This window comes from Microbacterium sp. F01 (assembly GCF_056156365.1).
Genome location: NZ_CM149592.1, coordinates 3,476,782 through 3,585,753, shown reverse-complemented (window position 1 = coordinate 3,585,753; position 108,972 = coordinate 3,476,782). Strand labels below are relative to the sequence as shown.

Sequence of the window (108,972 nt, the reverse complement as noted above, 5' to 3'; positions counted from 1 at the left end):
AGGCACGGGGAGAGCATCGGGAACATCGCGGCGACGCGGGCCGAGATCGAGGGCCTCGATGTGATCCCGCTCGACGTGCGGGATGCCGATGTCCCTCTGTCCGACACCGGGCAGGAGCAGGCGGCGGCGCTCGGAACGTGGCTCGCAGATCACCGCGACGACATCGACCTGTACTGGGTCTCGCCCTACTCACGTGCACGGGAGACGCTCGCGATCGCCCTCGGTGACGCAGCGGCGGGCCGGACGGTCTTCGTGGACGAGCGGCTGCGCGACCGAGAGCTCGGGATCCTGGATCTGCTCACGAGGCAGGGGGTCGCTCGTCTGCACCCCGAAGAGTTCTCTCGGCGTCGCCATCTGGGCAAGTTCTACCATCGCCCGCCGGGAGGAGAGTCGTGGGCGGACGTCGCGCTGCGGCTCCGGTCGTTCCTCCGTGAGGCGCTCGAGAGCGGGCCTGAGACGGCGATGCTGGTCGTGCACGACGCGGTGGTGATGCTGCTGCTCTACATCCTGCTGCCGTTGCGCGAGGACGAGCTGCTCAGCTTCGCCGACGATCACACTGTGCTGAACGCCTCGATCACTCACCTGGTCCTTGCCGATGCCGGCTGGGAGCTCGCGGTGTTCTCGGATGTGGCCCACCTCCAGCGCGAGGGCGCGGACGTCACCGCGCACCCCGGGGATCCCGATGTCCAGCCCCGTTGAGCCGGTGACCGAAGGCCTCCTGCGCGAATGGGGCCTGCCCGAGCCAGGCGACTCGAAGAAGTCCCGCGGCGACGTCGTGGTCGTCGGTGGGTCGCGCACCTCACCCGGGGCCGTGCTCCTCGCGGGCGAGTCGGCGCTGCGGGTCGGCGCGGGGCGCGTCGTCCTCGCGGTGCCGCAGTCGATCGACGCTCAGGTCGGCATCGCGCTTCCGGAGGCCGGCATTCTCGCGCTCCCCGACGATGCCGACGCGCCGCTGAACGGGGAGCTGGAGGAGCGGGTCGCGTCGGCCGATGCCGTGCTTGTCGGGCCCGGTTTCAGTGTCGCCGACGAGACGCGGGCGACGCTGCTCGCGGTCGCCGCGACGACGCCCCGTCTGGTCGTGCTCGACGCCTTCGCGCTCGGCGTGCTGCCCGAGATCGATCGCGGCAGCCTCCCCGCCGATCTCATCCTCAATCCGAACAAGGACGAGGCGAAGATCCTGCTCGGCCGAGAGCTCGCCGACGACGTCGCCGACGTCCGCGAGATCGCCCGGGAGTTCGATGCCGTCGTGAACTGCTACGGCGTGGTGGCGCATTCCGACGGTCGCGCCTGGAGGCTCGACGAGGGCGACGGGGGACTGGGCACTTCAGGAAGCGGAGACGTGCTCGCCGGCGCCATCTCAGGATTCGCGGCGCGCGGCGTGGATGCCGCGCGTGCGGCAGTGTGGGGCTCATGGGCCCATGCCCGCGCGGGCATGAGGCTCGGTGAGCGGATCGGTCTCGGCTTCCTCGCGCGGGATCTCGCGCGCGAGCTGACGCCGGCTGTCCACAGCCTCAGCGAACGATGACCGCACGAACAAGAGCCGCCCCGGCGATCGCGTGGGCGGCGCCCGCTCGAGCCTGCGCTATCTGCGCTGTTCGATGGCGCCCGCGGTGATGGGAATGGCGACCGCCGCGACGACGCAGAGGAGGCCGAGGACGAACATCAAGGCGGGGAGGGGCAATGAGAACGACAGGCCCAGGAGCACCATTCCGCCGATGAGCAGGATCAGATACAGAACGAAGAGCATCGCCAACCTCCAGGATCGCCTCCCTCATTGATACTCCAGGGCGGTGCGTCGCGGGAAGAGCGACGTCCCTGGCATGGCATCAAGGGCGGGGCCAGAATGACACCATGAGACTCGTGCAGGTGGCCCAGCACGCCGACGACCTCCAGCGCGCCGCCGGCTTCTACGCGTCGCTCCTCGGCGCCGACGCGACGGCGGTCTTCGATCCGCCCGGTCTGCTCTTCTTCGACCTCGACGGCGTCCGGCTGCTGCTCGACCGCAACGCTCCGACCGCCGTGCTGTACCTCCAGGTCGATGACGTCGCGGCGGCGCTCGAGCGCCTGGGCGATCGTGTCGAGATCGTCGCGCCGCCGCACGTGATCTTCACCCACGAGGACGACACGCTCGGCCCCGCAGGGCACGACGAGTGGCAGGCCTTCCTCACAGACTCCGAGGGCAACACCGTCGGCCTCGTGTCGTTTCGACCCGTCGCCGCCTGATCGTCATGCTGCATCATGGAATGGTGCTCGCTTAGGCATCCTGCTCGTATCGAGTCGATAACGGGAATCAGAGTGCACACTTCTGTCGGGTTAGCCTGGTGGCGATGAGCGCCTACGTCTCGGCGTTCGAGCTGTTCTCCATCGGCGTAGGACCCTCGAGCTCCCACACGGTCGGCCCCATGCGGGCCGCCCACGACTTCGTCGTCCGCCTCCGCGAGAGCGGCATGCTCCCGAGAGTCGGCCGAGTCACGTGCACGCTGTACGGCTCGCTCGGCGCGACGGGCATCGGTCACGGCACGCCCGACGCCGTGGTGGCAGGTCTGCAGGGTCTCGAACCCGAGACAGCGGATCCGGATGCTGTGCGCTCGGCGTGGACAGCCTGGCCCGACGGCCGCGCGCTCGAGTTGGCCGGCCTGCACGCCGTGTCGTTCGAGCGGGGCGACGTCGTGTTCGCCCCCCGCACGCGCCTGCCCGCTCACCCGAACGCGATGACGCTCGAGGCCTGGGCTTCGCCCGACGACGGCCCCGCCCGCGCGCTCGCCGCGGCCGGTGTGCGCGAGACGGGATCGGCCGCGCCTCTCGAGCCCGTTTCGAGGACGGATGCCGGACTCCTCGCCCGCGAGACCTACTACTCCGTCGGGGGCGGCTTCATCCGCCGCGAGGGTGAGGCGCCCGAAATGCGCGCCCACGCGTTCCCCCTCGACTTCTCGAGCGCCGAGGAGCTGCTCGCCGTGTGCGACGAGCGCGGCATCACGATCGCCGAGGCCGCGCGCATCAACGAGGAGGCGCTGCGTCCCGACGAGGACATCGCCGAGGGGCTCGACGCGATCTGGGACGCGATGGCCGCGTGCGTCGAGGCGGGCCTGCAGTCCGGGGGCGTGCTCCCCGGGATACTCGGCGTCAAGCGTCGTGCCGCCTCCATCCGCGAACAGCTCGAGGCCTCGGAGGCCGACGGCCGGCGAGAGCTCCCGGGGGAGTGGCTGGGCGCCTTCGCGCTCGCGGTGAACGAGGAGAACGCCGCGGGTGGGCGTGTCGTCACGGCGCCGACGAACGGCGCCGCCGGCATCCTCCCCGCGGTCGCGATGTACTGGTGGCGCTTCCTCGCAGACTCCGGGCTCGGCGCCGGCAACGCGGTCACGCCCTACGGCGAGCTGGTCGGCAGCGCCCTGCTCGGATATCACGGCCACGCGGCGACGACCGAGGAGGCCGCAGGCTGGGACGACGAGCAGGTTGCAGAGGCGAACCGTCGCCGCGGCATCCGTCGATTCCTCCTCACTGCCACCGCGCTGGGCTCGCTGTTCAAGGCCAACGCCTCGATCTCGGGCGCCGAGGGCGGCTGCCAGGCGGAGGTCGGATCGGCGTGCGCGATGGCCGCCGGAGGTCTCACCGCGGTGATGGGCGGCACGAACCGCCAGATCGAGAACGCCGCCGAGATCGCGATGGAGCACCACCTGGGCCTCACGTGCGACCCGGTCGGCGGGCTCGTGCAGATCCCGTGCATCGAGCGCAACGCCATCGCCGCGTCGACCGCGGTCACGGCCGCGCGCCTCGCCCTTCGCGGCGACGGAAGCCACTACGTCTCGCTCGATGCGGTGGTCGAGACCATGCGCCAGACCGGCATCGACATGTCGCACAAGTACAAGGAGACGAGCGAGGGCGGCCTCGCGGTCAACGTCATCGAGTGCTGACCGGCTCTTCCCCGGCCCCTTCCACGCACCGAAACACGGGTCGGCAACGGCGACACGCCGGTGACGGATGCTGGGGCCCGGCGGGTCGCGTGACCAGCCCGTGTTTCGGCAGAAGGCGAAGGACCTACGGATGGACCCCGCCGGTGAAATGCCGGCGGCAACGGGCCTGATAGGACTCGACGCCCCCGACCTGGGCGGCGGTCGGGATGCGGGGATCTCCGGCGGCGTCGGCGGTGATGCGCTGGTGGAACGCGGCGTCCTCGCCGCAGACCGCGCACACCGCGGTGAGCTTGAGCACGTCCTCGGCCATCGCCATCAGCGTCGGCAGCGGCTCGAACGGCCGGCCGTCGAACGTGACGCACAGCCCCGACACGACGACGGTCACCCCGCCGGCGACGAGCTCGTCGACGGCGGGGACGAGGTCTGCGCCGAAGAACTGCGCCTCGTCGATCGCGACGAGATCGAGGCCGCGGCCCTGCACTCCGGCGACGAGTGCCGCCACGTCGGGTACCGAGCGCGACGGCACGCTCAACCCGGAGTGCGAGCTCACGAGCCCCTCGCCGCGGCGGTCGTCGAGGGCGTGGCTCACCACCTCGACCTCGAGCCCCGCGATGCGCGCGCGGCGGACGCGGCGCAGCAGCTCCTCCGACTTCCCGGCGAACATCGGGCCGCACACCACCTGGAGCCGAGACTGCCTGGTCGCCCGCATGCCGCCCACCCTACGTCCGGACGGGTGCCGGGCGCAGGATCAGCCGCCCGCGCGGCGGCCGCGCCTCACGCGGCCCACTGTCTCTCCGACAGCCACGCCCGCGAGCACGATCGCCGTGCCTATCGACAGCGTGAGCGTGTCGAGCACGGTCGCGGCGACCGCGAGCAGTGCGAGCGCGAGCAGGCCCGCGAGCTGCGCGCGCGCCCAGCGGCGTTCGAGGAGGTGGCGGAACAGCACCGTTCCCGCAAGGAACAGCATTGGCCCGCCGATGACCGCGATCGCCGCCGCGAGGTCGTGCGCGTGCGGGTGCGAGAGGGCGTCTTTGTCGCCCACGCTGATCACGACGATGCCCGCCACGATCGGCAGGTGCATCCAGGTGTACGCGGTGCGTGCCAGCCGCCCCGGGGTGTCGGACGACTCGATGGCTTCGGCACCGACGCGTTCGCCGTGGTCGAAGTAGATCCACCACGCCGCCGCGGCGGTCGCGAACGCGGTGACGAGCGCGACGATGGATGCCGCGGACGACTCGGTCTCGGCGAAGACGAAGCCCGTGACGAGCATGCCCTCGCCGAGCGCGATGAGGACGAAGAGCGAGGTCCGCTCGGCGATGTGCGGACCCGAGAGATCCCAGCGGTCCAGGCGCACTCTGCCGATGCCAGGGGTGGGGAAGGCCAGGAGCGTCCCCGCGAGCTCGATCCCGAGCGCGATCGTCCACAGCGGCAGCTGCCACGCGAGCGGCAGCAGTGCACCGACGAGCCAGAACACGGCGCTCGCGACCGTCCACGCGAGCACCGCGGTGAAGTCCCTCGACACCGTGGGATCGTGGCGAGCGGTCGCCCAGACGATGAACGCCGTCCGCCCCACCTGCAGGACGACATAGGCGATCGCGAACGCCCACGCCCGTTCGCCGAACGACTCCGCGATCGAGACGCTCATGACGAGCGAGACGAAGGCGAGTGCGATGACAGCGCCGCGCACCGGCAGCGTCACCGGATCGAGCCAGTTGGTCACCCAGGTGGTCGAGACCCACGCCCACCACAGCGCGCACACCATGATCACGCCCTCGAAGACGCCGAGCGGGCTCTGGTTCTCGTACAGGTAGGCCGACAACTGCGTCAGGGCGAACACGAACACGAGGTCGAAGAAGAGCTCGATGTACGTCACGCGATCGGCGCGCGACGAGTCCGTCGGCCTCATCACGTTCCGGGTCATCCCGAAGGGCATGCTCCATCCTGACACCGCGCGTCTCGTTGACGACGAGATGGCACGGGAGCACTATTCAACACGTGACGAACAGTGCGGGGACGGATGCGGTGAGCGTGCGTGGTCTGCACGTCCGGCGTGGGAAGACCGAGGTGTTCACCAGGCTCGACCTCGACATCCCGCGCGGACAGATCACCGGACTCCTCGGCCCGTCGGGATGCGGCAAGACCACGCTCATGCGCTCGATCGTGGGCGTGCAGAAGGTGGCCGGCGGCGACGTGACGGTGCTCGGTGAGCCCGCGGGCTCGAGCGCGCTGCGCAAGCGGGTCGCGTACGACACCCAGGCCGCGTCGGTCTACGGCGACCTCACGATTCAGCAGAACCTGCGCTACTTCGCGCGGCTCGTCGATGCGCCCCGCACCGATGTCGACCGCGTCATCGAGCAGGTGGGCCTCGCCGATCAGCGCGATCAGACCATCGACTCGCTCTCCGGCGGACAGGAGAGCCGCGTCTCGCTGGCGGTCGCGATGCTCGGCGTTCCCGAGCTGCTCGTGCTCGACGAGCCGACCGTCGGCCTCGACCCGCTGCTGCGCGCCGAGCTGTGGGAGGTCTTCCGCGGCCTCGCCGACGCCGGGGCGACGCTCATCGTGTCGAGCCACGTCATGGACGAAGCCCTCCGCTGCGACCGCCTCGTGCTCATGCGGGCGGGCCGCATCATCGCCGACACGACACCCGACGGCCTTTTCGCCGACACCGGCACGACGGATCCGGATGCTGCGTTCCTCGCGCTCATCGAGCGCGACGCGCAGCCTCGGGCGGAGGCAGAGGCGCAGCATCCGCTCACCCGCCGCGAAGCGCGCGAACAGGCCGAGCATGCGGAGCACCCGCACCGCGGGGGCGCGTCATGAACGGCGTCTTGACCCTCGCGACCGCCGGGCGTGTGCTGAGGCAGCTCAGCCACGACCCCCGCTCGATCGCGCTCATGCTCGTCGCGCCGAGCCTGCTCGTCGGCCTGTTCGCGTGGCTGTTCAGCGACCAGGAGGGCGTGTTCGACCAGTTCGGCGGTCCGATTCTGGCGCTGTTCCCGTTCATCGTGATGTTCCTGATCACGTCGATCACGACGCTCCGCGAGCGCCGGTCGGGAACCCTCGAACGGCTCATGACGACGCCGATCGCGAAGGCCGACTTCATCCTCGGATACGGACTGGCGTTCGGGCTCATGGCGACGCTGCAGGCGGTCGTCACGGTGACCTTCGCGGTGTGGGTGTGCAACCTCGAGGTCGAGGGCCCGCTGTGGCAGCTCGGCCTCGTCGCCGTCGTCGACGCCATCCTCGGCACCGCGCTGGGGCTCCTGGCGAGCGCCTTCGCGCGCACGGAGTTCCAGGCGGTGCAGTTCATGCCGCTGATCGTGTTCCCGCAGATCATCCTCGGCGGGCTGTTCATGCCCCGCGAGGACATGCCCGAGGCGCTGTACCAGATCTCGAAGATCCTGCCGCTGAGCTACGCGATCGACACGATCAATGCGGTCACCGACGGCGACGAGGGCTGGGAGGTCTTCGGGCCGCTGCTCATCGTGGTCGCGTTCGCGGTGGGCGCGCTGATCCTCGCGTCGCTCACCCTGCGCCGACGCACGCCGTAGCCGTTGCTCGCGGGCGCAGTGCGATGCGACTCGCAGGCTCGCTCAACGACCGAGATGGGGGTCAGCAGCTCGTCTGCTTCTTCCGCAGTTTCGCGGTGAGGTCGCGCAGCTGGCAGAGCTCGTCGTCCGACAGGAGCGACATCCGCTCGGCGATGGCCTTGCCGTGGGCGCTGGCGATGCGGCGGAACAGCGAGGCTCCGGCATCCGTCGCGTGTACGAGCGCCCCGCGCCCGTCGTCGGGGTCGGCGCACTTGGTGATCAGCCCGCGAGAGACCATGCGGTCGACCAGGCGGGAGACGCTCGGCTGACTGATCAGCATGTTCGCGGTCACGTCGCGCAGGCGTGCGGTGAGGTCGTCGGCACGGGTCACGGTGAGGAGCACGTCGTACTCGGCCTGGCTCAGCGTCTCGTCGTCGAAGTCGTCGTTGATGTCGCCGAAGACCTCGTGCTGCGCGCGGAAGAGACTCTCCCACGCGTCGATGGCGAGACGGCGATCGGTCATAGCGTCAAGATTAGAGCCTCGCGCCGACCCTAGGCTGGCCACATGGGGTCTTCCATCGTCGCGCCGTCGCGCGCGCGTCGTCTCGGAGTCGTGGGGCTGGTGCTCGCCGTGCTCGCCGGCGCGCTGCTCGCCGGCCTGAACCCCGGCGGCCCGGCGCACGCGGGCGTCGACGACTTCTCGTTCGAGAGCCTCGACGTCGAGTACCAGCTGGGCCGCGCCGAGGACGGCACCAGCACCCTGACGGTCGTCGAGACGTTCGTGGCTCTGTTCCCCGAGTTCGACCAGAACCGGGGTATGCGCCGCATCATCCCCGAGAGTTATCAAGGTGCACCGCTGCACCCCGAGCTCGTCTCGATCACCGACGAGGCCGGCGCTCCCCGCGCCGAGGAGACGGAGTCGGAGGACGGCTTCTACTGGATGACCTCGCGCGCCGACGACTACGTGCACGGCCGCCAGACGTACGTCTTCACCTACACGCTCGAGAACGTCACGCGGTACTTCGCCGACACCGGCGCCGACGAGTTCTACTGGGACGTCAACGGCGTCGCCTGGCCCCAGCCGTTCGGTCGCATCACCGCGCGCGTGACCATGCCCGAGGACCTCACCGACGCGCGCACCGGCGCAGAGGCCTGCTACGTCGGCTACCAGGGCTCGACCCAGACCTGCCCGATCGGCGACGCCGACGGCGCGGTCGTGGCCTCGGTGGAGAACGTCCAGCCGTACCAGACGATGACGATCGCGATCGGGTTCGAGCCCGACACATTCATCCAGTTCGATCCCGGCTTCCTCGCGTCGCCGTGGGGCTGGCTGCAGAGCGGCGTGGCGGTGCTCGGACTCGGCACCGCGGTCGTGCTGGCCGCTGTCACGCGCCGGCGCCACCTCCGCGACGAGCCCGGGCGGCCCGTCATCATCGCGGAGTACACGCCGCCGCGCGGCATCGACGCCCTCGAGAGCGCCGTGCTGCTCGGACACACCACGAAGGCGATCCCCGCCGAGGTTCTCGAGCAGGCGGTGGTCGGCAGCATCCGTATCGAAGAAGGCCCGCGGAAGTGGTTCGGCGGCACGAAGCTGAAGGCCGTGCTCGTGAACCCGTCACTGGCGGACGGGGACGGACGGATGCTGCTGCCCGGCCTGTTCCCGATGGGCATGGTGGGCGAGGAATTCGAGTTCGGCCGCAGCGACACCAGGTTCTCGACGACCGCGCAGAAGGTGCTGAAGGCGGCGTCGGCGGAGCTGTCGTCGCGGGGCCTGCGGCGCAAGGTGCCCGTCAGCGCCCGGGCGTGGCCGATCGTCGTCGCGATCGGCTCGGCGGTGCTGGCACTGCTGTTCGGCATCGGCGCGCTCGTGGGATACGTGACGCCGTGGGTGCCCATCCTGCTGATCATCGCGGCGGTGCTCGTCACCCTTCTCGTCGCCGGGATGGTGTCGCGCAAGCCGCTGACCGCCGCCGGCGCCGAGGCTCGAGACCACCTGCTCGGGCTCAAGCAGTTCATCGAGTGGGCCGAGGCCGATCGCATCCGCATGCTGCAGTCGCCGCAGGGCGCCGAGCGGGAGTACGTCGACGTGTCCGACCCGCGCGTGAAGCTGAAGCTGTACGAGACGCTGCTGCCGTACGCGGTGGTGTTCGGCCAGGAGAAGAAGTGGGCCGAGGAGCTGGTCGTGCTGTACGGCGCCGGCAACTCACCGGGCTGGTACGCGGGTTCGAGCGGCTTCAACGCCGCGGCGTTCTCGGCCGGGATCTCGAATCTGTCGACGTCGGCCTCCTCGTCGTCGTCCTCCGGCGGGTCGTCGGGCGGCGGCTCCGCGGGCGGCGGAGGCGGCGGAGGCGGGGGCGGCGGCGTCTGACATGGTCCCCACGCCTTCTTCAGACGCCGCTGGCGCTTCGCCCGGAGCCGCCGGGCGCGTGGGCCCGGCTGCGACCCGCCGCAGCCCGAGGGCTCAGGCCTCGCGGCCGGCCGGCGCCGTCGGCTCGGGCACGTGCAGCCGGGTGAGGAACCGGTCTGTGCCACGCGGGATGCCGCGGCGGTCGCCGAGCGAGACGAACACGGTCACGAGCACCGCGACCGGGACGGTCCACGCGGCGGGCTGCTCGAGGAACGGGCGCAGGGCGGGAAGCCCGGCCGCGACGAGGCCGCCGCCCAGGATCGCGACGCCGGAGAACACCGCGCCGGTGAGCATGCCGGCGATGGCGCCGCGCGCAGTGAGCCCGCGCCACCAGATGCCGAGCAGGAGCACGGGGCACAGCGTCGACGCGGTGAACGCGAAGACCAGGCCGACGCTGCCGGCGAGCCCGGCCGGCTCGGTGGCGAGCGCGACGACGAGCGGCACGAACGACGAGAGCACCGCGGCGATGCGGAAGCCGCGCACGCTGCCGCCGAGCAGGTCCTGGCTGATCACGCCGGCGAGCGACACGACGAGGCCCGACGACGTCGACAGGAACGCCGCGAACGCCCCGGCGATGACGAGGGCGGTCAGCACATCGCCGAGCGGCCCGGCGATGAGCCGGCCGGGGAGGAGCAGGATGAGCGCGTCGGCGTCGCCCGACTGCGCCAGGTCGGGCGCGAACGCGCGCCCGAGGAGACCGAACGCGGTGGGGAACAGGTAGAACACCGACAGCAGCACGAGCACGATGACCGTCGTGCGGCGCGCGGCGACGCCGTCGGGGTTCGTGTAGAACCGCACGAGCACGTGGGGGAGTCCCAGGGTGCCCAGCAGCAGCGCCACCATGAGCGACACCGTGCGATAGACCTCGAGGTCGCCGGGGCCCGCGCTCGGCGGGAACGCCTCGACCGGTGGCAGCACGGGCTGCACGTCACCGATGAGCAGGAGGATCGCGACCACCGGGATCGCGAGCGCGGTGAGCTTCAGCCAGAACTGGAACGCCTGCACGAACGTGATCGAGCGCATGCCGCCCGCTGCCACGACCACCGCCACGATGACGGCGACGGCGACGGATCCCACCCATGACGGGAGCCCCGTCGTGATCCGCACGGTGAGGGCCGCGCCCTGCAGCTGCGGCACGATGTAGAACCAGCCGATGACGATCACGAGCGTGCTCGTGACGCGGCGCGCCCACAGCGACTCGAGCCGCGCCTCGGTGAAGTCGGGGATCGTGTACGCGCCGGAGCGACGCAGCGGCGCGGCCACGAACAGCAGCAGCATGAGGTACCCGGCGGTGTACCCGATCGGGAACCAGAGCGCCGACGAGCCCGTGAGCAGGATGAGTCCGGCGATGCCGAGGAAAGACGCCGCCGACAGGTACTCCCCGCCGATCGCCGACGCGTTCCACCACGGCCGCACTGTGCGGCTCGCCACGTAGAAGTCGCTCGTCGTCCGCGAGACACGGAGGCCGTAGAAGCCGATGAGCGCCGACGCCACCGCCACGCCGGCGATGGCGAAGTAGCCGATGGCAGGGTTCACTCGTCCTCCGCGAGCGCGCGATACCGCGCCTCGTTGCGTGACGCGGCGCGCACGTAGAGCCCGCCGACGGTGATGGCGAGCGGGTACACACCGGCCCCGAGCAGCAGCCACGACAGCGGCACGCCGACGACGAAGGTCGTGTCGAGCTCGGGTGCCAGCGCGACGGCCAGCACGAACAGTGCGGTGGCGACCACGAATCCGAGCGCGAACACGATCCCGAGCCGCAGCTGCGAGCGGATGAGCGAGCGCACGTACACGCCGGCGATGTCGCTCGTGGGCCCTCCGTCCGCCTGCGGCGACGCGGAGCGGACGGATGCTGCGACCGAGCCGGCGCGCGGAGCGGTCACGCGCACCCGGCCCGGCGCGGGCGGGTGCCCGTCCGGCGGGGTGCCGCCGTCGCTCGCGGTCATGCGCGGGGCCGGATCGTCGTCGACTCCAGCCGCTCCCGGAGCGCCGGCAGGCAGCGCCGGCTCACCGGCAACTCCGCCCCGCCGACCGTGACGCTGGGGTGGTCGCCACCCAGGCGCAGGCGGGCGAGGTGCGGGATCGCGACGAGGTACGAGCGGTGGATGCGCACGAACGCGTCGGCCCACTGCCGCTCGAGATCCGCCATCGGCACCCGCACCAGGTAGCTCGCCTCCTCGGTGTGCAGCCGCGCGTAGTCGCCCTGCGCCTGCACGTAGCGCACCTCGTCGCGGCGGATCATGCGCGTCGTCCCGCCGAGCGTCACGGCGATGAGCTCCGCCTGCGCAGCGGCCGCAGCATCCGTCGCGGGCGCCGCCTGCGCCTTCATCGCCTCGATGATCCGCGTGACCGAGCGGTGCAGCCGCTCCGTGCGCACCGGCTTCAACAGGTAGTCGACCGCGGCGAGGTCGAAGGCCTCGAGCGCGCTCTCTTCGTCCGCGGTCACGAACACCAGGGCGGGCCGGCGCTCGAACCTCTGCAGAGCGCGGGCGAGGTCGAAGCCGCTGAGACCGGGCATGTGGATGTCGAGGAACGCGGCATCCACGCTCTCGCGCGTGAGCAGCCGGATCGCCTCGGCACCCGACGACGCCTGATGGATAATGCCGATCCGCGGGTCCTGCCCGAGCAGGAACGCGAGCTCGTCGATCGCGGGCTGCTCGTCGTCGGCGATGAGCACGGAGATCACGGTTCGCGCCTCCCCTCGCCGCGCTCGAGGGTGGCCGTCGCACGGACGGGGCCCGTGGATGCCGCGACCCGGCCGGGCTGCGACTTCGGCACCCGCATTCGCACGAGCGTGCCGGCACCGACGTTCGTCTCGACGACGAGGCCGTGCTCGTCGCCGTAGACCTGCCGGAGCCGCGCGTCGACGTTGCGCAGGCCCACGTGCTCGCCCGGCGCGCCGCCGGCGAGAGCGCGCTCGAGCACGACCGGGTCGATGCCGACGCCGTCGTCCTCGACGCTGATCTCGGCGAACGCCCCCTGGTCGGACGCCTCGATGGTGATGCGTCCGCCGCCCTCCTTGCCCTCGAGCCCGTGGCGCACCGCGTTCTCGACGAGCGGCTGGATCGACAGGAAAGGCACCACCGTCGACAGCACCTCGGGCGCGATCTGCAGCGTCACCTTCAGGCGGTCGCCGAACCGCGCGCGCTCGAGCTTCAGGTAGCTGTCGATCGAGCGGAGCTCCTCGGCGACCGTCGTGAAATCGCCGTGCCGGCGGAACGAGTACCGGGTGAAGTCGGCGAACTCGAGCACGAGGTCGCGGGCCTTCGCGGGGTCGGTGTTGATGAAGGAGGCGATGGCGTTGAGGGAGTTGTAGATGAAGTGCGGGCTGATCTGGGCGCGGAGCGCGCGCACCTCGGCCTCGGCCAGCGCGGCCCTCGAGGCATCGAGCTCGCCGAGCTCCACCTGGGCCGCGACCCAGTCCGCCACCTCGCCGGTGGCGCGCACGAGGCCGGCGCGCACGCGCGGCGCGAACGCGACGATGGCCCCCGCGGGCACTCCGCTGGCGAGGATCGGCGCGGCGACAGCATCCGTCTCCCGTTCGCCGATCCGGACACGCCGCTGCATCTGCGTGCGACCCGACGCGCGCGCCTCGGCGGCCAGCCGGCCGGCGACCTCGCGCACGGCGTCATCACCTTCCACGGTCACGTGACCGGACGGGTCGACGAGCGCGAGCGTCTCGCACCCGAGGAGGGCCTTGAGGTGGCGCCCGGCGCGGGTCGCGTCGCTTTCGGAGATGCCGCCGCGCAGGTGTTTCGCCGCCCGGCTCGCGAGGTGGAGCGTCTGGTACGTGGCCTGTTCGACGTCGGTGCCGAGCTCCTTCGATGCCACCACGATGCGCCGGAGCAGGATCACGACGCCGACCGCGAGTGCCCCGGCGACGACGCCGGCGGCAGCGGCGAGCAGCATCGACTCGGGCATGCGGCCAGCGTAGCCGTCGTTCGTCGTCGGGCGGCCGCCGTTCGTCGCACCGTGGACGCCGCTCACCGACGACGAACGGCGACGACCCCCGGCCCCGCCGGGCGAAGACGAGCATGGTCGCACTGCTGACGCAGCGGCGCGGCCGACGGGCGCGCCGAACCCCCCTCGAAGGAGAGACGCCATGGGCAACGAGGCCCCCAGCGCCGGGACGAACCTCGCAGAGGTCGACTACGGCGCGGTGCAAGCATCACCCGAATTCCAACGACTCCGGCGCACGCATCGGAGCTTCGTCTTCCCGGTGCTGGGCGCGTGCCTGGCCTGGTACTTCGCGTACGTCCTCCTTGCCAGCTACGCCCACGACTTCATGTCGATCCGGGTGTTCGGCAGTGTCAACGTCGCGATGGTCCTCGGCATGGCGCAGGTCGTCACGACCTTCGCCGTGACGACCTGGTACGTCCACTACGCCAACAAGCGCCTGGACCCGCTCGCGGAGGAGATCCGCGACGAGATCGAGATCGGCGAGTTCGAGAACGCTGAGGAGGCGCGCTGATGCGGTACTTCGGAGAAGCGGCGACGACGTCGCCCGGCGAGCCCTGGCTCAACATCGCCATCTTCGGCGCGTTCGTCGCCGTGACGATGGTGATCGTGTTCCGCGCCAGCCGGAACAACAAGACGGCAGCCGACTACTATGCCGCCGGGCGCTCGTTCACGGGCGGCCAGAACGGCTCCGCGATCGCCGGCGACTACCTGTCGGCCGCGTCGTTCCTCGGCATCGTCGGCGCGATCGCCATGACGGGCTACGACGGGTTCCTCTACTCGATCGGCTTCCTCGTCGCCTGGCTCGTCGCCCTCCTGCTCGTCGCCGAGCTGCTGCGCAACACCGGCAAGTTCACGATGGCCGACGTGCTGTCGTTCCGCCTGAAGCAGCGCCCGGTGCGCATCGCGGCCGCGACGACCACCCTCGTCGTGTGCTTCTTCTACCTGCTCGCGCAGATGGCGGGCGCCGGCGGCCTCGTGTCGCTGCTGCTCGGCATCGGCGACCAGCTCGGCCAGGCCGTGGTGATCACGGTGGTCGGCGCGCTGATGATCCTCTACGTGCTGATCGGCGGCATGAAGGGCACCACGTGGGTGCAGATCATCAAGGCGGTGCTGCTCATCGCCGGCGCCGGCGTGATGACGGTGTGGGTGCTCGCGCTCAACGGCTTCGACTTCTCGGCCCTGCTCGACAAGGCCGTCGCCGTCGCCGAGAACCCGGCGATCCTCGATCCGGGCCTCAAGTACGGCGTGTCGGACACCTCGAAGATCGACTTCCTGTCGCTGGGTCTCGCACTCGTGCTCGGCACGGCGGCGCTGCCGCACGTGCTCATGCGCTTCTACACCGTGCCCACAGCCAAGGAGGCGCGCAAGTCGGTGGTATGGGCAATCTGGCTCATCGGCATCTTCTACGTCTTCACGCTCGTGCTCGGCTACGGAGCGGCCGCGCTCGTCGGCCCGGCGGTCATCGCCGCCGCCCCCGGCGGCCCGAACTCGGCGGCTCCGCTGCTCGCGTTCTCGCTCGGCGGGCCGCTGCTGCTCGGCCTCATCTCGGCGATCGCGTTCGCGACGATCCTCGCGGTCGTCGCCGGCCTCACGATCACGGCGGCGGCGTCGTTCGCGCACGACATCTACGCGTCGGTCGTCAAGAAGGGCAAGCCCGAGCCAGGCGCCGAGGTCAAGGTCGCGCGCCGCACGGTCGTCATCATCGGCATCGTCGCGATCATCGGCGGCATCGGCGCGAACGGTCAGAACGTCGCGTTCCTCGTGGCACTCGCGTTCGCCGTCGCGGCCTCCGCGAACCTGCCGACGATCGTCTACTCGCTGTTCTGGAAGCGGTTCACCACCAAGGGCGCGCTGTGGAGCATGTACGGCGGCCTCACCTCGGCCATCGTGCTCATCGTCTTCTCGCCGGTCGTCTCGGGCTCCGAGACGTCGATGCTGAAGACCGATGCGATCGACTTCGCGTGGTTCCCGCTGTCGAACCCGGGCATCGTCTCGATCCCGCTCGCCTTCTTCCTGGGCTGGATCGTCAGCGTGCTCGACAAGACGCCGGAAGACCCCAAGAAGCAGTCCGAGATGGAGGTGCGCTCGCTCACCGGCATCGGCGCCGAGAAGGCGGTCAGCCACTAGCGCAGAGGGCAAGAGTAAGGGCCGGTCGGAGAGGCTACCGACCGGCCCTTGTCCCTTGCACCAAGAGTGTCCTGCAATCACATGCCGGTAGCTGCCACAGCAAAACAACTACCGTGCAGATGACTCTATAACGGTGAGGTAACGCTGGCAAGGGTGTGCTGTGATCTTTTCGTGATCTTCTGGGGCTCCGTGCCACCGCGGGCTGCGCGCGTGTCGAGCGGCGTTGTCGGCGAGGCGGCAACCGGTGACGGTTTCCCTGGTCAACGGCAAAAGTGAAGGGCCGGTCGGAGAGGCTACCGACCGGCCCTTGTCCCTTGCACCAAGAGTGTCCTGCAATCACATGCCGGTAGCTGCCACAGCAAAACAACTACCGTGCAAGCACTCTATAACGGCGAGATAACGCTGGCAAGAGTCCGCTGTTATGTTTCCGTGATCGATTTCCTGAGAGGCGCTGAAGCGTCCTCCGTTCAACCCCTTGACCGCGGCATCCAGATGTGTACAGTGTGAACATACGCACTCGCACACTCGGAGGTTCCGATGCAGAGCACGACCCAGAACGCTCTTCCGCCCGTCGTCGATGCCGAGACGTGGCGCCGCGAGCTCGCTGAGCTCCGCGTGCGCGAAAAGGCCGCGACGCGCGAGCTCGACGCCATCGCCGCGCAGCGCCGGCGGCTGCCGATGGTCGAGATGCCCGACTACATGCTGATGGGCGAGTACGGTCCGGTGCGCCTCGTCGACGTCTTCGAGGGCAAGTCGCAGCTGATCGTCTACAACCACATGTGGTTCGAGGGCAAGGAATGGCACTGCCCGGGCTGCACCGGCTACACGTCGCAGTTCACGCGTCTCGACTTCCTCGACGCGTACGACGCCCGCTTCGTCATCGTGACGCAGGGGCCGATCGACGAAGCGCTCGAGTACAAGGAGCGCACGGGTAACCGCATGGACTGGTTCTCCACCGCCGGCAGCTCGTTCGGCGCCGACGTGGACGCTCCGGCCGGCGGCGGGTTCGCCGTCAACGTCTTCCTCCGCGACGGCGACACCGTGTACCGCACGTGGCACACGAACGGCCGCGGCACCGAGCAGCTGAGCCACACCTTCCCGCTCATCGACGTGCTCCCGTACGGACGCCAGGAGGAATGGCAGGACTCGCCCGAGGGGTGGCCCAAGACCGACACGTTCGACGGATGGTTCACGTCGCAGAAGGTGGCGGAGCTGTACGGGCCAGGCGCTCACACGCACGCATAGCGAACGGATGCCGCACCCCGCGACTGCGGCGGGGTGCGGCATCCGTGTCGCATCAGGGGCGGCTGATCAGTACCAGTCGGTGGCCTGCGAGTGGCCCCACGCGGCGCACGGCGTGCCGTACGACCCGGCGATGTAGCCGAGACCCCACGCGATCTGGGTGGCGGCGTTGGTCTGCCAGTCGGCGCCGGCGCTGGCCATCTTGTTGCCGGGGAGCGACTGCGGAATGCCCGTCGCACCGCTGCCGGAGTTGTAGGCCTGGTAGTTCCAGCCGGACTCCTTGGTCCAGAGCGACTCGAGGCACGAGAACTGGTCGGCGCCCCAGCCGTACTGCGACGCGGCCATCTGGCGTGCGGTCGCCTTGGCGCCCTCGGGGGTGTTCGCGGCGGCGAGGGCGGCGGCAGCCTCGGCCTGGCGCTGCGCTTCAGCGGCGGCAGCGGCGGCAGCGGCAGCGGCCGCCTCTTCCGCGGCCTTCTTCTCCTTGGCGGCGACGAGGTGCTCGCGGAGCTCGGTCACGCGGGCCTTCACCGTCTCGGTGGCGCCGCTGACGTCGGAGGTGAGTCCCGGAACCAGGAGCATCGGAACGACGTCGAGCTTCGTGAGGCGGTCGGCCGCCTGCTCGAGGACGGCGGTGTCGACAGACGTGTCGCCGATGCCCAGGTCGAGGCCGGCGGCGGCGATGTCGGTCGTGACCGAGGCGGCGTCGCTCAGCGCGACACGGGCCGAGAGGAGGGTGCCCTGCGCGTCGGTGCGGATGTCGCGGAACGAGTCGGCGGTGGCTTCAGGAGCCGCGGCCGAGGCGATGGCCGATGCGGCCAGCGGTGCGGCGGCCGCGAGGGCCGGAGAGGCGAGCGTGAGGCCGGTCGTGAGCAGCACGCCGAGGGCGGCTCCGGTGGCGACGGCGGGCACGAAGAAACGGCGGCGTGAGCGGCGGGAGCGGCGGGCGGGCGTGTGTGAGGTATCTGAATGCATGACGAACGTACGATCCTTCGGGTTTCGCGCCGCGGGTATCGGCGCCTGTGCGTCTTCGGGTCGGACGCACAAGCCCCCGAGTCTGCCTCATCGCGTCTGGACGGTTCCCGGTGATTTCCTGGACGGAACGTGAGAGCGCTTTTCAGGGAAAGGCCTGATCGGAGTATGAGAAATCTCTCACGCGGGTCGACGTCGGACACCGGATGCTGCGGCCCGCCGCACCACCGCGGGACGCAGCATCCGTGACGGGAAGTCCTGGCGGGGGTATTTCCCGCGGCATCAAGCGACCGCTAGCGTTGCGCTCGACGGGGCACGGCGTGGTGCGGTGCGTCGTCGGTGCGCGCACGACACCTCGCGAAGGAGAGATCCATGGCCACATCGTCCGCAGCAGACATCGTCAAGGCCGTCGGCGGCGCCGGCAACATCGAGAGCCTCACCCATTGCGCGACCAGGCTCAGATTCCAGCTCCGCGACGCGTCCGGCGTCGACAGCAAGACCGTCGAGGCGATCCCCGGAGTCATGGGCGCCGTGCCGCAGGCCGGCGAGCGGTTCCAGGTCGTCATCGGCGGCGGCGTGCAGAACGTCTACAACGACATCATGGCGCTGCCCGAGATGAAGGGCGGCGGCGGGGCCGCAGCATCCGATTCCGACGACATCGACTCGATCAAGGCGCGTGAGCGCGCGAAGGGCGTGCGCGGGAAGGTCGCGTGGATCGACTCCTTCTTCGAGTTCCTGTCGGACTCGTTCCGGCCGCTCCTCGGCGCCCTCCTCGGCGCCTCGTTCTTCATCACGTTCATGGCGCTCCTCGCCACCGTGGGCGCCATCCCGGACTGGAATGCGCCGGGCGTGACGCTGGAGCCGCAGTGGGCGTTCGTCAACCTGATGTGGCAGTGCATCTTCGTGTTCCTGCCGCTGATGGTCGCCTACAACGCGACGAAGAAGGTCGGTGCCGACCCGTGGGTGGGCTTCGGCATCATGGCCGTCCTGATGCTGCCGGGCTTCCTCGCCCTCGGCGACGGGGTCGAGCCCACCGTGGTCTTCGGCGTCGACGTCACCATCGTGCCGATCTTCGGCTTCCCGCTCACGATCTTCGACTACAGCTCGCAGGTGTTCCCGCCGCTGCTGATGGCGGGTGTGCTGGGGCCGCTGTACAAGCTGCTGCGCAAGCTCATCCCGGCGAACCTGCAGCTCATCTTCGTGCCGTTCTTCGCGATGCTCGTCATGATCCCGCTGACGGCCTTCATCATCGGACCGATCGGCGTCTATGCGGGTGCCGCGCTCGCGCAGGCCCTTGCGGCGATCAACAACTTCTCGCCGTTCATCTTCGCCATCGTGATCCCGCTCGCGTATCCCTTCATGGTGCCGCTCGGCCTGCATTGGCCGATCAACGCCGTGATGCTGCTCAACATACAGACGCTCGGGTACGACTTCATCCAAGGGCCGATGGGCGCGTGGAACTTCGCGTGCTTCGGCGCGACCGCCGGCGTTCTCGTGCTCTCGCTCCGTCACCGCGACACGCAGATGCGGCAGACGGCCACCGGTGCGCTCGCCGCGGGCTTGCTCGGCGGCATCTCGGAGCCGTCGCTGTACGGCATCCATCTGCGGTTCAAGCGGATATACCCGCGCATGCTCGTCGGCTGCTTCGTGGGCGGTCTGACGATCGGCATCGGCAGCCTCATCATGGGGCTGCCCGACGGCGTCACGACGCAGGCGTTCGTGTTCACGTCGCTGCTGACGATCCCGGCGTTCAACCCGATCGGCCTGTACGCGATCGCGATCGGCCTGGCGTTCTTCACGTCGATGTTCCTGGTGATCTGGTCGAACTTCCGTACGCCCGAGCAGCAGGCCGAGTTCGAGGCGACCCGCGATGCCGCCGAGGCGGCTGCGGCCGCCGAGCACGTCGCTCCGGCCGCCGTCGAGGCGAGCGAGTCGCGTGCGATCGACGCGTCCGAGGCGGCGCCGGCTGCGGCGGCCGTCCCCGTGGCGACCGCGGTGCTCGAGAAGGCCCCGATCGAGGTGCTGTCGCCGCTGGCGGGCAAGGTCGTGCCGCTGTCGGAGGTGCCCGACCCGGTGTTCGCCGGCGGGGTCATGGGTCCGGGCGCGGCCATCGAACCGGTCGGCGACACGGTGTTCTCGCCCGGCGCGGGCGTGATCGCGGCGGCCCAACCCACCGGGCACGCGTTCGGCATCGTTCTCGACGGCGGCGTGGAACTCCTGATCCACGTCGGCATCGACACCGTCAACCTCAAGGGCGAAGGCTTCGACGTCAAGGTCAGGAACGGCGACCGGGTCGAACTCGGCACCCCGCTCGTCACCTTCGACCGCGCGGTGATCGAGAAGGCCGGCTACCCGCTCATCACCCCGGTGATCGTGCTGAACGCCGACGACTTCGGCGAGGTGTCGCCGGTGCTCGAAGGCGAGATCGCCGTCGGAGGCTCGCTGATCACCGTCGACCCGAGGCCCGCCGAGGGCTGAGGCGAATGACGAAGGGGTGGATGCCGGAGGCCCCGGCATCCACCCCTCGACGTCGTGCGGGTTACTTGCGGTGCGCGCTGTAGTAGGCGAGGAGTGCGCGGGTCGAGGCATCCTGAGCGGCGATCGCCGCCTCGTCGCCCTCGATGGCCGGCGCGATCTGCAGGGCGAGCTGCTTGCCGAGCTCGACGCCCCACTGGTCGAAGGAGTTCACGCCCCAGATCACGCCCTGCGTGAAGGTGACGTGCTCGTACAGCGCGACGAGCTGGCCGAGCACGGCGGGGGTCAGCGCCGGCGCGAAGATCGACGTCGTCGGCTTGTTGCCCGCGAAGGTGCGCGCGGCGACGAGAGCGCCGGTCGTGCCCTCCGCCTCGACCTCTTCGGCGGTCTTGCCGAAGGCGAGTGCCTTGGTCTGCGCGAGGAAGTTCGACAGGAACAGGCCGTGCACGTCGCGGCCGCCGTCCTCGAGGGCGTAGGCGGGGTTCGCGAACGCGATGAAGTCGGCGGGGATGAGTCGCGTGCCCTGGTGGATCAGCTGGTAGAACGCGTGCTGGCCGTTGGTGCCGGGCTCACCCCAGAACACCTCGCCGGTGTCGGCCGTCACGGGGGAGCCGTCCCAGCGGACGGACTTGCCGTTGGATTCCATCGTCAGCTGCTGCAGGTACGCGGCGAAGCGCGAGAGCTGCTGTGCGTAGGGGAGCACCGCGTGCGACTGCGCGCCGAGGAAGTTCGAGTACCAGACGTTGAGAAGGCCCATCAGCACCGGCACGTTGCGCTCGAGCGGCGTGCTTGCGACGTGCTCGTCGACGGCGTGGAAGCCGGCGAGAAGCTCGCGGAACACGTCGGGGCCGAGTTCGATCATGAGCGACAGGCCGATGGCGGAGTCCACCGAGTAGCGGCCCCCGACCCAGTCCCAGAAGCCGAACGCGTTGTCGGTGTCGATGCCGAACGCGGCGACCTTGTCGAGAGCGGTCGAGACGGCGACGAAGTGGTGGGCGACGGCATCCGTCTTCGCCTCGTCCGAACCGTCGATCGCGCCCGACTTCTCCAGACCGGCCCAGAGCCAGTCGCGCGCGAGGCGCGCGTTGGTCAGGGTCTCGAGCGTCGTGAAGGTCTTCGACGCGACGATGAAGAGGGTGGTCTCGGGGTCGAGGTCCTTGGTCTTGTTCGCGATGTCGAACGGATCGATGTTCGACACGAAGCGGGCCTGGATGCCGGCCGTGGCGTACGGCTCGAGCGCGGCCGAGATCATGACAGGGCCGAGGTCGGAGCCGCCGATGCCGATGTTGACGATGTGCGTGACCTTCTTGCCGGTCACGCCCTGCCACTCGCCCGAGCGCACGCGGTCTGCGAAGGCGGTCATGCTCTCCAGTACGGCCTGCACGTCGGCGTCGATGTCCTGGCCGTCGACGACGAGAGCGGGCTCGGCGCCCGCCGGGCGGCGGAGCGCGGTGTGGAGCACCGCGCGGTCCTCGGTGGTGTTGATGTGCTCGCCGGCGAGCATCGCGGCGTAGCGCTCGGCGACGCCGGTCTCCTCGGCGAGCTTCACGAGCGACGCGAGGATCTCGTCGGTCACGAGGTTCTTCGACAGGTCGACGTGCAGGTCGGCGAGCTCGAAGCTCAGGCGCTCGGCGCGACGCGGATCGATGGCGAACCAGTCGCGCAGATCGGGGGCGAACGAGTCGCGGATCGAGCTGAGCTCGGCCCAGGCGGACGTGGTGGTGGCATCGATGGGAGCTGTCACGAACCCCAACGTACCCGCGCCGGTGCGCGGCTTGGTTACGCATTACTCACCGGCGAACCGTCGGGCTTGTGAGGCGGGCGCCCTCCGAATGATCAGGGACGCGACCTAGGGTTGAAGCACCATGCCTTTCCCCTCGCACGACCTGCGCCTCATCGCCGTCGACATGGACGGCACCCTGCTCGACGGCCACGGCCGCATCCCCGAAGCCCTCTGGCCGCTGCTCGACCGCCTGCACGCGAGCGGCATCCGCTTCGCGCCGGCGAGTGGACGCCAGCTCGCGACCCTCCAACGGGCGTTCGCCGAGCACCTCGACGACATGGTGTTCATCGCCGAGAACGGTGCGTACGTCGTCGAGGGAGACGCCGAGATCAGCTCGGACGCGATGGATGCCGCGTTCACGGTGTCGCTCGTCACACGCCTGCGCGCGCTCGCCGCCGCCGGGCGCGATCTGGGCGTCGTGGTGTGCGGCAAGCGCTCCGCGTACATCGAGCGCGCCGACGACGCCTTCCTCCCCGAGGCCGAGAAGTACTACGCCCGGCTCGAGGCCGTGCCTGATCTGCTCGCCGTCGATGACCAGATCCTCAAGGTCGCGATCTTCGACTTCGCGGAGGCGGCGGCCACCGCGCCCGCGCTCGACGACCTCCGCGCGACCCACCAGGTGGTTGTGTCGGGCGAGCATTGGATCGACGTCATGAACCAGGGCGTCAACAAGGGCGTCGCACTGCGGCGGCTGCAGGCGGCGACCGGCATCACGCCCGAGCAGACCGCGGTGTTCGGCGACTACCTCAACGACCTCGAGATGATGGATGCCGCATCCCTCTCGTTCGCGATGGCCAACGCGCATCCGGACGTCGCGGCCCGCGCACGCTACTGCGCGCCGTCGAACCTGGAGCACGGCGTGATCACGACGATCGAGAAGCTCCTCGACGGCGTGCCCGACCCGGTCGCCTGATCCGTCGCAGTCGTGTCGGCCGGGGTGAAGCCCGGTGCGGGCAATAGGCTCCGGGTATGGCGGTGAGTCAGACCAGGCGTGCGCGCGCAGCGCGACGCCGCGCCCGCCGGGTGGCCGCCGCCGACAACGACCTCACGCTCGACGAATGGGAGGCGCTCGTCGAAGCATGGGGTGCGTGCGCCTACTGCGGCATGGCGGCGGGCCCGTTCCAGAAGGACTGCGTGCTGCCGATCTCGCGCGGCGGCCGCTACACGTTCGAGAACGTCGTGCCCGCGTGCCGGTCGTGCAACGCGAGCAAGAGCAACGACGAGGTGACGGGGTGGCTGCGTCGCAAGCGGCTCGACGAGCGGGCGTTCCTGCTGCGTCACGTCGAGGTGCTCGCCGCGTGGCGCGGAACCGCGTCGGTGCCCCAGGAGACGGCATGAGTCTCAGCATCCGTCCGTACGAAAGCTCCGACTGGGACGACATCCAGCGCATCCACGACGCCGCCCGGCTCGACGAGCTCCGCGGCGCCGGCCTTCTCGAGGCGTATCTCGACCTCGCCGCCACGTATGAGAACGAGGGTCTCTTCGACGACGAGGTCTGGGTCGCCGAAGCGGATGGCGCGGTCGCCGGTTTCATCGCCGGCAGCGTCGGCGCCGACGGCGGCGAGATCACCTGGATCTACGTCGACCCCGGCCTGTACCGCCGCGGCATCGGCCGGGCGCTCGTCGAGCACTTCGTCTCACGCTCCGGCGGGCGGGTCGAGCTCGAGGTGCTCGACGGCAACGCCGCGCGTGACTTCTACGAGGCGCTGGGCTTCGTGCTCGAGTCGACCACGACCGGCAAGCTCGCCGGTAACGAGATGTTCACCGCGACCGGTCACACTCTCGTCTGGACCCCGCCGCAGCTGTAGACATCGCGCGGAATGGGAAGCGGCCCGCGTGCTTCGGGTGCACGCGGGCCGCTGGTTCTCTGCAGGCGGATGCTACTGCGCCGCGTATCCGCCGTCGCGGCCGCGCCGGCGCGCGGACATCTACCCTTCCGGGACTCCGGAGGGGCCGGCGTCGGCGGGCCGGCTGAGAACGGCGATGCCGTCGAGCACCGCGCGCTCGGTGGCGCGCGCTCCGAGCACCCTGAAGTGGCCCGACGTCGGCACGGCGATGTTCGTCGCGCCGTCCAGGGCGCTCCCCTCGGGGATGTGGGGGTCCCACGGGCCGAACACCGACACGATGCGGCCGTTGACCGACGTCTCGCGCCCGAGGGTGAGAATGGTCTCGTCTTTCGGGCGGAACGCGCGGATGCTCGGCACGATGAACAGGCGGGCCAGGCGCGAGCCGCCGAACGGCGTCGCGACGGCGACGAGGCCGACCAAACCCAGCGGTCGTCCGTCGTCGGTCGCCGCTGCGGCGGCCTCTGCCGGATCGCCGCCCGCGGCCGCCTCCGCGGCGGCGCGTGTCGCGGCGCCCGACGAGACGAGCAAGTGCTTGCCGATGAGGCCGCCCTTGCTGTGCGCCACGAGCACGCGCCCGGCATCGGGGGCCGGCGTGCGGGCGAGCATCTCGCCGAGGCGATCGGCGGTCGAGGCGATCGTCCGGCGGTTCACGCCCAGCCCGTGCACGACCGCCACGCGGTGGCCCGCGGCGGCGAGCGCATCGCCGAGGGGGCGCAGGAAGGTCCAGTGCTCGTACACGCCGGGGATGAGGTACACCTCGGGCAGCGCCGGATCGCCGCGGCGCCATGCCGGCGGGACGGGCCGGGGACGCCCGATCGTCCACGGGAACGACAGCACGGCGAGCTGCCGGCGTGCCGCGTAGACGTAGTCGGCGACCCACGACGAGGCGCGACGGGCGACGCCCGGCGGGGTGATCGTGGCTGTCATGCGTCCTTCGCAGCGATCCACGCGCGCACGAGGTCCTGCAGTGCTGCGCGCTTCCGGTCGAGATCCTCACCGTCGGCGAACTTCGCCGCACGCGACACATCGCCTTCGCCCTCGAGGATGCCATCAGGGTCGGGAAGCGTCGCCCCGGTATGGAACATCAGGCTCGCGTGCGTGCGGGCCTTCGGGAAGAACGATGCGATGTTGCCTTTGTACATGAACGTCGGCGCCTGCCACTTGATCGTCTCGGTGACGCGGGGGTCCGCATCGAGCACCGCACGGCGGACGGCGTCGACGAGAGTCTTCTGGGGATTGTCGTAGCGCTCGAACCACGCATCGACGTCGGGTGAGGTCGCCATCGCCCCTCAGACCGCACGGACGCTGTTGTTGCGCTTCTCGTGCGTCACCTCGGCGAGCCCGAGCTCCTCGAGCAGCGGCGGCAGGTACATCCCGAATCGCCCGCGATAGCCCTTGCGCAGTCCGTACCAGCCGCCGACGGGGTTGCCCTCGTCCCGGCCCCATGCCTCGACCGAGCCCTCGGTCGCGGGCTTCTGCTCGTCTGCCGCCCCCAGCGGCACCCAGTCGCCCTGCTCGCGCAGCCATGCCGCGAGGTCGTCGATCGCCCTCAGGTGGTACTTGAGCGTCGTCGATCCCACCTGGCAGACGAGCGCGGGCGGGTCCGCCGCCTCGTCGCGGTACATCGTGTATTCGCTGGTCCCCGGTGCCGTGGTCAGTCGCCACGGGTCCTCAGCGGTTCCTGAACCCGCCATCTTCATCCCCTCCGTCGCTGCGAGTCTGACGGCTCCGCCGGGTGACGGCAAGGGGCGCCGGTCAGGCAGACGCGGGAGGGGCGGTCGGGGCGTCGGACGTGCCACGGACGCCGGTGATGGCCGACTCCACGACGGACGCAGCGAGGGCATCGATGACGGATGCCGGCTGCCACCGCACCGGGCCGTGCACGGCGATGTCCGCGAAGCCGTGGACGGCCGACCAGCACGCCCACTCGGCGTACGGGCGGCGCTCGACGGAGAGGGCACCGGCGTCCACCATCGCGTCGAGGGTGTCCATGAGGAGGCGGAACGGAGCGACGATCTCGTCGTCGAGCGTCACGATGCCCTCGTTCGCGTGGGTGTCCTGCGTGAAGAACGCGGTTTCGAACCACCCGCGCTCGGTGCGGGCGAACTCGATGTACGCGAGGCCCACGCGGCGCAGCCGCTCGATGGCGGCGTCCGCGGGGGTGAGGTCCGCCGGGATCGCCTCGACGCGTGCCGAGATCGCCGCCGCCAGCGCGAGCTGTGCCTCGCGGGCCACGGCGCGCACGAGGGCGTCGCGATCGGCGAAGTGCCGGTACGCCGCGTTCGGCGAGACGCCGGCGGCGCGCGTCGCCTCGCGCAGGGTCACCGCGGCCGGGCCGCCGGTGCGCGCGAGCTGCAGCCCTTCGCTGATCAGCGCGTGTCGGAGGTGGCCGTGATGATAGGCACGCAGCGGTGAAGTCATTGCGTCCTCCCGGCCGGGTGTGTACGTTGTGAACACCGAATGTGAACAGTGTCCACATTCACCTTAGACCCTCGCCCTTCCCCGCTCATCAGTGAACACGCCGAAGGAATCGTCATGAGCCAGCCGAGCCCGGCGGGGCCCGCAGCATCCGAAGATCCGATCCAGCACAAGCCCGACGCGCGCACGATGCGCGCGTTCTACCAGGTGCTCGTCAACACCGCGCTCGCGAACGTGACGTCCAGCTACCTGTGGTTCGCGCTGACGTTCTGGGTCTACCTCGAGACGAAGTCGGTGCTCGCGACGGCGATCATCGGCGGGTCGTACATGCTGCTCGTCGCGGTGTTCGGCGTCGTGTTCGGCGTGATCGTCGACCACATGAAGAAGAAGTCGGTCATGCTGCTGTCGAGCATCGTGACCGCATCGGCGTACGTCGTCGCCGGGGCCATGTTCGTGGCGTTCCCCGAGAGCGCACTGCTCGACTGGACCGGGCCATGGTTCTGGGTGTTCGCCGGTGTGATCCTCGTGGGCGGGGTCGTCGAGAACCTCCGCAACATCGCGCTCTCGACGACGGTCACGCTGCTCGTGCCGGCGGACCGGCGCGACAAGGCGAACGGCCTCGTCGGCGCGGTGCAGGGCATTGCGTTCATGGTGACGAGCGTGTTCTCGGGCCTGTCGATCGGGCTCCTCGGCATGGGCTGGACCGTCGCGATCGCCATCGCCGCCACGGGCGTCGCGCTGATCCACCTGTTCTTCGTGCCGATTCCCGAGCGCGGCGTCGCCCACGTCGAGGGGGACGCGCCGAAGGGCTTCAGCTTCAGGGGCGTGATCCCGGCGGTCATGGCGGTGCCGGGCCTGCTCGCCCTCATCCTCTTCTCGACGTTCAACAACCTCGTGGGCGGGGTCTTCATGGCCCTCATGGACCCGTACGGGCTGACGCTCTTCTCGGTGGAGATGTGGGGCATCGTCCTCGGCGTCACGAGCTTCGGGTTCATCATCGGCGGTGCGCTCGTCGCCAAGTTCGGCCTGGGCAAGAACCCGGTGCGCACGATGCTGCTCGTCAACATCGGCATCGCCTTCCTCGGCATGGCTTTCGCGATCCGCGAGTGGTGGTGGCTTTATGGGCTCGGCATCCTCGTCTTCATGGCGCTCATGCCGATCGCCGAGGCGTCCGAGCAGACGATCGTGCAGCGCGTCGTGCCGTTCGAGAAGCAGGGACGCGTCTTCGGCTTCGCGGCCAGCGTGGAGTCTGCGGCGGCCCCGGTCTCGGCGTTCCTCATCGGACCCATCGCACAGTTCTGGCTCATCCCGTACATGAACTCGCCCGAGGGGCAGCAGGCGTGGGGCTGGCTGCTCGGCGAGGGCGAAGCGCGCGGGATCGCGCTCGCGTTCGTGGGCGCGAGCCTGGTGCTGCTGCTCGTCGTGCTGCTCGCCTTCGTGTCGAAGCCCTACCGCGAGCTGTCCGACGCGTACGCCGCGGCCCCGCCGTCGCTCCACACCGACGACGAGGGAACGGATGCTGCCACCCCGGCTCCGTCGGCGCCCACCGCGGTCGGCGAGGCCGGGGAGGACCTGCGGTCGGGGATGCGCTGACGCACTTGCGTTACGAGGGTCGGGCCTCGATCACAGGCACGCGGAACCGCTTGCGGTACGCGCCCGGCGGCAGTCCGGTCACGCGCTTGAACAGGCGACGGAAGAACGCCGGGTCTTCGTAGCCGACGTGCCAGCCGATCGCCTCGACCGAGTCCTCGGTCTGCTCGAGGCGCCGTTTGGCCGCTTCGACACGGAGCCGCTGCACGTACGTCAGCGGGCTCACTCCGGTGGCCTCGGTGAAGCGGCGCTTGAACGTGCGCTCGGCCAGCCCGGATCGCACCACGAGCTGTTCAACGGGGGCGGCCACGGAGTAGTGGGCGCGGAGCCAGTCCTGCGCGTCTGCGACGACCGCGTCGCCGTGATCGCTGCGGCCCTCGAAGACCATGTACGGCGCGAGTCCGTCCTGGTGCCACTGGAGCGCGAACATCCGGGCGGTCTCCTGCGCGAGCGTGGCGCCGGCGAACCGGCCGGTCAGGTAGAGCACGAGGTCGTGCCACGTGGTCGCGGCGCCGGAGGTGATGAGGTCGTCGCGCGTGCCCGTCACCATCAGCGCGCGCTCGGGGTGCACGCGCACGTCGGGGTGTGTGGCGCGCAACTGGGTGGCGTAGTCGTAGTGGACCGTCACATCGCGGTCATCGAACCGACCGGTCTCGGCGAGGAGGAAGATGCCGGAGCACGCCGAGCAGAGGAGGGCGCCCTGCTCATGCATGCGGGTCGCCCAGTCCACGAGTTCGGGGTAGCGCCCGCGTTCCCAGCCGTCAGGGCCGAGCACGATCGAGGGGACGATGACGATGTCGGTGCGGTCGATCTCGGCGACCGCCTCCGACACGGGCACGGGGATCCCACTCACGCCCATCAGTGGCCCGGCTTCGGCGCCCACGATCCGCGCGCGGAACGGCGCCGGAGCGGTGGGATCGCCGATGCCCATCACGCCGAACGAGTTGAGCACGTCGAGCACGCCGAACATCGTCGCGACACCGGTGTCGGGCAATGCGACGACGCTCACGTCGAGCGTGCGTGCGGACATCTCCGGCCCTCCTCGCACCACATCGTGGCACGAATGGACCGAACGAGGGTGTGGATGCCTCTGAACACAGGCACGCGGCATCCCGAGCATGGAATCACCGATGTCGATCGAACAGAAAGGACCGACGACATGACGACGAACACCGTCGACGAAACCGCGCTCAACGCCTTCGTGCTCCGCGCCGTGGACCACCTCGGTGCCGGCTACCTCGGGGTGATGGTGAGCCTGGGCGCACGCCTCGGCCTCTACCAGGCGCTCGCCGAGGCCGGCCCGCTCACCTCCCAGCAGCTGGCCGACCGCACCGACTGCGCCGAGCGCTACGTGCGCGACTGGGCGTCTTCGCAGGCCGCCGCGGGGTATGTCGCCTACGACGCCGAGGCGGGCACGTTCTCGCTGACCGCCGAGCAGGCGCTCGTGCTGGCCGACGAGGACAGCCCGGTGTACCTGCCACCCGCGTGGAACACCCCGGCGGCGATGTGGAGCGACGAGGCGCGAGCGCTGCACGCGTTCCGCACCGGCGACGGCATCGCGTGGGGTGACCACGACCCCCGACTCGCGCACGGCACGGCCGCCTTCTACCGCAACGGCTACCGAGCCAGCCTGGTGTCGCAGTGGCTGCCCGCCTTGGAGGGTGTCGTGCCCGCACTCGAGCGCGGCATCGCCGTGGCCGACGTCGGCGTGGGTCACGGGCACACCACGGTGCTCATGGCCGAGGCGTTCCCGAACTCGCGGTTCCACGGGTACGACACCCACGCGCCGTCGATCGCCGAGGCACGGCGGAACGCGCGGCAGGCGGGTGTCGAGGAGCGCACGTCGTTCGAACAGGTGAGTGCGAGGGAGTACGACGAGCGCAGGTTCGGCCTGATCTGCTTCTTCGACGCGCTGCATGACATGGGCGACCCGGTGGGCGTGCTCCGGCACGCGGCCGACGCGCTGACGGCGGACGGCACTCTGCTGCTGGTCGAGCCGAACGCCGCCGACCGGCTGGAGGACAACCTCCACATCGTCGGCCAGACGTACTACGCGGCGTCGAGCATGATCTGCACGGCGCACTCCATCGCCGACGGCGGTGAGCTCGTGCTCGGCGCGCAGGCCGGGCCGGCGCGGCTGACGCAGGTGCTGAACGAGGCGGGGTTCTCGCGCGTCCGCGTGGTCGCGGAGACGCCTTTCAACCTCACCATCGAGGCGAGGCGCTGACTGCCGACGCGCACGGCTCTCCACTCAGACGCAACGCGGCGGCGATCCCGGACGGGGTCGCCGCCGCGTGCCTGTGCGCGCGCGAGGGCGGGCGGTCAGAAGCGGGCGAGGCCCGCGGCCGCTGCCTCGTCGGGACGACCGGGGAAGACCTCCAGCGCGAACCCTTCGGTGTCGATCGCGACGGTGAGGAGGGTCGTCCACTGATCGAGCGGTGACAGGGTCAGGTCGGGGATGATGCAGATCTCGGCGGCCGAACCTCGCCCGCCGCACGCCGCCAGGGCGCGATCGGTGGCCGCGAGGCCGACGAGTTCGCCGCGCACGTGGTCGAGATGCGCCAGGCGGGCGACCGTCGTGGCGTCCTCCATCGTGTCGCCCGCCGACAGCGCCGGATCCAGGAAGTGGTTCGTGTGGAAGAGCCAGCCGTCGGCGGCGGGCGCGACGACGCCGAGTCCCGCGGGTGCGAGTTCGAGCGCGGCGGCCCGGGAACCCGTGGGAGTGGTCTCGAACACCGTGAGCACCGTCGACGCGCTGACGACTGCGCTCGCCGCGATCGATCGGGCGTGGTCGATCGAGCGGGCTTCGTCGAGCACCCGGCGGGCGACCGCGTGCACCGGGACGCCGCCCGCGTCCGAATCGGACTCGTGGGACAGGATGTTGAAATGCAGCCCGACCCCGGCGCTGTTCACGCCGATCTTGCCCGGTGTGCCGAACTCCGTGAACGTCTTCACGCGCAGCCCGCTCGCCGACATGAGCTCGAGCAGCAGCGCCTCGGGGACGAGCAACCCGTGCCAGTCCCACGTCTGAAGCGACTCGGCCGCCACACCCGTCCCGACGTGAACGGCGGTGGAGCACTCACCCGTCCGTGAAGGCGCGGCCGCGAGGATCTCGGTGCGCGCGGCGACCGCGGCGAGCCGCCAGCGCTCGACGTCCGCCGCGTCGGCGATCGCGTCCGACTCGGCAGCGAGGCCGGGCGCCCACGCGGCGAGTGCCTCGCGACTGCGCTCGGCGATGGCGCGCACCTGCGTGGCCGGGAACCCGAGCTCGGCGAAGTGCGCGAGGTACAGCTCCGCCGTGCGGCGGTACCGGGGTCCGAAGGCTGCGCCGAGTTCGGCGCCGCGCGTGGCGGGATCAGGAGTCGTTGACGTGAAGGTGCGGAGTTCCATGGGTTTCTGGCCATTATCGGCCGGCCGGAGCGGGAGGGTGGCCGAACCGCCTGAGGTGGTCGCCCGGGCCGGCGACCGCCTGCGACGGTTCAGGATCGATTCACTCGAGCTCGGGCGTGCGCGGGGGAGTGGTGCGGCGCGGCCGCAGCGCCTCGAAAGCGGCAGCCCAGGCGAGCAGGTCGGGGTCGCTGTACGCGCGCCCGGCGATCGTCAGGCCCACCGGCATCCCGATGTCGGCCATCGTCCCCATCGGCACCGTGACCGTGGGGATCCCGAGGTGCCGGATCGCGAGGTTCCCGTTGGCGACCCACACGCCGTTGCGCCAGCCGAGATCGGCGGATGCCTCGTTCGCGTCCATGTCGGCGGGGCCGACGTCGGCGACCGCGGGGAAGATCACGGCGTCGAGTCCGAGGATCGACATCCAGTCCTCGAGGTCGATGCGCCGCGTCTCCTCGAGGCCGCGGACGCCGTCGGCGATCTCGGGGATGTCGGCGAACGAGGCGTACGGGTGCTCGTGCACCTGGGCCGGATACGTCGCGATGTCGTCGTCGAAGCCGGTGTAGCGGTCGGGCAGCGCGCCGTCAGGGTGGGGGAAGATCGTCGCGCCGTCGACGTCGTCGAGCCGGTCCAGCGTCGGGTCGCCGTTCGCGCGCAGGAAGTCGTCCCACGCCCACGCCGACAGATCGACGATCTCGCGCTGGAGGAACGCCTCGGTCACGAGCCCGCGCGTGATGATCGTCGGCGCGCCCGGTCGGTCGCCCTCGTAATTCGTGACGACGGGAAAGTCGACCTCCACGACCTCCGCGCCCGCGGCCTCGAGGTCCATGCGGGCCTTCTCCCACAGCGCGAGCACCGAAGGCCGCGTCTCGACACGGGTGCCGGTCGGCCCGCCGATGCCGCCGTCCGGGTTCGTCCCGGCCTCGGCGTCGGCGTTGATGTACATCCGCGGCACGCCGAATCGGCGCCCTGCCAGGGTCGCGGCGGCGGCGTCGGCATCGGCCGACGCGAGCGCCGGGTAAGACGCGGGCCGCAGGGCCGAGGCATCCGGGATCGCGATCCAGGGCTGTGCGCGCCAGAAGTCGCCGCGGGTCTCGGGGTCGTCGGCGACCATCACGTCGAGGATCTCCAGCAGGTCCGCCATGGTGCGGGTGTGCGGCACGACGACGTCCATCGTGGGCACGAGCGGCCAGTTGCCGCGCACCGAGATCACGCCGCGCGACGGCGTGTACGCGCACAGCGCGTTGTTCGAGGCCGGCGCGCGGCCGCTCGACCAGGTCTCTTCGCCCAGCCCGAAGGCCGCGAGCGAGGCCGCCGTCGCCGTGCCCGAGCCGTTGGACGACCCCGACCCGAACGCCGAGGTCAGATACTCGGCGTTGTAGGGGCTCTCGGCGCGGCCGTAGACGCCGCGCTGCATGCCGCCGTTCGCCATCGGGGGCATGTTGGTCAGCCCGATCAGCACCGCGCCGGCCTCGCGCAGCCGCTCGATCGAGAACGCGTCGCGCTGCGCGACGAGGTCGGCGAACGCGGGCGACCCCGCCGCGACCGTGAGCCCCTTCGCCATGAACGAGTCCTTGGCCGTGTACGGAATGCCGTCGAGCGGCCCGAGGGCGCGGCCTTCGGCGCGACGGAGATCGGATGCTGCCGCCTCGCCCCGCGCGTCGGGATTGCGCACGATCACCGCGTTGAGGGCGGTGGCCGTGCCCGGTGCGTCGTACGCGTCGATCCGGGCCAGGTACGCGTCGACGAGTTCGACGCTGGTCACGGCGCCGGACTCCAGGGCCTCGCGGAGCTCGGCGATCGTCTTCTCGACGACGGGGAACATCAGGCCTCCTCCCGTCGGGCACAGAATCGGAGGGTTTCAGCGACACGCCGGTTCGCGGCATCCGCTCCCCGGCGCGCCGTCGAAAACCTCCGATTCTGTGCGCGACCGCGGGTCATCGGGCCACCGCCTTCGGCTGCTGCTGGGTGATGCAGTGGATGCCGCCGCCGCCCGCGAAGATCTGGCGCGCGTCGACCGTCACCGCGCGGCGCCCCGGGTACGCGGCCTCGAGGATGTCGCGGGCCTGCGCGTCGGCGCGCTCCTCGCCGAAGCCGCACGCGATGATCCCACCGTTCACGACGAGGTGGTTGACGTAGCTGTAATCGACGAACCCCTCGTGATCCCGCAGGGTCTCGGGGGCGGGCAGGTCGATGATCTCGAAGGGTCGGCCCGCAGCATCCGTCTCCGCCGAAAGGAAGTCACGTAGATCCCGCGACACTTCGAAGTCGGGGTGCTCGGGGTTCTGCTGCGCGTGCAGCAGCACGCGGCCGGGGGTCGGGATCGTGGCGACGATGTCGACGTGGCCGTTCGTGCCGAACTCGTCGTAGTCGCGGGTGAGGCCGCGGGGGAGCCACACGACCTTCGTCGCGCCGATCGTGCGGTGGAGTTCCGCCTCGACGCGGGCCCGGTCGGCGAACCGGTTGCGCCGTGGGTCGAGCTGCACGGTCTCGGTGACGAGCACCGTGCCCTCGCCGTCGACGTGGATGCCGCCGCCCTCGTTGACGAGCAGCGAGCTCACGACCTCGGCGTCGACCAGGTCCGCGGTGAAGCGGGCGTGCTGTGCGGCCTTCTCCCACGAGGCCCACTGCGGCGCGCCCCAGCCGTTGAAGATCCAGTCCACGGCGCCGAGCGCGCCGGGGCGCTCGTCGTCGACGACGAACGTCGGGCCGTGGTCGCGGAACCAGAACTCGTCGACCGGCGTCTCGACGATGTCGATGGCGGAGTCCAGCATGCGCCGCGCGCGGTCCGCCTTCGACGGGTCGACGAGCATCGTCACCGGCTCGAACGCGGCGACGGCGTTCGCCACCGCGCTCCAGGCGCCGTAGAAGCGCTCCTGCTCGCCGGGGTCGTCGCCGAGCGTCGGCCCCTCGTTCGGGAACGCCATCCACGTGCGCTCGTGCGGATCGCCCTCGTGCGGCATCCTCCAGGCCATCGTCGCCCCTTCGTTCGGCGTTGTCGCGGCGGCGGTCGATGCGCCTCGCGAAGTAATTGATCTAGCGATCAATAGGAAAGATACCTATGCTGGCGAGACCATGTCAAGCACATCGTCGCGGCCCCGCACCCGCAAGGCCCCCGCCGAACGCGCCGCCGAGATCATCGCGGCGGCGACCGCGATCGCCCGCGAGCAGGGTCTCAGCGCCCTCACGCTGCGCGCCGTGGCGGAGCGGGCGGGGGTCGCGTCCGGCCTCGTCGCCCACTACCAGCCGTCGATGGACGACCTCGTCGCGCGCGTGTACGCCGACCTCGTCGACGAGGAGGTGCGCGACGTCGAGCGGGTCGTCGGCGCCGTCGCCGATCCGGCCGCCCGGCTCGGCGCCCTCATCGACACCCTCATGGACGGCGAGCGCGAGGAGCTCACCGTGGTGTGGGTCGAGGGGTGGGCGATGGCCCGCCGCAACGACGCCCTCGCGCACGCCGTGCGCGCACAGATGACGCGCTGGCAGACGCTCGTCGAGTCGATCATCGAGGACGGCTGCCACACCGGCGCCTTCTCGACGACAGAGCCCGGTGAGGTGGCCTGGGAGCTCATCGGCATGATCGACGGACTCAATGCGCAGTCCCTCGCCCGCGGCACCGACACGACGCGCTTCGCCGCCCGCACCGCCCGCGCGGCGGAGGCCCTCGTCGGCGCCCGCCCGGGATCGCTGCTGGCGCGCTCCTGACCCTGGACGGCGTGCGCGAGCGCTGGGAGGGTTGACCCGTGGGCGAGCTCGACGATCCGGTGGTGGTGGAGTTCCCGCTGCGCGGCGAGGGATGGATGGCGGTCACGACGCCGGCCGCCCGCATCCCGAGCCACGGCGTCGACATGCTCGGCCAACGCTACGCATACGACTTCGTCAAGGTGGACGATCGTCCCGGCGTGCACGTGCATCCGTCCTCGACGTTCACCGCATCGACCGTGGGCGGGCGCGCCGACGAGTGCTACGCGTGGAACGCAGAGATTTACGCGCCGTTGGACGGCGAGGTGGTCGCGGCATCCGACGGAATCCCTGAGCGGCGATGGATCAATCCCTTCCGCGAGATCGCGCGCATGCTCTGGAACGGGATCACGTTCCGGCCCGAGAGGATGCCCGAGATCCTCGGCAACCACGTGATCCTGCGCGCCGGCGATGTCTACGCAGGCTTCGCGCACCTGCGGCCAGGGACGGTGGCCGTGCAGGCGGGCGATCAGGTGAGCGCCGGAGACGTGATCGGCCGCGTCGGGCACACCGGCAACTCGACGTCGCCGCACCTGCATTTCCAGCTGATGGACACCCCCGACCTGATGAGCGCCAAGGGCATTCCGTGCGCATTCGCCGCCTACGACGTGCGCGCCGACGACGGTTCGTGGACGCGTGTCGAGCGCGGGATCCCGGGCTCACGTGAGCGGATCCGCTCGGTCTCCGCCGTCGTCTTGGGGTAGCACTACCTCGCCGTGGGCGGACGTGCAACCCCCCTCCCGCCGTACGCCGGGCGACCTACCTTCGGGACAGGAAGGAGGGCGAAGATGAGCAAGCCCTATGACGGACCCATGGACGACGAGGCCGAGGGCGACAGCGTCCTGGACGGCGTGGTCGACGACGTGATCGCCGGTGAGGATGACCGACCACTCGACCCGGACCTCGACGACGGCCGGCAGAACAGCGCGGCCGCCGACGAGCGCGCCGCGACCGAGGGCACCCTCGACGTCGACGACCGTCCGTGACGCCCCGCACAAGACGAGCGCCCCGCGCGGCGGAGCAGGGCCAGGATGGAACCATGAGCGCGATCCCCTCCGTGACCTTGAACGACGGCGCCTGGTTCCCCGAACTGGGCCTCGGCACCTACGACCTGCGCGGCGAGGAGGGGATCGAGGCCATCGTCGCCGCGATCGACTCCGGCTACCGCCTGCTCGACACCGCGGTCAACTACGAGAACGAGCGCGAGGTCGGCGAGGCCGTGCGCCGCACCGACGTCGACCGCGGCAAGCTGCTCGTCGCCTCGAAGATCCCGGGTCGCCATCACGGGCGCCGGGAGGCGCTCGACAGCATCAAGGGCTCGCTCGACCTGCTGGGCCTGGACCGCATCGACCTGCAGCTGATCCACTGGCCGAACCCCAGCGTCGGGAAGTACGTCGACACGTGGCGCGGCCTGATCGAAGCGCGTGAGCAGGGCCTCGTGCGCTCGATCGGCGTCTCGAACTTCACCGAAGAGCAGCTCACCGAGCTCATCGAGGAGACGGGCGTCGTGCCCGCCGTCAACCAGGTGGAGCTGCACCCGTACTTCCCGCAGGACGAGCTGCGCGCATTCCACGCGACGCACGGCATCCGCACCGAGAGCTGGAGCCCGCTCGCGAAGCGCAGCGAGCTGCTGACCGAGCAGATCCTCACGGAGCTCGCGACGGTCTACGACGTCACGCCGACGCAGATCGTGCTGCGCTGGCACACGCAGCTCGGCAGCACGCCGATCCCCAAGTCGGCAGACGCCGACCGCCAGCGCGAGAACGCCGACGTCTTCGGCTTCACCCTCACCGACGATCAGCTCGCGGCGGTCAGCGCCCTCGAGCGCGGTCGCCTGTGGGACGGCGACCCGAACACCCACGAGGAGATGTGACACGGATGCTGCGACCCGGCGCACTGCGCGGGGCCGCAGCATCCACCTCCGCGGAATCGCGAAAGGGTGGATTTCGGCACCATCGCGTGCGGAACTCTACCCTCTCGCGATTCCAGATGGACCTGTTCAGGCGTCGGGGAGGGCGTCGAGCCACTCGGTGAAGGTCTGGGTGCCGCGCAGCGCTTCGGGACCGGGAAGCAGCGCGCCCGACCGGAGGGCTCGGCCGAGGGCGCCGGGGGTGTTCACCACGGGGACCGGCGCGCGGTGGCCGATCGCGTGGGCGTAGCGGTGCACCATGTCGGCGAGGCTCTCCTCCTGCGGTCCGGCGAGGTCGGTGGTGCGTCCGGCCGGACCCTGTTCGGCGAGGTCGACGAGGTGCGCGGCGACCTCGTGCACCGCGACCGGCTGCACCCGCCCGGACGGAGCGACGTGGGCGCCGGCGTGGCCCCGGTGGTACATCATCGCCGCGTACTCGTGGAACTGGGTCGTGCGCAGGATCGTCCACGGTACGTCACCGCCGGCGACCAGGCGCTCCTGCACCAGCTTCCCGGCGTAGTAGCCGTCGGGCGCCGCCTCGGCGCCGACGATGGTCAGTACCAGGTGGTGCGCGACGCCCGCCGCGCGCTCGGCTGCGAGCAGGCGCTTCGTGGCGCCGGCGAAGAACATCACCGACACGTCGGGCTTCGCGGTCGTCACGTTGGTGACGTCGATGAGCGCGTCGACCCCGTCGAGGGCACCTGCGAGGCCGGCGCCGCTCAGCAGCTCCACGCCCGTGCGGCGCGACAGGATGACGGCATCGTGGCCGCGATCGCGTGCGATCGCCGCGACGTGTCCGCCCGTCATGCCGGTGCCGCCGGCGATGGCGAGTCTCACGAGTCCTCCCGGTGCGTGTGACCCGAACCCCCGCTCAGCGTAGACCCGCGCGGTCCCGCCGCACGAGACGAGTGGCTCGGGTCAGCCGAGTTCGGCGAGCCATTCCGAGAAGGTCAGCGTGCCGAGCACCGCGCCCGGACCCGGCAGACCGAGCCCTTGCCGCATGCCCTTCATCTGACCGCCGGGCAGGCTCACCGAGGGGATCCAGCCGCCGTGGCCGGTGCGCCTCGCGTACGCCTTGATCATCTCGTCGAGGCGCTCCTCCCGCGGTCCGGCGAGGTCGGCGGCGCGTCCCTGCGGGGCGCCCGCGGCAAGCTCCGCGAGGTGTGCTCCCACCTCGCGCGCCGCGACCGGCTGCACCCTCCCGCGGGGCGCGACGTGAAGCGGGCCGAGCTTCGCGCGGTCGAACACCTGGCCCGCGAACTCGTGGAACTGCGTGGCACGCAGAATCGTCCACGGCACCGTGCCCGTCTCGACCACGCGCTCCTGCGCGAGCTTTCCCGCCAGGTAGTCGTGCGGGATCCGGTCGATCCCCACGATCGACAGCAGCACGACGTGCCCGACCCCCGCCCGGGCGGCACCCGCGACGAGATTGCCCGTCGCCGCCTCGAAGAACCGGGTGGCGACGTCGGCCGACACCGTCGTGACGTTCGCGGCGTCGATCACCGCGTCGACGCCGTCGAGCGCGGCGTCGAGTCCTGCGCCCGTGGTGAGATCGACGCCGGTGCGGCGACTGAGCACGACCGGGTCGTGCCCGTCCGCGCGCAGCGTCTCGACAGCCCGGCTTCCGACGACGCCCGTTCCTCCGGCGACCGCGATCCTCATGACCTCACTCCTCTCGTCCCCTGGTGGGGATCTCTCGACAGTCCGACGATGCAGCACGCGAGAATGTGAGCGCACGGCTCACATTCTCCTCGCGTGCGTCGTCGGACTGTCGAGAAGGGATCACGGATGCTGCCCACCGACGAGGTCGAGAGCGAACGCCGCGCCCTGCTCGGCCTCTGCTACCGCATGCTCGGCACGGTGGCCGACGCCGAGGACGCCGTGCAGGAGACGTACGTCCGATGGCTGCGGCTGTCGGACGAGGAGCGCGCGGCGATCCGCAACCCTGCCGCGTGGCTGACGCGGGTCGCCGGACGCGTGTGCCTCGACATGCTGGGCTCGGCGCGCGCCCGGCGCGAGCGCTACGTGGGGGAGTGGCTGCCTGAGCCCGTTCCGCAGGACTCGCCGCTCGCAGCATCCGTCCCCGTCGACCCGATCGAGCAGGTCACGCTCGACGATTCGGTCTCGATGGCCCTGCTCGTGCTGCTCGAGTCCCTCACGCCGGCGGAGCGCGTCGCATTCGTGCTGCACGACGTCTTCGGCGTGCCGTTCGCGGAGATCGCCGAGACCGTCGGGCGGAGTCCGGATGCCGTGCGCCAGCTCGCGTCGCAGGCTCGGCGGCGCGTGCGCGAGCATCGAGCGGGCTCGGCCTCGCGGGAACAGCACGACGCGGTCGCCCGCGCTTTCGCGGCGGCGGCGACCACCGGCGACCTCGACGCTCTCGTCAGCGTGCTCGATCCGGCCGTCGTGCTGCGCTCCGACGGTGGCGGACGCGTTTCGGCGGCGCTCCGTCCGGTACGCGGCGCCGACCGGGTGGGACGGTTCCTCCTGGGCCTGCCGCGCCTGCTGCCCGAGGCGGTGCTCGTCCCGGTCGAGACGCCCGACGGGCTCGGCTTCCTCGTCACGGTCCGAGACGAGCCCGATGCGCTGGTCGCACTCGAGGTGCGGGGCGCCCGGATCACCGACGTCTTCATCATGCGCAACCCCGACAAGCTCACCCAGTGGAGCTGACGGGGGCTCGCTCCGGCGCCGCCGACGCGTCGGTTAGCGTGGAGCCATGGCGACCCCATCGAACCCCACTCCCTTCGACTCGCTGACCGACTACATCGCCCTTCCCCGGGTCGAGGCGCTCGCCCTCTCGCCCGACGGCAAGACCGCGGTGCTGACCGTGGCGGCGCTCAAGAAGGACGGCACCGGCTTCGACCGGTCGCTCTGGGCGGTTCCGGCGACGGGCGGCGGCACGCCGCGACGACTGACGCGGTCGGCGAAGGGCGAGGCAGGCGCCGCGTTCACGGCGAACGGCGACATCCTGTTCGTCTCTGCCCGCCCCGACGCCGAGGGCGACGCCGACGACGAGTCGGGTCAGCTGTGGCTGCTGCCGGCCACCGGCGGCGAGGCCCGCCCGGTGACGCGGCTGGCGAGCGGGGTCGAAGGCATCGCGGCGACGGCCGACGCCTCTCCACGGCTCGTGATCGCGGCTTCCCTTCTCCCCGGTGCGGAGACCCTCGAGAGCGAGGCGGCGCTGCGCGCCAAGCGCAAGGAGAAGAAGGTGTCGGCGATCCTCCACGACACCTACCCGGTGCGCTACTGGGACCACGACCTCGGCCCCGCCGAGCCCCACCTGCTGGCGATCGACATCGACGACCTCGAAGACACGATCGCGGCCGCGGTGGCGGATGCTGCGGTGGAGGCTGCGTCGGAAGCGGATGCTGCGACCCCCGGCACGGACGCCGAGGCCGCAGCATCCGTCTCCGAAGAGAAGCCGTACCCGCCGACCCTGCCGCGTCCGCGCGACCTCACGCCGAAGCCGGTGCGCTCGCTCGACCACGCGGAAGCCGCGCTCACTCCCGACGGGTCGACCCTCGTCGTGTCGCTCGAGCAGCGCGAGCAGCGCGCCGGACGCCGCGTCATCGTCGCGATCGACACGGAGACGGGCGAGCGCACGACGCTGTTCGACGAGGTCGATGTGGACTACGAGATGCCGGCGATCAGCCACGACGGCACGCGCATCGCGTACCTGCGCACCGTCAAGAGCACCCCCGCCGCGCCCACGGACTACGAGATCTGGGTGGCGGACATCGACGGCGGCGGCGCGCGCCGTGTGGCCGCCGAGTGGGACCGGTGGGCCTCGTCGCTGATGTTCGCGGCCGACGACGCGGCGCTCATCGCGACCGCCGACGACGATGGGCGGGGGCCGGTGTTCCGCGTGCCGCTCGACTCAGGTGCGCCGGCGAAGCTCACCGACGACGACTTCGCCTACTCGAACGTGGTGGTCGACCGCGGCACGGGAGAGATCGTCGCGCTGCGTTCGTCGTGGGTCGTGCCGCCGCACCCCGTCCGCATCGCACGCGACGGCGTCGTCACCCCGCTCACGACCCCGGCGCCGGCACCGGCTGCACCCGGCTCGATCACCGAGGTCGAGGCGACCGCGGAGGACGGCGCGCGGGTGCGCGGCTGGCTGCTGCTGCCCGAGGGCGCGTCGGCGGACGCCCCGGCGCCGCTGCTGCTGTGGATCCACGGCGGTCCGCTCAACAGCTGGAACGCGTGGAGCTGGCGCTGGGCGCCGCTGCTCGCGGTGGCTCGCGGGTACGCCGTGCTGCTGCCGGACCCCGCCCTGTCGACCGGTTACGGCCTCGACTTCATCGCGCGCGGCTGGAACAGCTGGGGCGGCAAGCCGTACACCGACCTGCTCTCGATCACCGACGCGGCCCTGGCGCGCGACGACATCGACGAGACCCGGACCGCCGCGATGGGCGGGTCGTTCGGCGGCTACATGGCCAACTGGGTCGCCGGCCACACCGACCGCTTCCGGGCGATCGTCACGCACGCGAGCCTCTGGGCGCTCGACCAGTTCTCGGGCACGACCGACAGCTCGGAGTACTGGCAGCGGATCTTCACCCCCGAGGCGATGGTCGAGCACTCGCCGCACCAGTTCGTACGCGACATCCGCACGCCGCTGCTCGTGATCCACGGCGACAAGGATTACCGCGTGCCGATCGGCGAGGGACTGCGACTGTGGTCGGAGCTCGCCGAGCACCACGCCGACGCGGACGGCCGCATGCCGCACCGCTTCCTGTACTTCCCCGACGAGAACCACTGGGTGCTGAAGCCCCAGCATGCCGTCGTCTGGTACGAGACGGTGTTCGCGTTCCTCGGTGAGCACGTGCTCGGCGCCGAGCCGTCGCGCTACGAGCTGCTCGGCTAGCGCGCGCACACAGAATCGGAGATCTCGCGCGGCACGCCGGGGGACGGATGCTACCGCCCGGCGGGTCGGGCGGATCCTCCGATTCTGTGCCCGCGGCTCAGGTCGCGTGCCGGACTTCGCAGTCGCTTCCCGGCGACAGGATCGCCTCGTGGCCGTCGTCGTAGCGGACCACCAGCAGCGGGTTCTCCGCGCTACCCCGGACCTCGATGACCTCACCCGCGCGCTCCACGGCACCGACGACGCGGCCGTGGATGATCACGCGATCGCCGACGCTCGCTTGCATGGCGGACCACCTCCTGGCGCTCACGATACGACGCGGCGACGGCGAGGGGTAGAGGGCGGACGCGCTCCGGTCAGAGCTGGGCGCCGTCGTCGTCGCGGTTCTCGAGCCCGACGTTGCGCCCGCGCCACGACTCGTACGCCATGAGCCAGCCGATCGACACGGCCGCGGCGAGCACGACGCCCAGCAGCACGTTGCCCCAGATGAGTCCGAAGACGATCCCCAGCGTGAACATGAGGGCCGTGCCGAGCGCCCAGCCCGAGTGCCCGCGCGTCCAGCCCTTCCGCGTCGTGGTCATGCCGCCAGCCTAGGGCTGCCGCGGGGCGGTCGGAACGCCGGCCTGAGCCGTGCGGGCGTGCCCCCGGCGACCGCGCCCACACACGCTTGAAGTTGTGGACGCGGGCGGCCATCATGTCTTCCAACGCAGTCCGACGCCGGACACGCCGGGTCGGGTATCTCGTTCCAGGGGGGTTCTCCCGTGCCCGACCTCGCCCCGAGCGGATCGCCGTCCGCCGACCCGCTCTCGCAGCCGTTCACGCCGGGGATGCACGGCAACGCCCCCGAACTCGCCGAGCTCACCCGCAACGATGAGATCGTGCCGCAGGTCGTCATCCCGGTCGCGGACGTGAAGACGCGCGAGTTCGTCGAGGAATGGCACAACGCCTCGTACAACTGCTATTCATCGGGGCACAAGTTCTGCCGCGAGGTCTGTCCCGTCATGACCGAGACCCGCAACGAGTCGTGGACCCCGACGGCGTTCCACGCGAACGTCGTGGCGATGGAGCGCGGCGAGCTCACCATTGAAGACGTCGCCGCCGACTACGTCAACTGCACGCAGTGCGGTGCCTGCGAACTGCGGTGTCCCAACACCCTCTTCACCGGTGACTTCTACCGCTTCCGCACCCGCACCGTCGACGTCGTCAAGGCGGCGCGGGCGCTCGCGGTGGAGTCCGGCATCCACCAGCCGGGGTACCGAGCATGGAACGCGCGCACCGCGGAGCGCAGCCACGAGCCCGTGCTCGGCGAGGAGCCCGTCGGCCAGGACACCGTGCGCGACTGGGCCGACGGTCTCGACATCCCGATCGGGGGCGAGACCGTCCTGTTCGTGGACTGCGAGGCGGCGTTCTATCGCACGTCGGTGCCGCGCGCGGTCGCGCAGGTGCTGCAGAAGGCGGGCTACGAGTTCGGGCTCATGGGCGAGCAGTGGTGCTGCGGCGGCCCCGCCGCCGAGATGGGCTACCTCGACCAGGCTCGCGCGTTCGCCGAGCACAACCTCGCCTCGTGGCGGGCGACCGGCACGACCCGCATCCTCGTACTCGATCCGCACGACTACATCTCGTTCACCGAGGACTACCCGAAGTACTTCGGGGCCGAGTTCGACCTCGAGGTGGTGCTGGTCGTGGAACTGTTCGCCGAGCTCATCCGCGACGGCCGGCTGGTGCCCGACGTTCCCGTCGATCGCGCGATCACGTACCACGACCCCTGCCGGCTCAACAAGCGCAAGGGCATCTGGGAGGAGCCGCGCGAGATCCTCCGGGCGATTCCCGGGCTGCGATTCGAAGACGTCGACCGTGTCACGCAGTGGTCGTACTGCTCGGGCGCCGGAGGTGGGCTGGCGGTCGAGAAGCCGGAGCTCACGGCGGCGATCAGCGCCCGCCGCCTGGCCCACGCGGGCAACCTCGACGTCGACACGCTCGTGAGCGCGTGCCCGTGGTCGGAGCGGCCGCTCACCGAGGCCGGGGACGACGTCGACATCGACGTGCTCGACATCCACGAGCTGCTCGCCGCCTCGCTCGGCATCGACGTCGGTGGATCGCGCGGCGCGACCGGCGACCGAAGGCTCGCACGAGCGCGCACCGGCGCCCCAGGTCGCGCGCGCCGCAGCACGGGCATCGACCAGTCGGGCGGCACGGGGTCAGACCCCAGCGGGCTGGGCGACGGCTGACGGGAGCGTATCGATGACGATGACGATCGAGGACGTCGACACCGTCGTCCGCGCTCTGCGATCGGTGCTCGCCGAAAAGCAGATCCTCACGGGACGTGCCGACCGCTACAACCGCGCGCGGGTGCCGGCGCCCTTTCCCGTGCATCGCTGGGCGGAGCGCGTTCCCGACCTCGTCGTGCTCCCCACCTCGACCGAGCAGGTGGCCGCGATCGTGAAGATCGCGCACGACCTGCGCATACCAGTCGTGCCCCGCGACGGCGGCACCGGTCTCACCGACGGCGCGGTGCCGTTGCGGGGCGGCATCCTGGTCGACGTCAAGCGCATGAACCAGGTGCACGAGCTCGATCTCGTGAACCGCACGGTCACCGTCGGCACGGGCATCAACATGCTCAAGCTCAACGAATACCTCGCACCGTACGGGCTGTTCTACCCCGACAACCCCGCGTCGTACCCGTGCTCGCTCGTGGGCGGCCGCATCGGCACGAGCGGGTGGTCGCTCATCGGGTCGCGCTACGGTCACACCCGCGATCTCGTGCTCAGCTTCGACCACGTGCTGCCGACGGGCGAGATCCTGCACGTCGGCGACGGCATCGGGCACAAGGTGTCGAAATCGTCCAGCGGCTACCAGCTCAAGCACCTGTTCATGGGGCACCAGGGCACACTCGGGATCGCGACGCGCGCGACGCTCAAGCTCTTCCCGAAGCCCGAGGCCGAGCTCTCACCGTTCTGGGCCTTCGACGACTACGACGCCGCGTACGCGTGCACCGGGGCCCTCGCGCGCGCGGGCGTCGCGACGTTCGCCGGAGCGGTTCTGTTCGACGAGCACAAGGTCGCCTACCTGCGCCGCGACGACGAGGCGTACATCCCGCAGCCCGCTGATGTGCGGGCACTCGTGTGCGCAGTGATGTACGGCTGGGACGACGAGGTGCGCGCGGGAGGCAAGCGCCTGTTCCGCATCGCGAAGGACCACGGTGCGCGCTACCTCGGCGACGAGATCTCCGAGGGCGACTGGGCGGCGCGCCACGATCGTTACGCGACGCCGTTGCACGGCCGCACCAAGGACGGCCAGGTCGTGCCCATGAGCTGGCACTGCGAAGACGCCGCGATCAACTACTCCGCGCTGCCGCCGGTGACGAGGGCCTGGCACGAGATCGTCGCCGATCTGCGGCGTCGCACGGACGTCTTCGACGACTGGGGCATGTTCGCGTACACGCAGGGGAGCACCGGTGTCGACTATCTGACCGAGATCGACGTGGGCATCTGGGAGCAGCAGCTCGACGATCGGGCGTGGGCCATGTGGGTCGACGCGAAGCGCGCCATCGCTCGGGTCGCACTGGATCACGGCGGGTCGATCAGCGCGTGCCACGGGTCGTGCCGCGAGGGCGAAGTCGACCTCGTCCCCGAGGAGTTCGGCCGCGGGTTCGAGGTGATGCTCGACATCAAGCGCACTCTCGACCCGCACAACATCATGAACCCCGGAAAGTACCTGCTCGACCGGGCCTACGAGGGGGAGGGCTGACCCATGCCGTTCCGCTACGACGAGCAGATGCAGCCGCCCGAGCCCCGGCGGGTGTCCGATGTCGCGATCACGACGCACGAGCACATGTTCGAGGTCGACCCTCGCCTCATGGAGCGATGGGTGCTGCAGCAGTCCTTCCCGAACTGGGACTCGCTGCGCATCATGAACGCGCGGGGCGACCACCTCGCGTGGATGCACAAGCACTTCGCGTCGAGCGTCGTGGCGGGCTCGGAGCTGCTCGCCGAGGTCGACGCAGAGGACGCGGCCGGAGATGCCGCGGATCCGCATGCCGCGACCAGCGTGCTGTCGCCGGACTGAATTCCCGGCATCCGCCTCACCCGAAGGAGATCACCATGAAGTTCAGCTATGTCATGTTGCCCGACTATCCCCTGGACCAGTCGCTGCGTTCGATCGAACTCGCCGACGAGCTCGGCTTCCACGCCGTGTACGCCGCCGACGAGACGTGGCACAAGGACCTCTGGCTGCTGTTCGCGGCGGCCGCCGACAGGACGAAGAACGTGCGGTTCGGGCCGAGCGTCTCCGGCGTCGTGCTGCGTGAGCCGACGCTCATCGCGCAGGCCGCAGCGACCCTCGACGAGCTCACGAACGGGCGCGCCGAGGTGGTGATCGGAAGCGGCAACTTCGGTCTGCTCGCCCAGTACAAGATCGACTGGACCGGCACCAAGCCTCTCTCGCGGGTGCTCGAGGGTGCGAAGGTCATCCGCACGTTCCTCGACGACGGCGCGATCACGATGGACGGCGAGTTCTTCAGCTATGCGGGGCTGTTCACCTTCGCGCGTCCTGTGCAGGAGCGGATGCCGGTCAAGGTCGGCGCGATGCGCGGGCCGAAGTCGTTCGAAGCGAGCGCCGAGTTCTCGGACGGATGCCACCACGCCCTCAGCTACACGCGCGAGGCGTACGAGTACATGGTCGAACACTGCCGGATCGGCGCCGAGCGGGCGGGTAAGGCCGTCGAAGACCTCGACCTGGGGGCGTGGGTCGTGTTCTCGGTCGGCGAAGACTCGGCTGCGGCGAAAGAGGCCGCGCGCTCGATGGTGGGGCTCTACGCGTCGGCGATGCCGCCCGAGCAGCTGCGGCGCAACGGGGTCGACCCCGAGGAGCTCGCCCCGGCCATCGCCGCCCTCGGCGCCGGAGACCTCGGCGGCGCGATCGACCTCACCCCGCCCGAGCTCGCCGAGCGGCTCTCGATCGCCGGCACCCCGGAGGAGTGCGCCGAGAAGATCAAGCGCGAGATCGCCCCCGCCGGCATCAACCACATGATCCTCGCGATCACCGACGCCGCACTCGTCAAGGCGCTCATGGGCCGCGAAGTCGGGGGAGTTCCCGACGTCGACACGCAGCTGCGGCTCGTTCACGACCGGGTGATGCCGGCGTTCGCGTAGCCCGGGCCGTCGCGCAGATGCCAGGCGATGGCTGTCGATAGGTTGGAGGTCGACCCCACACGGAACGGATGCCATGACCCTCAACGTCAGCCCGCTCACCCTCGGCACCTCGCCTCTCGGCCGCGGCACCGAGCCCGGATCACCCGAAGAGGAGAGTGCCGTCGTCTTCGCGGAGCAGCTGTTCGACAGCAGCCACGCCTTCATCGACACCTCCAACAACTACGCCGGCGGGCGGTCCGAGGCGGTGCTGGGCATCGCAATCGCGCGGAAGGGAACGGATGCTGCGACCCGCGTCATCTCGAAGGTCGACGCCGATCCCGAGACCGGCGCCTTCGACCGTGACCGCGTCATGCGGTCGTTCGACGAGACGACCGCACGCCTGGGCGTCGACCGCCTCCCCCTGCTGCACCTGCACGACCCGTACACCGTCACCTTCGACGAGGCGATGGGTGGCGGTGGGGCAGTGGAGGGGCTCATCGAGCTGCGCGAATCGGGCCGTGTGGACGCAATCGGCGTGGCGGCGGGACCCATCGGGCTGATGGCCCGCTATGTCGGCACCGGAGTCTTCGACGCCGTGCTGATCCACAACCGGTTCACGGTCGTCGACCAGTCCGCTGCGCCGGTGTTCGCCGACGCGCACGAGCGTGGCATGACGGTGTTCAACGCCGCGCCGTTCGGGGCCGGGATCCTCGCCACCGGGACGCGCGAGGGAGCGATGTACGGCTATCGCCCGGCGACGCCCGAGCTGCAAGAGTGGGTGTCGCGCCTGGAGCGCGTCGCCGCGTCGTTCGGCGTCAGCCTGCCGGCGGTGGCGCTGCACTTCTCGCTCCGCTCGCCGGTGGTGGACTCGACCGTCGTCGGCATCTCGTCGGCGCAGCGTCTCACCCAGCTGGACGAACTCGCCGCCACGCCGATCCCGGACGACGTCTGGGCCGAGCTCGATGCGCTCGGCCCGGCGCCGTCGCCAGTCGACGACAGCGACTACGCCTGATCGCGTCCGACGAGGCCCGCGCGAGGGCGCAGACCCCGGCCTCTCGCCGGGGTCAGCGCACCGGGCTCACGCCTGCTGGGCGTTGACCGCGACCATCCAGTCGATGCCGAAGCGGTCGGTGAGCATGCCGAACTTGCCGCCCCACGGCGGCGTGTCGTAGGGCATCGTGATCGTGCCGCCGTCGGCGAGCTTGTCCCAGAACCCCTGCAGCGAGGCCTCGTCGTCACCGCTCACCGACACCGAGATGCCGGCCGGCTTCTCGTACTTCATCCCGGTGGGCGTGTCGGAGCCCATGAGCACGAATCCATCGGGGCTGGTGAGCTGCGCGTGCATCACGAGGTCGCTCTCGGAGGGGTCCTGCACCATCCCCTCGTACTGACCGAACGTCGAGATGTCGAGGTCGCCCCCGAACACGCTCTGATAGAAGGTCATCGCCTCACGGGCTTGGTTCTTGAAGGACAGATACGGGTTGAGGCTGGGCATGTCGAACTCCTGAAGTGGATGGTGGATGCCGCGCCCGGCCGCGTGGCGCGTCCCAGTGTCGTCGTGACCTCCGACATCCACAAGGGAGGTTCGGCGTCAGGCCTCCTTCGGCCCCTCCGCCGCCCACGCGATCGCGTCGTCGAGCGCGGACACCGCGAAGATGCGCAGCTCGCAGGGGAAGAGGAACGCGATCCCGTGGATCACCTCGCCGATCAGGCTGTGGTCGGTGACGAGCGCCATCCGCCCCCACACATGCGCGGGCTTGCCCTCGAGCTTCGCGTCCTGCCACAGCGCGCCGAGCGAATAGCGCTCGAACTCGTCGCCGAGGACGTAGACCAGGTTGACCTTGCGCCCTGCGTCGATCGCCGCGTCGATGGCCGGGTCGAGCGTGGTCTCGTAGTCGGATGCCTCGACGGCGCCGACGGCCCGGAATCCGATGACGCCGTCCGGGAGGCCATGAAGTGACTCGATCATGCGTCCATCCTGTCGGCGGACACCCGCACGACGGCGCGGACGCGCGGGGAGTCAGCGGTCGCGGTGGTCCTCGGGGTGCAGGCGCGCGCCGCGGCGCGGCTCGCGCACACCGCTCGCCCCGATGAGCCGGATGACACGCTGACGCTGACCCGGCCACGCTGCCAGGAGCCGCAGCATCCCATCGTCGTCCGTGCGGTGGCCCGCGAGCGCGTAGCCGACCTCGTGCGCCAGGTGATAGTCGCCGACGCTGACGGCGTTGGCATCGCCGAAGGCGCGGATGCGGGTCTCGGCCGAGGTCCACGGGCCGATGCCGGGCTGGCTGATCAGCACGCGGTCGACGGCCTCGCCGTCTTCGGCGGCCAGCACGGTGCGCACGATCGCATCGCCGCGGCGGGCCGCACGAACGACGGTCTTCGACTGCGGTGGTTCGAGCCCCGCGCGGTGCCACACCCACGACGGCACGTGCTGCCAGCCGTCGATCGTCGGCGGTGCGAACATCGGCGCCGGCGTCGGTCCGGGAGCACGCTCGCCGCACCAGGTGACGACCCGTCGCCACGCGCCGAACGCCTGCATGCCGGTGACCTTCTGCTCGAAGATCGCGCTCGCCAGCGCATCGAACACGAGATCGGTGCGCGACAGGCGCAGGCCGGGGTTGCGGTGATGGGTGTCGGCGATGAGCGGATGCTGCGACGCATCGAAGTCGCCGGCATCGTCGTCTGCACCGCACAGCGCGGGAAGCTGCGCGAGCGCCCAGTCACGGCCCGGACCCCAGGCCGCGCCGCGGATCACTCCCGGATGCGTCTCGCGGATCGCAAGGGTCGCGATGCCGGCCGGCGTCCGGCTCACGCGCCAGATCACCGTGCCCGAGACCGCCATCGTCGGGTCGCCGGCTCCGCGCCGCTGGGAGAGCACCGTTCGGCGCAGGTCGAGCGGATGCCGCGGCCGGTACTCCGTCTCGAGCGGGCGCCCGTGATCGGGCCGCGGATCGCGGGTCGTCGCTCGCGGACCGAAGCGCCCGGCATCCCTCGTCCGAGGCATGCGCGAGAGCGAGGTGGTCATGCCGCCCACCCTACGCCCCGCCCTCCGACATCGCCGCCGGAGCGGCAGGTATCAGAAGCGGTCGGGCGACGGGGTGCCGTGGCCGTAGCGGATGACGACGTCGGCGTGACGGTCGAAGCGGTAGCCGACGCCGCGCACGGTGCGGACGATGTCCTCGTAGCGGCCGAGCTTGGCGCGCAGGCGCCGGACGTGCACGTCGATCGTGCGCTCACCCGGCGCGTCGTCGTCGGTCGCTCCCTGCCAGAGGGAGGTCACGAGCTCGGTGCGCTCGATGGTGCGGCCTTCGCGAAGCACGAGGTACTGCAGCAGCTCGAACTCCTTGAACGTGAAGGCGGCCGACTCGCCGTCGATGAGCACGCGCTTGCGCGAGATGTCGACGACCACGCCGCCCGAAGCCGGCTCTTCCTCCTCGGGCTCCTCCTGCTTGGTACGCGCGACGGCCGACGGCTCGTGCAGTGCGAGGCGCACGACGTCGACGTCGCGCCCGCCCGAGCCGACCGGCGCGAGGGCGACGGTGGCGTAGGTCTCAGCGGACGGGGCCAGCTCGGCGAGCGTGCGGCGGAGGGCGTCGACGAGCACGCCGAGGTTCACGCCGGAGGCGGCGGCCTTGGCCTCGTCGATGCCGACGTAGAGGGCGAAGCCGCGCGGCGCCGTGCCGGCGGGGAGGGCGCGGCCGCCGGGCTGCGCGGGCTCGGGAGCCGGGGCGACGGGCGCCTCGACCGCGACCGGGTGGTTCACGGCCCGGAGGTGGCGGACGGGGGCGGCGGTGGCGGGACGGTCGAGGAGGGCGGTGGTCGACATGATGATGGTCCTTGCGGGAGGAACCCGGATGGCGGAGCCCGGGTTGGATGATGTGCTGCGGCCCTGGTCGTCGGTGGCGAGAAAGGCCGTAGGCCGGTGGAGGCCTGTGCCCGACGTTGGGCGGTGTGCGAAGCGGGTCCGGGTGCGCGTGATCGACGCACGAAACCGGTGCTTCGGGGGACTCCGTACGATCCGTGTTTCAGAAGCGGAGGAGGAGTCCGACGGGGGTCACCGTGCTAGTGGCACATTCGACAACACATGACAATGCGGCCGGCCATCATCATGCCGGCAGTCCTGTTCGCCTCCCGGGCGGACAGATACAGCGCGTTGTCAGTCATGAGCCCGATTATTACCGACTTTGTCCAAAAACGTCAAATCGCACGGGTTCTGGGCCCAGATCGTTTCGGAATATGACAGATTGCTCAGTCCCACGGGTTGTGACACCGAGTCCCACCTGAGCGATCGCTGCAACATGCCCCGAGACGCGTCCGGCCCCGCCGCTGCGGGCGTAGCCTGTCGGCGTGACCGAGCTCCGCTTCACGAAAGAGACCGACGCCTCGCGGTACACCCTGCATCGCGGCGACGACCTGGTGAGCGTGCTGGACTATCGCGACGACGGCCGCACCGTCGCCATGACGCGTGCCTACACGATCCCGACCTTCCGTGGGCACGGGTACGCCGGCGAGCTCGTCGAGCGCGCTGTGGACGAGCTCGAGCAGCGCGGCGATCGCAAGGTGATCCCGGTGTGCTGGTACGTCGCGGACTGGTTCGACGCGAACCCCTCGCGCCGCGGCATCCTGAACCAGCGTCCGTGACAGGAGCGCGCGCCGACACCGTCGGCGTGCCTTGTCAACCCCATGTCGCCACCCGTCGCACCGGCGGAGGCTGGGGGAGGACGAGAGGAGCACGCCATGGATCGCGATCGCGCGAAAAGCCAGGACCTGCCCGACGGCGTCGTGAACGCCGACCCGCCCGGCGGCTGGGAGCAGGTGGACGACACCGAGTCAAGGGAGCGCACCGCCGCGGTGACCGAGGCCGGCCTGCTGACGGATGCCGCCCTGCAGCCTGACGACCCCGTCGAAGGGGAGGCGGCCAGGCAGGGCGCCGATCCCGACCTTGCGACCGACACCGGAAGAGGGGAAGAACCGTGATGAGCACGACCGGCAACGAGTACGACCAGCCCGGGGTCAACTACCCCGACCGTGAGGACGCCGCGGGCGCGAGCGGAACGCCGGCGCCGGGTGAGCCGGTGCGAGACGAGGCTCCCGCAGCCCCGCCCACGATGGGCGAGCCGGCACCCGACGCGACGGATGCCGCATCTGCGACGGGCGATCCGGCTCAGGCCGACGCCGAGCCGGCGGTGCCGGCGGCGGCGCCACCGAGCCACGAAGCGGTAGGCATCGGGGTCGTGGACGACGGCACCGACCACCACGGTCAGGACGGCGCTCGCGAGACCCAGACCGCGAGCGAGGCGCAGCGCACACCCGGCGCCCTCGGGACGGAGCAGGAGCAGCGGCTGCCCGCGATGGCGCAGAACAACGCCTCCGACATCGACAAAGTCGCGGGGATCGTCGCGCAGACAAGTCAGGACGTCGGCGCGGAATCGTTCGAGCAGGTCGCGCACGTGCTGCGGCAGCGGCTCGAGCAGTCGGGCATCGAACTGCCGGAGAACGACATCGAGGAGCTCGCACGACAGGTGTGGGTCGGCGACACCGACGATCCGGCGCACCCGCGGCGCGGCGCGGCGGGCTGACACCGCGATTGCGTCATCGATGTGCGCGCGCCCGGCCCTAGGCTGGGCGCGTGCACATGGAGGCAGTGTTCACCGCCGTCGCCGTCGGATTCGAGGCGATCGGCGCCGCCGCCATGATCGTGGGCTTCGTGGTCGCGATCGTGCTCGGCGCCCGATCGCTCGCGCGTCACGAAGGCGGTCAGGCCGCGTTCACGACGTTGCGGACGACGCTCGGCGGCGCGATCCTCCTCGGACTCGAGGTGCTGGTGGCGGCGGACCTCATCCGCACGATCACCTCGAAGCCCTCGCTCGAGGACGCGGCCATCCTGGGGCTCATCGTCCTCATCCGCACCATCCTGTCGATCTCGATCCAGATAGAGATCGAGGGCACCCTCCCGTGGCGTCGTGCCTTGCTCCGCAGCGGCGGCCAGATCGTCGGCGACGCGGTGGCGAAGGATCGGGCGGCTCAGCAGGCCGTCGGCGCGGCGCGCGGACCCGCTCCCGAGGATCCGCGAACGCCCTGACCGCCGTAGCTACGCGACGGCGCAGACGGCGGGGTCGTGCTCCGAGGCGTGCAGCCCGATCGGCCGAGCCCACGACACGCGCTGGGGGCGCGCGGTCACGCGAGCCTGGTCAGGCGAGGCGACTGCGGCCTTGCGCTCGCGGATGGAGGCGAGGAGCGCGTGCTCGCGATCTCGCGACCAGGTGTCGTGGCGGTACTGCTGTTCGGCGGCGTATACAGCGAACATGGTTTCCTCCGTTGGTTCCGACAGTGTGAAACCTACGCGGGGGTTCCGACATTGCCGGATACGGCGGGGATGGCAGGATTCCGCCCCGACGCGGCAGTCGCGAGCAGTCCTCACTGAGGTCGGGCGAACTCGCGGATCAGTCGCGCGGCGGGTGCAGCATCCCGGATCATCGTCTCGTGACCGTGCCCGGCCACCTCGGCCAGCCGCCCGTCGGGCAGGGCATCCGCGACGCGGCGGCACCACGCCTGCGGCGTCACGAGGTCGTCCTCGCCGCGGAGCACCAGCGCGGGCACGCACACGCGCGGCAGCACGTCCTCGGGGCGATGCCTCAGCATCGCGCGGAACTTCGCGCGCAGCCGCGGCCCCGCACGGACGTACTCCCGCGCGCCGCGCGCGATCACCGCCGGGCTCTCGACGGCGATGTCGCGGAGGAGTCGCCACAGCTGACGCGGTGCCGTCCGGGCGGAGGGGTCGACGGTGGGTCCGATGAGCACGATGCGGTCCACGACGGCGGGGTGGCGCGCAGCGACCTCCAGTGCGACCTGTGCGCCCATCGAGTGGCCGATGACGACGGCGGGCGTGCGCACGCGAGCCCGGAGGTATGCGGCGACGAGGTCGGCGGTGCGTTCGATCGTCAGCACGCGCCGCGGTTCCGGAGCCTCGCCATAGCCGGGGAGGTCGAAGGCGACGACCTCACCGTCGCCGAGATGCCGTTCGAGGTCCGCGAAGACGCTTCGGCCCATGCCGACGCCGTGGATGAGCACGTACATGCGCTCGCCGCGGCCGCGCCGCTCGGCGACGAGCGTCGCGCCGGCGTGCGCGAATCTCTCGGCGTCCGCCATCAATCAGGCAGCGCCCGGCTGATCGCGAAGTCCCACCCTGTCGGGGATGTCGAACTGCACCCGGGGCAGCCAGGCCGACGGCTCGGGCCACGGACGGGACGCGGGAAGCGTCCGCAGCCGCGCGCGCAGCGCGGTGCCCGATGCCTCGACCGGAAGAACGCGCGACGGCGCGTGGTGCGCGAGCGCACCGAGCCACCAGTGACGCCACGTGCCCTCGATCGCCTCGGGGCCGGCGACGACGTAGTAGTCGGGCATGACCGCCTCACCCGACGCGAACAGCGTCAGGAGCGCACCGACCTCGGCCTCGAGCGACCCGAGCGTTGCGCGCTCCTCGAACAGCTCGACCCACGCCGATGCCACGTGCTCGAGCGGGTCGGCGTCGTGGACCACGTACGGCATCGAGACGGAGGCGACGAGGTGCGCGGCGACGGCCGGCTCGGCCTCGCGCAGCGAGAGCGCGACGAGCGCGGGAACGTCGGCGAGGCCGGTCAGGAGCTCGTCGCTGTCGGCTCCGACGAGCGCCACCACGGTCGATCGCGGAGCGGTGTCTGCGTTGTGCGCCATGTTCCACGATACGTCCGTCGGGACGCGGAAGGGAGGGCGCACCGCCGGAGGGCGGCCGGACCCGGGCTTGGGCGGCACCGGCGCGAAGTCACTCCGCGGTGAGCACCACGGTCGCGAGGTCCGCGCCGAAGGTGAAGCGCGCGTCGACCGTGCCGCCGCGGAGCACGCCCGGCAGCCACCGCGAGGCGTCGTCCCACATGCGCGCGTAGGGCACGGCGTCGAGGGCGTACCAGTGCGGCGTCATCCCGTCGCTCTCGACCGGTTCGCCCTGCCATCGCCGGCAGACGAACACCGTCGCCTGCTGCGACCACGCCCGCCGGGTGGGGAAGTGGTATTCGACAATGCCGGCGACATGGAGATCGGATGCCTCGACCCGCACGCCGACCTCCCGCCGGACCTCGCGCGCGGCGGCCTCGTCGGCGCCCTCGCCCGAGTCGACCCAGCCGCAGATGCCGACCACTTTCCCCTGGCCGGGGCCGGTGTGCTTGCGCCCCAGCAGCACCTCGACGCCGACCGGCCCGCGGCGCAGCAGAAACACCACGCAGACCTCGGGCAAGGACATGGCTCGAGGGTACGCGCCGCACCCGTCGCACCGGCGCGGAAACCCCGGTGGTTCGCGGGGTCGGCGGCCTGCCTCGCCGCCGATGTCAGGGGCCGAACGTACCGTGTTGAGCATGCGGATCCTGCACACCTCGGACTGGCACATCGGGCGGTCGTTCCACGGCCATTCCACGCTCGATGCGCTGCGCGGTGTGCTCGAGGCGCTCGTCGCGCAGGTGACGGCGCACGACGTCGACCTCGTGATCGTCGCGGGCGACGTGTTCGACTCCGCGACCCCCGCCGCGGGCGCGTACACGCTCCTGACCGACGTGCTGCGAGGCCTCGCCGACGCCGGCGCGGCCGTGGTCGTCACGAGCGGCAACCACGACTCGGCCGCCCGGCTCGGCTTCCAGTCGGGGCTCCTCCGCGACGGCGTACACGTGATCACCGATCCGTCCACGATCGGCACCCCGGTCACCGTCGACGACGAGCACGGCCCGGTGCACGTCTACGGCATCCCCTATCTCGAGCCGGTGCTCCTGCGCGGTGCCTGGCCGGGCGTGCGCACGCAGGCCGATGTGCTCGCGCACGCGATGGATCTGGTGCGGACGGATGCTGCGGCCCGGGCCGGGCGCACGATCGCCGCCGCACACTGCTTCGCCGCCGGCGTCGAGCCGACGCCGCACCTCGAGCGCGACATCCAGCAGGGCGGTCTCGACATCGTGCCGCTGTCGACCTTCGACGGCGTGGACTACATGGCGCTCGGGCACATCCACGGGCGTCAGCAGCTCTCGCCTCGTGTGCGCTACGCGGGTGCGCCGCTGCACTACAGCTTCGACGAGGGGCACAAGCCGCGCGGGTCGTGGCTGGTCGAACTCGGCGCCGACGGACTGGGTGACGTCGAGTGGCTGTCGCTGCCGGTGCCGCGCGCCCTCACCACCCTGACCGCGACCCTCGACGAGTTGCTCACCGACGAGCGCTTCGCGACGCACGCAGACGACTGGGTGCGCGCCGAGTACACGGATCCGCTGCCGCAGCGCGACCCGATGAGGCGCCTGCTCGCACGATTCCCGTCCTGCGCCGAGGTGCGTCACGCGCCGGTCGCCACGCGCACCGATGATGCGCGCACGTACGCCGAGCGCGTGCGCGCGACCCGCAACGACGCCGAACTCGTCGACGCCTTCCTCGCCCACGTGCGCGAGGGAGAGGGCGCGTCGGCTCGTGAAGCCGAGCTCGTCGGCGAGCTGCTGGAGCAGCGCTCACGGGTGGAGGCGACCGCGTGAGGCTGCACCACCTCGAGCTCACGGGGTTCGGGCCGTTCCGCGAGAAGCAGAGCGTCGATTTCGAGGCGTTCGCGCACGACGGCATCTTCCTCATCGCGGGGCGCACCGGCGCGGGCAAGTCGAGCATCCTCGACGGCGTCTGCTTCGCGCTGTACGGCAGCGTGCCCCGCTACGAGACGGGCGACAAGCGCCTCCGCAGCGACCACTGCGAACCCGAGGACCCCACCGAGGTGCGCCTCGAGTTCACCATCGGCGATCGTCGCTGGCGTGTCACCCGCGCGCCGGAGTACCAACGGCCTGCTCGCCGGGGCGGCGGGCTCACCACCGAGCCCACGCGCGCCGAGCTCGAAGAGCTGGTCGACGGCGCGTGGATCGGCCGGGCAGCCAAGCCCCGCGATGTCGGGCTGTTCCTCGACGAGGTGCTCGGGCTCAACGCGCAGCAGTTCCAGCAGGTGATCCTGCTCGCGCAGAACCGGTTCTCGAGGTTCCTCCTCGCCTCCGGCACCGAGCGCCAGTCGCTGCTGCGCGCACTGTTCGGCACTCGCCGGTACGAGGAGTACGCCCGGGAGCTGAGTGAGCGCAGCAAGGCGGCGCAGCACGAGCTCGACGCGCTGGGCGAGCGCGCCCGCACCCTGCTCGATCAGGCGGAGCGCCTGATCGCCGCGCACGAACTGGTGCCCGCCGACGAGCTCGAGGGTGCGGCGCCGACCGATCTCGCGGCGCGACGCGCGGCGGTCGACCTCGGCGAACAGCGCGCGTCGTACCGCCTCGACACGCTCACGCGCGAGCGCGTCGCCGCGGATGACGCCCGCGCCTCCGCCGAAGCCGCGCACGGCGACCTCGTCGCGCTCGCGAAGGCACAGGCCGAGCTCGGGCGGGCGCGCGAGCGCCTCGCCGCGTGCGAGGAGGCCGGTCCGCAGATCGCGGCCGACCGGCGGCGACTCGACCGAGCGCGCTCGGCGGAGGTGCTGCGTGCCCCGCTCGAGGCTGCCCGCCGAGCCGAGCGCACCGCGGCGTCGGCCGGGGAGCTGGCGGCATCCGCCGACGCCGCCTGGGCTCGCGCGATCTCCGGCACCGACGACGAGCACACGGACGATCTCGCGGCCGTCGTCGAGCGGCTCACCGGCGAGCTCGCCGTATGGACCGCGGCCCTCGCGCAGGAGGCCGCCCTCGCCGACGGCGAGATGCATCTGACCGCCGCCGCCGCCGAGACGGCGAGGCTCGAAGCCGACATCGTCGCCCTCGACGCTCAGCGGGCGCAGGTGCCGGCGGAGCTCGAACGCATCGACGCCGAACTCGAGGCACAGCGCGAGGCGGCCTCCCGGCGCGATCCGGCGCAGGTCCGGCACGACGAGATCACCGGGCGTCTCACGGCCGCCGTCGACGCCGAAGGCCTCGCCGCCGCGCAGCGCGCCGCCGAGGTCGTCCACCGCGATGCGGCCGCCGCGGCGGCCACCGCGGCGGCCAGGGTCGCCGAGCTGCTGCAGCAGCGCCTGGACGGCTACGCAGGAGAGCTTGCCACGACCCTCGTCGACGGCGAGCCATGCGCGGTGTGCGGTGCCACCGCCCACCCGTCTCCCGCCGCGCACGCAGATGAGCCGGTGACCGACGAGATCCTCGCGGCGGCCGAAGCCCAGCGGGATGCGGCTGCTCGCCACGAGCGGGCCGCGTCGGACGCGGCGAACCGAGCGCGGGAACGCCACGCCGCCGTCGCCGCGCGCGCCGGCGGCGAAGGCGTGGAGCCGCTCCGGGAGCAGCTGGCGGCGGCTGCGGGCGACCTCGAGGCCGCCGCGCGGGCTGTCGAACGCCGCGATGCGCTCGCCGCGCGGCGCACGGGCCTCGCGGCCCTCGACCTCGAGGCCGAGACCTCCCGCGCGACGCTCGCGGAGCAGCTCGCCGACGCACGCACGCGGATCGCTGCGCTGCAGGAGCGCGTGACGGCAGCCCGCCAGACGGTGGCCGGGGCCCGCGGCGAGCACGCGAGCGTCGCCGACCGCGTCGCACACGCCACCTCGATCCGCGACGCCGGCCGCGCTGCGGTCGACACTCGAGCCGACGCGCAACGCGCCGCGACCCTTGCCGCCCAGGCGCGGGCGGACGTCGACGACCGGATCGCGGCATCCGTGTTCGCCGATGCCGCCGACGTCACCGCGGCGCTGGTCGCACCCGGCCAGGCGGACGCGCTCGCGGAGCGGATCTCGGCGCACGACAGCCAGCTCGCAGCGGCGCGGGCGCGCATGCTCGAGCTCGAGCTCGACCTCGCGGGCGCCCCCACCGAACCCGTCGACACGAAGGCGTCGCAGGACGCGCTCGCCGCAGCCGATGCCGCCCGCACCGCAGCACTGCGCGCCGAGAGCGACGCGCGCACGCTCATGGCGGGACTGCGCGATCTCGCGATGCAGATCGATCAGGCCTACGCGGGCGTCGCCGCCCGAGCCGCCGATGCTGCGGCCATCGCCCGGCTCGCCGACACCGTCGCCGGACGCGCCCCCAACACGATGAAGATGGACCTCGAGACGTTCGTGCTCGCCGCCGAGCTCGAAGAGATCGTGGCCGCCGCGAACCTGCGGCTGAGCGACATGTCGTCGGGCCGCTACCGCCTCCAGCACACCGACGCGCGCGCGGCGCGCGGCGCCGCTTCGGGCCTCGGCCTCGAGATCATGGATGCCTTCACCGGCCAGTCGCGTCCGGCCCAGTCGCTGTCGGGCGGCGAGACCTTCCTCGCGTCGCTCGCCCTCGCGCTCGGGCTCGCCGAGGTCGTCACCGCCCGCGCGGGCGGCGTCCGGCTCGACACGCTGTTCGTCGACGAGGGCTTCGGCTCGCTCGACGAGGAGACCCTCGACCTCGCGATGCGCACTCTCGACGAACTGCGTCAGGGCGGGCGCACCGTGGGCGTCATCAGCCACGTCGCGGCGATGAAGGAGCAGCTGCCGGCGCAGCTCGCCGTCGAGGCGACACCGGCAGGGCCGAGCGTCATCCGCCAGGACGCCGACGTGCGCGTCTGACGCGCGCGGCTCGGCCGCGTCCACGCAGCCGCGCGCGGCCGGGGTACTCCTCCCACTGTCGCCGGGGCGATACACGGGTGTATCGTTCGCGTCAGATCGCATCCTGGGGGATAGGCGATCCCGCCCGACCGCCGGCGCTCGTCCGGCCGCGGCCGTTCGCCGCGCCCTCTCGTTACGACGACGTACGGAGTCCACATGCGTTCCACCTCTCGGGCGCGCCGCGTCCTCGCCGCGTTCGCGGCATCCGCCCTCCTTCTCACCGGCACTCTCAGTGCCGCCTCCGCGGCGCACGCCGCGCCCGCGCCCGCGACGATCACGCGCATGGCCGCGCTCGGGGACTCGATCACCCAGGCCGCCATGACGTGCTCGAGCCTGACCTCGTGTCCGACGAACAGCTGGTCGACCGGCTCGACGACGAGCGTCAACTCGCACCTTCTCCGGCTGCGTGCCGCCGGAGCCACCGGCCTCACCAACGTCTTCAACGATGCCAAATCCGGCGTGGGCTCATCGGCGCTCCCGGCGCAGGCGCAGTTGGCCGCGGGCCAGGGCGCCCAGTACGTCACCATCGAGATCGGCGCCATCGACGCCTGCACCCGGACGGTGGCGCAGATGACACCGACCAGCACGTTCAAGGCCAACGTGCAGACGGCGCTCGCCACCCTCGCCTCCAGCGCAGGCTCGCCCGAGATCTTCGTCGCGAGCATCCCGAGCCTGCAGCGCCTCTACGACATCAACCGGACGAGCCTCTCCGCGCGGCTGGCGTGGTCGCTGCTCGGCACCTGTCAGTCGATGCTCGCCAACCCGAGCAGCACCGCGCCCGCCGACGTGGCGCGCCGGGCGATGGTGCAGCAGCGGGTGAACGAGTACAACCAGGCGCTGTCGGAGGTCTGCACGGCGACGGCGAAGTGCCGGTTCGACGGCTTCGCGGTGGCGAACTACGCCTTCGTGAAGTCCGACATCTCGACGCGCGATTACTTCCACCCGTCGCTGTCGGGCCAGGCGACCCTGGCGAACATCACGTGGCAGAAGACGCAGTGGGTCTCATGACCGGCTGAGCCGCGGCATCCGTCTGCCACCCGTTCCATCGGAGCATCCTGTCGAACGCGGGGTGGCGACCGGGCACCGCGAGGGCGGAGCGGGGTCAGACGCCGTAGTCGGCGCGGATGCGGTCGAGCAGCTGGTGGCTGCACGCGGTCACGGCGGTGCGCCAGTCGGTGATCGCGCCGTCCTGGGCGCGGTCCGACACGGCCTTCAACACCCGGATCGGCACGCCGAACCGCTGCGCGACCCAGATGTAGGCGTAGGTCTCCATGTCGACCAGGCCCGCACCGAGCGGGCGGATGACCTCCACCGCCTCGGAGTCGTCGACGAAGTGGTCGCCGGTGGCGATCGTCACGCCCTCCGCGTCGAGCTCGACGCGCGCCGGCAGCGACACGTGCTGGCCGACGATCCCGTCGATGTCGGTCACATCATGCTGCAAGGCGGCCGAGATCTCGTAGACGGATGCCTCGAGCCGCGCGTCGATCGCGCCCGCAGTGCCGACCACCACGATCTCGTCGTAGGCGGTGGCGTCGAGCGCTCGGGTGAGCGCGTAGGTCGCCTGGAGCTTGCCCGGGCCGGTGACGAGTCTGTCGAACCCCGGGAGGTCGGCGGGGAACGCGACGAGCTCTGATTCGAGGGCGGCGACGAGGAGTCTCACCCTCCCATCATGTCCCGCGCGCCCCGTTTCCGCCCGGCGCGCCGCACAACCGGGCTAGCCTGGGCGAGATGTCAGAGTCACAGCCGGCGCCGCAGAAGACCTCGAACAAGGCGCGCACCGTGCCGGTCACGACCGCCATCATCCCGCTCTCACACGGCGCCCGCTGGCGTGCGTTCTGGGTGTGCGTCGCGGTCGCGGCGATCACCATCCTCGACATGACGAAGGTCAACGTCGCGCTTCCCTCGATCGGCGAGGTGCTCGGCGCGAGCTCGACCCAGCTGCAGCTGATCGTGTCGGGTTTCGTGCTCACCTTCGGCCTGGTGCTGGTGCCGATGGGACGCCTCGGCGACCAGCGCTCGCGGCGCACGCTCTTCGTCGTGGGGCTGTCGCTCTACACGGTCACGAGCGTGCTGTGCGCCCTTGCGCCGACTGCCGAGGTGCTGCTGATCGGACGGCTGCTGCAGGGTGTGGCCGCCGGCATCCAGATGCCGCAGGTGCTCGGCATGGCGCAGGAGCTGTTCCAGGGCAAGGAGCGTGCCCGCGCCTTCGGTCTCTTCGGCGCGACGATCGGCATCGCGACCGCGTTCGGCCCGACCCTCGGAGGTCTGCTCATCGCCCTCGGCGGACCGACGAACGGCTGGCGGCTCATCTTCTGGATGAACGTGCCGCTGTGCCTCATCGCGATCGCCCTCGCGCTGTGGCTGCTGCCCGACACCCGCACGAGGTCCCAGCGCAAGGTGCAGCTGGATCCCGTCGGCGTACTGCTGTTCGGCGCCAGCGTCGTCTCGCTGATGTGGCCGTTCCTGTTCACGACCGGCGCGCCCACCGACAACCCGGCGCGCTGGTGGCTGCTCGTCGCCTTCGCGCTGTTCGCCTCTGCGTTCATCGCGTGGGAGCGCCGCTACGCGAAGCGCGGCCGCAACCCGCTCATCCCGCTGGGCCTGTTCCGCATCACGTCGTACCGCAACGGCACCCTGCTGCAGACCGCGTACTTCACGGCGGCGCCGGCGATGTTCCTCGTCACGACGCTGTTCCTGCAACTGGGGCTTGGACTCGCGCCGGTGTACGCGGGCATGGTGTCCATCGGATTCGCGCTGGCATCCGCCGTCACCTCGTGGATCGGCGGCAACCTCGTGAGCACGCATGGCCGCGTCGTCGTGGTGTGGGGCCTCGCCGGCATGCTGCTGTGCGTCGGCGGCCTGGTGCTCGCCGCGCTCTACAGCGAGCCCGCGTGGACCCCGTACATCGCCGCCGCCGTCATGACTGTCGGCGGTGCGGGCGGCGGCCTCGTCATCGCGCCCAATCAGGCGCTCACGCTCGGCGACATCCCGGTCAAGCAAGGCGGCTTGGCGGGCTCCGTCGGCCAGCTCGGCCAGCGCATCGGCGCCGCGGTCGGCACGGCGGTCGCGCTGTCGCTGTTCTACGCCGCCATCTACCGCGAATCGGGCTCCCACGACAGCCTCGTCGTCTATCACGACGCGTACGCCTTCGGGATGCTGTCGGTCGCGGTCTTCCTCGCGCTCGCGTTCCTGGTGGCCATCGTCGATCTCACCGCCCGCCGCAGCGCACGCGAGCGCAAGGCCGCCGTCAGCGGCGCAGGGACGCCGGTCCCATGACGGGGCGCCGCCGGTCGCGCGTCCACCGGGCATGCGTCTCGCGGAACTCCGCGCGCGTCGTGAAGCGGTAGCGGTACGAGACCGCCCGCACCCATCGCGGCCTCTCGCCGTCGAACGGGTCGCGGGCGAGGAGGCGGAGGGTCGCAGCATCCGCTTCCAGAAGCCGCACGAGGAACGCGGTGAACCAGTCGTCCAGCGAGCGGCCGAGCGGCAGGAACCACATCAGCCAGTCCAGGCGCAGGTGGTACGGCGCGAACTGCCGCGGGACGCGGTGCACCTCGCCGGGCTTGCCCTTGAAGGCGTACTCGTGCCAGGTGGCGGTGTCGGGGTCGTCGTCCATGGTGCCCTCCACGACGATCTCGATGCGCTGTTTTGTCACCGTGCCGAACGCGCCGTAGGCGTTGGCGAGCTGCCACCGGTTGAACGACGCGTTCATCAGCTGTCGCCGCGCGAACAGGTTCTGCAGCGGCCACCAGCTGAGCACCAGGTACAGCACGCCGACTGCGCACGTGATGACGAGCCAGTACACCGGGATCCCGTCGATCACGCCGGGAGGAATGGATGCTGCGCCCTCATGCTCTGCGCCGATGCCGGGCAGTCCGATCGCCGAGAAGGCGAGCACGATCGTCATCCAGTTGAGCCACGCGAAGTTGCCGGTGACGACGAGCCAGGCCTGCGTCGCGATGACGATCGCAGCCGCTGCCGCGCCGACGATCGCCGGAACCGGGCCCGGGACGACAAGCCCGAGGAGCGGCGCGAACAGGAACCAGGGCACCACGAGCTGCGCGAAGTGGTTGCCGAGCACCTCGCCCTTGTGGAACCAGCGGGGGAGGAGGTGCGCCTGGCGGCTGAGCGGCCCCGGCATCGGCTGCGTCTCGTGGTGGTAGGTGAGCGCCGTGAGGTCGCGCCACTCGCGCCCGCCGCGGATCTTGATCATGCCCGCACCGAACTCGAGCCGGAACACCAGCCACCAGAACAGCACGATCACGGCGACCGGCGTGGGCTGGTCGTTCGACCCGAGGAACGCCGCGAGGAAGCCGGCCTCGAGCAGCAGCATCTCCCACCCGAAGCTGTAGAACGTCTGGCCGATCGACGTGATCGACATGTAGCCGAACCACAGTGCGAGGAAGCACAGCATCGGCACCCACGGCGGACCGAGTTGCGGGATGCCGGCGACCAGCGCCGCGGCGATCACGATGCCCGCCCAACACAGCGCGACGAGCCTGCGATCGGTGTACCGGAGGTATCGGAACAGGGTGGGGCGCAGCATCCGTGCCCCGCGTTTCGAGGTGCGCACCCACTCGAGGAGTTCCGGAGCGGGCAGCAGGCCCCGCTCGCCCAGGAGTGGGCGGAACTGGTTCAGCGACGAGACGAACGCGATGACGAACAGGGCCGCGACGCCTCGCTGCAGCACTTCGCGCGCGAACCCGAAGTCGACCGCTGCGAAGGCGTCCACGGCGTCACGCTCCGAAGAGGTCCCCGAGTTCGAGGCGCTCGCCGTGGCCGCGACGCGCGCCGTCGTGCAATGCCTGGCGCGCGGCGTACCAGCCCGGCATCCCGGTGACTCCGGGACCGGGCGGTGTCGACGCCGACGCGAGGTAGACGCCGCGCAGCGGTGTGCGCCACGGCGTCGTCGACACCACGGGGCGACGGATCGCCTGCGCGAACGTGAACGCACCGCCGAGGATGTCGCCCCCGATGTCGGCGGGGTTGTAAGCCTCGCGCTGGGCGGCGGTCATCGCGTGGCTGGCGAGGATGCGGTGACGAAAGCCCGGGGCGAAGCGCTCGACCTGTCGCACGACGGCCTCGGTGGGGTCGAACGTCGAACCCGCCGGCACATGGATATAGGCCCACAGCACCTGCTTGCCGCCCGGCGCGCGCGTGCCGTCGAGCACACTCGGCTGCACCGTCAGCACGTACGGCCGGTCGGGCACGCGGCCCTGCGCGACCGCGTTCTCGCTCGCCTCGATCTCTTCCCGCGTGCCGCCGAGGTGCACGGTGGGAGCGAGGGCGACGTCGGGGTGCGACCAGGGCACGGGACCGTCCAGCGCGAAGTCGACCTTCGCAGCGGCGGGACCGTAGCGGTACTGCCGGACGGCGTGCGCATACCGCGCGGGAAGGTCCGGATGCGTGAGCAGCAGGCGCGGTGTGGTGTCGAGCAGCAGCAGGTCTCCGGCATCCGGATCGCCCCAGTCCAGACCCGCCAGCGTCTGCACCCGGGTGCCCGTCTCGACGGTGCCGCCGTGGGCGGCGAGGTCGGCGGCGAGGGCGTCCGCGATCGTCTGCGATCCCCCGCGGGGGAACGCCCAGCCATCGGCGGAATGCGCGTGTGCCGCGAGGAAGATGCCGGACGCTGCCCCTCCGAGTGAGGGCATCGGGGTGTTCGCGTGGGCGAGCACGCCTGCCAGCAGCGCGTTGGCCTCCTCGGTGCGGAACGTTCCGCGGCCGAGGCGCGTGCCGAGCTGCAGGGCGCGCAGCCCGAACCGGACTGTCGTGATCGGATGCCGCGGCCACCGCAGCAGCTGCGATCCGGTGAAGTCGACCAATCCGCCGAGGTGCCGGCTGAGCGGGCGCAGCACCCCGCGCCACGCGCTGCCGTCGGGGCCGAGCGCATCGGCCGTGCGCTCGATGTCGCGCCACGCGATCGCCGCCCTGCCGCCGTCGAGCGGCTGCGCGTACGAGGCGAGCGGGTGGATCCACCCGACCCGCTCGTGGATGCCGAACGCACGGAAGAACGGCGATGACAGCGCCGCCGGATGCACGGCGGAGCACACATCGTGGCGGAATCCCGGGAGCGTGAGCGGCGACGTGCGCACACCACCGCCGATGGTCGCGGCCGCTTCGAGCACCCGGACCTCGTATCCGGCGCGCGCGAGCGCGACCGCGGCGGACAGCCCGTTGGGACCGCTGCCGATCACCGTCGCGCGTCTCGCCATGGCCCCATCCTTCCATCGGGTCGCGGCACCGGCAGGGGGTTGACGCCGTGTGGCGTGGCGGGCTTCCTCCCGGAACGGGCCCGCGACAGGATGGAGGTGCGGACGGTCCGCGGAGAAAGAGGTGGATCATGCAATCGGTGCTTCTCGAGACTCCGGCGGGGATCACGGCCCGGCTCGGCTGGGACCCCAAGCTCTCGGACCACGACCGCAAGCGCGCGCTCGCCAGGGAGATCGTCGCGACGAAGCTCGGCGTCGACCCGAAGGACGTGCGCATCGAGCGCGAGGCTCCGCGCACCTTCGGGTTCCACACCCAGCTGATCGCCGAGGTCGACGGCGCCGAGGTGCCGCTGAAGATCCGCAATGTGAATTTCCGCGCGGCCACCGTCGTCGCCGTCGCCGACGCCGATGCGTCCCTCGGGCTCGATCTGCGCGACGCGCACCCCGACGACGCCGAGCTGCATTTCATGAAGCGGCACTCGCACCTGCTCGACGAGAACGACCTCGGCAAGCTGCTCGCCCACTGGACCCGCGTGCAGGCCGTGCGCGACGCCGACGGTCGCGGCGCCCTCGTCGCCGCCGATCACGTGCGCCTCGACAGTCCCCTGAACAAGGGCTGGATCCCCGATCGCAAGGTGTTCTACCAGCTGGCCGACCTCTCGCGCGACAGCTGGATCATCACGCTCGCCTACACCCAGGCGCCTGCCTGAGAGGGACGGTTGAGGGAACGGATGCTGCGGACCGCAGCATCCGTTCCCATCAATCCTCGACCAGCTCGGGGAGCGCGGCCTTCAGCTCCGCCAGCCACACCGTCGCGTTGCCGTCGGACGGGGCGCGCCAGTCGCCGCGCGGCGAGAGCGAGCCCGCCGGTGAGACCTTCGGGCCGTTCGGGATCGCCGAGCGCTTGAACTGGGCGAACGCGAAGTAGCGCTTGAGGAACACCTGCAGCCACTTCGCGACAGTGGGCAGGTCATACGCGTAGCGGTCCTCGTGGGGGAAGCCGGGAGGCCATGCACCGGCCTCGGCATCGCGCCAGGCGTGCGCGGCGAGGTAGGCGATCTTCGACGGCCGGAACCCGTACCGGAGGATATGGAAGAGCGCGAAGTCGTGAAGCGCGTACGGGCCGATGCGGTCCTCGGTCGACTGCATCTTGCCGTCCTGGCCCATGGGCACGAGCTCGGGCGAGATCTCGGTGTCGAGCACCGACTGCAGCACCTCGGCCTCGCGGTCGTCGACGCCCTCGCGATGCGAGATCACCCAGCGGATCACATGCTGGATGAGGGTCTTCGGCACGCCGGCGTTGACGGCGTAGTGGCTCATGTGATCGCCGACGCCGTAGGTCGCCCAGCCGAGGGCGAGCTCCGACAGGTCGGACGTGCCGATCACCATGCCGCCGTGGTGGTTCGCGAGGCGGAAGAGGTAGTCGGTGCGCAGGCCCGCCTGCACATTCTCGAACGTGATGTCGTGCACCGGCTCGCCGTCGGCGAACGGGTGTCCGATGCGCTCGAGCATCTCGGTCGCGAGCGGGCGGATGTCGATCGTCTCGATCGACGCGCCCACCGACTCGGCGAGAGCGATCGCGTTCGACCTCGTGTGCTCGCTCGTCGCGAAGCCGGGCATCGTGTACGCGAGGATGTCGCTGCGCGGGCGCCCCATGAGGTCCATGGCGCGGGCGACCACGAGCAGCGCGTGGGTCGAGTCGAGGCCGCCCGACACACCGATGACGGGCTTCGGCCCACCGATCGCGCGCATGCGCTGCACGAGGCCCGACACCTGGATGTTGAAGGCCTCGTAGCAGTCCTGCGCGAGGCGGGCGGGGTCGTCGGGCACGAACGGGAACCGGTCGAGCGTGCGGCGCAGCCCCACATCGGTGCGCGGAGGGTCGAGCCGGAAGTGCACGGTGCGGAACGCGGCATCCGCTCCCGTCGACCTGCGGTTGTCGTCGAAGGTGCCCTGGCGGAGGCGATCCTGGCGGAGGCGGTCGAGGTCGACGTCGGCGATCGAGCGGCGCGGACCATCGGGGAAGCGCTCGGTCTCGACGAGGAGGTTGCCGCCCTCGTAGATCATGGTCTGGCCGTCCCACGAGAGGTCGTTCGTGGACTCGCCCGAGCCCGCAGCCGCGTACGCGTACGCGGCGAGACAGCGCAGCGACTGCGACTGCACGAGGTCTTTGCGGTCCTCGGCGCGGGCGATCGTGATGGGGCTGCCGCTGAGGTTGAGGAGCACCGTCGCACCGGCCAGCGCCGCGCGCGACGAGGGTGGGATCGGCACCCAGACGTCTTCGCAGACCTCGGCGTGCACGACGAGCCCGGGGATGTCGAGCGCCTCGAACACCAGATCGGGCCCGAACGGCGCCTCGAGCTCGCCGACGCGGATGTCCTGCCCGTCCTGGTCGTCGCCCGGCGCGTACCAGCGGCGCTCGTAGAACTCGCGGTAGGTCGGCAGGTACGACTTGGGCGCGACGCCGAGCAGCTCGCCGCGGTGGATCACGACGGCGCAGTTGTAGAGGCGGTTGCGGTGACGCAGCGGCGCGCCGACGACGAGCACCGGAAGAAGATCGACGGATGCCTCGACCAGGCCCTCGATCGCGGCGACGACGGCGTCGAGCACCGGGTCCTGCATGACGAGGTCGTCGATCGCGTAGCCGGTCAGGCACAGCTCCGGGAAGACCGCGACGGCGACCGCGTCGGCGTCGCACACGCGCGCCGCCTCGAGCACGGCGGTGGCGTTCGCCGCGGGGTCGGCGATGGCGACCGGGATCGTGCAGGCCGCGACGCGGGCGAACCCGTGCCGGTACGCGCTGTCGAAGGGCAGGCTCATGCGGTCAAGTCTGGCAGGTGTGCGGGGGAGGGCGGAGGTGTCGGGGGCCGCGGCTATCGTCGAGAGGGAAGGGCGGGGTATGCGATACATCGAGGACGAAGGCCGGATCGTCTGGAGCGCGAGCGATCTCAAGACCGCGGCGGAGTGCGAGTACGCGTGGCTGCGCGCGATCGATGCACGGCTGGGGCGCGTGGCCGCGGTCGAAGAGCCGGAAGACCTCACCCTCGAGCGCGCCGGGCGCCTCGGCACGGTGCACGAGCGCCGGGTGCTCGCCGACTACGTGGAGCGCTTCGGCGATCGGGTGGTCGAGATCCCCGAGACGCGATCGTCGGATGCTGCGGCCCTCGCCGATGCGGTCGCCCAGACGGATGCAGCCCTCGCGTCCGACGCCGAGGTCGTCTACCAGGCGGCGTTCTCGACCGCCTCGTTCGTCGGCTTCGCCGACTTCCTCGTGCGCGACGGGGCCGGGCGCTGGCTCGTGCAGGACACCAAGCTCGCACGCCACGCGCGCGTCACCGCTCTCATGCAGCTCGCGGCATACGTCGATCAGCTCGACCGTCTCGGGGTGGCGCGCTCCGACCGCGTGCAGCTGCTGCTCGGCGACGGCAGCGTCAGTGAGCACGAGGTCGACGACCTGCTACCGGTGTTCGCGCTGCGGCGCGAGCGGCTCGCGGCCCTCATCGCCGACCGCCGTCTCGACCTCGGCGCGGCGGGGGAGCCGATCGCGTGGGGCGACCCGCGCGGTGAGCTCGGCGTCGTGGCGTGCGGACGCTGCGCGACCTGCGACGCCGAGGTCGTCGCATCCCGGGATCTGCTCCTCGTGGCCGGCATGCGTCCGGTGCAGCGCGAGCGGCTGCGCACCGTCGGCATCGAGACGATCGAGCAGCTCGCCGGGGCGCCGAGCGGTCCGGCGGGCATGAACCCCGACGTGTTCTCGTCGCTGCGCACGCAGGCGCGCCTGCAGCTCGAGAGCCCAGCCGGCACGCCGCCGCTCATCGCGCCGAAGCCCGTGCCGCGCGAGGTCGTGGTGGCCCAGAGTGCGATCGCCACCGACGGCGCGGTCGTCGCGCAGGCGACGATGGCCGCGGTGCTCGAGGCTCCCGTCGCCGCTCCGCCGATCCCGGTGTTCGAGGTCGTGGCGCCGAAGGCGCTCGGCGCCCTTCCGCGGCCCGACCACGGCGACCTGTTCTTCGACTTCGAGGGTGACCCGCTGCACACCGAGCCGCCGGCACCGGGAGAGCCCACGCAATGGGGCATCGACTACCTGTTCGGCTGGGTCGACACCCGCGAGCAGTACACCGCGCTGTGGGCGCACTCGTTCGCCGACGAGAAGCGTGCGCTCGAGACGTTCCTCGACGTCGTGAACCTGCGCCGGCAGCAGCACCCGGGCATGCACATCTACCACTACGCGCCGTACGAGCCGACGCACCTGCTCGCCATGGCGGCGCGCCACGGGGTGCGCGAGGCCGACGTCGACAGGCTGCTGCGCGACGGGGTGTTCGTCGACCTGTACCCGATCGTGCGCCGGGCGCTGCGGATCGGATCCCGCTCGTATTCGATCAAGAAGCTCGAGCCGCTGTACATGGGCGACGAGGTGCGCACCAGCGACGTGCAGAAGGGCGACGACTCGATCGTCCGCTACGTCGAGGCGCGCGCGCTTCAGGCCGATGGCGCCTCGGCGGAGGCATCCGTCGTGTTCGACGACCTCGCCGACTACAACCGCTACGACTGCGTCTCGACCCGGCGCCTGCGTGACTGGCTCGTCGACCGCGCGCGCGAGGCGAAGCTCGTGCCGTCGCCGAACCCCGAGCCCGACGAGCGGGCGTACGAGCCGTCGGCACGCGCCACGGTGCTCGACGCGCTCGCGCTCGACCACCCCGAGGACTCGGTCGAGGCGCGGTCGCTCCGCCTCGGCGCGGCCGCGATCGACTACTACCCGCGTGAGGCGAAGTCCTACTGGGCGACGCACTTCCTCCGTCTGCGCGAGCCCGTCTCCCTGTGGGACGAGACGCGCGACGTCGTCGCGATCGACCCCGCACGCAGCCGCGTGCGCGAGGACTGGCACTTCCTCGACAGCGGCAAGGGCGGCGAGCGGCGCATCGTCGAGCTGCGCGGCGACCTCGCGCCCGGCACGCGGCTCAGCGAGGGCACGAATCCCTTTGCGCTGTACGAGATCCCGGCTCCGTTCCCTTTCGAGGCCTCGCCCCGCTGGATCCACGCCTACCGGTCGGTCACCGTCGTCGAGGTGCTCGACGACGGCGCGGTGATCGAAGAGACCGCGGTGGACGGCGTGACCTGGAGCGACCTGCCCCTCGCGCTCACGCCGCAGGCACCGCCCGCCGCAGGCAACCAGCAGAAGGCCATCGACGCCTGGGCGGATGCCGTCATCGCGGCCTCGCCGACCCTCCCGGCCGACCCGGCCACCGACATCCTGTGCCGTCGTCCTCCGCGAACCTTGACGGGCTCGCTGCCCGCCGTGGGCGACGACGCCGTCGACGCCATCTCCCGGGCCGTGCGCGACCTCGATCGCAGCTACCTGGCGGTGCAGGGCCCACCCGGCACAGGCAAGACCTACGTCGGCTCCCACGTGATCGCCCGGCTCGTTCGCGATCACGGCTACAAGGTCGGCGTCGTCGCCCAGGGCCACGCGACGATCGAACTCCTCCTCGATCGCGTCATCGCCGCGGGTGTACCCGCGTCGCAAGTCGGGAAGGCCCCGAAGGACGCCGCGGTCGACCACGCCTTCACCGTGCTGCCGAAGAACGGCGTCGCGGCGTTCACGGCCGAGCACGAGGCATCCGGGTACGTGGTCGGCGGCACGGCGTGGGACTTCAGCCATGAGGGCCGCGTCCCGCGCGGCAGCCTCGACCTCCTCGTCGTCGACGAGGCCGGTCAGTTCTCGCTCGCCTCCACGATCGCGGTGTCGCTGGCCGCGCCGCGGCTGCTGCTGCTCGGCGATCCGCAGCAGCTGCCGCAGGTGAGCCAGGGCACGCACCCCGCGCCCGTCGACACGTCGGCGCTCGGCTGGGTGATGGACGGCGCCGACGTCATCCCGCACGAGTACGGCTACTTCCTCGCCGAGACCCGGCGCATGCGGCCGGAGGTCGCCGCACCCGTGTCGACCCTGTCGTACCGCGGCGAGCTCGAGGCGCACCCCTCGACGGCGCTGCGCCGCATCGACGGTGTTCCCGCGGGCCTCGTCCCGATCGCCCTGCGCCATCACGGCAACGCCACGCAGTCCCTCGAGGAGGCCGCGGAGGTCGCGCGGCTCGTCACCGACCTCATCGGCCGGGAGTGGACGGATGCCGTCGCCGACGACGTCGACGGCTCCTCGGTCGCACTGCCGCCACGGCCGCTCGAGCAGCAGGACCTCATCGTCGTCACCCCGTACAACGCACAGCAGGTCGCCGTCGAGGCGGCACTCGCCGCGGCGGGATTCCCCGAGGTGCCCGTCGGCACGGTCGACAAGTTCCAGGGCAAGGAGGCGGCCGTCGCGATCGTGTCGTTGGCGGCCTCGAGCGGGCGCGACGCACCGCGGGGGCTCGAGTTCCTGCTCCTGCGCAATCGCCTCAACGTCGCGATCTCGCGCGCGATGCACACGGCGTTCGTCGTGTACTCGCCGGGTCTCCTCGACGACCTCCCGTACACCCCGGAAGGGGTGGCGCGGCTGAGCGGTTTCGCCCGACTCGTCGGCCAGGGCTGAGGCCCGCGTAGACTCGCGCTCACCGTCGAACACGTCGCACACGACAGCCCCCGAGCGTCTCGCACCGGTCAGGGATGAGACGCCCGCCCGAACAGGAGCCCGCATGGCCGACGACGCATCGCAGCAGTTCGAGATCGACCTCCCGCCCGAGCTCATCGGCGGCAATTACGCCGACTTCGCCAACGTCTGGCACACGCCGACGGTGTTCGTGATGGACTTCCTCACCCTTGCGCAGCCCCCGCGCGAGCAGGTCGATGCCGAGACCGGTCAACGCCACACTGTCGTGCCGGCGCGCGTCGTGAGCCGCATCCGCATCCCACCGGACCAGGTGTTCGAACTCGCCAAGGCGCTGACCCAGCAGCTCGAGTTCTGGGAGCGCGAGACGGGTCGGCGCAACCCCCAGGAGCCCCCGCTCGGCGACTGACACGGGTTCCCGGGGCGAGCCTTCTGGCGCGGGCAGCGCTAGACGGGCATCAGGGGCAAAGTCAACCCCTTTCCGCGAGAAATCTTCGCCACGTACCCTTTCCACGCGTCGTAAAAAGCGCAGAGGCGCGGTATCCGTTCGGCGAGGGGCGGATGCCGCGCCGCACTCTGTCCGGTATCACTGCGCATGCTTCCTCCTCTGACACACGGAGGAGGACGACATGACCACGATCGACCAGCCGCTCGCGACGATGGCGACCACGCCGGAGCCCGCGGACGAGCCGCAGACGGATGCTGCGCCGCGGCGCCGCGGGATCGTCTTCTGGGTCGTCCGCTACCTGCCCGCCGAGGTCGCCGGAACCGCCGCGATGGTGGTCGGGGGACTCCTCGCCACGCTGTGGACCGACGCCCCACCGCTCATCGCGGTCGCGGCGCTCCTCGGCGAGATCATCGGCTTCTACGCCGTGCTCGCCGTCACGATCTACATCGAGCAGGCGCCCGTGTCCACGACCCGGCGACGTGCTGTCGGACGGACCGCCGTGCTGCTCGTGGCGGAGTTCGGCGCAGCCGAGCTGCTCGACACCTTCCTGGTGCGCCCCGCGGCACTCGTGCTCGGCGTCTGGCTGATCCCCGATCCCCTTCTGGGCATGCTCGCCGGCAAGGTCGCCGCCGACATCGTGTTCTATGCGGTCGCCGCCGGCGCGTTCACCGTCACCGCCAAGACCGGTCTGCGCGACGGACGTCGCCCCGTCGGCCCGCAGGAGGTGGCGACATGAACCTCGCGGCCCTGCGCCGCGAGCCCCGCACGACCCGCGCGCTCGAGCACCGGCGACGGGCCGAGGCATCCGCCCTGCTGTCGTCCGTGGCGGCCCGCGCGGCGATCGCGCTGCACGGCACGCCGCTCCTGCTGCTCGACCCCGAGCGCGTGCGGCGGCAGTACCGGCACCTCCGCCACGCCCTGCCGTTCGTCGGGTTCCACTACGCGGTGAAGGCGCTCGCCCACGACGCCGTGCTCGACGTGCTCGACGACGCCGGTTGCGGCTTCGACGTCGCGACCGGTGAGGAGCTGGCGATGTTGACGCGGCGCGGGGTCGCAGCATCCCGCATCATCCACACCCACCCGATCAAGAAGCCCGCCGAGATCGCCGTGGCGCTGACCGCGGGCGTGCGCACGTTCGTCGTCGACAACGACGTCGAGATCGAGAAGTTCCGCGGCGCGCCCAGCGACACCCGACTGCTGGTGCGGCTCGCGTACCGCAGCCCGCACGCGAAGAGCGACCTGTCGAGCAAGTTCGGCGTCGGACCGTTCGAAGCGGCGCATCTCGTCGAAGGGGCGCTCGCCGCCGGCGTCACCGTCGCCGGCTTCAGCTACCACGTGGGCAGCCAGCTCGACGACCCTGGCCGGTTCGCCGCCGCGGCCGCCGACACGCTCGAGCTCATGGGCATCCTCGAGCGGCGCCTCAACGTGCAGTTCGACACCCTCGACATCGGCGGCGGGTTCCCCGCGTCGTACGACTCCGAGTCGGCGGCCATCGAAGACGTCGCGGCTGTGCTCCGCCCCGTGCTCGAGCCGCACGCGCGACGGCTCGACATCATCGCCGAGCCCGGCCGGATCATGGTGGCCGACGCGATGACGCTGGTGACGAGCGTCATGGGCATCGCCGAGCGCGGCGACGGCCGCTGGTACTACCTCGACGACGGCGTCTACGGTTCGTACTCGAACGTCCTCACCGAGGATGTCCACCCGCTCGTGTTCGCCGAACGCGACCTCACGGGTCGGGATGCCGCGAACCACCGCTGGGCGACCCTCGGTGGCCCGACCTGCGACTCGTCGGACGTGATCGCGCGGGAGGTGCTGCTGCCGGAGCTGCAGGTCGGCGACCTGCTCGTGAGCCCGACGATGGGCGCGTACACGACGGTCACCGCGACGAGGTTCAACGGACGCCCGTTCACGCCGGTCGCGGTGGTCGGGAGGGGTGCGACGACAGCCGAGGTCGCCGTGACGTCGGACGTGCGCCGCGTGCCGATCGTGTGAGTCGGGCGGCCCGCGTCAGACCGTGCCGTACAGCCGGTCGCCGGCGTCGCCGAGACCGGGCACGATGTAGCCGTGCTCGTTGAGGCGCTCGTCGATCGCACCGAGCACGAGCGTCACATCGCGGCCGGCGACCTGCTTCTCGATCGCGGCGACGCCCTCGGGCGCGCCGAGGATGCAGATCGCGGTGACGTCCTGCGCGCCGCGGTCGAACAGGAAGTCGATCGCCGCGCCGAGCGAGCCGCCCGTGGCGAGCATCGGGTCGAGCACGAAGCACTGGCGGTCGCTGAGGTCGTCGGGCAGACGCTCGGCGTAGGTAGACGGCTCGAGCGTCTCGTGATCGCGGACCATGCCCAGGAAGCCGACCTCGGCGGTCGGGATGAGCTTGACCATGCCCTCGAGCATGCCGAGGCCGGCGCGGAGGATCGGCACGACGAGGGGGCGCGGGTCGTCGATGCGGACGCCGGTCGTCGTCGTCACGGGCGTCTGGATCTCGATCGGCGCCACGCGGACGTTGCGGGTCGCCTCGTAGGCGAGCAGCGTCACGAGCTCTTCGGTGAGCTGGCGGAACACCGGCGATGGGGTGCGCTGGTCGCGCAGCACCGTGAGCTTGTGGGTGATGAGGGGGTGGTCGGCGACGTGCAGGCGCATAGAGACAGGTTAGTGCGTCGCGGTGCCGGAACCCGGGGCGACTTCTGCCCGGGCGGCTACGCTCGTGCTGTGCTTCCCGCCCCCGCCGACCTCGCCGCGATGGATCGCGCGCTCGAGCTCGCCGCGGCGGCGGGTGAGGCGGGCGACGTGCCGGTCGGGGCGGTGGTGACGGATGCTGCGGGCACGGTGATCGGCGAAGGCCGGAACCTCCGCGAGCTCGAGCACGATCCCACCGCGCATGCCGAGGTGGTCGCCCTTCGCGCGGCGGCGGCGGCCCGCGGGAGCTGGAATCTCGAGGGCTGCACCCTCGTCGTGACCCTCGAGCCCTGCGTGATGTGCGCGGGCGCCGTGCTCCAGTCGCGCATCTCGCGGCTCGTCTTCGGCGCCTGGGACGAGAAGGCGGGTGCCGCGGGATCGATGTACGACGTCGTGCGCGATCGGCGTCTGCCCTATCGGGCCGAGGTCGTCGCGGGCGTGCGCGAGGACGCAGCATCCGCTCTCCTGCGCAGCTTCTTCGACGCGCGCCGCTGATCCCGAGAATCGCGAGAGGGTAGATCTCCGCACGCCGCGTGTGCGGAAACCTACCCTCTCGCGATTCCGGGGGACAGCCGCGCGGTAACGGGGGGACAGCACCCTGCTGGCAGCCTCGGCCGCGGGCCTAGCGTGACGGCCATGACCCGCCTCATCGAACCCGTTCGGACTGCCACTGCCGTCACGCGCCCGGGCGGCGTCCGCTCCCGCATCGGCTGGACGTTCGTCCTGCTGACGGCGCTCGCGATCGTCGCGTACTCCGCGGTGCCCTACTTCACCGCGTCGCTCGCCGACCTCGCGGGGCAGGACGTGGGCCTCGCTCCGACCTACGCGGCGGTGCACCCGTTCGTGCAGGGTGCGCTGTACGTCCACATCGTCGGCGGCGCCGTGGCGCTCGTCACCGGACCGCTGCAGTTCTGGCGCGGGCTGCGCACGCGCGCTCCCCGCGTGCACCGCTGGATCGGTCGCGTCTACTTGGTCGCAGTGGCGATCGGCGCCGTCGGCGGCCTCATCATCGCGCCGTCGAGCCCCGCCGGCTACATCGGTTTCTTCGGGTTCGGCACGCTCGCCGTGCTGTGGCTGATCACGGGATGGCGCGCGTACCGCGCGATCCGCCGCCGCGACGTGCCGAGCCACCAGGCCTGGATGATCCGCAACTACGCGCTGACGTACTCCGGTGTCATGCTGCGCATCTGGCTGCCGCTGCTGCTCATGGCGCCGCTCGTGCTCGGGCAGCCGTGGGAGCTGGACTCCGCGTTCGCGAACGCCTACGCCGCGGTGCCGTTCCTGTGCTGGCTCCCGAACCTCGTGTTCGCCGAGTGGCTCATCCGTCGCCGCGGCCTGCCCTCGTACCGCCTGCCCGTCTGAGAACGTTCGGGGTTCCGTCAGACGCCGACCCGGCGGTACTGCAGTCCGCCCACGAGAAGGTCGACGCCGAACGCGAACTCGGCCTCCGGAGCGTCGTCGTCGCGCAGGGCCATGGACGCGTCTGCGTGCACGCCCAGCTGGCGATACTGCTGCCGTTGCTGCTCGTGCTGGACCTGACCGAGAACGAAGTGGAGCAGGGCGGATGTCGCCCGCTGGACGGACTCGTCGTCGAATCCGCCGGCGGCGATCGTGGCGGCCAGGCGATCGTGCGCCCCCCGCGATCCCAGCCCGAGTGCGAAGGTGCTCGCGACGAGCTCAGCACCGTCGCGGTGTGCCAGCAGGGCTCGGCGCAGCGCGGACGCCTCCGCACGGACCCGAGAGGTCCACTCCGGGTCGGCCGATCCGGAGTCGACCTCCGCGACGATCCGGTCGGACAGTTCCGCAAGCAGGCTCTGCTTGTTGGGGAAGTGCCAGTAGAGGGCGCTGGGCTGCACCTCGAGCGCAGCCGCGAGCCGGCGCATGGTCAGGTCGGGGAGGCCGTACTCATCGAGGATCGTCATCGCGGCCCGCGCGACCTCGTCGCGGGTGTGACCCCGATTTGCTCTCGCCGTCCCCATGAGCCCACTATATTGAACACCGTTCTAGTGAACGGTGTTCAGGTAGCACTCCTCCTCGGCAGAAGGGACCTCGTCCGATGGCCACGCCCCCCGCTTCCTCGCTCGACCGACCGGCGCACGTGAGCGCACTCGATGCGACAGCTCTGGCGCGCGTCGCCGTGTTCGCCGCGATCATCGCGGTGCTCGGATTGCCCGGCGGGTTCTCGATCCTGGGGTCGGTGCCGATCACGGCGCAGACTCTCGGCGTGATGCTCGCGGGAGCCGTTCTCGGCCCCTGGCTGGGTGCGCTGTCGGTCACCGTGCTGCTCGGTCTGGTCGCGGTGGGCATGCCGCTGCTGGCCGGCGGGCGTGGCGGGATCGGGGTGTTCTTCGGACCGTCCGCCGGGTACCTCATCGGGTGGATCGCCGGAGCGATCGTGATCGGACTCATCGTCCACGCCGGTGGCCGCAAACCCACGACCTGGCGCACGCTGCTCGGGATCGTGACCGGCGGCATCCTCGTCGTCTATGCCTTCGGCATCCCCGTGCAGAGCCTCGTGACGCGTCTGCCGCTGGGAGAGACGGCGCTGACGAGTCTGGTGTTCGTACCCGGCGACCTGGTGAAGGCCGTGCTCGCCACGGCCATCGTGGTCACGCTGGTCCGCGCCTACCCGCGGGCGTTCCGCCGGACGTGGACCACGAAGCCGGCCGTCGCGGGCGACGGCGACCCGATGTCGTGATCGTCCCCCTCAGCGGCGAGGCCGCCGGCCTGCTCGAGCGGGTGCGGGAGATCCGCGACGCGGGCGACATCCCGCTCGTGGGCGATCCGCGATGGCCGCGCGCCCAGTGGGACGCGGTGATCGCCGCGGCGGCCGACGCGGGCGTTCCCGACGGCATCGCGTGGGCGACGCAGACGTCGGGCAGCGCCGGCCGGCCGCGGATCGTGCTGCGGAGCGCCTCGTCCTGGGACGACTCCTTCGGCATCGTGTCGGAGCTGCTCGCCGCGGGTCCGGAGGACGTGGTCGCACTGCCGTCGCCGCCCGTCTCCTCGCTCACGATGTTCTCGATCGCGCACGCGCTCGCCGGCGGCCCGCGTCCGGCGCTCGGCGCCCCTGTCGACCCGGACGCCACCTGCCTGCACGGCACTCCTCAGGCGCTGCGGGCGATGCTCGACGCCGGCGCCCCACCGCGGCTGCGCGCCGCACTCGTCGGCGGCTCCCACCTGGACGCCGGACTCCGGGAGCGGGCGGAGGCCGCCGGCATCCGTGTCGTCTCCTACTACGGCGCGGCTGAACTGTCGTTCGTCGCCGTCGACCACGGCGACGGGCTGCGCGCGTTCCCCGGTGTAGAACTCAACATCCGCGGCGGCGAGCTGTGGGTGCGGTCGCCGTTCGTCGCGGACGGGTACGCGGGAGCCGAGGGTCCGCTGCGCCGCGACGGCGAGTGGGCGACGGTCGGCGACCGCGCCGAGCTCATCGACGGCCGCTTGCGTCTGCTCGGCCGCGCGGATGACGCGATCCTGAGCGCGTCCGCGACGATCGTGCCCGAAGAGGTCGAGGAGGTGCTGCGCGCGGTCCCCGGCGTCCGCGATGCGATCGTGTTCGGACTGCCCCGCGATCGTGTCGGGTCGCTCGTCGCCGCGTTCGTCGAGCTCGACGACGCCGACCCCGACCCCGCCACCGATCTCCGCGAGATCGTCGCGACGCGTCTGGCGCCGGCGCACCGGCCGCGCCAGTGGTTCGCCGGCGAGCTGCCGCGCACCGGGTCGGGCAAGCCGGCGCGCGCCGAAGCGGTGCGCCGGGCTCTGGACGGGGAGGTGCCGCGCCTTGCCGTCTGACCGCGATCCCGTGATCATCGCCGCCCGCCGCACGCCCATCGGCACGCGTGGGCGAGCCCTCGCCGGACTGGGCGTCGGCGAGCTCGGCGCGGCGGTGATCCGCGCGGCGCTGACCGACGCGGCGGCGGTGACCGGAGCGCCGGTCGAGGTGGCCGACGTCCTGCTCGGCAACTGCATGGGCCCGGGGGGCAACCCCGGGCGGATCGCCGCGCTCGCGGCAGGGCTCGGCGCCGACGTTCCCGGTGCCACCATCGACCGGCAGTGCGGCAGCGGCCTCGCCGCCGTGCTGGACGCGGTGGCCGCGATCCGCGCGGGCGACGAGCGGATGCGGGTGGCCGGGGGCGTCGAGAGCCCCTCCACCGCCCCGGTGCGGATCGCGGACGGCGTCGCGTACGACCGAGCCCCGTTTGCGCCCGCCGGCTTCCCCGACCCCGACATGACCCGGGCGGCCGAGGACCTCGCGGTGCACGACCGCATCCTGCGTGGCCGGCAGGACGCTCACGCAGCGCGGAGCCACGCGCGGGCGCGCGCCGCCCTCGACGCGGGACGCTTCGGGGCCGAACTGGTCCCGCTTGCGGGGCTCGGCCACGACGACGCGATCGGCGGCGCCGAGCGACTGCTGCCGCGACTGCCCGTCCTCTTCCCCGGCGGGTCCGTGACCGCCGGGACCGCGACGCGCATCGGCGACGGCGCCGCAGCGGTGGTCGTCGCTCCTTCCGGGACAGGCCCCGGCCTCGCGGTGCGCGCAGCCGCAGTGGTGGGCTGCGACCCCGCGCTTCCGGGTATCGGCGCGGCTCCCGGCATCCACTCCGCCCTCCGTTCTGCGGGTGCGACAGTCGCCGACGTCGAGGCGTTCGAGATCGTGGAGGCGTTCGCGGCGCAGAGCCTCGCCGTGCTCGACCGGATCGGCGTCGACGAAGACGATCCACGGGTGTGCGCGGACGGGGGCGCGCTCGCCCTCGGTCATCCGTGGGGTGCGAGCGGTGCCGTGGCGCTGGTGCGGCTGTTCAGCCGGCTCGTGCGCGGCGGTCGGCCGAGGGGCACGCTCGGTGTCGCTGCCGCCTCCGTCGGCGGTGGGTTGGGGATCGCCGCCGTGGTCGAGGTGGTGCGATGACGATCCGCCTCGACGCTGTGGACCTCCGCCTCGGCGAGACCGACGTGCTTCGCGACGTGTCGGTCGACCTCGCCGCGCGCACGATCGGGGTCATCGGCGAGAACGGTTCGGGCAAGTCGACGTTCGCCCGGCTGCTCGGCGGCCTGATCCGGCCGACGAGCGGCTCGATCAGCATCCTCGGGCTCGACGCCGGCAGTCATGCGGCCGAACTGCGACGACGCACGGCGCTCGTGTTCAGCAACCCCGACGCGCAGATCGTCATGCCCACGGTCGCGGAGGACGTCGCGTTCTCGCTCCGCGCCGACCGGATGCCGGCGCCGGAGGTCCGCGAACGGGTGGCGGCCGCCCTCGAGCGGTTCGGCCTCACGCCGCTCGCGGAGCGATCCGCGCACGACCTCTCGGGCGGGCAGAAGCAGCTGCTCGCGCTCTGCGGCGCGTTCGTGCGCCGCCCCGACCTGGTGATCGCGGACGAGCCGACGGCCTACCTGGACGCGCGGAACGCGCGGCTGGTCGCCGACCACCTCTTCGAGGATCAGGGCCACCGGCTGCTCCTCGTGACCCACGACCTGGCCCTCGCGCAGCGCTGCGAGCACGCGGTGCTCTTCTCCGAGGGCAGGGTCGCGGCGGTGGGCGAGCCCGCCGCGGTCGTCGCCGAGTACGAGGCGATCCTGCGATGCTGACGCTGTACCGCCCCGGCGACAGCTGGCTCTACCGGATGCCCGCAGGCCCCAAGACCGTGGTGCTCCTCGTGGTGATGCTCGGGGTGCTGGTCATGCCCGCGGCCTGGTGGACGGTGGGCGCGGCCGCCGCCATCAGCGTCGTCGCGTACGCGGTGGCGGGGCTCGGCGATGGCCGCTGCGGGATGCGCGAACTCGGGCGGCAGCTGTTCGCGATCCGCTGGGTGCTCGTCATCACGGTCGCGGGGCAGCTGCTCTTCCTCGGCCCGGAGGCCGCGGCCGCCAACACCGCCCGGGTCGCCGCGTCCCTCGTCCTCGCAGGCCTCCTCGTCCTCACCACCCGCGTCAGCGACCTCCTCGCTGCGTTCGAGAGGGGACTTCGGCCGCTGCGGCGCATCGGTGTCGACACGGAGCGGGCCGCGCTCCTGCTGACCGTGACGCTCGGCACCGTTCCGGTGCTCGCCCGGCTCGCCGGCGAGGTGCGCGACGCCCAACGTGCGCGAGGTGCACGAGCGAGCCTGCGCATGTTCGTGGTGCCGTTCCTCGTCGTCTCGCTCAAGCACGCCGACCAGCTCGGCGACGCGCTCGCCGCCCGGGGGCTGCGATGAACCCGCAGCGTCCGCACGTGCGCGGCCCCGTCGTCGACGCCGAGACCCGCTGCATCCACTACTCGACGCCCCTCGACATCATCGCGATCGAGTTCCGATGCTGCGGCGAGTTCTACCCCTGTCACCTCTGCCACCAGGAGACCGCCGATCACCCGGCCGAGCAGTGGCCCGCGGAATCACGCGACGAGCACGCCATTCTCTGCGGCTGCTGCGGACGCCTCCTGACCATCGGCGAGTACGCAGAGGCGAACGCATGCCCGTCGTGCGCGGCGCCGTTCAACCCCGGCTGCAAGCTCCACTGGGAGCTGTATTTCTCAGGGTGACTCCGCAACCGTCAGCGGGGGAGGTGGGGGAGCACCTCGCCGAGGTACTCGACGTGCGAGACGTCCTGCAGGTCCATGAGCTGGAAGTAGACGCGCTGCGCGCCGATCGCGACCAGGCGCTCGACCTTCGCGACGATCTCGTCGCGGGTGCCGACGATGTTCACGTCGCCGCGGAGCTCGTCCACGGTGCGGCCGAGGTTCTCGGCACGGCGGTCGAGGTCGGACACGGATGCCCCGGCCAGCGTCGGCAGCGCGACAGAGAGCTTCAGCGACTCGGGGTCGCGACCGAGGCGCTCGCACGCGGCGCGCACGCCCGCGAACTTCTCCGCGGACTCCGCCTCGGAGCGGAACCCGATGTTGAACTCCGTCGCGTACCGGGCGGCGAGTTCGGGCGTGCGCTTCGGGCCGCCCCCGCCCACGATGACGGGAACACGGGGCTGCACCGGCTTCGGCAGGGCCGGGGCATCCGTCAGCCGGTAGTGCTCGCCCGCGAAGCTGTACGTCTCGCTCACGGGGGTCGACCAGAGGCCGTTCACGATCGCGAGCTGCTCCTCGAGGAGGCCGAACCGCTTGGCCGGGAACGGGATGCCGTAGGCCTCGTGCTCGCGCCCGAACCAGCCGGTGCCGAGGCCGAGCTCGGCGCGGCCGCCCGACATCCCGTCGACCTGCGCGACCTGGATCGCGAGGAGCCCGGGCACGCGGTACGTCACCGACGAGACGAGGGTGCCGAGTCGGATGCGGGAGGTCTCGCGGGCGAGTCCCGCCAGCGTGGTCCAGGCGTCGGTGGGGCCGGGGAGCCCGTCGCCGTCGCCCATGTGCAGATAGTGGTCGGAGCGGAAGAAGCCGTCGAATCCGAGGCGCTCGGCCGCCTGCGCGAAGGCGAGCTGATCGTCGTAGCTCGCGCCCTGCTGGGGCTCGGTGAAGATGCAGTACTCGATCGCCATGGGGTCAGTCCGCGGACTTGATGACGAACTCCGACGTGGGCGGAGTCGGATCGTCGCCGGGCCGGTAGATGTCGGGCTCGAAGTAGATGATGCGCGCGGTCGGCACGGCCTCTCGCACACGCGCCTCGATGCGGTCGATGTCGGAGGCGACGTGCGCGAGCGGCGCGTCCGATGCGAACCCGAGCTTGGCGGCGACGAGCAGTTCGTCGGGACCGAGGTAGAGCGTCTTGATGTGGATGATCTTCTCGACCTCGGGCCCGTCGTTGATGGCGTCGACGATGCGGTCGTGGTCGGCGTCCGTCGCGCCCTCGCCGACGAGGAGGCTCTTCGTCTCGATGCCGAGCGTGATCGCCACGAGGATCAGCAGGGTGCCGATCATGAGCGTGCCGATCGCGTCGAACACGGAGTTGTGCGTGATCACGGTCAGGCCGACACCGAACAGCGCGAACACGAGGCCGGTGAGCGCCGCGATGTCTTCGAGCAGCACCACCGGGAGCTCGGGGGCCTTCGCGTGCCGCACGAACGACACCCACGACTGGCCCTTGGCCCGGACGTGGTTGCTCTCCTTGACAGCCGTGCGCAGCGAGAACGACTCGAGCACGATCGCGACGACGAGCACCGCGATCGGGATCCACGCGTTCTCGAGCTCGTGCGGGTGGGTGAGCTTGTCGATGCCCTCGTAGATCGAGAACAGGCCGCCCACCGAGAACAGGATGATCGAGACGACGAACGCGTACACGTACCGCTCGCGGCCGTAGCCGAAGGGGTGCTCGCGGTCGGCCTTCTTCTTCGCCTGGCGTCCGCCGAGCATCAGCAGCAGCTGGTTGCCCGAGTCGGCGACGGAGTGGATCGCTTCGGCGAGCATCGACGCCGAGCCCGACAGGAACCACGCGATGAACTTCGCCAGGGCGATGCCCATATTCGCCAGGAACGCCGCGAGGATCGCCTTGCCGCCGCCGGAAGCACTCATGCGCATGAGTCTACGGATGCTGCGACCCCGCGTTTCGCGCGCGTCGCGGGCGTGAGGAGCCCGGTCTCAGTCGGACGAGCGCAGGATGATCGCCTCGGTCGGCGGGGCGGGGTTGTGCGGGTGCCCGACGTACCCGATCACTTCGAGCAGCGCGTGGCGGAACTCGGCGGGACGTTCCAGGTGCGGGGTATGGCCGGTGTCGGGGAGGTCGATCTCCGTCACCTCTCCGCCGGCATCGGAGTAGCGGGTGAGCACGTCGCGCATCTGCGCCACCATCTCCTGCGGCGGCGCGATCTCCTCGCCCGGCCAGTCGGGGACGATGCCGAGCTTGCCGAGGTTGTTGAGGTCGTACAACGACGCGTCCGACACGATCAGGTCGAGAGCCCCGTGGATCCACAGGATCGGGGCCTTCTCGGACAGGTCGACGATGCCCGACACGTCGAGGTTGCCGGGCGTCAGCGAGTTGAGCACCCCGATCGTTCCGGCGGCGAACCCCGGCCAGTTCTCGCTCGCGACGGAGTCGCCGGGGTAGTTGCCGGTCGCCGTCGAGGTCGTGAGCATCGACTCGACCCAGACGTCCTCGTGCTCGGTCTCGTAGCCCGGCGCGACGTAATGCGCGCGGAAGACGTTGCGGGGCGACGTCGGCGCGTCGGTCGACGTGTCGTGGTCGATGAGCCGCTGCACGAAATCGAGGTTGCCGGCGCCGCCACCCGTGCCGGCGTCGTCGTCCGTGAGTCGCGTGCCGTCTCGACGGGTGCCCCCGAACCCGTAAGGCGAGACCGGCGCTTCCAAGGTGAGGCTCAGCACCGGGTGGTCGAGCGCGTACTGCATGACGACCGCAGCGCCGAGGGACCAGCCCACGAGGTGGGCAGTCGGGATGTCCAGGGCTTCGAGCGTCGCGTGCACGTCGTCGCTGAAGTCCCGCACGCCGCGTGTCGCGTCGATGGGCGCGTGCTCGGTGCCGCCGTAGCCGCGCAGGTCGATCGCGATCACCCGGAGGTCGTGCGGGAGGTCCTCCATGAGCTCCTGCCAGAAGAGCGACGATGAGGCGTTCCCGTGGATGAGCACCACCGTGCGCTCCGGCGGGGTGCCCGGATCGTCGCCGGTGCGCTCCAGCACGTTCACCGACAGGTCGGGCGTCTCGACGATGCGTGCGGCGATGCCGTCGAAGAGGGTCATTTCGGGTGCCTCCCACGTCCTGCGGAAGCCCCTGCGCCCCCGCCCACTCACGAGAATAGACCGGCCGCCGATCCTTGTGAATCGACTTTCAGGTTACGGATGCCGCGGTCCCGCGGCATCCGATCATTCTTCCGTGGATGGCGGAGTCTGGCCCGTGTAGAAGGCGTACGTGTTGTCGGCGGCGCGCGCAGCGGCAGCAGGATCGGCGCCGTCGGCGGCGTGCGCGGCACCCCACGCGTCGGCGGCACCGCGGTAGAAGGCACGACCCTCGTCGGTGTACGCCCACGCCTCGGCGTCTTCGGGCTTCGGCCCGCCGCCACCGGTGAGGTGCAGGCCGAGGCCGAGCAGGCCGCCGTCCCAGCCGACACCGGTCGCGCCGGGGCCGTAGAGGTCCCAGAACTCGGCCGGCACGTCGTCGGTGCGGGCGATGTGCTCGAGTTCGAAGCGAGTGGCGTCCTCGCCCTCCGCGGTGAGCCGCACCGTGAGCCACGTCACGCCGCCGCCGTACTCCCACGTCGCCTTGTAGTGCGCGGCGCCGTTCGCCGGCGGTGCGCACTCCTGGATCTCGCCACCCGCGTTGCCCTCGATCTGGTAGCGGCCGCCGAGCATGAGGTTGCCCGAGATCGGCTGGAACCAGCGCGCGATCCGGTCGGCACTGGTTACGGCATCCCACACGTCGTCGATGGGGGACGGGTATGTCTGCGCGAGCGTCTGCACGCGTGACGGGAAGCCGTCGACCTCTTCGCTCGCGATCTCACGGGTCACCGCGGCGAGCTGGTTCTGTACGTCGACCATGTCATTCCTCCTGGGGTTCGGTCGTGTCGGATTCTTCGGCGTCGGAGTCTTCGGTGTCGGCATCCGCGTCCTGATCGGCTGCGAGGCGGCGGGCGCGGCGCCCGCGCGCCAGCTCGGTGCCGAGGGCGTCGAGGTGCGGCTGTCAGAACCGCCGGAAGGGATCGAACCACGCGGCGGCGTTCTCGAGAGGTTCCGGGTCGATCGCGTAGAGCCGCCGTGTGCCCTCGGGTCGCACGGTCGCGAAGCCCGCGTCGCGGAGCACGCGCAGGTGCTGCGACACGGCGGGCTGCGAGATGCCGAACTCGCGCTGCACGACGTCGCCGATCTCACCGGCGCTGCGCTCGCCCTCCGCCAGGAGTTCGAGGATGCGCCGGCGCACCGGGTCTCCGAGGATGTCGAGCGCGTGCACCGTCTCATTATTGCGCCGTAGCTTATATAAGTCAATACCGATGATAAACGTCTCCAATCGGGTCGCTCGTAGGATCGGACCATGGCTGCAGACACCCCCGACCTCCCGCCCATCGCGATCCTCGGCGCCGGCTCGATGGGTGGCGCGATCGCCCGCGGCCTCTCCCGCTCCGGGCTCGCAGCCGGGGGAGTGACGACGACGAACCGCTCCCTCGCGAAGGCGGCGGAGCTCGACGGGCTCGCGAGCGTCACGAGCATCGCCCTCGAGACGGAGCCGACGGGGAACACGGATGCTGCGGCCGCGGCCCGCGTCGTGCTCGTCGGCGTCAAGCCGGTCATGGTGCCGGATCTGCTGCGCGAGATCGCACCGGCGCTCGAGCCCGGCACCATCGTGGTGAGCCTCGCCGCGGGCGTCACGATCGCGACGTTCGAGGAGATCCTGGGCGACGGGGTCGCCGTGCTGCGCTCGATGCCGAACACCCCCGCGCTCGTCGGTCGCGGTGTCACGGGTCTCGCGGCCGGCTCGCACGCGGACGAGGACGCGGTCGCCACCGTCCGCCGGCTGTTCGAGACGGTCGGCACCGTCGTCGAGGTGCCCGAGTCGCAGATCGACGCCCTGTCCACGATCTCGGGGTCGGGCCCGGCCTACTTCTTCCTGCTCGTGGAGGAGTTCACCAAGGCCGCGGTCGGCAAGGGGTTCGCCGCGTCGGAGGCGCGGCTCATGGCCGAGCAGACCTTCATCGGCGCCGCGGCGCTGGTCGAGGCATCCGATGACGACCCCGCGGAGCTGCGTCGACGCGTGACCAGCCCGAAGGGCACCACCGAGCGTGCCATCGCCGTGCTGCAGGGCGCGCGCCTCGACCGCGTGTTCGCCGAGGCGACGGACGCGGCCCTCGCCCGCGCGAAGGAGCTCGCCGCGGGAGCCTGAGGCTCAGCTCGCCTTCGACCGATCCATGTACCACTCGGTGAACGCGTCCGCGCGGCCGTCGTCGGCCAGCGTCACCACCCAGAGGTTGCTGTAGCTGCGGCCCGACGTGTAGGTCGTCTCGCCCTGGATGAAGGCGAGCCGGCCGTCGACGCCGATCACACGGCCGTCGAAGCTCCAGGAGCCGGGTTCATCCCGCCGTTCGAGCCACGACGCGACGATGGCGTCCTGCCCCCGCAGCGGGTCGCCCCACGGTTCGTACCGGTACTCGGCGCCGTCGGTGAAGATGGCGCGGATGTCGTCGGCGTCGTTGGACGCCCAGGCCCGGCGATAGCCGTCGAGCCAGCGTTGGGCACCCGCGACGATGCTCTCTCGATCGCTCATGCCGCCAGTCTGCCGCTGCCCGCCGACATCCGCGCGGGGCGGTGGCGGGTCAGCGCTCGAGCGACGCGAAGCGCTCGATGTCGGAGTTCGTGCCCGACACGATGATGAGGTCGTGGTTGGTGACCACGGTGTTCGCCTCGGCATAGCGGAACGGCTTGCCCGGGCTCTTCACGCCCACGACGGTGACGTTGTACTTCGTGCGCACGCCCGACTCGTTGAGGCCGACGCCGCGGATGAACTTCGGCGGGTAGAGCTTCGCGAGCGCGAAGTCGTCATCGAAGCGGATGAAGTCGAGCATGCGGCCGCTGACGAGGTGCGCGACGCGCTCGCCCGCCTCGCGCTCGGGGTAGATCACGTGGTTCGCGCCGACGCGGGCGAGGATCTTGCCGTGCGACTGCGACACCGCCTTCGCCCAGATCTGGGGCACCTTCAGGTCGACGAGGTTGGCGGTGATGAGGACGGATGCCTCGATCGACGAGCCGACCGCGACCACGGCGACCGAGAAGTCCTGGGCGCCGATCTGCTTCAGCGCGTCGATGTTGCGGGCGTCGGCCTGCACAGTGTGGGTGACCCGCTCGGACCACTTCTGCACGAGGTCGAGGCTGTCGTCGATGGCGAGCACTTCGCGGTCCAGCCGGTCGAGCTCACCCGCGCAGGCGGCGCCGAAGCGCCCGAGTCCGATCACGAGAACGGGCGCATCGCCCCTCATCCGCTCAACCAACGATCGGCCTTTCCACGGGCAGCGAGTACAGCTGCGATCGGGATGACGCGGCCACCGCCGCGGCGAGAGTCACTGTACCAACGCGACCCATGACGATCGTGATGGCCAGGACGTAGATGGCGGGATCGGGCAGCTCTGCCGTGAGGCCCGTCGACAGGCCGACGGTGGCGAAGCCCGAGATCACGTCGAAGAGCACGTCGCCGAGATCGGCCTTCGTGATCTGCGTGATGATGATGGTCGAGATCGCGACGATGGTGGATCCCCAGGCCACGACCGAGAGCGCGACGCGCAGCACGTCGCTGGGGATCCGTCGCCCGAACACCTGGTTCGACGCGCGGCCCTTCGCCTCGGAGACGACCGCGAGGGCGATCACGGCGAGGGTGGTGACCTTGATGCCACCGGCGGTCGACGCGGAGCCGCCGCCGACGAACATCAGCATGCACGCGACGAGCAGACTGGATTGGTTGAGCTCGCCGATGTCGAGGATCGCGAAGCCGCCGGATCTCGTCATCGCCGACAGGAAGAACGCCTGGAACGTCGTATCCCACGCGTCGTTGGTGCCGAGCGTGAGCAGGTTGTCGTACTCGAGGACGAGGAACACCGCGCCGCCGAGGAAGAACAGCGTCACGGTCGTGATGATGGTGAGCTTCGCGTGCAGCGACCACCGCCGCACCCGCCACCGCTGTCGCAGCAATGTGTAGATGACCGGGAATCCGATGGAGCCCAGGAACACGCCCGCCATGAGGACGGTCAGGAAGAAGTAGTCGTGACGGAACGGGGCGAGCCCTTCGGCGTTCGGCGTGAACCCCGTGTTCGTGAAAGACATCGCGGCGTAGTACGGCGCCTCCCAGAGCGCGACGTGCCACGGGACGCCGGCGACGATCAGGCCCGGGTAGAGCAGGAGCGCGATGATCGTCTCGATCACGAGGGTCGACAGCGCGACCGTCGCGAGCAGGCTGCCGATCTGGCCCAGCTGCACCGTCTGACCCTCGTTGACCGGCCCGCCGTGGGTGCGCAGCGGATTCGAATCGCTCGCGGCGATCAGCTTCGCGCGCAGACCGAGGCGGCGCGAGATCACGAGGCCGAGGATCGACGCGAGCGTCAGCACGCCGAGGGCACCGATCTGGACGCCGACGAACACCAGCACATGGCCGAACGGCGACCAGTGCGTCGCCATGTCGACGGTTGCGAGCCCGGTGACGCAGATCGTCGACACGGCGGTGAAGAAGGCATCGGCGAAGGGGGTGACCTGACCGTTCGCCGCCGCGACCGGAAGTGAGAACAGACCGGTGAACACGAGGATCAGCGACAGGAAGATGATGATCGCGAACCGGGCCGGTGAGCGCTGGGTCAGATCGCGGAAGAACTCCATGAAGCCGTGGCCTACGGCGCGCAGCGGACTCATGCCTGAGACGGGGGCGGCGCGCCTGCCATCCGTCATACGGGGTTCCTCCTGATGCGAAACCGTGCTCGTGCGGCGGCCCGGCGGTCGTGCTCATGGTACTCCGCAGGGCTCCCGACTAATCTGAGCACATGGCGGACATCTTCGACGTGATCGCAGACGGAACACGTCGCGACATCCTGCGACTGCTGCTCGATCGATCCTCCGCCGGAGAGCGCGGCACCAGCGTGTCGCACATCGTGACCGAGCTCGGCGCCAGCCAGCCGACCGTCTCGAAGCACCTCAAGGTGCTGCGCGACGCGCATCTCGTCTCGGTGCGCGAAGAAGGCCAGCACCGCTACTACAGCCTGTCGGCCGCACCCCTCGACGAGGTCGACGAATGGCTCGTGCCCTTCCTCGACGACGACAGCGGCATCGACGGTGACGGCCTCGCCGCCGCACTGCCCGATTCTGCGGCGCACGCGGCCGAGGTCGTGGGCCGCGCCGCCGCCTCCGCGAAGCACGCCCTCGAGAACGCCTTCAAGCGCCTCCCCGGACGCTGACATGAGGAGACGGATGCTGCGGGCCGCAGCATCCGTCTCCTCCGCGGGCGTCCGTCACCGGCGGCCGGCCTTGCGGCGGAACAGCCACCCGCCCCACGCGAACGAGATCGCAAGGATGACGAGGCACCAGCCGATCGCCCACCACCCGGCGTCGCCCATCGGCGTGCCCATCAGCAGGCTGCGCAGCGCCTCGATGATCGGCGTCACGGGCTGGTACTCGGCCACCCACTGCAGCCATTCGGGCATCGTCGTGACGGGAACGAACGCACTCGACAGGTACGGCAGGAACAGGATGATGAACCCGTAGCCGTTCGCCGCTTCGGGGCTGCCCGCGGCGAGCCCGATCGCGGCGAAGAGATACGTGATCGTCAGGATGTACAGCGCGATCAGTCCGGCGGCGCCGATCCAGCCCCAGACGTCGACCGTCGGACGGAACCCGACCAGCAGCGCGACGCCGATCACCACGGTGGTGGCGAGCAGGTTGCGCAGCAGACTCGCCACCACGTGCCCGGTGAGGACGGCGCTCGCCCGCAGCGGCATCGTGCGGAATCGGTCGATGATGCCGGCCTTCATGTCGTTCGCGACGTACACCGCCGTCGAGGCGGCGCCGAAGCCGGCGCACAGCAGGATGATGCCCGGCACGACGTAGTTCACGTACCCGCCCGAGGGATCGATGGCGCCGCCGAAGACGTACGTGAAGAGCACCATGAGCAGGACCGGCAGCATGATCGCCATCAGCAGCGACTCTCCGTCCCGCAGGGAGTGCAGCAGGCTGCGGCCGACGAAGACGCGCTCGGCGGTCAGGCCCGAGATGCGCGGGCGGAGGGCGGGCGAGGGGGCGATGGCGGTCATGCGGGCTCGTTGACGGTTTCGGCCGACGCCGCGCGGCGCTCACCGCGGCCGTCGGGGGAGGTGAGGGTGAGGAAGACGTCGTCGAGGCTCGGGCGCCGGAGTGTCACGACCCCCTCGGCTCCGGACTCGTCGAGTACGTCGAGTGCGCGCCGCACTCCCGATACGGAGCCGTCCGTCGGCACCTGGCGCAGGAGCACCCCGTGCGCATCGTGCAGCTCGACGGCGTCGCCGCCGATGCGCGCCTTCAGCTGCGCGGCAGTTCCGGCGGCGACGACCCGGCCGTCGTCGAGCACGGCGATGCGGTCGGCGAGCTGGTCGGCTTCCTCGAGGTACTGCGTGGTGAGGAAGACGGTGGTGCCCGCGTCGGCGAGCGAGCGGATGACCTCCCACAGCTCGCGGCGACTGCGGGTGTCCAGACCCGTCGTCGGCTCGTCGAGGAAGAGGATCTCCGGGGCGACCACGAAGCTCAGGGCGAGGTCGAGGCGTCGGCGCATGCCGCCCGAGTAGGCACCGACGCGGCGGGTGGCGGCATCCGTCAATCCGAAGCGTTCGAGCAGCTCCGCGGCACGGGCGCGGGCGGTGCGTCGCGACAGGCCCGAAAGCCGGCCGAGCATGACGAGGTTCTCGGTGCCCGTCAGCGCGTCGTCGACGGCGGCGGACTGCCCGGTGAGGCTGATCCGGCGCTTGACCTGCTCGGGGTCGCGGACGACGTCGAGGCCGCCGACGGTGGCGATGCCGGCGTCGGGGCGGACGAGCGTGGTGAGCACGTTGATGGTCGTGGTCTTGCCGGCGCCATTCGGGCCCAGCAGCGCGAAGACCTCGCCACGCGCGACCTCGAGGTCGAGCCCGTCGAGGACCTGCTGGCGGCCGAAGGCTTTGCGCAGGCCCTCGACGACGATGACCGGCGGTGCGGTGCGGTCGGGCATGGGACATCCTTCCTGTGACGGTGTAGGGGAGAAACTGTTTACGCCAGTAACTGTTTATGACGCTAACACACTGTTTACGGAATAAACAGTCTTAGACTGGCGCCATGACCGATGCAGCCGAGCCCGAGCTTCCGCGGGGCATCGCCCTCGCGTGGGGCGTGGCGGCCAACCCGCAGCGCGGCCCCAAGCGCGAGATGAGCGTCGAGCGCATCGTGGAGGCGGCGGTGGAGATCGCGGATGCCCAGGGCCTCGGCGCCGTCTCGATGGCCGCGGTGGCGGCGCGCCTGGGATTCACGCCGATGTCGCTCTACCGCTACGTCAACGCGAAGGAGGATCTCATCCTGCTCATGCAGGAGGAGGCCACCGGCGCCCCCTCCGAAGCCACCCGGACCGCCGGCGGATGGCGCGAGCGCCTCGAAGCGCTGTACCGCGAGCAGCTGCAGCACTACCTGACTCACCCGTGGGTGCTCGATGTGCCCATCTCGGGTGTGCCTGCGACGCCGAACAGCGCGGCCTGGATGGATGCGGGTCTGAGCGCGCTGGCCGACACCGACCTCACCTACACCGAGCGCCTCGCGGTGATGCTCCTCGTCACCGGGACCGCGCACTGGGCGGGGACGATCCTCGCCGGGTACGCGCGCGTGGAGCGCGAACGGGGCCTCGACGGCGACGCGATCAGCCGCACCGAAGACGCGCTGTTCCGCACGCTCATCACGGCCGACGCGTACCCGGAGCTCCGCGCCGCGATCGAGGCGGGGGCGTTCCTCGATGACTCCGATCCGTTCTCCTTCGCGCTCGCGCGGGGGCTCGAGGGGGTCAGCGACTACATCGCCGCGACGGCGGAGGGACACCGGGAGAAGCCGCAGTCGTGGGTCGTGCCCGACGACGCCGACATCGCCGACGACAAGAAGTTCCGCGAGGCGCGCAAGGCGGTGCGCGACGCCGAGAAGGCGCTGCGCGACGCGCACAAACTCGAGCGACAGGCCGCGCGCGAGGCGCGCGAGCGTCGCGCGCGGCAGCGGCCGGAAGCGTGATCGGCTCACCGGCACCACACGTCACATGATTCACACCAGTCTCTGTGTTTACACGCGGGTCGCGCGCGTTCTAAAGTGACTGCAGTACTTCTGGGGAAGGGGAATCGACATGGCAGAACTGCCGGACGTGCGCTTCCTCACGGTGGCCGAGGTCGCCGAGTTGATGCGCGTCTCGAAGATGACGGTCTACCGCCTCGTGCACTCGGGTGAACTGCCCGCGGTGCGCTTCGGGCGCAGCTATCGCGTGCCGGAGTCCGCGGTCACCGAGGCCCTGCAACGGCCGATCGCCGACGTCGGCTAGACTGTTCCGAGGCATTTTTCCTTTTGCCCCGTTCCCGGGCGCGGCCAGGCTGCGTCCAGACCCCGATCTAGTGAGGTTTTCCGTGGGTTCTGTCATCAAGAAGCGCCGCAAGCGCATGGCGAAGAAGAAGCACCGCAAGCTGCTTCGCAAGACTCGCCACCAGCGCCGCAACAAGAAGTAAGCGGCATCCGCACCAAGCGCCTGTCTCCGGACGGGCGCTTCGTGTATCCGTGCTTCCACCCGCAGAGCCCGCGACCCGAGAGGCCGTCATGAAGTCCATCACCGTCCAGCAGCTGCGCGATCGCGTCGAGACCCCGCTCATCGACGTGCGCGAGGTCGACGAGTACGCCGGCGGTCACGTGCCCGGCGCCATCAACATCCCGATGTCGGCGATCGGCGGTCGCCTCGACGAGCTGCCCGACGGCGCGTTCGACGTCATCTGCGCGATCGGCGGCCGCTCCGGCCGCGTGGTCGAGGCCCTCGAGGCGCGCGGCTACGACGTGACGAACGTCGACGGCGGCACCAACGAGTGGATCGCGGCCGGCTACCCGGTCGAGGCGTGACGACGGCGCCGGGCGTGACCACCGTCACCCTCATCGGCAAGCCCGACTGCCACCTGTGCGACGTCGCGCGTGAGGTCGTGGAGACCGTCGTGGCAGAGCTGCCCGAGGACTCGGTCGACGTCGAGGAGCTCTCGATCGCCGACGACCCCTCCCTCTACTCGCAGTGGTGGGAGAAGATCCCCGTCGTGCTCATCGACGGCGAGCTGCACGGGCACTGGCGCGTGTCGCCCGACCGCCTGCGCGCGGCGCTGACCTCCGCTCGCTGAGGAGCGTCGACTTTCGCCCGCGCGGTCCGAATCGGCATGCGCACCCATTCGGAACCGCCGCGAATGCCGATTCGGGCAGCGCGAACAGAAAACCGCGTGGGAGACGGATGCTGCCGGCCGCGGCGACCGGCACCAGATCAGTCGCCCGGGCGCACGGCGACCGGGTCGTTCGACAGAGCGATGCGCACGCGCTCGGCGTACTCGACGCGGTCGGTCGCGGCGTGCTGAACGCGCACCAGCGAGCCGTCGGCGGTGCGCACGAGGGTGCGGCGGAAGCTGCCGAGGAACGTGCTCTCCTGCACGATCGCGTCCATGCCGGGAGCGTCGCCGTCGGCGAGGCGCAGGTTCTCGGGGCGCAGGAAGACGTCGACCGGGCCCGGCGCGCTCGGCGACTGCAGCGGCAGCCGCACGCCCCACACCGTCACGGTGTCGCCCTCGACCACACCGGGCACGACGCTCGAGACGCCGATGAACGCGGCGACGCCGGGCGTCGCAGGGTTGAGGTAGAGCTCCTCGGGGGTGCCGATCTGCTCGATGCGGCCCGCGTTCATGACCGCGATGCGGTCGGACACCGCGAGCGCCTCCTCCTGGTCGTGCGTCACGAACACCGTCGTGATGCCCAGGCGCAACTGGATGCGGCGGATCTCATCGCGCAGCTGCACGCGCACCTTGGCGTCGAGCGCCGACAGCGGCTCATCGAGGAGCAGCACGCGCGGCTCCGTGACGAGCGCGCGGGCGAGGGCGACGCGCTGCTGCTGACCGCCCGAGAGCTGGTGCGGGAAGCGGTCGGCGAGGTGCCCGAGCCCGACGAGCTCGAGTGCATCGGCGGCGCGGGCGGCAGCATCCTTCTTCCCGATCCCACGGCGTCGCAGGCCGAACGCCGTGTTCTCGGCGACGCGCAGGTGCGGGAACAGCGAGTACGACTGGAAGACCATGCCGATGTCGCGCTTGTTGGTCGGGACGCCCGAGACGTCGGCGTCGCCCAGACGCACCTCGCCCGCGGTCGCCTTCTCGAGGCCGGCGAGCACGCGCAGCGCCGTGGTCTTGCCGCAGCCCGACGGGCCGAGCAGCGACACGAACTCGCCGGGAGCGATGTCGAGGTCGACGCCGTGGAGCACGCGGGTGGCGCCGTACTCCTTGACGACGCCGCGGAACTCGACCCGCGTGCCCTCGCCGGCATCGGCGAGCAACAGGTTGTCGGAGGTCGCCGGGAGGCTGCGCGGCGGGGTGTCGGCGGTGGTCATTCTGGGGTCCTTCCGGTGCCGGCGCGGCCGGCGCGACCGATGATGAGCAGCAGCACGAACGCGAACGCGAGCGCGAGCAGGGTGAAGATCGCGGCGGCGTAGGCGTCCTGCCGGTTGATGACGACGAGACCGGTCTGCAGCACCTGCCGGTTGAGCAGCGACGCGATGGTGAATTCGCCGAGCACGACGGCGACGGAGATGAGGGATGCTGCGAGCAGACCCTGTCGCAGGTTCGGCGCGATGACGCGCACGAGCACGGTGACCCATCCGGCGCCGAGCGTGCGCGCGGCCTCGGACAGCGTCTTGACATCGATCGCGTCGATGGATGCCTGGATCGAGCGGTACGTGAACGGCAGCACGAGGATGCCGTACGCGAACGCGAGCGTCCACGCGCCGGTGCCGAGCGTGCGCCCGATCTGCAGATAGATCGGGGCGAGGCCGACGACGAGCACGATCGCGGGGATCGTGATCGGCAGGAGCGCGAGGAACTCGAAGCCGCGACGCAGCTTCGGGAATCTCAGAGCCACCAGCACCATCGTCGGGGTGAACAGGAACAGCACGATGAGCACCGTGACACCGGCGAGGATCAGTGAGTTCGCGAGTCCGGTCCAGATCGGGCGGTACCGCGCCGCGTTCGCGGGATCGAACAGCGCCAGCCAGCGGTCGATCGAGTATGAGCCGTCCGGCGACGACAGCGTGAACACGAACGTCGCGAGGAAGGGGATGACGAAGACGAGTCCGACGACGCCGCCGATGATCCAGCGGACGGCGGGGGAGGGGGCGAGCCGGTTCATGCCTGCCACCTGGCGGTGCGGCGCTGGATGAGGGCGTAGACCCACATCACGATCGCGACGACGATGATCATGCCGAGGGCGAGCGCCCCCGCGAGGTTCTCGCGGCCGAGCACCGTCTCGCTGGTGAGCGCGGTGCGGATCTGCAGCGGCACGATCTGCGACCCCTGGCTGGCGAGGGCCGCCGCGGTCGCGTAAGAGGAGAACGCGTTCGCGAAGAGCAGCAGCAGACTCGCGAGGAACGACGGCGCGAGCACCGGGAAGCCGATGTGCCGCCAGAAGCCGGCGCGCGTGCCGCCGAGCGTCAGGTGCGCCTCGAACCACTGCGGGCGGAGGGCGGCCAGGGCCGGCATGAAGGTGATGATCATGAGCGGGACCTGGAAGACGAGATATGCCGGGATGAGGCCGGGAAGGGCGTAGATCCACGCGCCGCCCGCGAAGATGTCGATGCCGAGCACATCGCGCAGGAACTTCGTGACGACGCCCTGCGTGCCGATCGCGGCGATCATCGTGAACGCCAGCATGACGCCGCCGAACTGGGCGAGGACGCCGGATGCGGCATCCACCGTCGTCCTGACGAATCCGGTCTCGGGAAGGCCGAGCATCGCGTAGCAGACCAGCGCGCCGATGATCGCGCCGACGACGGCGGTGAGCAGCGACACCCACGCGGAGTTCCAGAACGTCGCGAGGACGACGGGGTCGCCGAGCGCCGCGAGGTTGTCGAAGGTGAACGCGCCGTCGCCGTCGAACAGTCCTGATGCGACCGCGATGATCGTCGGGAGCGCCAGGAAGAGCAGCACGTAGGCCGCGAACGGGGTGAGCCCGAGCCACGACCAGTCGGGCGCGGGGCGGCCCCGCCGCGCCGGAGCTGATGGCTCCGACGCGGCGAGGTCGGTCACGCGGTCGTGGCCCTGACCGGTGAGGGTGTGGGCGGTCGTCACTGGACCGCAGCGGCCCACTCTTCGCCGAGGAGCGTGCCGGCGTTCGCCGACTGCTCCTCCGTGGGGACGACCGTCTCCTCCGGAGCGGTCGGCAGGGCGTCGGCGAGCTCCTGGTCGATCGTGCCGGCCTCGATCATGGCTTCCATGCGCACGGGGCGGGCGCCGCCCTTCAGCCACAGGTTCTGCACTTCGTCGCTGTAGAGGAACTCCTGCCAGAGGCGCGCGGCGGCGGGGTTCGGGGCGTCCTTGTTGATCGCCTGGTTGTAGTACCCGGCGTAGCCGACGCCGGGGAACACGACGGTCTCCCATGTGTCGAGATCAGCGGTGTGGGCGGCGTTGAGGTAGTCCCAGTCGAAGACGACCGGGGTCTCGCCGCTCGCGACCGTCGCGCTGGTGACGTCGAGCTTCAGCATGTTGCCCGCCGCGTTGAGCTCCGAGAACCAGTCGATGCCCGGCTGGAAGTCGTCGAGAGTGCCGTCCGACTGCACGGTCGCGAGGCCGACGGCAGCGAAGGCGGCACCGGCCTGCGTCGGGTCGCCGTTGATGGCGACCGCGCCCTTGTACGCCTCGCCGAGCAGGTCGTCGAGCGACTCCGGCGCGTCGAAGCGCGCCGAGTCGTAGCCGACCGACATGTACCCGCCGTAGTCGCCGACGAAGAGGCCGGTCGGCTCCTTGAGGGCGTCGGGGATGTCGTCCCAGTTCTCCACCTGGTAGGGCGCGAACCAGTCGGTGTTCTGCAGGGCGACCGTGAGGCCGAGGTCGAAGACGTCGGGCGCCGTGTCGAGGCCCTCGTTCGTCTCGGCGGCCTGGATCTCCTCGGCCGACGAGACGTCGGGCGACTGCTCGTTGATCGTGATCTCGGGGTAGCGCTCGGCGAACAGGTCGAGGATCTCGCCGTAGTTCGCCCAGTCGCGCGGGAGCGCGATGACGTTGAGCTGGCCCTCGGCCTTGGCGGCCTCCTCCAGGTCCTCGAGCGTGCCGAAGTCGGCGAGGCTCGTGGCGGTGGAGGCGTCGACGCCGGAGTCCGACGTGCCGTTCGACGAGGCGTCGGCCGTGCCGGCGCAGCCAGCGAGGGCGAGCGTCGCGATCGTGAGTGCCGCCGTGGTCGCCCCCAGGCGACGCGTGGTGGGACGGGACATGTGTGTGTTCCTCTCGGGAGTTTCCCGAGCGCGCCGAACGGGGCTCGGGATTCGGGACGAAAGGAGGCTACGGACGCGGGGTGACACACCGCCCGGCGGCGGGTGAACATCCCGTGAGCATCGGGTATCCGGCGGTGGAGCGCGAGGACGGTCAGGCCGCCAGGCGCGCCCGGAGGGCGGCCGACCCATAGAGGACGCCGCTACGGCTCACGCCGCCCGAGGTCAACGGCATGCCGCCCGTGTCGTGGAAGTCGAACAGACCCTCGATCGCCAAGAGCCTCACGCTTGCCGCCGGCGCCCCGATCGTACGGAGGCGCCCGGTCCGTCGCCGGACCGGGCGCCTCCGTGATGAGGTCGGCGGGTCAGCGCAGCGCGACCGCGTGCACTTCGCCGCCGTCCGGAAGCACCGAGCCGACGCTCACGTACGCCGTCTTGCCGTGCACGGCCACGCCGTAGGGCGCGAACAGTCCGCCGAGGACCACCGGGTGCTCGGTGGCGCCGGGGACCACCTTGCGGAGGGACCCGATCGGCGGCTGGCTCTCGTCGAGGAAGCTGCCGTCGCTGAACTGCACGGCGTACAGCGTCTGGTGCTGCCACGCGAGGCTCGTGACGTTGCTCAGCCCGGTCGCGTAGATCGTGGGAGCCTGTCCCGGAACGACGCGCCAGATGCGCGACTCACCCACAGGGAACGGGAAGCCGAGCAGCTCGGAGACGTAGTACGCGCCGTCGGGCCCGGTCACGACGTTGGTCGGAACCGACTCGGCCGGGATGGGGTCGCCACCCCACGGCGGCGGCGCCCAGACCGGCGGGAACGCCGCGACGGTGGTGTCGGCGAGGTTTCCTCCGAGCGTCACCACGGCATTCGCACCCGCGTCGGCGATCGTCCAGCGCTTGCTGTTGACATCGACGAACCCGCTGGGGTTCGAGTCGACGAAACCGCCGTCGGGGTTGTTGGCGGCCTCGTACGCCGTCACGTCGACGGCGATCTGAAGCGGTCCGCCCAGGCGGCCCGTCACGACGGTGCCGAGCGTCGCTCCGCCCGCGCCCAGCACGGCGCGGGTCTCGAGGTTGCCGCCCAGTCCCATGAGCACCGCGACATTGCTGCCCCGCACGCTCACGGCCGACGGGCCGGTCGCGCCCGAGCCGTCAGGCCCGGCGAGGGACGCGAGGCCGGTGACAACCCGCTTCTGCGAGCCGTTTCGGATCTCGGTGACCGCCCCGGTCGCGCCCAGGCACACGCCCGGCGCTTCGGGATCCTCGGGGTTCGGGACGCAGGGTCCGTCACCGCCGGTTCCGGCCTCCGCGACGTAGACCGTGCCGCCGGCGCCGATGGACACCTGGCGCGGGTTGTCGAGGCCGGTTGCGACCACCCACGACGACGGGCCCGCGGCGACCGCCGGGGCACCCGCCGCGACGCCCGTGATCACGGCGGCTGCGGCGGTGACGAGGGCCAGCACGGCTCTCGACGGACTTCTCCGATGACTCGGATTCTTCATTCGGGGACCTCCCACGGGTCGCTCATTGACGCGCTGACTGTCCCCTCCCCGCGAAAAGAATCCTGGTCAGGAGGATTCTCCGCAAGGGGGAGAATCCCCAAAGCCGAGATAGGGGGTTTCGAGCGTCAGCGAGCGCCGCGTGGGACGTCGCCGGAGTATCAGGGGGCGAGGCGCGTGGGGCCGCGGAAGAGGTAGGTGACCTCGCGGATCGAGTCCTGGCCGAGCAGCAGCATGAGCACGCGCGCGAGGCCCATGCCGAACCCGCCGTGGGGCGGGGCGCCGTAGCGGAAGAAGTCGAAGTAGAAGTCGAGGTGCTCGGCTCCGAGACCCTTCTCCTTCGCCTGCTCGATCAGCACGTCGACGCGGTGCTCGCGCTGTGCGCCCGTCGTGATCTCGACGCCCTTGAAGAGGAGGTCGTACGACTTGGTCAGACCGGTCTCTTCGTCGCGCATGTGGTAGAACGCGCGGATCTCGGGGTGGTAGTCGGTGATGAAGACGAACTGGTGGCCGTAGGTCTCCTCGACGTATGCGGAGATCTGGCGCTCGCCCTCGGGGTCGAGGTCGCCGTCCGTACGGGGGATCTCGTAGCCGCGGCTCTTGACGATCTCGCGCGCCTCGGCCAGCGGGATGCGCGGGAACGGGATCGCGGGCACCTGCACCTCGAGGCCGAACAGCTCCTCGATCTCGGCGCCGTGCTTGTCCTTGACGGCCTGGAACGCGGTCTGCAGGAGCTCCTCCTGCATCGCCGCGACGTCCTCGTGGGAGTCGATCCAGCTGATCTCGGCGTCGACCGACGTGAACTCCGTCGCGTGGCGCGACGTGAACGAGGGGTCGGCGCGGAACGCGGGGGCGATCTCGAAGATCTTGCCGAAGCCGGCGACCTGGGCCATCTGCTTGAAGAACTGCGGCGACTGCGCGAGGTACGCCGTCTTCTCCTCGAAGTAGGGCACCTCGAAGAGCTCGGCATTGGACTCGGATGCCGAGGCCATGAGCTTGGGGGAGTGCACCTCGATGTAGTCGCGCTCGATCCAGTACGAGCGGAAGGCGTGCTCGAGGGTGGTCTGCGCGCGGAAGACGAGGTTGTTGCGGCGCTGGCGCAGGTCGAGGAAGCGCCAGTCCATGCGCTTGTCGAGACCCGAGTCGGCCGCGATGGGCGTCTCGGGGAGGGCGGCCGCGGCGATGTCGAGGGCGGCGATCTTGATCTCGACGCCGCCGAGCTTCACGCGCTCGTCGTGCTTGAGCTCGCCGGTCACGGTCAGGAAGGTGCCCGTGGCGAGGTTCGAGATGAGGTCCGTGAGGGCCAGGGCCGCAGCATCCTGTTCCGTGCCGTCCTCCGCCGGGCGCGTAGCCGGGTTGACCAGCTGCACGGCGCCGGACTCATCGCGGAGGATGACGAACTGCACCTTCTTCTGATCGCGGACGGTCTCGACCCACCCGGAGACGGAGACGGGGCCGTCGGCGAGACCCTGCAGCTGCTTGACGAGGACGCGTTCACTCACGAGCGACAAGTCTAGGTGACGCGCCGCATTCGCCTTCTCGCCGAAAATCGGTGCCCACCGCTACCATGCGGGCATGACCACGCCGGAACCCGAGCAACCCGCACCGGCAGGGACGGCGGCGGCCCCGCCTCCCTATCCCGGGAGCCCGGCATACAGTGCCTCGGCGCAGGACGCGCCGCCCGCCAAGCGGCCCGCCAGGGTCCTCGACATCGTCATCACGATCGTGCTGCTCGTGGCAGACGGCGTGCTGGCGGGGCTCGCCTCGGTCATGGGCATGTTCCTCGTGATGGCGTCCGACCCGTGCGGGACGGTCCTGTGCGACGGCAGCCTCATCGCGATCGGCTGGCTGATGGGCATGATCCTGCCGTGGGTCGCCTTCGCGATCACCGCGGTGGTCGCCATCATCCTCATGGTCAAACGCCGCCTCGCGTTCTGGGTACCGCTCGCCGGAGCCGCGCTCATCGTGCTGTCGCTCGTGCTGGCCTTCGTCGTCACCGCCGCGGGCGTGCCGGGCTCGAGCCTCTGATCCCGGCCCGCTCCGAGGTGGTTCATCGGCTTCCGGGGGTCAGCACCCAAGATTCGTTCATCATCGCCCCGTAGCGTGGACGACGTCGCGCCGAAGGGTCGCGGCCGCCGCCACGAAATGCCACACCGACGGATGGAGATCCGACGAATGACGACTGCGACGACGACCGACGGCTCCTGGCTCAGCTCCCTCGCGGACTGGGCCGTCTCGCTGATGGACGTGATCGGACCCGCGGGAGCGGGCATCGCGATCGCGATGGAGAACCTCTTCCCGCCGCTGCCGAGCGAGGTGATCCTGCCGATGGCGGGGCTCGCGGCCAGCCGCGGATCGTTCTCGCTGGTCGAGGCGCTGGTGTGGACCACCGTCGGATCGGTCGCCGGCGCGCTCCTCCTCTACGGGCTCGGCGCGTGGCTCGGGATCGCGCGGCTGCGCGCGATCGCGACCAAGGTGCCGCTGCTGCATCCGGAAGACATCGACCGCACTGTCGCATGGTTCGGGCGCCACGGCGGCAAGGCCGTGTTCTTCGGGCGCATGATCCCGATCTTCCGCAGCCTCATCTCGATCCCCGCGGGCATCACCCGCATGCCGGTCTGGCGATTCACGCTCCTGACCGCGGCGGGGAGCCTGGTGTGGAACTCGATCTTCGTGTTCTCGGGCTTCTTCCTCGGGGAGTCCTGGCACATCGTCGAGCGGTACGCCGACATCCTGCAGTACGTCGTCATCGCGGCCGCCGTGATCGGCGTGGCCTGGTTCCTCTACGTGCGGGTCCGCGCGCTGCTCGAGTCCCGCGGCACCTCCGGGGGGCCGGAGCCCGAGCTCGACTGACTCGAGCCCCCGCCGAAGCTGGGAGAACGCTCAGCCGGTCCACAGAAGACCCCCACGTAGACTGGGCCGGTGCCCGCAGCTCGCCTCCATCTTGTGCGCCACGGGGAGGTCCACAACCCTGCCCGCGTGCTCTACGGGCGACTGCCGGGGTACGGGCTGAGCGCCGACGGCCGTCACATGGCGCGGCAGGCCGCCGAGTACATCCAGTCGCTCGACCGTCCCGTGTCCGCGCTCGTGTGCTCGCCGCTGCAGCGCACGCAGGAGTCGGCCGAGCCGTTCACCGAGCTCTTCGGCCTCCGTCCCGTCCTCGATGAGCGGGTCATCGAGCCGACCAACGTCTTCGAGGGCAAGCGCATGGCGAAAGCCCTCCTCAACCCGTGGAACTGGCGCCATCTGCGCAAGCCGGCGCTGCCGAGCTGGGGCGAGCCGTACGCGGACGTCGTGGGCCGCATGAATTCGGCGATGACGCACGCATGGGATGCTGCGGACTCGGGCGACGTCGTCATCGTGTCGCATCAGCTCCCGATCTGGATCACCCACCTCGCGGTCGCCGGGCTCCCGCTCCGGCACGACCCCCGCGCCAGGCGCTGCGCGCTGTCGAGCGTGACGAGCTTCGAGATGGTGGACGGCACGTGGACCGAGACCGCCTACGTCGAACCGGCGTCGACGGCCGGCGCGGTGGATGTGGGGGCGGTATGAGTCAGCGGTTCCAGAAGGTGCGGGCCGCAGCATCCGCTCTCCTCGTCGTCGGACTGATCTCCGGACTCGCCGCGTGCACGAGCGACCCCCTCGCCGAGCAGTACCGCTCGGGTGACAACAAGGGCTTCGTCGCCGCCGACGGCTTCCGCGTGGTCGAGATCCCGGCCGCCGACCGCACCGAGCCGGTGGAGTTCGAGGGCGTCCTCGACACCGGCGGCTCGACCTCGAGCGCCGACTACGCGGGCGAAGTGCTCGTGGTGAACTTCTGGTACGCCGGGTGCGCCCCGTGCCGCGTCGAGGCTCCCGAGCTGGCCGCGGTCGACGCGCAGTTCCAGGGCCAGGGTGTCTCGTTCCTCGGGGTGAACCTGTACGACGGCGCCGCGGCGTCGCAGGCGTTCGCCGAGAAGTACGGGGTGGAGTACCCCAGCGCGCTGGCGACCGAGGACGGATCGATCAAGCTCGCCTTCGCGGGGGAGACCCCGCTCAACGCCGTGCCCGTCACGATCGTGCTCGACAAGCAGGGCCGCGTCGCGGCGCGCCTGGTCGGCCAGATCGAAGAGGCCTCGATCCTCGAGACGATCGTCCGCGACGCCCTGGAGGAGTCGTGAACCTCGGCGCCCTCGTCGCCGACGGGTCGCTGCTGATCGCCATCCCGATCGCGATCCTCGCGGGCGCCATCTCGTTCCTTTCGCCGTGCGTGCTGCCGCTGGTTCCGGGGTATCTCGGGTTCATCGGCGGGGCGGTCAGCGCTCGCCCGACTCCCAGAGTTCGCAGGATCGCGCGTTCCTCGCAGGATTCGGCGGTGAATCTGCGAGACGGCGACGATTCTGCGAAGTCTGTGACGACGAAGGAGACGGATGCTGCGACCGAGACGCCCGCGCGCGGGCGCCTCGTGCTCGGCGTGCTCCTGTTCATCGCCGGCCTCACCGTGGTCTTCGTCAGCATGGCGATGCTCGGCGGCACGCTGGGCCGGTTCCTGCTCGAATACCAGGACCTCATCACGCGCATCCTCGGCGTCGTCATCATCGCGATGGGCTTCGTCTTCATCGGGTGGTTCGGCCTGGCGCAGCGCATCTCGCGCCCGCAGGTGCGCGGCAACCTCGGGCTCATCGGCGCGCCGCTGCTGGGCATCGCGCTCGGCATCGGCTGGGCGCCGTGCATCGGCCCGACGCTCGCGGTGATCCTGACGATGGCCTTCGACTCCGGCTCTGCCGCGCGCGCGGCGCTGCTGGGCGTCGCGTACTCGCTGGGTCTCGGCATCCCGTTCCTCCTCCTCACCCTCGGGTTCGGGTGGGCGACCCGCTCGGTGTCGTTTGTGCGGCGCCACATCCGCGTCGTCAACCTCATCGGCGGCGCGCTGCTCATCGTGCTGGGCCTGCTCATGGTGACCGGTATCTGGACCGCCGTCATGGCCCAGCTCCAGGGGGTGTTCGCCAGTGTCCCGGCCCCGCTCTGACGCTCCGGAAGGTTCGACGACCGACGAGATGACCGACCCCCTCCGGCCTTCCGACCACGCCGACTCCGCGGCATCCGACATCACGCAGCCCGCGCTCGGCGTCGTCGGCTGGCTGCGCTGGGGCTGGCGCCAGCTCACGTCGATGCGCACCGCGCTCGTGCTGCTGCTGCTCCTCGCGATCGCCGCCGTTCCCGGCTCGCTCGTTCCGCAGCGCAGCGCCGACCCCAACGGCGTGCGCCAGTACTTCGTCGACAACCCCGACCTCGCGCCGGTGCTCGACAACCTGAGCCTGTTCGACGTCTACACCTCGCCGTGGTTCTCGGCGATCTACATCCTGCTGTTCGTCTCGCTGGTCGGCTGCGTCATCCCGCGCACCAAGCACCACTACAAGGCGATGCGCGCGCAGCCCCCGCGCACGCCGGCCCGGCTGGCTCGTCTGGACGCGCACCGCTCCGAGATCCTCGAATTCCAGGACGACACGGATGCTGCGACCGCGGCGGCGACCGCGATCGAGGCGGCCGAGCTGCAGCTGAAGAAGGCGGGGTACCGCGTCGCCCGCTACGACGGCGCGAAGGCGCTCTCGGTGTCGGCGGAGCGCGGGTACCTGCGCGAGACCGGCAACCTGGTGTTCCACGCGTCGCTGGTCGGCGTGCTGCTCGCGGTCGGCATCGGCGGCGGGTTCACCTACACCGGCCAGACGGTCATCATCGAGGGCCGCACGTGGGTCAACACGATGCTCGACTACACGTCGTTCAACCCGGGCCGGTTCGTGGACGAGGACGCGCTGGAGCCCTACGCGCTCACGCTCGACGAGTTCTCGCTCTCGTACGTCAGTCCCGGTCAGCAGGGTGCTGGTCAGGCGGGCGACTTCATCGCGCACCTGACGACGCAGTTCCCGGACGCCGACGCGCAGGAGGGCGAGGTGCGCGTCAACCACCCGCTCCAGATCGCGGGCGACAAGGTGTATCTGATGGGCAACGGCTATGCGCCGACCATCACGATCCGCAACGACGCCGGCGACGTCGTGTTCTCGGAGTCGGTGCCGTTCCTGCCGCAGGACAACAACATGACCTCGCAGGGCGTCGTGAAGGTGCCGGACGGCCTGCGCGAACAGGTCGGCCTCGTGGGCTTCTTCTATCCCACCGCTCAGGAGCTCACCAACGGCGCCTATACCTCGGTGTACGGCGACCTCGAGTACCCGATGCTCACGTTCTGGGTCTACGCCGGCGACCTCGGCATCGACGGCGGCGTGCCGAAGTCGGTGTACACGCTCGACCCGAGCAAGATGACACAGCTCGCCGGCGGCGACTCGGGCACCGCGTCACTCGAACTGAAGCCCGGTGACACCGTGGACCTTCCGGACGGGCTCGGCACGATCAGCTTCGACAACGAGGCGCCGGACGCCGCCGGGTTCCAGGACTCGGTCAAGCGGTACGTCTCGCTGTCGATCCACCGCGACGCTGCGGCGACGTGGGTGCTCGTGTTCGCCGTGCTCGCGACGGCGGGCCTGCTCGCCGCGCTCTTCGTCCCACGCCGTCGCCTGTGGGTCAAGGCGACCCGGCAGGGGCACACCGTGCACCTCGAGTACGCGGGTCTCGCGCGCGGTGAGGACCCCGCGCTCGACGGCGCCGTGGAGCAGTTCGCCCAGCGCCACCTCGCGTCGCTCGCCGACCCCGCCGCCGCGGGCGACCGCGCCACGAAGCCCGAATCCACCCCCGACGTAGACTGAGAGCCATGCCCGACGCCTCCCCCCTCACCCTCGACGACGTCTCGGTGCTGCTGGTCTGGACGGCCATCGCGATCTACGCCCTCGCGTTCATCGCGTACGCGGTCGACCTGGCCCGTCGGGGCGCCGTCGCCGTCGATGCGAAGGATGCCGCGGCCAAGACCGCGCGCGAACGCGAGCTCGTTGCGGCAGGGGGTGCCGGCGCAGGGTCGCGCACCGGCATCATCGAGCAGATGCGCGCGCAGGAGGCTGCGTCGGAGGAGTCGCTCAACGCGCCCGTCGGCAAGCGCGCGCGGCTCGTCTGGGCCCGCATCGGAACCTCGCTGACGGTGCTCGGGTTCCTGTTCCATCTCGGCGGCGACGTCACGCGCGGTATCGCCGCCGGGCGCGTGCCGTGGTCGAACATGTACGAGTTCGCCCTCACCGGCACGCTTCTCATCGTCGCGGTGTACCTCGGGGTGCTGTTCCGCTACGACCTGCGGTTCCTCGGCACGTTCATCACCGGCCTCGTCGTGGTGCTGCTGGGCGGCACGGCCATCTGGTTCTACACCGACATCGTGCCCCTGATGGACCCGCTCAAGTCGGTCTGGCTGGTCATCCACGTCTTCGTCGCGTCCCTCGCGACCGCGCTGTTCGCCCTCGCGTTCGGCCTCTCAGTGCTGCAGCTCATGCAGGCCCGGCGCGAGACGAAGATCGCGGCTCTCGCGAAGGCGGAGGCCGCAGCATCCGGAACCGCCAAGACCGGACCGGGCTTCCTCAGGACCCTCCCGAGCGCCGAGGCGCTCGAGTCGCTGGCGTACCGCTTCGCGATCCTCGGCTTCATCTTCTGGACCTTCACGCTCATCGCCGGGTCGATCTGGGCGAACGACGCGTGGGGCCGCTACTGGGGCTTCGACACGAAGGAAGTCTGGACCTTCGTGATCTGGGTGCTCTACGCCGGATACATCCACGCGCGCGCGACGCGCGGATGGCGCGGGTCGCGCTCGGCGTGGCTGTCGATCATCGGGTTCACCGCCGTGATCTTCAACTTCACGATCGTGAACATGTTCTTCAAGGGCCTGCACGCGTACTCGGGTCTCAACTGAGCGGACCATCGGCCGAACCGTCCTTCACGGGCCTGCACGCGTACTCGGGTCTCAGCTGACGCCTTCCTGCGCGATCGGCTTCGGAGCCGTCGGCTCCGACGCTCCCTTCCGCGGGCTGCGGACTTTCCTCCACCACACGATCACGGCGAGCGTCGCCGCGCCGAGCGCGCTGCCGATCGTCCAGATGAGCGGCCGGTTCACGTCGACCCAATAGGCGGCGTGGTGAAGCGCCGAGGCCTCCACGTGCACATCCGTCGTGAAGGACGACACGTTCTTCCCCGCGTACTCGAGATCGCCTGCAGATTCGTCGAGGACGATGGCGGGTCGCAGCTCGAGCCGCAGCTGCTCGTCGACGGGGTGGTGGGCCGTCACCGTCCACGACCACTCGATGACGCCGCTCGGGGTGAACTCCTGCAGCACCCATCCGGCGTCCGTCTCGCTCGCCTCGTCGAGGACCTCCATGGCCTGGCCGACGGCTGTCAGGCGCGCAGCCACCGTGCACTTCACGAGGACGGCTTCGCTCGTCGCCGCGCCGTCCACGACCTCGATGACTTCGTCCGGGGGAAGCGGCTCGGAACGCGCATCGACGGCCGCGTTGTAGTTGGCGCCGACGTCGATCGTCACGCTCATGCGATCGGGGTAGTCGACGAGGGCATCGCGCCATTCCTCGACGCCGTGCGCGCAGCGCTCCTGGAATGCGACCACCGATTCCTCGGGGTCGCCGAGGTCTTCGCCTTCGTCGCCGGGGCCTCCGATCGGAGGCGGGAGCGGGGTGGGGTGCGGATCGACCGGGTCCGGCTGGCCCGGAGGCGCTCCGGTCGAGGGCGGCGCAGCGCCGCCATCGACCTCTCCCGGCGACGGGTCCGGGACCGGCACCGGGTCCGCGGGCGACGCGTCGCCTTGCGCGACGCACCCGGTCAGGATGGCCAGCACCGCGCCGAGCAGCGCAGCTGAGGCGAGACGTCCCTTCATGTCGGCTCCCACCGATTCGACGTCGTCCGGGGTGAACGGCTACTCATCAAGGGAGAGGGATGCGGGGCGGTCCGAGATACGCCGGGACGCGGCATCCATTG

116 protein-coding genes (1 of these 116 only partly in view) are annotated in these 108,972 nt (G+C 70.9%); 62 read left to right on the top strand and 54 right to left on the bottom strand.

All coding sequences use genetic code 11. The annotated features are described in order from the left end of the window. Together ACVN90_RS16580 and ACVN90_RS16575 are read left to right on the top strand one after the other, a co-directional pair. Positions 1-699, top strand: partial view of a histidine phosphatase family protein gene (locus ACVN90_RS16580; RefSeq protein WP_475099299.1) — the 3' portion only. 27 nt of this gene lie to the left of the window's left edge; 699 of the gene's 726 nt are visible here — the last part of the coding sequence; the start codon falls outside the window, past its left edge; the stop codon is at positions 697-699. Beyond that, entirely contained in the window at positions 683-1,525 is an 843-nt protein-coding gene (locus tag ACVN90_RS16575) for an ADP-dependent NAD(P)H-hydrate dehydratase (RefSeq protein WP_475099298.1), read from the top strand. Before ACVN90_RS16580 ends, ACVN90_RS16575 begins: the two co-directional genes overlap by 17 nt. A 57-nt stretch (positions 1,526-1,582) precedes the next feature. Here ACVN90_RS16575 and ACVN90_RS16570 read toward each other — a convergent pair whose 3' ends face one another. Further along, positions 1,583-1,747, bottom strand: a complete 165-nt coding sequence (locus ACVN90_RS16570) for a hypothetical protein (RefSeq protein WP_475099297.1) — start codon at positions 1,745-1,747, stop codon at positions 1,583-1,585. Positions 1,748-1,851: 104 nt separating this feature from the next. On the opposite strand from ACVN90_RS16570, the gene ACVN90_RS16565 reads away from it, so the two are divergent. Next, the gene (locus ACVN90_RS16565) at positions 1,852-2,223 is read left to right on the top strand and encodes a VOC family protein (RefSeq protein ID WP_475099296.1); all 372 of its coding nucleotides are present in this window, start codon (positions 1,852-1,854) and stop codon (positions 2,221-2,223) included. Positions 2,224-2,327: 104 nt separating this feature from the next. Further along, positions 2,328-3,911, top strand: a complete 1,584-nt coding sequence (locus ACVN90_RS16560; protein WP_475099295.1) for an L-serine ammonia-lyase, iron-sulfur-dependent, subunit alpha — start codon at positions 2,328-2,330, stop codon at positions 3,909-3,911. Positions 3,912-4,035: 124 nt separating this feature from the next. On the opposite strand, the gene ACVN90_RS16555 is transcribed toward ACVN90_RS16560, so the two are convergent. Both ACVN90_RS16555 and ACVN90_RS16550 read right to left on the bottom strand, forming a co-directional pair. Next, complete coding sequence (locus tag ACVN90_RS16555; RefSeq protein WP_475099294.1) at positions 4,036-4,620, bottom strand: thymidine kinase; 585 nt, start codon at positions 4,618-4,620, stop codon at positions 4,036-4,038. Positions 4,621-4,659: 39 nt separating this feature from the next. Then, entirely contained in the window at positions 4,660-5,832 is a 1,173-nt protein-coding gene (locus tag ACVN90_RS16550; protein WP_475099293.1) for a low temperature requirement protein A, read from the bottom strand. 74 nt (positions 5,833-5,906) lie between these two features. On the opposite strand from ACVN90_RS16550, the gene ACVN90_RS16545 reads away from it, so the two are divergent. Together ACVN90_RS16545 and ACVN90_RS16540 are read left to right on the top strand one after the other, a co-directional pair. Further along, positions 5,907-6,731 (top strand): ABC transporter ATP-binding protein, encoded by an 825-nt coding sequence (locus ACVN90_RS16545; RefSeq protein WP_475099292.1) that lies wholly within the window; start codon positions 5,907-5,909, stop codon positions 6,729-6,731. Further along, positions 6,728-7,462: an ABC transporter permease gene (locus ACVN90_RS16540; RefSeq protein ID WP_475099291.1), complete on the top strand. Its 735-nt coding sequence runs from the start codon at positions 6,728-6,730 to the stop codon at positions 7,460-7,462. The genes ACVN90_RS16545 and ACVN90_RS16540 overlap by 4 nt, the downstream gene beginning before the upstream one ends. Before the next feature lie 61 nt (positions 7,463-7,523). Here the strand turns inward: ACVN90_RS16540 and ACVN90_RS16535 are convergent, their stop codons facing one another. Continuing rightward, the gene (locus ACVN90_RS16535) at positions 7,524-7,964 is read right to left on the bottom strand and encodes a MarR family winged helix-turn-helix transcriptional regulator (protein WP_475099290.1); all 441 of its coding nucleotides are present in this window, start codon (positions 7,962-7,964) and stop codon (positions 7,524-7,526) included. 42 nt (positions 7,965-8,006) lie between these two features. Between ACVN90_RS16535 and ACVN90_RS16530 the strand changes: the two genes are divergently transcribed. Continuing rightward, entirely contained in the window at positions 8,007-9,809 is a 1,803-nt protein-coding gene (locus tag ACVN90_RS16530) for a DUF2207 domain-containing protein (protein WP_475099289.1), read from the top strand. Between the two features lie 93 nt (positions 9,810-9,902). On the opposite strand, the gene ACVN90_RS16525 is transcribed toward ACVN90_RS16530, so the two are convergent. Genes ACVN90_RS16525 through ACVN90_RS16510 form a run of 4 tightly spaced genes read right to left on the bottom strand, consistent with a single transcriptional unit; the run spans position 9,903 to position 13,769 of the window. Beyond that, complete coding sequence (locus ACVN90_RS16525) at positions 9,903-11,384, bottom strand: sodium/solute symporter (RefSeq protein WP_475099288.1); 1,482 nt, start codon at positions 11,382-11,384, stop codon at positions 9,903-9,905. Beyond that, a complete protein-coding gene (locus ACVN90_RS16520; RefSeq protein WP_475099287.1) occupies positions 11,381-11,794 on the bottom strand; it encodes a DUF485 domain-containing protein in 414 nt (137 codons plus the stop codon). The genes ACVN90_RS16525 and ACVN90_RS16520 overlap by 4 nt, the downstream gene beginning before the upstream one ends. Continuing rightward, positions 11,791-12,534, bottom strand: a complete 744-nt coding sequence (locus ACVN90_RS16515) for a LytR/AlgR family response regulator transcription factor (RefSeq protein ID WP_475099286.1) — start codon at positions 12,532-12,534, stop codon at positions 11,791-11,793. Before ACVN90_RS16515 ends, ACVN90_RS16520 begins: the two co-directional genes overlap by 4 nt. Then, entirely contained in the window at positions 12,531-13,769 is a 1,239-nt protein-coding gene (locus ACVN90_RS16510) for a sensor histidine kinase (RefSeq protein ID WP_475099285.1), read from the bottom strand. The genes ACVN90_RS16515 and ACVN90_RS16510 overlap by 4 nt, the downstream gene beginning before the upstream one ends. Before the next feature lie 181 nt (positions 13,770-13,950). Here ACVN90_RS16510 and ACVN90_RS16505 point away from each other — a divergent pair, with 181 nt between their 5' ends. The 3 genes from ACVN90_RS16505 (at position 13,951) to ACVN90_RS16495 (ending at position 17,180) form a co-directional block, all read left to right on the top strand. Beyond that, positions 13,951-14,319 (top strand): DUF485 domain-containing protein, encoded by a 369-nt coding sequence (locus tag ACVN90_RS16505; RefSeq protein ID WP_475099284.1) that lies wholly within the window; start codon positions 13,951-13,953, stop codon positions 14,317-14,319. Then, complete coding sequence (locus tag ACVN90_RS16500; protein WP_475099283.1) at positions 14,319-15,935, top strand: solute symporter family protein; 1,617 nt, start codon at positions 14,319-14,321, stop codon at positions 15,933-15,935. The genes ACVN90_RS16505 and ACVN90_RS16500 overlap by 1 nt, the downstream gene beginning before the upstream one ends. A gap of 537 nt (positions 15,936-16,472) precedes the next feature. After that, the gene (locus tag ACVN90_RS16495) at positions 16,473-17,180 is read left to right on the top strand and encodes a DUF899 domain-containing protein (protein ID WP_475099282.1); all 708 of its coding nucleotides are present in this window, start codon (positions 16,473-16,475) and stop codon (positions 17,178-17,180) included. A gap of 66 nt (positions 17,181-17,246) precedes the next feature. Here the strand turns inward: ACVN90_RS16495 and ACVN90_RS16490 are convergent, their stop codons facing one another. Continuing rightward, positions 17,247-18,149 carry an aggregation-promoting factor C-terminal-like domain-containing protein gene (locus ACVN90_RS16490; RefSeq protein WP_475099281.1) on the bottom strand — a complete coding sequence of 301 codons (903 nt, stop codon included), beginning with the start codon at positions 18,147-18,149 and terminating at the stop codon, positions 17,247-17,249. 369 nt (positions 18,150-18,518) lie between these two features. Between ACVN90_RS16490 and ACVN90_RS16485 the strand changes: the two genes are divergently transcribed. Continuing rightward, the gene (locus ACVN90_RS16485; protein ID WP_475099280.1) at positions 18,519-20,624 is read left to right on the top strand and encodes a glucose PTS transporter subunit IIA; all 2,106 of its coding nucleotides are present in this window, start codon (positions 18,519-18,521) and stop codon (positions 20,622-20,624) included. Between the two features lie 61 nt (positions 20,625-20,685). Here the strand turns inward: ACVN90_RS16485 and pgi are convergent, their stop codons facing one another. After that, positions 20,686-22,365, bottom strand: a complete 1,680-nt coding sequence (pgi, locus tag ACVN90_RS16480) for a glucose-6-phosphate isomerase (protein WP_475099279.1) — start codon at positions 22,363-22,365, stop codon at positions 20,686-20,688. Positions 22,366-22,486: 121 nt separating this feature from the next. Here pgi and ACVN90_RS16475 point away from each other — a divergent pair, with 121 nt between their 5' ends. Genes ACVN90_RS16475 through ACVN90_RS16465 form a run of 3 tightly spaced genes read left to right on the top strand, consistent with a single transcriptional unit; the run spans position 22,487 to position 24,212 of the window. Then, positions 22,487-23,317 carry a Cof-type HAD-IIB family hydrolase gene (locus ACVN90_RS16475; RefSeq protein ID WP_475099278.1) on the top strand — a complete coding sequence of 277 codons (831 nt, stop codon included), beginning with the start codon at positions 22,487-22,489 and terminating at the stop codon, positions 23,315-23,317. Between the two features lie 56 nt (positions 23,318-23,373). Then, a complete protein-coding gene (locus ACVN90_RS16470; protein ID WP_116195765.1) occupies positions 23,374-23,742 on the top strand; it encodes an HNH endonuclease in 369 nt (122 codons plus the stop codon). Further along, a complete protein-coding gene (locus ACVN90_RS16465) occupies positions 23,739-24,212 on the top strand; it encodes an N-acetyltransferase family protein (RefSeq protein ID WP_475099277.1) in 474 nt (157 codons plus the stop codon). The genes ACVN90_RS16470 and ACVN90_RS16465 overlap by 4 nt, the downstream gene beginning before the upstream one ends. Positions 24,213-24,332: 120 nt before the next feature. On the opposite strand, the gene ACVN90_RS16460 is transcribed toward ACVN90_RS16465, so the two are convergent. The 4 genes from ACVN90_RS16460 to ACVN90_RS16445 form a co-directional block, all read right to left on the bottom strand. Beyond that, the gene (locus ACVN90_RS16460; RefSeq protein ID WP_475099276.1) at positions 24,333-25,178 is read right to left on the bottom strand and encodes an esterase/lipase family protein; all 846 of its coding nucleotides are present in this window, start codon (positions 25,176-25,178) and stop codon (positions 24,333-24,335) included. Further along, complete coding sequence (locus ACVN90_RS16455) at positions 25,175-25,534, bottom strand: DUF1801 domain-containing protein (RefSeq protein WP_475099275.1); 360 nt, start codon at positions 25,532-25,534, stop codon at positions 25,175-25,177. Before ACVN90_RS16455 ends, ACVN90_RS16460 begins: the two co-directional genes overlap by 4 nt. A 6-nt stretch (positions 25,535-25,540) precedes the next feature. After that, positions 25,541-25,945 carry a DUF6855 family protein gene (locus tag ACVN90_RS16450; RefSeq protein WP_475099274.1) on the bottom strand — a complete coding sequence of 135 codons (405 nt, stop codon included), beginning with the start codon at positions 25,943-25,945 and terminating at the stop codon, positions 25,541-25,543. Between the two features lie 61 nt (positions 25,946-26,006). Then, a complete protein-coding gene (locus tag ACVN90_RS16445) occupies positions 26,007-26,672 on the bottom strand; it encodes a TetR/AcrR family transcriptional regulator (protein WP_475099273.1) in 666 nt (221 codons plus the stop codon). Positions 26,673-26,786: 114 nt separating this feature from the next. Between ACVN90_RS16445 and ACVN90_RS16440 the strand changes: the two genes are divergently transcribed. Then, positions 26,787-28,262, top strand: coding sequence for an MFS transporter (locus tag ACVN90_RS16440; RefSeq protein WP_475099272.1), 1,476 nt, complete (start codon positions 26,787-26,789; stop codon positions 28,260-28,262). A gap of 10 nt (positions 28,263-28,272) precedes the next feature. On the opposite strand, the gene ACVN90_RS16435 is transcribed toward ACVN90_RS16440, so the two are convergent. Next, a complete protein-coding gene (locus tag ACVN90_RS16435) occupies positions 28,273-29,289 on the bottom strand; it encodes a GlxA family transcriptional regulator (protein ID WP_475099271.1) in 1,017 nt (338 codons plus the stop codon). 129 nt (positions 29,290-29,418) lie between these two features. Here ACVN90_RS16435 and ACVN90_RS16430 point away from each other — a divergent pair, with 129 nt between their 5' ends. Then, on the top strand, positions 29,419-30,486 hold the full coding sequence (locus ACVN90_RS16430) for a class I SAM-dependent methyltransferase (protein WP_475099270.1): 1,068 nt from the start codon (positions 29,419-29,421) through the stop codon (positions 30,484-30,486). Positions 30,487-30,581: 95 nt separating this feature from the next. On the opposite strand, the gene ACVN90_RS16425 is transcribed toward ACVN90_RS16430, so the two are convergent. The 3 genes from ACVN90_RS16425 to ACVN90_RS16415 all read right to left on the bottom strand — a co-directional run bounded on the left by ACVN90_RS16425 (position 30,582) and on the right by ACVN90_RS16415 (position 34,621). Continuing rightward, entirely contained in the window at positions 30,582-31,649 is a 1,068-nt protein-coding gene (locus tag ACVN90_RS16425) for a C45 family autoproteolytic acyltransferase/hydolase (RefSeq protein ID WP_475099269.1), read from the bottom strand. Between the two features lie 100 nt (positions 31,650-31,749). Then, the gene (locus tag ACVN90_RS16420) at positions 31,750-33,471 is read right to left on the bottom strand and encodes an amidase (RefSeq protein WP_475099268.1); all 1,722 of its coding nucleotides are present in this window, start codon (positions 33,469-33,471) and stop codon (positions 31,750-31,752) included. Between the two features lie 112 nt (positions 33,472-33,583). Then, complete coding sequence (locus ACVN90_RS16415; protein ID WP_475099267.1) at positions 33,584-34,621, bottom strand: agmatine deiminase family protein; 1,038 nt, start codon at positions 34,619-34,621, stop codon at positions 33,584-33,586. Positions 34,622-34,721: 100 nt separating this feature from the next. Here ACVN90_RS16415 and ACVN90_RS16410 point away from each other — a divergent pair, with 100 nt between their 5' ends. From ACVN90_RS16410 to ACVN90_RS16395, 4 genes are all read left to right on the top strand, one after another. After that, positions 34,722-35,351 carry a TetR/AcrR family transcriptional regulator gene (locus ACVN90_RS16410; RefSeq protein ID WP_475099266.1) on the top strand — a complete coding sequence of 210 codons (630 nt, stop codon included), beginning with the start codon at positions 34,722-34,724 and terminating at the stop codon, positions 35,349-35,351. A 38-nt stretch (positions 35,352-35,389) separates the two neighbouring features. Beyond that, positions 35,390-36,091 (top strand): M23 family metallopeptidase, encoded by a 702-nt coding sequence (locus ACVN90_RS16405; protein WP_475099265.1) that lies wholly within the window; start codon positions 35,390-35,392, stop codon positions 36,089-36,091. An 84-nt stretch (positions 36,092-36,175) separates the two neighbouring features. Further along, positions 36,176-36,373 (top strand): hypothetical protein, encoded by a 198-nt coding sequence (locus tag ACVN90_RS16400; RefSeq protein ID WP_475099264.1) that lies wholly within the window; start codon positions 36,176-36,178, stop codon positions 36,371-36,373. A gap of 53 nt (positions 36,374-36,426) precedes the next feature. Beyond that, positions 36,427-37,260: an aldo/keto reductase gene (locus ACVN90_RS16395; protein WP_475099263.1), complete on the top strand. Its 834-nt coding sequence runs from the start codon at positions 36,427-36,429 to the stop codon at positions 37,258-37,260. Between the two features lie 126 nt (positions 37,261-37,386). Here the strand turns inward: ACVN90_RS16395 and ACVN90_RS16390 are convergent, their stop codons facing one another. Together ACVN90_RS16390 and ACVN90_RS16385 are read right to left on the bottom strand one after the other, a co-directional pair. Beyond that, a complete protein-coding gene (locus ACVN90_RS16390) occupies positions 37,387-38,133 on the bottom strand; it encodes an SDR family oxidoreductase (protein ID WP_475099262.1) in 747 nt (248 codons plus the stop codon). Positions 38,134-38,214: 81 nt separating this feature from the next. Next, positions 38,215-38,958, bottom strand: a complete 744-nt coding sequence (locus ACVN90_RS16385; protein ID WP_475099261.1) for an SDR family oxidoreductase — start codon at positions 38,956-38,958, stop codon at positions 38,215-38,217. A 126-nt stretch (positions 38,959-39,084) separates the two neighbouring features. Between ACVN90_RS16385 and sigJ the strand changes: the two genes are divergently transcribed. Both sigJ and ACVN90_RS16375 read left to right on the top strand, forming a co-directional pair. Beyond that, positions 39,085-39,966 (top strand): RNA polymerase sigma factor SigJ, encoded by an 882-nt coding sequence (gene sigJ / locus ACVN90_RS16380; protein ID WP_475099260.1) that lies wholly within the window; start codon positions 39,085-39,087, stop codon positions 39,964-39,966. A 46-nt stretch (positions 39,967-40,012) separates the two neighbouring features. After that, complete coding sequence (locus ACVN90_RS16375) at positions 40,013-42,160, top strand: S9 family peptidase (RefSeq protein ID WP_475099259.1); 2,148 nt, start codon at positions 40,013-40,015, stop codon at positions 42,158-42,160. A 97-nt stretch (positions 42,161-42,257) separates the two neighbouring features. On the opposite strand, the gene ACVN90_RS16370 is transcribed toward ACVN90_RS16375, so the two are convergent. Both ACVN90_RS16370 and ACVN90_RS16365 read right to left on the bottom strand, forming a co-directional pair. Further along, positions 42,258-42,443, bottom strand: coding sequence for a DUF1918 domain-containing protein (locus ACVN90_RS16370; protein ID WP_116195782.1), 186 nt, complete (start codon positions 42,441-42,443; stop codon positions 42,258-42,260). Positions 42,444-42,513: 70 nt separating this feature from the next. Beyond that, positions 42,514-42,738 (bottom strand): hypothetical protein, encoded by a 225-nt coding sequence (locus tag ACVN90_RS16365; RefSeq protein ID WP_374975526.1) that lies wholly within the window; start codon positions 42,736-42,738, stop codon positions 42,514-42,516. A 180-nt stretch (positions 42,739-42,918) separates the two neighbouring features. Here ACVN90_RS16365 and ACVN90_RS16360 point away from each other — a divergent pair, with 180 nt between their 5' ends. The 5 genes from ACVN90_RS16360 to ACVN90_RS16340 all read left to right on the top strand — a co-directional run bounded on the left by ACVN90_RS16360 (position 42,919) and on the right by ACVN90_RS16340 (position 48,298). Then, the gene (locus tag ACVN90_RS16360) at positions 42,919-44,385 is read left to right on the top strand and encodes a (Fe-S)-binding protein (RefSeq protein WP_475099258.1); all 1,467 of its coding nucleotides are present in this window, start codon (positions 42,919-42,921) and stop codon (positions 44,383-44,385) included. Positions 44,386-44,398: 13 nt separating this feature from the next. Further along, a complete protein-coding gene (locus tag ACVN90_RS16355) occupies positions 44,399-45,904 on the top strand; it encodes an FAD-binding oxidoreductase (protein ID WP_475099257.1) in 1,506 nt (501 codons plus the stop codon). A 3-nt stretch (positions 45,905-45,907) separates the two neighbouring features. Continuing rightward, on the top strand, positions 45,908-46,222 hold the full coding sequence (locus tag ACVN90_RS16350; RefSeq protein WP_475099256.1) for a hypothetical protein: 315 nt from the start codon (positions 45,908-45,910) through the stop codon (positions 46,220-46,222). Between the two features lie 35 nt (positions 46,223-46,257). Next, complete coding sequence (locus ACVN90_RS16345; protein WP_475099255.1) at positions 46,258-47,307, top strand: LLM class flavin-dependent oxidoreductase; 1,050 nt, start codon at positions 46,258-46,260, stop codon at positions 47,305-47,307. A 73-nt stretch (positions 47,308-47,380) separates the two neighbouring features. Continuing rightward, positions 47,381-48,298: an aldo/keto reductase gene (locus tag ACVN90_RS16340; RefSeq protein WP_475099254.1), complete on the top strand. Its 918-nt coding sequence runs from the start codon at positions 47,381-47,383 to the stop codon at positions 48,296-48,298. 66 nt (positions 48,299-48,364) lie between these two features. Here ACVN90_RS16340 and ACVN90_RS16335 read toward each other — a convergent pair whose 3' ends face one another. The 4 genes from ACVN90_RS16335 to ACVN90_RS16320 form a co-directional block, all read right to left on the bottom strand. Further along, positions 48,365-48,781, bottom strand: coding sequence for a VOC family protein (locus tag ACVN90_RS16335; RefSeq protein ID WP_475099253.1), 417 nt, complete (start codon positions 48,779-48,781; stop codon positions 48,365-48,367). A 96-nt stretch (positions 48,782-48,877) separates the two neighbouring features. Continuing rightward, positions 48,878-49,255 carry a SpoIIAA family protein gene (locus ACVN90_RS16330; protein WP_475099252.1) on the bottom strand — a complete coding sequence of 126 codons (378 nt, stop codon included), beginning with the start codon at positions 49,253-49,255 and terminating at the stop codon, positions 48,878-48,880. Positions 49,256-49,306: 51 nt separating this feature from the next. Further along, positions 49,307-50,314 (bottom strand): DNA-3-methyladenine glycosylase family protein, encoded by a 1,008-nt coding sequence (locus ACVN90_RS16325; protein WP_475099251.1) that lies wholly within the window; start codon positions 50,312-50,314, stop codon positions 49,307-49,309. Between the two features lie 51 nt (positions 50,315-50,365). Further along, the gene (locus ACVN90_RS16320) at positions 50,366-51,115 is read right to left on the bottom strand and encodes a winged helix-turn-helix domain-containing protein (RefSeq protein WP_475099250.1); all 750 of its coding nucleotides are present in this window, start codon (positions 51,113-51,115) and stop codon (positions 50,366-50,368) included. Positions 51,116-51,636: 521 nt separating this feature from the next. On the opposite strand from ACVN90_RS16320, the gene ACVN90_RS16315 reads away from it, so the two are divergent. The 4 genes from ACVN90_RS16315 (at position 51,637) to ACVN90_RS16300 (ending at position 53,371) form a co-directional block, all read left to right on the top strand. After that, positions 51,637-51,930: a GNAT family N-acetyltransferase gene (locus ACVN90_RS16315; protein ID WP_475099249.1), complete on the top strand. Its 294-nt coding sequence runs from the start codon at positions 51,637-51,639 to the stop codon at positions 51,928-51,930. Positions 51,931-52,026: 96 nt separating this feature from the next. Continuing rightward, the gene (locus tag ACVN90_RS16310) at positions 52,027-52,266 is read left to right on the top strand and encodes a hypothetical protein (RefSeq protein ID WP_475099248.1); all 240 of its coding nucleotides are present in this window, start codon (positions 52,027-52,029) and stop codon (positions 52,264-52,266) included. Next, on the top strand, positions 52,266-52,868 hold the full coding sequence (locus ACVN90_RS16305; protein ID WP_475099247.1) for a hypothetical protein: 603 nt from the start codon (positions 52,266-52,268) through the stop codon (positions 52,866-52,868). Before ACVN90_RS16310 ends, ACVN90_RS16305 begins: the two co-directional genes overlap by 1 nt. A gap of 56 nt (positions 52,869-52,924) precedes the next feature. Continuing rightward, positions 52,925-53,371, top strand: coding sequence for a DUF1622 domain-containing protein (locus ACVN90_RS16300; RefSeq protein ID WP_475102145.1), 447 nt, complete (start codon positions 52,925-52,927; stop codon positions 53,369-53,371). Between the two features lie 9 nt (positions 53,372-53,380). Here ACVN90_RS16300 and ACVN90_RS16295 read toward each other — a convergent pair whose 3' ends face one another. The 4 genes from ACVN90_RS16295 to ACVN90_RS16280 all read right to left on the bottom strand — a co-directional run bounded on the left by ACVN90_RS16295 (position 53,381) and on the right by ACVN90_RS16280 (position 55,564). Then, a complete protein-coding gene (locus ACVN90_RS16295; protein ID WP_475099246.1) occupies positions 53,381-53,596 on the bottom strand; it encodes a hypothetical protein in 216 nt (71 codons plus the stop codon). Positions 53,597-53,706: 110 nt separating this feature from the next. Further along, on the bottom strand, positions 53,707-54,438 hold the full coding sequence (locus ACVN90_RS16290) for an alpha/beta fold hydrolase (protein ID WP_475099245.1): 732 nt from the start codon (positions 54,436-54,438) through the stop codon (positions 53,707-53,709). 3 nt (positions 54,439-54,441) lie between these two features. Beyond that, entirely contained in the window at positions 54,442-55,002 is a 561-nt protein-coding gene (locus ACVN90_RS16285) for a hypothetical protein (protein ID WP_475099244.1), read from the bottom strand. Positions 55,003-55,090: 88 nt separating this feature from the next. Further along, positions 55,091-55,564 carry an 8-oxo-dGTP diphosphatase gene (locus ACVN90_RS16280; RefSeq protein ID WP_475099243.1) on the bottom strand — a complete coding sequence of 158 codons (474 nt, stop codon included), beginning with the start codon at positions 55,562-55,564 and terminating at the stop codon, positions 55,091-55,093. A 112-nt stretch (positions 55,565-55,676) separates the two neighbouring features. Here ACVN90_RS16280 and ACVN90_RS16275 point away from each other — a divergent pair, with 112 nt between their 5' ends. The 3 genes from ACVN90_RS16275 to ACVN90_RS16265 all read left to right on the top strand — a co-directional run bounded on the left by ACVN90_RS16275 (position 55,677) and on the right by ACVN90_RS16265 (position 60,877). Next, a complete protein-coding gene (locus tag ACVN90_RS16275) occupies positions 55,677-56,825 on the top strand; it encodes an exonuclease SbcCD subunit D (protein ID WP_475099242.1) in 1,149 nt (382 codons plus the stop codon). Then, positions 56,822-59,830 (top strand): AAA family ATPase, encoded by a 3,009-nt coding sequence (locus ACVN90_RS16270; RefSeq protein WP_475099241.1) that lies wholly within the window; start codon positions 56,822-56,824, stop codon positions 59,828-59,830. Before ACVN90_RS16275 ends, ACVN90_RS16270 begins: the two co-directional genes overlap by 4 nt. A 195-nt stretch (positions 59,831-60,025) precedes the next feature. Next, a complete protein-coding gene (locus ACVN90_RS16265) occupies positions 60,026-60,877 on the top strand; it encodes a GDSL-type esterase/lipase family protein (RefSeq protein WP_475099240.1) in 852 nt (283 codons plus the stop codon). A 94-nt stretch (positions 60,878-60,971) separates the two neighbouring features. Here the strand turns inward: ACVN90_RS16265 and ACVN90_RS16260 are convergent, their stop codons facing one another. Beyond that, the gene (locus tag ACVN90_RS16260; RefSeq protein ID WP_475099239.1) at positions 60,972-61,529 is read right to left on the bottom strand and encodes a phosphorylase family protein; all 558 of its coding nucleotides are present in this window, start codon (positions 61,527-61,529) and stop codon (positions 60,972-60,974) included. A 68-nt stretch (positions 61,530-61,597) separates the two neighbouring features. Between ACVN90_RS16260 and ACVN90_RS16255 the strand changes: the two genes are divergently transcribed. Continuing rightward, positions 61,598-63,145: an MFS transporter gene (locus tag ACVN90_RS16255; protein ID WP_475099238.1), complete on the top strand. Its 1,548-nt coding sequence runs from the start codon at positions 61,598-61,600 to the stop codon at positions 63,143-63,145. On the opposite strand, the gene ACVN90_RS16250 is transcribed toward ACVN90_RS16255, so the two are convergent. Further along, the gene (locus ACVN90_RS16250; RefSeq protein ID WP_475099237.1) at positions 63,117-64,601 is read right to left on the bottom strand and encodes a lipase maturation factor family protein; all 1,485 of its coding nucleotides are present in this window, start codon (positions 64,599-64,601) and stop codon (positions 63,117-63,119) included. The two genes, ACVN90_RS16255 and ACVN90_RS16250, sit on opposite strands and share 29 nt — an antisense overlap. A gap of 4 nt (positions 64,602-64,605) precedes the next feature. Beyond that, the gene (locus ACVN90_RS16245) at positions 64,606-66,081 is read right to left on the bottom strand and encodes a phytoene desaturase family protein (RefSeq protein WP_475099236.1); all 1,476 of its coding nucleotides are present in this window, start codon (positions 66,079-66,081) and stop codon (positions 64,606-64,608) included. Between the two features lie 128 nt (positions 66,082-66,209). Here ACVN90_RS16245 and ACVN90_RS16240 point away from each other — a divergent pair, with 128 nt between their 5' ends. Next, positions 66,210-66,788, top strand: coding sequence for a hypothetical protein (locus ACVN90_RS16240; RefSeq protein ID WP_475099235.1), 579 nt, complete (start codon positions 66,210-66,212; stop codon positions 66,786-66,788). 49 nt (positions 66,789-66,837) lie between these two features. On the opposite strand, the gene ACVN90_RS16235 is transcribed toward ACVN90_RS16240, so the two are convergent. Next, entirely contained in the window at positions 66,838-68,898 is a 2,061-nt protein-coding gene (locus ACVN90_RS16235) for an NAD(+) synthase (protein WP_475099234.1), read from the bottom strand. Positions 68,899-68,977: 79 nt separating this feature from the next. On the opposite strand from ACVN90_RS16235, the gene ACVN90_RS16230 reads away from it, so the two are divergent. The 4 genes from ACVN90_RS16230 to ACVN90_RS16215 all read left to right on the top strand — a co-directional run bounded on the left by ACVN90_RS16230 (position 68,978) and on the right by ACVN90_RS16215 (position 75,059). After that, complete coding sequence (locus tag ACVN90_RS16230; RefSeq protein WP_475099233.1) at positions 68,978-72,601, top strand: TM0106 family RecB-like putative nuclease; 3,624 nt, start codon at positions 68,978-68,980, stop codon at positions 72,599-72,601. 103 nt (positions 72,602-72,704) lie between these two features. Then, complete coding sequence (locus ACVN90_RS16225) at positions 72,705-73,025, top strand: DUF3467 domain-containing protein (protein ID WP_045296530.1); 321 nt, start codon at positions 72,705-72,707, stop codon at positions 73,023-73,025. 220 nt (positions 73,026-73,245) lie between these two features. Continuing rightward, complete coding sequence (locus ACVN90_RS16220) at positions 73,246-73,800, top strand: hypothetical protein (RefSeq protein WP_475099232.1); 555 nt, start codon at positions 73,246-73,248, stop codon at positions 73,798-73,800. Next, entirely contained in the window at positions 73,797-75,059 is a 1,263-nt protein-coding gene (locus ACVN90_RS16215) for a type III PLP-dependent enzyme (RefSeq protein ID WP_475099231.1), read from the top strand. The genes ACVN90_RS16220 and ACVN90_RS16215 overlap by 4 nt, the downstream gene beginning before the upstream one ends. A gap of 15 nt (positions 75,060-75,074) precedes the next feature. On the opposite strand, the gene upp is transcribed toward ACVN90_RS16215, so the two are convergent. Then, entirely contained in the window at positions 75,075-75,707 is a 633-nt protein-coding gene (gene upp / locus ACVN90_RS16210) for a uracil phosphoribosyltransferase (protein ID WP_475099230.1), read from the bottom strand. 99 nt (positions 75,708-75,806) lie between these two features. Between upp and ACVN90_RS16205 the strand changes: the two genes are divergently transcribed. Both ACVN90_RS16205 and ACVN90_RS16200 read left to right on the top strand, forming a co-directional pair. Next, the gene (locus ACVN90_RS16205; RefSeq protein ID WP_475102144.1) at positions 75,807-76,238 is read left to right on the top strand and encodes a nucleoside deaminase; all 432 of its coding nucleotides are present in this window, start codon (positions 75,807-75,809) and stop codon (positions 76,236-76,238) included. 141 nt (positions 76,239-76,379) lie between these two features. Beyond that, positions 76,380-77,105 carry a DUF2306 domain-containing protein gene (locus ACVN90_RS16200; RefSeq protein ID WP_475099229.1) on the top strand — a complete coding sequence of 242 codons (726 nt, stop codon included), beginning with the start codon at positions 76,380-76,382 and terminating at the stop codon, positions 77,103-77,105. Positions 77,106-77,122: 17 nt separating this feature from the next. Here the strand turns inward: ACVN90_RS16200 and ACVN90_RS16195 are convergent, their stop codons facing one another. After that, entirely contained in the window at positions 77,123-77,722 is a 600-nt protein-coding gene (locus ACVN90_RS16195; RefSeq protein WP_475099228.1) for a TetR/AcrR family transcriptional regulator C-terminal domain-containing protein, read from the bottom strand. A 77-nt stretch (positions 77,723-77,799) separates the two neighbouring features. On the opposite strand from ACVN90_RS16195, the gene ACVN90_RS16190 reads away from it, so the two are divergent. Genes ACVN90_RS16190 through ACVN90_RS16165 form a run of 6 tightly spaced genes read left to right on the top strand, consistent with a single transcriptional unit; the run spans position 77,800 to position 82,260 of the window. Beyond that, complete coding sequence (locus ACVN90_RS16190) at positions 77,800-78,441, top strand: biotin transporter BioY (RefSeq protein ID WP_475099227.1); 642 nt, start codon at positions 77,800-77,802, stop codon at positions 78,439-78,441. Next, a complete protein-coding gene (locus ACVN90_RS16185) occupies positions 78,438-79,538 on the top strand; it encodes a class I adenylate-forming enzyme family protein (RefSeq protein ID WP_475099226.1) in 1,101 nt (366 codons plus the stop codon). Before ACVN90_RS16190 ends, ACVN90_RS16185 begins: the two co-directional genes overlap by 4 nt. Next, positions 79,528-80,652 carry an acetyl-CoA C-acyltransferase gene (locus ACVN90_RS16180; RefSeq protein WP_475099225.1) on the top strand — a complete coding sequence of 375 codons (1,125 nt, stop codon included), beginning with the start codon at positions 79,528-79,530 and terminating at the stop codon, positions 80,650-80,652. The genes ACVN90_RS16185 and ACVN90_RS16180 overlap by 11 nt, the downstream gene beginning before the upstream one ends. After that, complete coding sequence (locus ACVN90_RS16175) at positions 80,649-81,332, top strand: energy-coupling factor ABC transporter ATP-binding protein (protein ID WP_475099224.1); 684 nt, start codon at positions 80,649-80,651, stop codon at positions 81,330-81,332. Before ACVN90_RS16180 ends, ACVN90_RS16175 begins: the two co-directional genes overlap by 4 nt. Continuing rightward, entirely contained in the window at positions 81,326-81,937 is a 612-nt protein-coding gene (locus ACVN90_RS16170) for an energy-coupling factor transporter transmembrane component T family protein (protein WP_475099223.1), read from the top strand. The genes ACVN90_RS16175 and ACVN90_RS16170 overlap by 7 nt, the downstream gene beginning before the upstream one ends. A 17-nt stretch (positions 81,938-81,954) precedes the next feature. Then, on the top strand, positions 81,955-82,260 hold the full coding sequence (locus ACVN90_RS16165; protein ID WP_475099222.1) for a CHY zinc finger protein: 306 nt from the start codon (positions 81,955-81,957) through the stop codon (positions 82,258-82,260). An 11-nt stretch (positions 82,261-82,271) separates the two neighbouring features. Here ACVN90_RS16165 and ACVN90_RS16160 read toward each other — a convergent pair whose 3' ends face one another. The 5 genes from ACVN90_RS16160 to ACVN90_RS16140 form a co-directional block, all read right to left on the bottom strand. Then, positions 82,272-83,198 (bottom strand): LLM class F420-dependent oxidoreductase, encoded by a 927-nt coding sequence (locus ACVN90_RS16160; protein WP_475102143.1) that lies wholly within the window; start codon positions 83,196-83,198, stop codon positions 82,272-82,274. Positions 83,199-83,208: 10 nt separating this feature from the next. Further along, a complete protein-coding gene (locus ACVN90_RS16155; protein WP_475099221.1) occupies positions 83,209-84,174 on the bottom strand; it encodes a cation diffusion facilitator family transporter in 966 nt (321 codons plus the stop codon). Positions 84,175-84,240: 66 nt separating this feature from the next. Beyond that, complete coding sequence (locus tag ACVN90_RS16150) at positions 84,241-85,353, bottom strand: alpha/beta fold hydrolase (RefSeq protein ID WP_475099220.1); 1,113 nt, start codon at positions 85,351-85,353, stop codon at positions 84,241-84,243. A 123-nt stretch (positions 85,354-85,476) separates the two neighbouring features. Next, a complete protein-coding gene (locus ACVN90_RS16145; protein ID WP_475099219.1) occupies positions 85,477-86,148 on the bottom strand; it encodes an SRPBCC domain-containing protein in 672 nt (223 codons plus the stop codon). Between the two features lie 142 nt (positions 86,149-86,290). Next, a complete protein-coding gene (locus ACVN90_RS16140; RefSeq protein WP_475099218.1) occupies positions 86,291-86,557 on the bottom strand; it encodes an ArsR/SmtB family transcription factor in 267 nt (88 codons plus the stop codon). A gap of 81 nt (positions 86,558-86,638) precedes the next feature. Here ACVN90_RS16140 and proC point away from each other — a divergent pair, with 81 nt between their 5' ends. Beyond that, positions 86,639-87,484: a pyrroline-5-carboxylate reductase gene (gene proC / locus ACVN90_RS16135; protein WP_475099217.1), complete on the top strand. Its 846-nt coding sequence runs from the start codon at positions 86,639-86,641 to the stop codon at positions 87,482-87,484. A 3-nt stretch (positions 87,485-87,487) separates the two neighbouring features. On the opposite strand, the gene ACVN90_RS16130 is transcribed toward proC, so the two are convergent. Genes ACVN90_RS16130 through ACVN90_RS16120 form a run of 3 tightly spaced genes read right to left on the bottom strand, consistent with a single transcriptional unit; the run spans position 87,488 to position 89,991 of the window. Next, positions 87,488-87,865: a YybH family protein gene (locus ACVN90_RS16130; protein ID WP_475099216.1), complete on the bottom strand. Its 378-nt coding sequence runs from the start codon at positions 87,863-87,865 to the stop codon at positions 87,488-87,490. Between the two features lie 49 nt (positions 87,866-87,914). Beyond that, complete coding sequence (locus tag ACVN90_RS16125) at positions 87,915-88,574, bottom strand: potassium channel family protein (RefSeq protein ID WP_414685233.1); 660 nt, start codon at positions 88,572-88,574, stop codon at positions 87,915-87,917. A 4-nt stretch (positions 88,575-88,578) separates the two neighbouring features. After that, positions 88,579-89,991 (bottom strand): TrkH family potassium uptake protein, encoded by a 1,413-nt coding sequence (locus ACVN90_RS16120; protein ID WP_475102142.1) that lies wholly within the window; start codon positions 89,989-89,991, stop codon positions 88,579-88,581. Positions 89,992-90,119: 128 nt separating this feature from the next. Between ACVN90_RS16120 and ACVN90_RS16115 the strand changes: the two genes are divergently transcribed. Next, positions 90,120-90,530 carry an ArsR/SmtB family transcription factor gene (locus tag ACVN90_RS16115; RefSeq protein WP_475099215.1) on the top strand — a complete coding sequence of 137 codons (411 nt, stop codon included), beginning with the start codon at positions 90,120-90,122 and terminating at the stop codon, positions 90,528-90,530. Positions 90,531-90,584: 54 nt separating this feature from the next. Here the strand turns inward: ACVN90_RS16115 and ACVN90_RS16110 are convergent, their stop codons facing one another. Both ACVN90_RS16110 and ACVN90_RS16105 read right to left on the bottom strand, forming a co-directional pair. Continuing rightward, positions 90,585-91,382, bottom strand: a complete 798-nt coding sequence (locus tag ACVN90_RS16110) for an ABC transporter permease (RefSeq protein WP_475099214.1) — start codon at positions 91,380-91,382, stop codon at positions 90,585-90,587. After that, a complete protein-coding gene (locus tag ACVN90_RS16105; protein WP_475099213.1) occupies positions 91,379-92,308 on the bottom strand; it encodes an ATP-binding cassette domain-containing protein in 930 nt (309 codons plus the stop codon). Before ACVN90_RS16105 ends, ACVN90_RS16110 begins: the two co-directional genes overlap by 4 nt. A gap of 104 nt (positions 92,309-92,412) precedes the next feature. Between ACVN90_RS16105 and ACVN90_RS16100 the strand changes: the two genes are divergently transcribed. The 5 genes from ACVN90_RS16100 (at position 92,413) to ACVN90_RS16080 (ending at position 94,472) form a co-directional block, all read left to right on the top strand. Further along, positions 92,413-93,342 carry a TetR/AcrR family transcriptional regulator gene (locus ACVN90_RS16100; protein ID WP_475099212.1) on the top strand — a complete coding sequence of 310 codons (930 nt, stop codon included), beginning with the start codon at positions 92,413-92,415 and terminating at the stop codon, positions 93,340-93,342. 109 nt (positions 93,343-93,451) lie between these two features. Further along, complete coding sequence (locus tag ACVN90_RS16095; RefSeq protein WP_019182077.1) at positions 93,452-93,643, top strand: helix-turn-helix domain-containing protein; 192 nt, start codon at positions 93,452-93,454, stop codon at positions 93,641-93,643. Between the two features lie 82 nt (positions 93,644-93,725). After that, a complete protein-coding gene (locus ACVN90_RS16090) occupies positions 93,726-93,824 on the top strand; it encodes a 30S ribosomal protein bS22 (protein WP_003792170.1) in 99 nt (32 codons plus the stop codon). An 88-nt stretch (positions 93,825-93,912) separates the two neighbouring features. Then, entirely contained in the window at positions 93,913-94,206 is a 294-nt protein-coding gene (locus tag ACVN90_RS16085; protein WP_475099211.1) for a rhodanese-like domain-containing protein, read from the top strand. 14 nt (positions 94,207-94,220) lie between these two features. Then, positions 94,221-94,472 (top strand): glutaredoxin family protein, encoded by a 252-nt coding sequence (locus tag ACVN90_RS16080; RefSeq protein ID WP_475099210.1) that lies wholly within the window; start codon positions 94,221-94,223, stop codon positions 94,470-94,472. Between the two features lie 137 nt (positions 94,473-94,609). On the opposite strand, the gene ACVN90_RS16075 is transcribed toward ACVN90_RS16080, so the two are convergent. The 7 genes from ACVN90_RS16075 to aspS all read right to left on the bottom strand — a co-directional run bounded on the left by ACVN90_RS16075 (position 94,610) and on the right by aspS (position 101,582). Continuing rightward, a complete protein-coding gene (locus tag ACVN90_RS16075; RefSeq protein ID WP_475099209.1) occupies positions 94,610-95,716 on the bottom strand; it encodes an ABC transporter ATP-binding protein in 1,107 nt (368 codons plus the stop codon). After that, complete coding sequence (locus tag ACVN90_RS16070; protein ID WP_475099208.1) at positions 95,713-96,510, bottom strand: ABC transporter permease; 798 nt, start codon at positions 96,508-96,510, stop codon at positions 95,713-95,715. The genes ACVN90_RS16075 and ACVN90_RS16070 overlap by 4 nt, the downstream gene beginning before the upstream one ends. Beyond that, entirely contained in the window at positions 96,507-97,406 is a 900-nt protein-coding gene (locus ACVN90_RS16065; RefSeq protein WP_475102141.1) for an ABC transporter permease, read from the bottom strand. The genes ACVN90_RS16070 and ACVN90_RS16065 overlap by 4 nt, the downstream gene beginning before the upstream one ends. A gap of 38 nt (positions 97,407-97,444) precedes the next feature. After that, on the bottom strand, positions 97,445-98,587 hold the full coding sequence (locus ACVN90_RS16060) for an ABC transporter substrate-binding protein (protein ID WP_475099207.1): 1,143 nt from the start codon (positions 98,585-98,587) through the stop codon (positions 97,445-97,447). Between the two features lie 151 nt (positions 98,588-98,738). Next, on the bottom strand, positions 98,739-98,870 hold the full coding sequence (locus ACVN90_RS16055) for a hypothetical protein (RefSeq protein WP_475099206.1): 132 nt from the start codon (positions 98,868-98,870) through the stop codon (positions 98,739-98,741). A 79-nt stretch (positions 98,871-98,949) separates the two neighbouring features. Next, positions 98,950-100,044 carry a ScyD/ScyE family protein gene (locus ACVN90_RS16050; RefSeq protein WP_475099205.1) on the bottom strand — a complete coding sequence of 365 codons (1,095 nt, stop codon included), beginning with the start codon at positions 100,042-100,044 and terminating at the stop codon, positions 98,950-98,952. 197 nt (positions 100,045-100,241) lie between these two features. After that, complete coding sequence (gene aspS / locus ACVN90_RS16045; protein ID WP_475099204.1) at positions 100,242-101,582, bottom strand: aspartate--tRNA(Asn) ligase; 1,341 nt, start codon at positions 101,580-101,582, stop codon at positions 100,242-100,244. A 73-nt stretch (positions 101,583-101,655) separates the two neighbouring features. Here aspS and ACVN90_RS16040 point away from each other — a divergent pair, with 73 nt between their 5' ends. The 7 genes from ACVN90_RS16040 (at position 101,656) to ccsB (ending at position 107,899) form a co-directional block, all read left to right on the top strand. Beyond that, a complete protein-coding gene (locus tag ACVN90_RS16040; protein ID WP_475099203.1) occupies positions 101,656-102,108 on the top strand; it encodes a DUF6264 family protein in 453 nt (150 codons plus the stop codon). Positions 102,109-102,255: 147 nt separating this feature from the next. Beyond that, positions 102,256-102,933 (top strand): DedA family protein, encoded by a 678-nt coding sequence (locus ACVN90_RS16035; RefSeq protein WP_475099202.1) that lies wholly within the window; start codon positions 102,256-102,258, stop codon positions 102,931-102,933. A gap of 69 nt (positions 102,934-103,002) precedes the next feature. Further along, complete coding sequence (locus ACVN90_RS16030) at positions 103,003-103,632, top strand: histidine phosphatase family protein (protein ID WP_475099201.1); 630 nt, start codon at positions 103,003-103,005, stop codon at positions 103,630-103,632. Then, a complete protein-coding gene (locus ACVN90_RS16025; RefSeq protein WP_475099200.1) occupies positions 103,629-104,240 on the top strand; it encodes a TlpA family protein disulfide reductase in 612 nt (203 codons plus the stop codon). The genes ACVN90_RS16030 and ACVN90_RS16025 overlap by 4 nt, the downstream gene beginning before the upstream one ends. Continuing rightward, positions 104,237-105,088, top strand: a complete 852-nt coding sequence (locus tag ACVN90_RS16020; protein ID WP_475099199.1) for a cytochrome c biogenesis CcdA family protein — start codon at positions 104,237-104,239, stop codon at positions 105,086-105,088. The genes ACVN90_RS16025 and ACVN90_RS16020 overlap by 4 nt, the downstream gene beginning before the upstream one ends. A 28-nt stretch (positions 105,089-105,116) precedes the next feature. Beyond that, on the top strand, positions 105,117-106,817 hold the full coding sequence (gene resB, locus ACVN90_RS16015; protein WP_475099198.1) for a cytochrome c biogenesis protein ResB: 1,701 nt from the start codon (positions 105,117-105,119) through the stop codon (positions 106,815-106,817). Positions 106,818-106,822: 5 nt separating this feature from the next. Next, on the top strand, positions 106,823-107,899 hold the full coding sequence (gene ccsB / locus ACVN90_RS16010; protein ID WP_475099197.1) for a c-type cytochrome biogenesis protein CcsB: 1,077 nt from the start codon (positions 106,823-106,825) through the stop codon (positions 107,897-107,899). Between the two features lie 51 nt (positions 107,900-107,950). On the opposite strand, the gene ACVN90_RS16005 is transcribed toward ccsB, so the two are convergent. Beyond that, entirely contained in the window at positions 107,951-108,871 is a 921-nt protein-coding gene (locus tag ACVN90_RS16005) for a hypothetical protein (RefSeq protein WP_475099196.1), read from the bottom strand. Positions 108,872-108,972: the final 101 nt, after the last annotated feature.

Bases quoted from the DNA above. Each gene is read 5' to 3' on its own strand.
- ACVN90_RS16330 (WP_475099252.1), bottom strand. From the start codon at position 49,255: ATGATCGAGTCACTTCATGGCCTCCCGGACGGCGTCATCGGATTCCGG.
- ACVN90_RS16115 (WP_475099215.1), top strand. From the start codon at position 90,120: ATGGCGGACATCTTCGACGTGATCGCAGACGGAACACGTCGCGACATC.
- ACVN90_RS16205 (WP_475102144.1), top strand. From the start codon at position 75,807: ATGGATCGCGCGCTCGAGCTCGCCGCGGCGGCGGGTGAGGCGGGCGAC.
- ACVN90_RS16355 (WP_475099257.1), top strand. From the start codon at position 44,399: ATGACGATGACGATCGAGGACGTCGACACCGTCGTCCGCGCTCTGCGA.
- ACVN90_RS16215 (WP_475099231.1), top strand. From the start codon at position 73,797: ATGAACCTCGCGGCCCTGCGCCGCGAGCCCCGCACGACCCGCGCGCTC.
- ACVN90_RS16345 (WP_475099255.1), top strand. From the start codon at position 46,258: ATGAAGTTCAGCTATGTCATGTTGCCCGACTATCCCCTGGACCAGTCG.
- ACVN90_RS16230 (WP_475099233.1), top strand. From the start codon at position 68,978: ATGCGATACATCGAGGACGAAGGCCGGATCGTCTGGAGCGCGAGCGAT.
- ACVN90_RS16400 (WP_475099264.1), top strand. From the start codon at position 36,176: ATGAGCAAGCCCTATGACGGACCCATGGACGACGAGGCCGAGGGCGAC.
- ACVN90_RS16310 (WP_475099248.1), top strand. From the start codon at position 52,027: ATGGATCGCGATCGCGCGAAAAGCCAGGACCTGCCCGACGGCGTCGTG.
- proC (WP_475099217.1), top strand. From the start codon at position 86,639: ATGGCTGCAGACACCCCCGACCTCCCGCCCATCGCGATCCTCGGCGCC.
- ACVN90_RS16465 (WP_475099277.1), top strand. From the start codon at position 23,739: ATGAGTCTCAGCATCCGTCCGTACGAAAGCTCCGACTGGGACGACATC.
- resB (WP_475099198.1), top strand. From the start codon at position 105,117: ATGACCGACCCCCTCCGGCCTTCCGACCACGCCGACTCCGCGGCATCC.
- ACVN90_RS16475 (WP_475099278.1), top strand. From the start codon at position 22,487: ATGCCTTTCCCCTCGCACGACCTGCGCCTCATCGCCGTCGACATGGAC.
- ACVN90_RS16285 (WP_475099244.1), bottom strand. From the start codon at position 55,002: ATGGCGCACAACGCAGACACCGCTCCGCGATCGACCGTGGTGGCGCTC.
- ACVN90_RS16575 (WP_475099298.1), top strand. From the start codon at position 683: ATGTCCAGCCCCGTTGAGCCGGTGACCGAAGGCCTCCTGCGCGAATGG.
- ACVN90_RS16450 (WP_475099274.1), bottom strand. From the start codon at position 25,945: ATGGCGGGTTCAGGAACCGCTGAGGACCCGTGGCGACTGACCACGGCA.
- ACVN90_RS16035 (WP_475099202.1), top strand. From the start codon at position 102,256: ATGACGACTGCGACGACGACCGACGGCTCCTGGCTCAGCTCCCTCGCG.
- ACVN90_RS16385 (WP_475099261.1), bottom strand. From the start codon at position 38,958: ATGAGGATCGCGGTCGCCGGAGGAACGGGCGTCGTCGGAAGCCGGGCT.
- ACVN90_RS16500 (WP_475099283.1), top strand. From the start codon at position 14,319: ATGCGGTACTTCGGAGAAGCGGCGACGACGTCGCCCGGCGAGCCCTGG.
- ACVN90_RS16470 (WP_116195765.1), top strand. From the start codon at position 23,374: ATGGCGGTGAGTCAGACCAGGCGTGCGCGCGCAGCGCGACGCCGCGCC.
- ACVN90_RS16195 (WP_475099228.1), bottom strand. From the start codon at position 77,722: ATGGGGACGGCGAGAGCAAATCGGGGTCACACCCGCGACGAGGTCGCG.
- ACVN90_RS16190 (WP_475099227.1), top strand. From the start codon at position 77,800: ATGGCCACGCCCCCCGCTTCCTCGCTCGACCGACCGGCGCACGTGAGC.
- ACVN90_RS16520 (WP_475099287.1), bottom strand. From the start codon at position 11,794: ATGACCGCGAGCGACGGCGGCACCCCGCCGGACGGGCACCCGCCCGCG.
- ACVN90_RS16300 (WP_475102145.1), top strand. From the start codon at position 52,925: ATGGAGGCAGTGTTCACCGCCGTCGCCGTCGGATTCGAGGCGATCGGC.
- ACVN90_RS16070 (WP_475099208.1), bottom strand. From the start codon at position 96,510: ATGAACCGGCTCGCCCCCTCCCCCGCCGTCCGCTGGATCATCGGCGGC.
- ACVN90_RS16510 (WP_475099285.1), bottom strand. From the start codon at position 13,769: ATGCCCGAGTCGATGCTGCTCGCCGCTGCCGCCGGCGTCGTCGCCGGG.
- ACVN90_RS16170 (WP_475099223.1), top strand. From the start codon at position 81,326: ATGCTGACGCTGTACCGCCCCGGCGACAGCTGGCTCTACCGGATGCCC.
- ACVN90_RS16100 (WP_475099212.1), top strand. From the start codon at position 92,413: ATGACCGATGCAGCCGAGCCCGAGCTTCCGCGGGGCATCGCCCTCGCG.
- ACVN90_RS16110 (WP_475099214.1), bottom strand. From the start codon at position 91,382: ATGACCGCCATCGCCCCCTCGCCCGCCCTCCGCCCGCGCATCTCGGGC.
- ACVN90_RS16325 (WP_475099251.1), bottom strand. From the start codon at position 50,314: ATGACCACCTCGCTCTCGCGCATGCCTCGGACGAGGGATGCCGGGCGC.
- ACVN90_RS16105 (WP_475099213.1), bottom strand. From the start codon at position 92,308: ATGCCCGACCGCACCGCACCGCCGGTCATCGTCGTCGAGGGCCTGCGC.
- ACVN90_RS16040 (WP_475099203.1), top strand. From the start codon at position 101,656: ATGACCACGCCGGAACCCGAGCAACCCGCACCGGCAGGGACGGCGGCG.
- ACVN90_RS16290 (WP_475099245.1), bottom strand. From the start codon at position 54,438: ATGGCGGACGCCGAGAGATTCGCGCACGCCGGCGCGACGCTCGTCGCC.
- ACVN90_RS16175 (WP_475099224.1), top strand. From the start codon at position 80,649: ATGACGATCCGCCTCGACGCTGTGGACCTCCGCCTCGGCGAGACCGAC.
- ACVN90_RS16435 (WP_475099271.1), bottom strand. From the start codon at position 29,289: ATGTCCGCACGCACGCTCGACGTGAGCGTCGTCGCATTGCCCGACACC.
- ACVN90_RS16025 (WP_475099200.1), top strand. From the start codon at position 103,629: ATGAGTCAGCGGTTCCAGAAGGTGCGGGCCGCAGCATCCGCTCTCCTC.
- ACVN90_RS16295 (WP_475099246.1), bottom strand. From the start codon at position 53,596: ATGTTCGCTGTATACGCCGCCGAACAGCAGTACCGCCACGACACCTGG.
- ACVN90_RS16565 (WP_475099296.1), top strand. From the start codon at position 1,852: ATGAGACTCGTGCAGGTGGCCCAGCACGCCGACGACCTCCAGCGCGCC.
- ACVN90_RS16440 (WP_475099272.1), top strand. From the start codon at position 26,787: ATGAGCCAGCCGAGCCCGGCGGGGCCCGCAGCATCCGAAGATCCGATC.
- ACVN90_RS16535 (WP_475099290.1), bottom strand. From the start codon at position 7,964: ATGACCGATCGCCGTCTCGCCATCGACGCGTGGGAGAGTCTCTTCCGC.
- ACVN90_RS16255 (WP_475099238.1), top strand. From the start codon at position 61,598: ATGTCAGAGTCACAGCCGGCGCCGCAGAAGACCTCGAACAAGGCGCGC.
- ccsB (WP_475099197.1), top strand. From the start codon at position 106,823: ATGCCCGACGCCTCCCCCCTCACCCTCGACGACGTCTCGGTGCTGCTG.
- ACVN90_RS16075 (WP_475099209.1), bottom strand. From the start codon at position 95,716: ATGACCACCGCCGACACCCCGCCGCGCAGCCTCCCGGCGACCTCCGAC.
- ACVN90_RS16445 (WP_475099273.1), bottom strand. From the start codon at position 26,672: ATGACTTCACCGCTGCGTGCCTATCATCACGGCCACCTCCGACACGCG.
- ACVN90_RS16555 (WP_475099294.1), bottom strand. From the start codon at position 4,620: ATGCGGGCGACCAGGCAGTCTCGGCTCCAGGTGGTGTGCGGCCCGATG.
- upp (WP_475099230.1), bottom strand. From the start codon at position 75,707: ATGCGCCTGCACGTCGCCGACCACCCCCTCATCACCCACAAGCTCACG.
- ACVN90_RS16145 (WP_475099219.1), bottom strand. From the start codon at position 86,148: ATGGTCGACGTACAGAACCAGCTCGCCGCGGTGACCCGTGAGATCGCG.
- ACVN90_RS16530 (WP_475099289.1), top strand. From the start codon at position 8,007: ATGGGGTCTTCCATCGTCGCGCCGTCGCGCGCGCGTCGTCTCGGAGTC.
- ACVN90_RS16220 (WP_475099232.1), top strand. From the start codon at position 73,246: ATGACCACGATCGACCAGCCGCTCGCGACGATGGCGACCACGCCGGAG.
- ACVN90_RS16570 (WP_475099297.1), bottom strand. From the start codon at position 1,747: ATGCTCTTCGTTCTGTATCTGATCCTGCTCATCGGCGGAATGGTGCTC.
- ACVN90_RS16235 (WP_475099234.1), bottom strand. From the start codon at position 68,898: ATGAGCCTGCCCTTCGACAGCGCGTACCGGCACGGGTTCGCCCGCGTC.
- ACVN90_RS16375 (WP_475099259.1), top strand. From the start codon at position 40,013: ATGGCGACCCCATCGAACCCCACTCCCTTCGACTCGCTGACCGACTAC.
- ACVN90_RS16120 (WP_475102142.1), bottom strand. From the start codon at position 89,991: ATGAGTCCGCTGCGCGCCGTAGGCCACGGCTTCATGGAGTTCTTCCGC.
- ACVN90_RS16425 (WP_475099269.1), bottom strand. From the start codon at position 31,649: ATGGAACTCCGCACCTTCACGTCAACGACTCCTGATCCCGCCACGCGC.
- ACVN90_RS16200 (WP_475099229.1), top strand. From the start codon at position 76,380: ATGACCCGCCTCATCGAACCCGTTCGGACTGCCACTGCCGTCACGCGC.
- ACVN90_RS16005 (WP_475099196.1), bottom strand. From the start codon at position 108,871: ATGAAGGGACGTCTCGCCTCAGCTGCGCTGCTCGGCGCGGTGCTGGCC.
- ACVN90_RS16060 (WP_475099207.1), bottom strand. From the start codon at position 98,587: ATGTCCCGTCCCACCACGCGTCGCCTGGGGGCGACCACGGCGGCACTC.
- ACVN90_RS16395 (WP_475099263.1), top strand. From the start codon at position 36,427: ATGAGCGCGATCCCCTCCGTGACCTTGAACGACGGCGCCTGGTTCCCC.
- ACVN90_RS16495 (WP_475099282.1), top strand. From the start codon at position 16,473: ATGCAGAGCACGACCCAGAACGCTCTTCCGCCCGTCGTCGATGCCGAG.
- ACVN90_RS16540 (WP_475099291.1), top strand. From the start codon at position 6,728: ATGAACGGCGTCTTGACCCTCGCGACCGCCGGGCGTGTGCTGAGGCAG.
- ACVN90_RS16485 (WP_475099280.1), top strand. From the start codon at position 18,519: ATGGCCACATCGTCCGCAGCAGACATCGTCAAGGCCGTCGGCGGCGCC.
- ACVN90_RS16430 (WP_475099270.1), top strand. From the start codon at position 29,419: ATGACGACGAACACCGTCGACGAAACCGCGCTCAACGCCTTCGTGCTC.
- ACVN90_RS16095 (WP_019182077.1), top strand. From the start codon at position 93,452: ATGGCAGAACTGCCGGACGTGCGCTTCCTCACGGTGGCCGAGGTCGCC.
- ACVN90_RS16275 (WP_475099242.1), top strand. From the start codon at position 55,677: ATGCGGATCCTGCACACCTCGGACTGGCACATCGGGCGGTCGTTCCAC.
- ACVN90_RS16155 (WP_475099221.1), bottom strand. From the start codon at position 84,174: ATGAGTGCTTCCGGCGGCGGCAAGGCGATCCTCGCGGCGTTCCTGGCG.
- ACVN90_RS16340 (WP_475099254.1), top strand. From the start codon at position 47,381: ATGACCCTCAACGTCAGCCCGCTCACCCTCGGCACCTCGCCTCTCGGC.
- ACVN90_RS16240 (WP_475099235.1), top strand. From the start codon at position 66,210: ATGCAATCGGTGCTTCTCGAGACTCCGGCGGGGATCACGGCCCGGCTC.
- ACVN90_RS16305 (WP_475099247.1), top strand. From the start codon at position 52,266: ATGAGCACGACCGGCAACGAGTACGACCAGCCCGGGGTCAACTACCCC.
- ACVN90_RS16410 (WP_475099266.1), top strand. From the start codon at position 34,722: ATGTCAAGCACATCGTCGCGGCCCCGCACCCGCAAGGCCCCCGCCGAA.
- ACVN90_RS16350 (WP_475099256.1), top strand. From the start codon at position 45,908: ATGCCGTTCCGCTACGACGAGCAGATGCAGCCGCCCGAGCCCCGGCGG.
- ACVN90_RS16550 (WP_475099293.1), bottom strand. From the start codon at position 5,832: ATGACCCGGAACGTGATGAGGCCGACGGACTCGTCGCGCGCCGATCGC.
- ACVN90_RS16455 (WP_475099275.1), bottom strand. From the start codon at position 25,534: ATGGCGACCTCACCCGACGTCGATGCGTGGTTCGAGCGCTACGACAAT.
- ACVN90_RS16225 (WP_045296530.1), top strand. From the start codon at position 72,705: ATGGCCGACGACGCATCGCAGCAGTTCGAGATCGACCTCCCGCCCGAG.
- ACVN90_RS16265 (WP_475099240.1), top strand. From the start codon at position 60,026: ATGCGTTCCACCTCTCGGGCGCGCCGCGTCCTCGCCGCGTTCGCGGCA.
- ACVN90_RS16560 (WP_475099295.1), top strand. From the start codon at position 2,328: ATGAGCGCCTACGTCTCGGCGTTCGAGCTGTTCTCCATCGGCGTAGGA.
- sigJ (WP_475099260.1), top strand. From the start codon at position 39,085: ATGCTGCCCACCGACGAGGTCGAGAGCGAACGCCGCGCCCTGCTCGGC.
- ACVN90_RS16365 (WP_374975526.1), bottom strand. From the start codon at position 42,738: ATGACCACGACGCGGAAGGGCTGGACGCGCGGGCACTCGGGCTGGGCG.
- ACVN90_RS16415 (WP_475099267.1), bottom strand. From the start codon at position 34,621: ATGGCCTGGAGGATGCCGCACGAGGGCGATCCGCACGAGCGCACGTGG.
- ACVN90_RS16130 (WP_475099216.1), bottom strand. From the start codon at position 87,865: ATGAGCGATCGAGAGAGCATCGTCGCGGGTGCCCAACGCTGGCTCGAC.
- ACVN90_RS16085 (WP_475099211.1), top strand. From the start codon at position 93,913: ATGAAGTCCATCACCGTCCAGCAGCTGCGCGATCGCGTCGAGACCCCG.
- ACVN90_RS16460 (WP_475099276.1), bottom strand. From the start codon at position 25,178: ATGACAGCCACGATCACCCCGCCGGGCGTCGCCCGTCGCGCCTCGTCG.
- ACVN90_RS16320 (WP_475099250.1), bottom strand. From the start codon at position 51,115: ATGTCGACCACCGCCCTCCTCGACCGTCCCGCCACCGCCGCCCCCGTC.
- ACVN90_RS16370 (WP_116195782.1), bottom strand. From the start codon at position 42,443: ATGCAAGCGAGCGTCGGCGATCGCGTGATCATCCACGGCCGCGTCGTC.
- ACVN90_RS16490 (WP_475099281.1), bottom strand. From the start codon at position 18,149: ATGCATTCAGATACCTCACACACGCCCGCCCGCCGCTCCCGCCGCTCA.
- ACVN90_RS16150 (WP_475099220.1), bottom strand. From the start codon at position 85,353: ATGACCCTCTTCGACGGCATCGCCGCACGCATCGTCGAGACGCCCGAC.
- ACVN90_RS16280 (WP_475099243.1), bottom strand. From the start codon at position 55,564: ATGTCCTTGCCCGAGGTCTGCGTGGTGTTTCTGCTGCGCCGCGGGCCG.
- ACVN90_RS16125 (WP_414685233.1), bottom strand. From the start codon at position 88,574: ATGAGGGGCGATGCGCCCGTTCTCGTGATCGGACTCGGGCGCTTCGGC.
- ACVN90_RS16420 (WP_475099268.1), bottom strand. From the start codon at position 33,471: ATGTTCCCCGTCGTCGAGAAGACGATCGCCGAGCTCCGCGAGGCCCTG.
- ACVN90_RS16335 (WP_475099253.1), bottom strand. From the start codon at position 48,781: ATGCCCAGCCTCAACCCGTATCTGTCCTTCAAGAACCAAGCCCGTGAG.
- ACVN90_RS16505 (WP_475099284.1), top strand. From the start codon at position 13,951: ATGGGCAACGAGGCCCCCAGCGCCGGGACGAACCTCGCAGAGGTCGAC.
- ACVN90_RS16245 (WP_475099236.1), bottom strand. From the start codon at position 66,081: ATGGCGAGACGCGCGACGGTGATCGGCAGCGGTCCCAACGGGCTGTCC.